At 65.0% G+C, this 85,952-nt stretch carries 83 protein-coding genes and 1 tRNA gene (1 of these 84 running past the window's edge); 63 read left to right on the top strand and 21 right to left on the bottom strand.

The genetic code is table 11. The features are described 5' to 3' along the window. Window positions 1–96: 96 nt before the first annotated feature. From DEM26_RS12370 to DEM26_RS12350, 5 genes are read left to right on the top strand one after another with little or no spacing between them, the layout of a single operon-like run. A complete protein-coding gene (locus DEM26_RS12370; protein ID WP_088718956.1) occupies window positions 97–786 on the top strand; it encodes a MotA/TolQ/ExbB proton channel family protein in 690 nt (229 codons plus the stop codon). 8 nt (window positions 787–794) lie between these two features. Next, a complete protein-coding gene (locus DEM26_RS12365; RefSeq protein ID WP_109172509.1) occupies window positions 795–1,178 on the top strand; it encodes an ExbD/TolR family protein in 384 nt (127 codons plus the stop codon). Further along, complete coding sequence (locus DEM26_RS12360; protein WP_109172508.1) at window positions 1,175–1,588, top strand: ExbD/TolR family protein; 414 nt, start codon at window positions 1,175–1,177, stop codon at window positions 1,586–1,588. Before DEM26_RS12365 ends, DEM26_RS12360 begins: the two co-directional genes overlap by 4 nt. Then, window positions 1,585–2,418: a cell envelope integrity protein TolA gene (locus tag DEM26_RS12355; RefSeq protein WP_109172507.1), complete on the top strand. Its 834-nt coding sequence runs from the start codon at window positions 1,585–1,587 to the stop codon at window positions 2,416–2,418. The genes DEM26_RS12360 and DEM26_RS12355 overlap by 4 nt, the downstream gene beginning before the upstream one ends. A 57-nt stretch (window positions 2,419–2,475) precedes the next feature. Next, window positions 2,476–3,648, top strand: coding sequence for a M20 aminoacylase family protein (locus tag DEM26_RS12350; RefSeq protein ID WP_109172506.1), 1,173 nt, complete (start codon window positions 2,476–2,478; stop codon window positions 3,646–3,648). Between the two features lie 3 nt (window positions 3,649–3,651). Here the strand turns inward: DEM26_RS12350 and DEM26_RS12345 are convergent, their stop codons facing one another. Both DEM26_RS12345 and moaA read right to left on the bottom strand, forming a co-directional pair. Next, window positions 3,652–4,059, bottom strand: coding sequence for a universal stress protein (locus DEM26_RS12345; protein ID WP_075774398.1), 408 nt, complete (start codon window positions 4,057–4,059; stop codon window positions 3,652–3,654). 150 nt (window positions 4,060–4,209) lie between these two features. After that, the gene (gene moaA, locus DEM26_RS12340; protein ID WP_088725125.1) at window positions 4,210–5,217 is read right to left on the bottom strand and encodes a GTP 3',8-cyclase MoaA; all 1,008 of its coding nucleotides are present in this window, start codon (window positions 5,215–5,217) and stop codon (window positions 4,210–4,212) included. Window positions 5,218–5,364: 147 nt separating this feature from the next. Between moaA and DEM26_RS12335 the strand changes: the two genes are divergently transcribed. The 4 genes from DEM26_RS12335 to DEM26_RS12320 all read left to right on the top strand — a co-directional run bounded on the left by DEM26_RS12335 (window position 5,365) and on the right by DEM26_RS12320 (window position 9,624). Then, window positions 5,365–5,856 (top strand): D-galactarate dehydratase, encoded by a 492-nt coding sequence (locus tag DEM26_RS12335; protein WP_109172505.1) that lies wholly within the window; start codon window positions 5,365–5,367, stop codon window positions 5,854–5,856. 10 nt (window positions 5,857–5,866) lie between these two features. Further along, the gene (locus DEM26_RS12330) at window positions 5,867–6,313 is read left to right on the top strand and encodes a methyltransferase family protein (protein WP_233243089.1); all 447 of its coding nucleotides are present in this window, start codon (window positions 5,867–5,869) and stop codon (window positions 6,311–6,313) included. A gap of 287 nt (window positions 6,314–6,600) precedes the next feature. Next, a complete protein-coding gene (locus DEM26_RS12325; protein ID WP_075774401.1) occupies window positions 6,601–8,175 on the top strand; it encodes a Re/Si-specific NAD(P)(+) transhydrogenase subunit alpha in 1,575 nt (524 codons plus the stop codon). Between the two features lie 15 nt (window positions 8,176–8,190). After that, complete coding sequence (locus DEM26_RS12320) at window positions 8,191–9,624, top strand: NAD(P)(+) transhydrogenase (Re/Si-specific) subunit beta (RefSeq protein WP_088721831.1); 1,434 nt, start codon at window positions 8,191–8,193, stop codon at window positions 9,622–9,624. A 114-nt stretch (window positions 9,625–9,738) separates the two neighbouring features. On the opposite strand, the gene DEM26_RS12315 is transcribed toward DEM26_RS12320, so the two are convergent. After that, complete coding sequence (locus tag DEM26_RS12315; protein WP_075774403.1) at window positions 9,739–10,167, bottom strand: SufE family protein; 429 nt, start codon at window positions 10,165–10,167, stop codon at window positions 9,739–9,741. A 138-nt stretch (window positions 10,168–10,305) separates the two neighbouring features. On the opposite strand from DEM26_RS12315, the gene DEM26_RS12310 reads away from it, so the two are divergent. Continuing rightward, complete coding sequence (locus DEM26_RS12310; RefSeq protein WP_088718948.1) at window positions 10,306–10,803, top strand: hypothetical protein; 498 nt, start codon at window positions 10,306–10,308, stop codon at window positions 10,801–10,803. A 176-nt stretch (window positions 10,804–10,979) separates the two neighbouring features. Here the strand turns inward: DEM26_RS12310 and rnd are convergent, their stop codons facing one another. From rnd to purM, 4 genes are all read right to left on the bottom strand, one after another. Next, the gene (gene rnd, locus DEM26_RS12305) at window positions 10,980–12,143 is read right to left on the bottom strand and encodes a ribonuclease D (protein ID WP_075774405.1); all 1,164 of its coding nucleotides are present in this window, start codon (window positions 12,141–12,143) and stop codon (window positions 10,980–10,982) included. Between the two features lie 121 nt (window positions 12,144–12,264). Continuing rightward, window positions 12,265–13,017 carry a DUF1624 domain-containing protein gene (locus tag DEM26_RS12300; RefSeq protein ID WP_109172504.1) on the bottom strand — a complete coding sequence of 251 codons (753 nt, stop codon included), beginning with the start codon at window positions 13,015–13,017 and terminating at the stop codon, window positions 12,265–12,267. Between the two features lie 91 nt (window positions 13,018–13,108). After that, complete coding sequence (gene purN, locus DEM26_RS12295) at window positions 13,109–13,696, bottom strand: phosphoribosylglycinamide formyltransferase (protein WP_088718945.1); 588 nt, start codon at window positions 13,694–13,696, stop codon at window positions 13,109–13,111. Next, the gene (gene purM, locus DEM26_RS12290; protein WP_109172503.1) at window positions 13,693–14,739 is read right to left on the bottom strand and encodes a phosphoribosylformylglycinamidine cyclo-ligase; all 1,047 of its coding nucleotides are present in this window, start codon (window positions 14,737–14,739) and stop codon (window positions 13,693–13,695) included. The genes purN and purM overlap by 4 nt, the downstream gene beginning before the upstream one ends. 135 nt (window positions 14,740–14,874) lie before the next feature. Between purM and DEM26_RS12285 the strand changes: the two genes are divergently transcribed. The 5 genes from DEM26_RS12285 to DEM26_RS12265 all read left to right on the top strand — a co-directional run bounded on the left by DEM26_RS12285 (window position 14,875) and on the right by DEM26_RS12265 (window position 20,483). Further along, window positions 14,875–14,951: transfer RNA gene (locus tag DEM26_RS12285), tRNA-Ile, on the top strand. 270 nt (window positions 14,952–15,221) lie between these two features. After that, window positions 15,222–17,537, top strand: coding sequence for a Hint domain-containing protein (locus tag DEM26_RS12280; protein ID WP_233243088.1), 2,316 nt, complete (start codon window positions 15,222–15,224; stop codon window positions 17,535–17,537). Between the two features lie 81 nt (window positions 17,538–17,618). Next, window positions 17,619–19,163 carry a choline-sulfatase gene (gene betC / locus DEM26_RS12275; RefSeq protein ID WP_109172502.1) on the top strand — a complete coding sequence of 515 codons (1,545 nt, stop codon included), beginning with the start codon at window positions 17,619–17,621 and terminating at the stop codon, window positions 19,161–19,163. A 133-nt stretch (window positions 19,164–19,296) separates the two neighbouring features. Then, window positions 19,297–20,124: an aldo/keto reductase gene (locus DEM26_RS12270; RefSeq protein WP_088718942.1), complete on the top strand. Its 828-nt coding sequence runs from the start codon at window positions 19,297–19,299 to the stop codon at window positions 20,122–20,124. A gap of 113 nt (window positions 20,125–20,237) precedes the next feature. Continuing rightward, window positions 20,238–20,483: a hypothetical protein gene (locus DEM26_RS12265; RefSeq protein ID WP_075774412.1), complete on the top strand. Its 246-nt coding sequence runs from the start codon at window positions 20,238–20,240 to the stop codon at window positions 20,481–20,483. 36 nt (window positions 20,484–20,519) lie between these two features. Here DEM26_RS12265 and DEM26_RS12260 read toward each other — a convergent pair whose 3' ends face one another. After that, window positions 20,520–21,824, bottom strand: a complete 1,305-nt coding sequence (locus DEM26_RS12260) for a DUF3422 family protein (protein WP_088719392.1) — start codon at window positions 21,822–21,824, stop codon at window positions 20,520–20,522. Between the two features lie 310 nt (window positions 21,825–22,134). Between DEM26_RS12260 and DEM26_RS12255 the strand changes: the two genes are divergently transcribed. From DEM26_RS12255 to DEM26_RS12245, 3 genes are all read left to right on the top strand, one after another. Further along, on the top strand, window positions 22,135–23,730 hold the full coding sequence (locus DEM26_RS12255; protein ID WP_075774413.1) for a peptide chain release factor 3: 1,596 nt from the start codon (window positions 22,135–22,137) through the stop codon (window positions 23,728–23,730). Next, window positions 23,727–24,197: a DUF6869 domain-containing protein gene (locus DEM26_RS12250; protein ID WP_075774414.1), complete on the top strand. Its 471-nt coding sequence runs from the start codon at window positions 23,727–23,729 to the stop codon at window positions 24,195–24,197. The genes DEM26_RS12255 and DEM26_RS12250 overlap by 4 nt, the downstream gene beginning before the upstream one ends. 98 nt (window positions 24,198–24,295) lie before the next feature. Then, window positions 24,296–25,012, top strand: coding sequence for a lipo-like protein (locus DEM26_RS12245; protein ID WP_109172501.1), 717 nt, complete (start codon window positions 24,296–24,298; stop codon window positions 25,010–25,012). Window positions 25,013–25,100: 88 nt separating this feature from the next. On the opposite strand, the gene DEM26_RS12240 is transcribed toward DEM26_RS12245, so the two are convergent. Beyond that, window positions 25,101–25,430, bottom strand: a complete 330-nt coding sequence (locus tag DEM26_RS12240; RefSeq protein ID WP_075774416.1) for a HesB/IscA family protein — start codon at window positions 25,428–25,430, stop codon at window positions 25,101–25,103. Between the two features lie 93 nt (window positions 25,431–25,523). On the opposite strand from DEM26_RS12240, the gene DEM26_RS12235 reads away from it, so the two are divergent. Beyond that, the gene (locus DEM26_RS12235; protein ID WP_109172500.1) at window positions 25,524–26,735 is read left to right on the top strand and encodes a deoxyguanosinetriphosphate triphosphohydrolase; all 1,212 of its coding nucleotides are present in this window, start codon (window positions 25,524–25,526) and stop codon (window positions 26,733–26,735) included. Between the two features lie 60 nt (window positions 26,736–26,795). Next, the gene (locus DEM26_RS12230) at window positions 26,796–27,218 is read left to right on the top strand and encodes an OsmC family protein (protein WP_075774418.1); all 423 of its coding nucleotides are present in this window, start codon (window positions 26,796–26,798) and stop codon (window positions 27,216–27,218) included. Window positions 27,219–27,287: 69 nt separating this feature from the next. On the opposite strand, the gene DEM26_RS12225 is transcribed toward DEM26_RS12230, so the two are convergent. Both DEM26_RS12225 and DEM26_RS12220 read right to left on the bottom strand, forming a co-directional pair. Continuing rightward, window positions 27,288–27,977 (bottom strand): glutathione S-transferase N-terminal domain-containing protein, encoded by a 690-nt coding sequence (locus tag DEM26_RS12225; RefSeq protein ID WP_075774419.1) that lies wholly within the window; start codon window positions 27,975–27,977, stop codon window positions 27,288–27,290. Between the two features lie 34 nt (window positions 27,978–28,011). Next, entirely contained in the window at window positions 28,012–28,929 is a 918-nt protein-coding gene (locus DEM26_RS12220; protein WP_109172499.1) for an alpha/beta fold hydrolase, read from the bottom strand. Window positions 28,930–29,158: 229 nt separating this feature from the next. On the opposite strand from DEM26_RS12220, the gene metZ reads away from it, so the two are divergent. From metZ to DEM26_RS12205, 3 genes are all read left to right on the top strand, one after another. Further along, complete coding sequence (gene metZ / locus DEM26_RS12215) at window positions 29,159–30,334, top strand: O-succinylhomoserine sulfhydrylase (protein ID WP_088718939.1); 1,176 nt, start codon at window positions 29,159–29,161, stop codon at window positions 30,332–30,334. A 97-nt stretch (window positions 30,335–30,431) separates the two neighbouring features. Then, window positions 30,432–31,526 (top strand): GTP cyclohydrolase FolE2, encoded by a 1,095-nt coding sequence (gene folE2 / locus DEM26_RS12210; protein ID WP_109172498.1) that lies wholly within the window; start codon window positions 30,432–30,434, stop codon window positions 31,524–31,526. Window positions 31,527–31,718: 192 nt separating this feature from the next. After that, window positions 31,719–34,169, top strand: a complete 2,451-nt coding sequence (locus DEM26_RS12205; protein ID WP_075774423.1) for an ATP-dependent helicase — start codon at window positions 31,719–31,721, stop codon at window positions 34,167–34,169. Between the two features lie 55 nt (window positions 34,170–34,224). Here DEM26_RS12205 and DEM26_RS12200 read toward each other — a convergent pair whose 3' ends face one another. Further along, complete coding sequence (locus tag DEM26_RS12200) at window positions 34,225–35,526, bottom strand: Nramp family divalent metal transporter (RefSeq protein ID WP_109172497.1); 1,302 nt, start codon at window positions 35,524–35,526, stop codon at window positions 34,225–34,227. A 202-nt stretch (window positions 35,527–35,728) separates the two neighbouring features. On the opposite strand from DEM26_RS12200, the gene mntR reads away from it, so the two are divergent. Continuing rightward, on the top strand, window positions 35,729–36,154 hold the full coding sequence (gene mntR, locus DEM26_RS12195) for a manganese-binding transcriptional regulator MntR (RefSeq protein ID WP_109172496.1): 426 nt from the start codon (window positions 35,729–35,731) through the stop codon (window positions 36,152–36,154). Here mntR and DEM26_RS12190 read toward each other — a convergent pair. Both DEM26_RS12190 and DEM26_RS12185 read right to left on the bottom strand, forming a co-directional pair. Continuing rightward, a complete protein-coding gene (locus DEM26_RS12190; protein ID WP_109172495.1) occupies window positions 36,137–36,919 on the bottom strand; it encodes a 23S rRNA (adenine(2030)-N(6))-methyltransferase RlmJ in 783 nt (260 codons plus the stop codon). The two genes, mntR and DEM26_RS12190, sit on opposite strands and share 18 nt — an antisense overlap. A gap of 687 nt (window positions 36,920–37,606) precedes the next feature. Further along, window positions 37,607–37,810 carry a DUF1127 domain-containing protein gene (locus DEM26_RS12185; RefSeq protein WP_088718934.1) on the bottom strand — a complete coding sequence of 68 codons (204 nt, stop codon included), beginning with the start codon at window positions 37,808–37,810 and terminating at the stop codon, window positions 37,607–37,609. A gap of 341 nt (window positions 37,811–38,151) precedes the next feature. On the opposite strand from DEM26_RS12185, the gene DEM26_RS12180 reads away from it, so the two are divergent. From DEM26_RS12180 to DEM26_RS12065, 24 genes are all read left to right on the top strand, one after another. Beyond that, complete coding sequence (locus DEM26_RS12180; protein WP_109172494.1) at window positions 38,152–39,240, top strand: Mrp/NBP35 family ATP-binding protein; 1,089 nt, start codon at window positions 38,152–38,154, stop codon at window positions 39,238–39,240. Between the two features lie 720 nt (window positions 39,241–39,960). Then, window positions 39,961–40,446, top strand: a complete 486-nt coding sequence (gene mraZ, locus DEM26_RS12175; RefSeq protein ID WP_078520010.1) for a division/cell wall cluster transcriptional repressor MraZ — start codon at window positions 39,961–39,963, stop codon at window positions 40,444–40,446. 3 nt (window positions 40,447–40,449) lie between these two features. Then, window positions 40,450–41,457, top strand: a complete 1,008-nt coding sequence (rsmH, locus tag DEM26_RS12170) for a 16S rRNA (cytosine(1402)-N(4))-methyltransferase RsmH (RefSeq protein ID WP_109172493.1) — start codon at window positions 40,450–40,452, stop codon at window positions 41,455–41,457. Further along, on the top strand, window positions 41,454–41,831 hold the full coding sequence (ftsL, locus tag DEM26_RS12165) for a cell division protein FtsL (protein ID WP_075774430.1): 378 nt from the start codon (window positions 41,454–41,456) through the stop codon (window positions 41,829–41,831). The genes rsmH and ftsL overlap by 4 nt, the downstream gene beginning before the upstream one ends. Beyond that, window positions 41,831–43,645 carry a peptidoglycan D,D-transpeptidase FtsI family protein gene (locus DEM26_RS12160; RefSeq protein ID WP_233243087.1) on the top strand — a complete coding sequence of 605 codons (1,815 nt, stop codon included), beginning with the start codon at window positions 41,831–41,833 and terminating at the stop codon, window positions 43,643–43,645. The genes ftsL and DEM26_RS12160 overlap by 1 nt, the downstream gene beginning before the upstream one ends. Before the next feature lie 136 nt (window positions 43,646–43,781). Next, the gene (locus DEM26_RS12155) at window positions 43,782–45,263 is read left to right on the top strand and encodes a UDP-N-acetylmuramoyl-L-alanyl-D-glutamate--2,6-diaminopimelate ligase (RefSeq protein WP_075774432.1); all 1,482 of its coding nucleotides are present in this window, start codon (window positions 43,782–43,784) and stop codon (window positions 45,261–45,263) included. Further along, the gene (locus DEM26_RS12150; protein ID WP_109172491.1) at window positions 45,263–46,711 is read left to right on the top strand and encodes a UDP-N-acetylmuramoyl-tripeptide--D-alanyl-D-alanine ligase; all 1,449 of its coding nucleotides are present in this window, start codon (window positions 45,263–45,265) and stop codon (window positions 46,709–46,711) included. The genes DEM26_RS12155 and DEM26_RS12150 overlap by 1 nt, the downstream gene beginning before the upstream one ends. Then, window positions 46,711–47,793, top strand: a complete 1,083-nt coding sequence (gene mraY / locus DEM26_RS12145; RefSeq protein WP_075774434.1) for a phospho-N-acetylmuramoyl-pentapeptide-transferase — start codon at window positions 46,711–46,713, stop codon at window positions 47,791–47,793. Before DEM26_RS12150 ends, mraY begins: the two co-directional genes overlap by 1 nt. Window positions 47,794–47,974: 181 nt before the next feature. Beyond that, entirely contained in the window at window positions 47,975–48,565 is a 591-nt protein-coding gene (locus tag DEM26_RS12140) for a hypothetical protein (protein ID WP_109172490.1), read from the top strand. 215 nt (window positions 48,566–48,780) lie between these two features. Continuing rightward, window positions 48,781–50,178 carry a UDP-N-acetylmuramoyl-L-alanine--D-glutamate ligase gene (murD, locus tag DEM26_RS12135; protein ID WP_109172489.1) on the top strand — a complete coding sequence of 466 codons (1,398 nt, stop codon included), beginning with the start codon at window positions 48,781–48,783 and terminating at the stop codon, window positions 50,176–50,178. A 431-nt stretch (window positions 50,179–50,609) separates the two neighbouring features. Next, window positions 50,610–50,813: a Flp family type IVb pilin gene (locus DEM26_RS12130; RefSeq protein ID WP_109172488.1), complete on the top strand. Its 204-nt coding sequence runs from the start codon at window positions 50,610–50,612 to the stop codon at window positions 50,811–50,813. Between the two features lie 119 nt (window positions 50,814–50,932). Continuing rightward, window positions 50,933–51,739, top strand: a complete 807-nt coding sequence (cpaB, locus tag DEM26_RS12125; protein ID WP_088725107.1) for a Flp pilus assembly protein CpaB — start codon at window positions 50,933–50,935, stop codon at window positions 51,737–51,739. A 12-nt stretch (window positions 51,740–51,751) separates the two neighbouring features. Beyond that, the gene (locus DEM26_RS12120; protein ID WP_109172487.1) at window positions 51,752–53,266 is read left to right on the top strand and encodes a pilus assembly protein TadG-related protein; all 1,515 of its coding nucleotides are present in this window, start codon (window positions 51,752–51,754) and stop codon (window positions 53,264–53,266) included. A gap of 5 nt (window positions 53,267–53,271) precedes the next feature. Next, the gene (locus DEM26_RS12115; RefSeq protein WP_075774440.1) at window positions 53,272–53,781 is read left to right on the top strand and encodes a TadE/TadG family type IV pilus assembly protein; all 510 of its coding nucleotides are present in this window, start codon (window positions 53,272–53,274) and stop codon (window positions 53,779–53,781) included. Continuing rightward, the gene (locus DEM26_RS12110) at window positions 53,778–54,428 is read left to right on the top strand and encodes a TadE/TadG family type IV pilus assembly protein (RefSeq protein WP_075774441.1); all 651 of its coding nucleotides are present in this window, start codon (window positions 53,778–53,780) and stop codon (window positions 54,426–54,428) included. Before DEM26_RS12115 ends, DEM26_RS12110 begins: the two co-directional genes overlap by 4 nt. Window positions 54,429–54,446: 18 nt before the next feature. Continuing rightward, on the top strand, window positions 54,447–55,346 hold the full coding sequence (locus DEM26_RS12105) for an AAA family ATPase (protein ID WP_141104879.1): 900 nt from the start codon (window positions 54,447–54,449) through the stop codon (window positions 55,344–55,346). A 13-nt stretch (window positions 55,347–55,359) separates the two neighbouring features. Continuing rightward, window positions 55,360–56,790: a CpaF family protein gene (locus DEM26_RS12100; protein ID WP_109172486.1), complete on the top strand. Its 1,431-nt coding sequence runs from the start codon at window positions 55,360–55,362 to the stop codon at window positions 56,788–56,790. 3 nt (window positions 56,791–56,793) lie between these two features. Continuing rightward, window positions 56,794–57,765, top strand: coding sequence for a type II secretion system F family protein (locus DEM26_RS12095; RefSeq protein ID WP_075774444.1), 972 nt, complete (start codon window positions 56,794–56,796; stop codon window positions 57,763–57,765). A 16-nt stretch (window positions 57,766–57,781) separates the two neighbouring features. Next, entirely contained in the window at window positions 57,782–58,783 is a 1,002-nt protein-coding gene (locus tag DEM26_RS12090; protein WP_109172485.1) for a type II secretion system F family protein, read from the top strand. 378 nt (window positions 58,784–59,161) lie between these two features. Then, on the top strand, window positions 59,162–59,887 hold the full coding sequence (locus DEM26_RS12085; RefSeq protein ID WP_157771571.1) for a helix-turn-helix transcriptional regulator: 726 nt from the start codon (window positions 59,162–59,164) through the stop codon (window positions 59,885–59,887). Beyond that, the gene (locus tag DEM26_RS12080; RefSeq protein ID WP_075774447.1) at window positions 59,884–60,363 is read left to right on the top strand and encodes an A24 family peptidase; all 480 of its coding nucleotides are present in this window, start codon (window positions 59,884–59,886) and stop codon (window positions 60,361–60,363) included. The genes DEM26_RS12085 and DEM26_RS12080 overlap by 4 nt, the downstream gene beginning before the upstream one ends. Before the next feature lie 20 nt (window positions 60,364–60,383). Then, window positions 60,384–61,688 (top strand): SEL1-like repeat protein, encoded by a 1,305-nt coding sequence (locus tag DEM26_RS12075; RefSeq protein ID WP_088721801.1) that lies wholly within the window; start codon window positions 60,384–60,386, stop codon window positions 61,686–61,688. After that, entirely contained in the window at window positions 61,689–62,660 is a 972-nt protein-coding gene (gene galE / locus DEM26_RS12070) for a UDP-glucose 4-epimerase GalE (RefSeq protein ID WP_109172484.1), read from the top strand. A gap of 80 nt (window positions 62,661–62,740) precedes the next feature. Beyond that, the gene (locus DEM26_RS12065; RefSeq protein ID WP_088721799.1) at window positions 62,741–63,979 is read left to right on the top strand and encodes an aminopeptidase; all 1,239 of its coding nucleotides are present in this window, start codon (window positions 62,741–62,743) and stop codon (window positions 63,977–63,979) included. Window positions 63,980–64,321: 342 nt separating this feature from the next. Here the strand turns inward: DEM26_RS12065 and DEM26_RS12060 are convergent, their stop codons facing one another. Both DEM26_RS12060 and DEM26_RS12055 read right to left on the bottom strand, forming a co-directional pair. Then, complete coding sequence (locus DEM26_RS12060; RefSeq protein WP_075774451.1) at window positions 64,322–64,669, bottom strand: hypothetical protein; 348 nt, start codon at window positions 64,667–64,669, stop codon at window positions 64,322–64,324. 11 nt (window positions 64,670–64,680) lie between these two features. Continuing rightward, window positions 64,681–64,917 carry a hypothetical protein gene (locus DEM26_RS12055; protein ID WP_109172483.1) on the bottom strand — a complete coding sequence of 79 codons (237 nt, stop codon included), beginning with the start codon at window positions 64,915–64,917 and terminating at the stop codon, window positions 64,681–64,683. A gap of 207 nt (window positions 64,918–65,124) precedes the next feature. Between DEM26_RS12055 and DEM26_RS12050 the strand changes: the two genes are divergently transcribed. The 3 genes from DEM26_RS12050 to DEM26_RS12040 all read left to right on the top strand — a co-directional run bounded on the left by DEM26_RS12050 (window position 65,125) and on the right by DEM26_RS12040 (window position 67,799). Continuing rightward, a complete protein-coding gene (locus DEM26_RS12050; RefSeq protein ID WP_109172482.1) occupies window positions 65,125–66,186 on the top strand; it encodes a Hint domain-containing protein in 1,062 nt (353 codons plus the stop codon). 123 nt (window positions 66,187–66,309) lie between these two features. After that, entirely contained in the window at window positions 66,310–67,083 is a 774-nt protein-coding gene (locus DEM26_RS12045; protein ID WP_075774454.1) for a gamma-glutamyl-gamma-aminobutyrate hydrolase family protein, read from the top strand. 26 nt (window positions 67,084–67,109) lie between these two features. After that, on the top strand, window positions 67,110–67,799 hold the full coding sequence (locus tag DEM26_RS12040) for a D-lyxose/D-mannose family sugar isomerase (RefSeq protein WP_088718918.1): 690 nt from the start codon (window positions 67,110–67,112) through the stop codon (window positions 67,797–67,799). On the opposite strand, the gene DEM26_RS12035 is transcribed toward DEM26_RS12040, so the two are convergent. The 3 genes from DEM26_RS12035 to glmU are packed head-to-tail and all read right to left on the bottom strand — an operon-like array spanning window position 67,794 to window position 71,806. Next, window positions 67,794–68,645, bottom strand: a complete 852-nt coding sequence (locus DEM26_RS12035; protein WP_109172481.1) for a DNA alkylation repair protein — start codon at window positions 68,643–68,645, stop codon at window positions 67,794–67,796. The two genes, DEM26_RS12040 and DEM26_RS12035, sit on opposite strands and share 6 nt — an antisense overlap. Continuing rightward, complete coding sequence (gene glmS, locus DEM26_RS12030) at window positions 68,642–70,456, bottom strand: glutamine--fructose-6-phosphate transaminase (isomerizing) (protein ID WP_109172480.1); 1,815 nt, start codon at window positions 70,454–70,456, stop codon at window positions 68,642–68,644. The genes DEM26_RS12035 and glmS overlap by 4 nt, the downstream gene beginning before the upstream one ends. A gap of 3 nt (window positions 70,457–70,459) precedes the next feature. Then, window positions 70,460–71,806, bottom strand: a complete 1,347-nt coding sequence (gene glmU, locus DEM26_RS12025) for a bifunctional UDP-N-acetylglucosamine diphosphorylase/glucosamine-1-phosphate N-acetyltransferase GlmU (protein ID WP_075774457.1) — start codon at window positions 71,804–71,806, stop codon at window positions 70,460–70,462. A gap of 107 nt (window positions 71,807–71,913) precedes the next feature. Between glmU and DEM26_RS12020 the strand changes: the two genes are divergently transcribed. The 3 genes from DEM26_RS12020 to DEM26_RS12010 are packed head-to-tail and all read left to right on the top strand — an operon-like array spanning window position 71,914 to window position 75,033. Further along, window positions 71,914–72,585, top strand: a complete 672-nt coding sequence (locus DEM26_RS12020) for an HAD-IA family hydrolase (protein WP_109172479.1) — start codon at window positions 71,914–71,916, stop codon at window positions 72,583–72,585. Window positions 72,586–72,631: 46 nt separating this feature from the next. Further along, entirely contained in the window at window positions 72,632–73,855 is a 1,224-nt protein-coding gene (locus DEM26_RS12015) for a TCR/Tet family MFS transporter (protein ID WP_075774459.1), read from the top strand. Then, window positions 73,855–75,033 (top strand): DegT/DnrJ/EryC1/StrS family aminotransferase, encoded by a 1,179-nt coding sequence (locus DEM26_RS12010; protein WP_109172478.1) that lies wholly within the window; start codon window positions 73,855–73,857, stop codon window positions 75,031–75,033. Before DEM26_RS12015 ends, DEM26_RS12010 begins: the two co-directional genes overlap by 1 nt. Window positions 75,034–75,052: 19 nt before the next feature. Here DEM26_RS12010 and DEM26_RS12005 read toward each other — a convergent pair whose 3' ends face one another. Beyond that, window positions 75,053–75,976 carry an ornithine cyclodeaminase family protein gene (locus DEM26_RS12005; RefSeq protein ID WP_109172477.1) on the bottom strand — a complete coding sequence of 308 codons (924 nt, stop codon included), beginning with the start codon at window positions 75,974–75,976 and terminating at the stop codon, window positions 75,053–75,055. 25 nt (window positions 75,977–76,001) lie between these two features. Beyond that, a complete protein-coding gene (locus DEM26_RS12000) occupies window positions 76,002–77,243 on the bottom strand; it encodes an FAD-dependent oxidoreductase (protein WP_109172476.1) in 1,242 nt (413 codons plus the stop codon). 184 nt (window positions 77,244–77,427) lie between these two features. Here DEM26_RS12000 and DEM26_RS11995 point away from each other — a divergent pair, with 184 nt between their 5' ends. From DEM26_RS11995 to DEM26_RS11955, 9 genes are all read left to right on the top strand, one after another. Beyond that, window positions 77,428–78,588, top strand: a complete 1,161-nt coding sequence (locus DEM26_RS11995; RefSeq protein ID WP_088718909.1) for an isovaleryl-CoA dehydrogenase — start codon at window positions 77,428–77,430, stop codon at window positions 78,586–78,588. Then, window positions 78,588–79,094: a lysozyme inhibitor LprI family protein gene (locus tag DEM26_RS11990; protein ID WP_109172475.1), complete on the top strand. Its 507-nt coding sequence runs from the start codon at window positions 78,588–78,590 to the stop codon at window positions 79,092–79,094. The genes DEM26_RS11995 and DEM26_RS11990 overlap by 1 nt, the downstream gene beginning before the upstream one ends. Window positions 79,095–79,141: 47 nt before the next feature. After that, complete coding sequence (locus tag DEM26_RS11985; RefSeq protein WP_158275119.1) at window positions 79,142–79,606, top strand: lysozyme inhibitor LprI family protein; 465 nt, start codon at window positions 79,142–79,144, stop codon at window positions 79,604–79,606. Further along, a complete protein-coding gene (locus tag DEM26_RS11980) occupies window positions 79,603–81,207 on the top strand; it encodes a carboxyl transferase domain-containing protein (RefSeq protein WP_088718906.1) in 1,605 nt (534 codons plus the stop codon). Before DEM26_RS11985 ends, DEM26_RS11980 begins: the two co-directional genes overlap by 4 nt. Window positions 81,208–81,337: 130 nt before the next feature. Then, on the top strand, window positions 81,338–83,254 hold the full coding sequence (locus tag DEM26_RS11975) for an acetyl-CoA carboxylase biotin carboxylase subunit (protein WP_109172474.1): 1,917 nt from the start codon (window positions 81,338–81,340) through the stop codon (window positions 83,252–83,254). Beyond that, entirely contained in the window at window positions 83,251–83,919 is a 669-nt protein-coding gene (locus DEM26_RS11970) for a glutathione S-transferase family protein (protein ID WP_088726822.1), read from the top strand. The genes DEM26_RS11975 and DEM26_RS11970 overlap by 4 nt, the downstream gene beginning before the upstream one ends. After that, complete coding sequence (locus DEM26_RS11965) at window positions 83,912–84,775, top strand: hydroxymethylglutaryl-CoA lyase (RefSeq protein ID WP_109172473.1); 864 nt, start codon at window positions 83,912–83,914, stop codon at window positions 84,773–84,775. The genes DEM26_RS11970 and DEM26_RS11965 overlap by 8 nt, the downstream gene beginning before the upstream one ends. Next, on the top strand, window positions 84,768–85,550 hold the full coding sequence (locus DEM26_RS11960; protein WP_109172472.1) for a crotonase/enoyl-CoA hydratase family protein: 783 nt from the start codon (window positions 84,768–84,770) through the stop codon (window positions 85,548–85,550). Before DEM26_RS11965 ends, DEM26_RS11960 begins: the two co-directional genes overlap by 8 nt. 297 nt (window positions 85,551–85,847) lie before the next feature. Continuing rightward, window positions 85,848–85,952: the 5' portion of an NADH-quinone oxidoreductase subunit A gene (locus DEM26_RS11955; RefSeq protein ID WP_075774471.1), read on the top strand. Its footprint extends 261 nt past the window's final position; the window shows 105 of its 366 coding nt (coding positions 1–105); its start codon is at window positions 85,848–85,850; its stop codon lies beyond the right edge, outside the window.

Raw genomic sequence — 85,952 nt, 5'->3', positions numbered from 1 at the left:
CTGAGGCGTTGGGCCGATGCGGTGCCTGCAACGGGAAACAAACCCACTCCGCCGGCACCACCTCACCGCGCCCGCGGGCGCGAATTGGAGGGCGCGATGGACGGCACCGCTCAGATTTCCGGGGGGCTTCCGGGGCGCATGTTCGATGCGCTCGTGCTGGGAGGTCCGGCGATGTGGGCGATTGCGGCTCTGTCCGTGATCTCGCTCGCGGTGATTATCTGGAAAATCTGGGATTTGCTGGCCGCCGGCGCGTGGTCGGGCGGGGCACATAGCCAGGCGGCGATCGCGGCCTGGGCGGCAGGCGATCCCGACGGCGCCCAGGCCGCTGTGGCCGGACGGCGATCGTTGCGCGCGCAGCTGGTCCGAGCGGCGATGGCGAGCCTGCGCGATCCGCAGCTCGATCGGGCCGGGGCCGAGGCCGAGACGGGCCGCGTCGCGCGCGATCTGCTGGCACGGGCGCGCTCGGGGCTTCGGGCACTGGAACTGGCCGTGGTGATCGGCCCGCTTCTGGGGCTTCTGGGCACGGTCGCGGGCATGATCGCGGCTTTCCGCGCGCTGCAGGAGGCAGGCGTTCAGGCCGATCCGGCGACGCTGGCGGGTGGCATCTGGGAGGCGCTACTGACGACGGCGGCGGGCATGGCTGTGGCGATCCCGGCGCAGATCGCGCTGTCGGGCTTCGACGCCGTGGTGGACCGCCTGCGCCACGATATGGAGGACGCCGCGACCCGCATTTTCGCCCGCGCGCCCGCCACGCTCTCCGAGCGGCCACGCGCCGCCGCCGAGTGAGGCGCGCAATGTTCGCTTTCGGTCAGCCGCGCCCGCGCCGTCGCCCGGCCCTGACGCCGATGATCGACGTGGTTTTCCTGCTTCTGGTGTTCTTCATGCTCGCCTCGCGTTTCGGGGTGGAGCGCATATTGGACCTGACCTTGGGCGGCGGCGCGGCGGGCGCTGAGTGGTCCGGGCCCCCGCGCCTGGTGGATGTGGGCGAAGGCGGCACGGTCAGTCTGAACGGGCAGAGGGTCGCGCTCTCCGATCTGGCAGGCGCGCTGCAGCCGCTGATGGATCAGCCCTCCGATCCGGTCGTGTTGCGTCCGAAAGAAGGCGATCTGAGCGCGCTGGCGCAGGTGATCGAGGCGTTGCGCGGCGCGGGGCTCGGCAATCTGGTGCTGGTGCCATGAGGCTCTTCACCGATCCGCCCCGGCGCAGTCTGCCCGAGCCGCTTTTGCCGATGATCAACGTGGTCTTCCTGCTGCTGATCTTCTTTCTGCTGGCGGCGACGCTGGCGCAGCCGACGCCCTTCGAAGTGACCCCGCCCGAGGCTGCGGGTGAGGGAAAGACCGATCCCGGCGCGCTGGTCCTTTTTGCGAACTCCGAAGGCGAGATCGCCTATGGAGAGGCGCGGGGCGATGCGGCGCTGGCCGCGCTGGGGGCGGCAGCGCAGAACGCGCGAGCGGAGTGCGGCGCCTGCGCCGACGGCCTGACCCTGCGTGCGGACGGGCAGCTTCCCGGCGACGCGCTGGCGCGGCTGATGCCACAGCTGGCGGAGCTTGGCTTCATCGATCTCAAACTCGTGGTGCGGGGCAAATGACCGCGCGGGGGCTCGCTTTCGCAGGTGCGCTCGGCGCGGCGCTCGCGGTCCATGCGGGCGTGCTGTTGGTCTGGGAGCCTGCGCCTGCGGGCGGGGCGCAATCGGCGGGCGACGGGGGCGACGCGCTCGTCTCGCTCGCGCCGTCTTCCCCGTCCATGGCCGCGCGCGTCGCGGAGTGGGAGCGCCCGCCAGAGGTCGAAACTGAGGTCGCGGCGACGCAGCCTGAGGCTCCGACTGCGCCCAATGCGCCGAAGGCTCCGACCGAGCCAATCGAACTCGCCCCACAAGTCGCCGCGCCTACGATGACCGCGCCGCCTGCGCCCGATGCGGCGTTGCCCGAACAGGCCGATCCCGCGCCGCTAGACACTCCGCGACCGAAGGCTAAACCGACGCCGCCTGCGCCGAAGCCAGCGCAGCCGAAAGCGCCCGCGAAGCAACAGGCCTCGCAACCCGCCCCGGCACAGCCCAAGCAGCAGGCGAAGGGGCAGGGCGACAGAGGGGCCGCAGGCGACCGCCGCACGGCCCCCGCGGCGACGCTGTCGGCTGGGCAGATCCGCTCGCTGATGGGATCGTGGGGCGGAGACATTCGCGCCCGGATCGAGCGTGCCAAGCAAACGCCCAGCGGGGCAGGTGCGGGTCGCGTTATCGTAGCGCTGAATATAGCGCGCGACGGGCGGCTCATCGGCGCGTCGGTTGCGCAAAGCTCGGGCAATACGACGCTCGACCGGGCGGCGCTCGAGGCGGTGCGGCGCGCGGGCCGCTTCCCCGCAGCGCCGCAAGGCTTGGGCAAACCGAGCTACAGCTTCTCCTTGCCGATGGCCTTCCGCTGAGCGCGGCTTGCACCCGTGCGCGCCGCGAGGCAGGGTAGCGCCAACCAAGGAGCGAGCATGCCGATCAAGAACCGTTTTGCCGAGATGCACGCGGAAGCCACCGCATGGCGGCACGATTTTCACCGCAATCCCGAACTGCTTTACGATCTGCCGCGGACATCGGGCCGCGTGGCCGACCTACTGCGGGAATTTGGCTGCGATGAGGTGGTCGAGGGGATTGGGCGCTCTGGCGTCGTCGGCGTGATCGAAGGGCAGGGCGCGCGCCAGGGCGGGCTGCGCTGCGTCGGTCTGCGCGCCGATATGGATGCGCTGCCGATCCGCGAGAAGACCGGGGCCGAGCATGCCTCAGAGGTCGAGGGCAAGATGCATGCCTGCGGCCATGACGGGCACACGTCGACCCTGCTCGCTGCGGCGAAATACCTCTGCGAGACACGAAATTTCGCAGGGCGTGCGGTGGTGATCTTCCAGCCCGCCGAGGAGGGCGGGGCCGGGGCCAAGGCGATGATCGAGGACGGCCTGATGGAGCGCTTCGGCATCGAAGAGGTCTATGCGCTGCACAACATGCCGGGGATGGAGCCGGGCAGCTTCGGCATCCGGCCAGATGCGATGATGGCGGCGGCGGATTTCTTCGACATCGTGGTGACCGGCAAGGGCGGCCATGCGGCGAAACCGCAGGAGGTGATCGATCCGGTGCCGATCTCCGCGCATCTGATCCTCGCGTTGCAAAGCATCGTGTCGCGCGCGACCGATCCGCTAGAGGAGATCGTACTCTCGGTCACGACGCTGGAGACCGAATCGAAGGCGCTCAACGTGATCGGCAATTCGGTGAGCCTCGGCGGGACGGTGCGCACGATGAGCGCCGAGACCCGCGATCTGGCCGAGCGTCGCCTGCGCGAGATCGCGCAGGGCGTGGCTGCGACCCATGAGGCGACGGCAGAGGTCGACTACCGGCGCGGCTATCCGGTCACGCGCAACGACCCGGCGGCGGCCGAGGTCGCAGCAAAGGTGGCCGAGGCTGTGGCGGGGACCTGCGACCGCAATGTCGATCCGATGATGGGGGCGGAGGATTTCGCCTATATGCTCGAGGTGCGCCCCGGGGCCTACGGCTTCATCGGCAACGGCCCCAGCGCGCCCCTTCATCACGCGGAATACGACTTCAACGACGCGATCCTTCCGGCTGGCGCAAGCTGGTTCGTCGGCATGATCGAGGCGCGGCTGCCTGCCGAGTGAGCGTCAGCGCATGACCATAACCGCGCATTTAGCATGGCGCACGACGCGCGAGGCGGTCGAGCCGATCAGGTAGTCGCCAAAGCCCGGACGGTGCGACGCGATCACGATGCAATCCGCCCCGATATGCTCGGCGTAGCTCAGGATTTCATGGCCAGGTTGGCCCTCGACGATCGCCCAGTCACCATTGTCGAACTCCGCTGCGCGCGTGGCGAGGTCGCGTTCCAGCGTCTTGCGCAGTTCCTCGGCATAGCCCTCCGGCATGTAATTGATCGCATAGGCGGGGACGTCTTCCATCACGTGCAGCAGGGTGACGCGCGCCCCGTCGCCAGCCAGCGCTCGCGCGACATTGAGCGCGGCGTCGGGGTTGTGATCTTCATCGAAGGCGACGGGCACGAGAATGTTGGAATACATTGGTTTGGCTCCCTTTCTTTGTAGGGAGCCTGCCAGAAGGAGTGCCGTCGCGCATTGATTTGAGTCACGCCGGAGTTGGCCCCGACACCAAATTCCCGTGAGTTGCCCGAGACCTGCGCTGCGTTTACGGCGAACGCAGGCCGGTAACTGTCAACCGCCGGTATGGCTCATGTGGCGCGACATCTGGCCCGAGACGGTCTGGCGCGAATAGTCGAAATCATGGCCCTTGGGTTTGCGCGAGATTGCCTCGCGGATCGCCGCTTCTAGTGCCGCGTCGTCCTCGCTTGCCCGCAGGGGCGCGCGCAGATCGGCGTTGTCCTCCTGGCCGAGGCACATGAACAGCTCGCCCGTGCAGGTCACCCGCACACGGTTGCAGTTCTCACAGAAGTTATGCGTCAGCGGCGTGATGAAGCCGATCTTCTGGCCGCTTTCTTCCAGCCGGACGTAGCGCGCAGGCCCGCCGGTCGATTCCGCCAGATCGGTCAGGGTGAAGCGTTCGGCCATCGCCTTGCGCACATCTGACAGCGGCCAGTATTGATCGAGCCGCAGGTCGTCACCCATCTCGCCCATCGGCATCACTTCGATGAAGGTCAGGTCGAAGCCTTCCGCCGCGCACCAGTCGATGAGGGTGAACAGCTCGTCCTCGTTGAAGCCCTTCAGCGCGACGGTGTTGATCTTGACCTTGAGGCCCGCGCGTTTCGCGGCTTCCAGCCCCTTCAGAACCTGTTCGAGCCGCCCCCAGCGGGTGATCTTCGCGAATTTGTCGGCATCCAGCGTGTCGAGCGAGACGTTGATCCGCTTCATCCCCAAAGCCGCGAGATCATCGGCGAATTTCGCAAGCTGCGAGCCATTGGTGGTCAGCGTAAGCTCGCGCAGGTCGCCGGTGTCGAGATGGCGCGCGATCGAGCGGAAGAAGGTCATGATGTCACGTCGTACCAGCGGCTCGCCCCCGGTGATGCGCAGCTTCTTCACGCCGAGGCGGATGAAGGTAGAGCAGAGCCGGTCCAGCTCCTCGAGGGTCAGCAGTTCCTTTTTCGGCAGGAACTGCATGTGTTCGGCCATGCAATAGGTGCAGCGAAAATCGCAGCGATCGGTGACCGAGACCCGCAAATAGTCGATCGGGCGGGCGAAGGGGTCGATGAGGGGCGTGTTTTCCATGCTGCGGAAGGTAAGGCGCGTGACGGGGGGCGGCAAGGGCCGTCGCGCGGATCGAAGCGGATCGGTCGCCGGACAGGCGATTGTGCGAGGGGGTGACACCGGGCGCGGACTGGGCATAGGCTCGGTGAGATTTCAAGGAGATTTCGAATGCGCAAACCCCTCGCTCGCCCGATCCTCGCGCTCGTATTGATGATGCCGATTGCGGGCTGCGCCACGCTGGGGCTCAACGGTCCCAACGCAGCCGCCCCGAATTCTGCGACAGCGCGCGGCCCCGCGACCGCGCGGGACGCGGCCCCGATCCCGAAGCCCAGTGCGAAATCTGCCGATTCCCTCGACACCACCACGGCGGAACAGCGTGCCGAGGCTGCGAAGAAACCCGTGGGCGGCGAGACCAAGCTCGGCACAACCATCGCGAGCCTCGGCGATCCCGCCGATCCGGGCTTCTGGGTAAAGACCGGGCTGGTGAAAAGCGAGACCCCCGGCCGGGTCGAGGATCCGAAGACCGGGAAGTCGGCGAAGGTCACGCTGATCCCGTCGGGCAAGGCGGCAGGCTCTGGTTCGGAAGTGTCGCTGCCTGCGCTGCGTCTGCTCGAGGTGCCGCTGACCGATCTGCCCGAACTCACCGTGTACAAGCTCTGAGCTGTTCGCGATGAACCCTCTGCGCGAGATCGATATCCCGCCGCTCTGGCTCGTGCTGTTCGCGGCGCTGGTCTGGGCGCTGGGGCGGGTCGTGCCGATGCCTTTTCGATATGACCGCGCGCTCGGGCTGATCGCGATCGCGCTCGGGCTCGCATTGATGCTGGTCGCGGTGGGTCAGATGCTGCTCCGCCGCACCACCTTCATTCCGCGCCGTGACCCGTCCGACCTTGTGACCTCCGGCGTCTTTGCGCTGTCGCGCAACCCGATCTACCTGGGCGATGCGCTGGTGCTGGCCGGGCTTGCGCTGATCTGGCACGCGCCTTTGGGGCTTCTGCTGGTGCCAGTTTTCATGTGGTTCATCACGCGGCGCTACATTCTTGGCGAAGAAGCAAGGATCGCGGCGCATTTCGGCGAAACCTACACTGCCTATCGTGCCCGGACCCGCCGCTGGCTCTGATCGGGCCGCGGCAAAGTGCTGCGGGCGCAAAAAAATCTGATGTTGCCGCAATCGCGCAGCAGCTGAAAAGGCGCGCCACAACACACTGATCTAAATAAATAAATTACCCCGAATTTCGGTATTCAATGGTATACACGAACCGGTGAGTGGCGCTGTGAGCGATTAAGAAGGTTTTACGAGCCATAGCTGCTTGTGAAACATTATTGCGCGATGCTAAGGAGTACGTCGCAAGATTCCGGGTGCGCAGGCCAGCGGCTAAACGCACCGCTATCCAAGGGGGAGTTAGAGTGAAAATCGGAGCTCCAAAGGAGATTTTCGAGGGCGAGGCGCGGGTCGCCATGACGCCCGACTCGGCTTTGCAGCTGCAAAAGCTGGGCCATGAGTGCTTTATCGAGACCGGAGCAGGCGTCCGTGCCGGCTTCACAGACGAGGCTTACGAGGCCGCGAATGTGACCGTCGTCAAAACCGCCGCCGCGCTGTTCAAGGACGTGGATTTCGTCATCAAGGTTCGGCCGCCGAGCGATACGGAGGTCAAGCGCCTCAAGCCCGGCCAGACCCTGATCTCGTTCTTCTACCCGGCCCAGAACGAAGAGCTTCTGAAAGCCGCCGAGAAGACCGGTGCGAACGTGATCGCGATGGACATGGTCCCGCGGATTTCGCGCGCGCAGAAGATGGATGCGCTGTCCTCCATGGCCAATATCGCAGGCTACCGTGCGGTGCTCGAGGCAGGCAACAATTTCGGTCGCTTCTTCACCGGGCAGGTGACGGCGGCAGGTAAGGTTCCGCCGGCGAAAGTGCTCGTTGTTGGTGCCGGTGTGGCCGGTCTTGCCGCGATCGGGGCTTCGACCTCGCTGGGTGCGATCACCTATGCGTTCGACGTGCGTCCCGAAGTGGCCGAGCAGATCGAGTCGATGGGCGCGGAATTCGTCTATCTCGATTTCGAGGAAAGCCAGACCGACGGCGCGGAGACGGGCGGCTACGCCAAGCCTTCCAGTCCGGAATTCCGCGAAGCGCAGCTCGCGAAATTCCGCGAACTGGCGCCCGATATCGACATCGTCATCACCACCGCGCTGATCCCGGGCCGCGATGCGCCCGTGCTTTGGACCAAGGACATGGTCGAGGCGATGAAGCCGGGCTCGGTGATCGTCGACCTCGCCGCCGAGCGTGGCGGCAACTGCGAACTGACCGTGCCGGACCAGAAGATCGTGAGCGACAATGGCGTGACCATCGTCGGCTACACCGATTTCCCGAGCCGCATGGCGACGCAGAGCTCGACGCTCTACGCGACCAATATCCGTCACATGATGACGGATCTGACGCCCGAGAAGGACGGTGTCGTCGTCCATGACATGGAAGACGACGTGATCCGCGGCGCGACCGTGGCCTATCAGGGCGAGATCACCTTCCCGCCGCCGAAACCCAAGGTGGCCGCGATTGCGGCGCAGAAGCCGAAGGAAAAGGCCAAGGAGCTGACGCCGGAGGAAAAGCGCGCCAATGAGGTCGCTGCGTTCAAGAAGCAGACCCGCAATCAGGTGACGCTGCTCGCCGTGGGCGCGATCGTGCTTCTGGGCGTGGGCCTCGTCGCACCGGCCAGCTTCATGCAGCACTTCATCGTCTTCGTGCTCAGCTGTTTCGTGGGCTTCCAGGTGATCTGGAACGTCTCGCACTCGCTGCACACGCCACTGATGGCTGTGACCAACGCGATCTCGTCGATCATCATCCTCGGCGCACTGTTGCAGATCGGTTCGGGCTCGTGGCTCGTGATCGTGCTCGCAGCGCTGTCGGTGTTCATGGCCGGGATCAACATCTTCGGTGGCTTCATGGTCACCCGGCGCATGCTCGCCATGTTCCAGAAGTCGTAAGAGGGGGAGAGCGTAATGGAAAACGGATTCTCGACCGCCGCCTATGTCGTCGCGGCAGTTCTCTTCATCCTCTCGCTGGGCGGCCTCTCGGGGCAGGAAAGCGCGAAACGGGCGGTGTGGTATGGCATCGTCGGCATGGGCCTTGCGGTTCTGGCGACGCTGATCGGCCCCGGCTCGGGTCTGTGGCTTCTCTCGGTCATTCTGATCGCGGCTGGTGGCATCATCGGCTGGTTCGTGGCGAACCGGGTGCAGATGACGGAAATGCCGCAGCTGGTTGCCGCGATGCACTCTCTGGTCGGTCTTGCCGCCGTCTTCGTGGGCTACAACGCCTATATCGAGATGGCGCGCGTCGGCGCGATGGGCGTGGAAGAGCAGCACGCGCTGAAGGGCTTCGCCGCTCTGATCGCGCACAAGACGCCGGTCGAACTGTCGATCCTGCGCGTCGAGCTGTTCCTCGGCGTGTTCATCGGGGCCGTGACCTTCACCGGGTCTGTGGTCGCGTTCGGCAAGCTCGCGGGCAAGGTGACCTCGAAGGCCACCAAGCTGCCGGGCGGGCATATCCTCAATGCGACCGCCGCGATCCTCTCGGTGATCCTGCTGATCGCGTTCATCAACGGGGCAGGGGCTTGGGCGCTGATCCTGATGACCCTTCTGGCGTTCTTCATCGGCTACCACCTGATCATGGGCATCGGCGGCGCCGATATGCCGGTCGTGGTGTCGATGCTGAACTCCTATTCGGGCTGGGCTGCGGCGGCGATCGGCTTCTCGCTGGGCAACGATCTTCTGATCGTGGTCGGCGCGCTGGTCGGCTCCTCTGGTGCGATCCTCTCCTACATCATGTGCAAGGCGATGAACCGCTCGTTCATCAGCGTTATCCTCGGCGGCTTCGGCGGTACCTCCGGTCCCGCGATGGAAGTCGAGGGCGAGCAGATCGCGATCGACGCGGACGGCGTGGCCTCCGCTCTGCGCGACGCGGACAGCGTGATCATCGTGCCGGGCTACGGCATGGCGGTGGCGCAGGCTCAGCAGGCGGTGTCGGAACTGACCCGCAAGCTGCGCAGCCAGGGCAAGGAAGTCCGCTTCGCGATCCACCCGGTCGCGGGTCGTCTGCCGGGGCACATGAACGTGCTGCTGGCCGAGGCGAAAGTGCCTTACGACATCGTTCTGGAAATGGACGAGATCAACGAGGACTTCCCCGATACCGACGTGGTGATCGTCATCGGCTCGAACGACATCGTGAACCCCGCCGCACAGGAAGATCCGAACTCGCCGATCGCTGGTATGCCGGTTCTGGAAGTCTGGAGGGCCAAGCAGGTCTTCGTCTCGAAGCGCGGTCAGGGTACCGGTTATTCGGGTATCGAGAACCCGCTGTTCTACAAGGAGAACACCCGGATGTTCTATGGCGACGCCAAGGACTCGGTGAACCAGCTGCTGCCGCTGATCGACTGATCAGCAGGGCAGGGAAATGGGAAACGGCCGGTCGCAGGACCGGCCGTTTTCGTTTGGGGTGACTGGCTCGGGGCGTCCAGCCCCGGGCGTCGTCTAACTTGGAAACCTAGGGCCTTACGCCCCCGCGGCCTCACCGGCCAGCTTGCGGATACGCTCCACCATCGCGCGCAACCCGTTCGAGCGCTGTGCCGATAGGTGGTCGTTGAGGCCCAGACGGCCCAGCTCGGCGGGAGCGTCGACCTCCAGCACCTCTTCGGCGGTCAGCCCCGAATAGAGCGCATGCAGGATCGCGATGAGGCCCTGCACGATCATCGCATCGCTCTCGCCCTGAAAGTCGAACACCGCATTCGGGCCGGTCCCCTCGATCCGGGGCAGCAGCCAGACCTGGCTCGCACAGCCCTCCACCTTGGTCGCAGGCACCTTCACTGCATCGTCGAGGGGCGGCAATTCGCGGCCCAGCTCGATCACGTGACGGTAGCGGTCCTCCCAGTCGTCGAGAAATTCGAAGGTCTCGGCAATCTCTTCAAAGGCTTCGCGCGCCATGGTCACTCGCTCCTTGGGACAGGGAATTGTCTCTTGGGTAACGGGTTCGCGCCCGAGGGTCCAGACGCGGCTTTTCAAAAGCGCCGCAATGGGCTACCACGAAATCGGGTCCAGACCCGGGACAGTATCGGAGCCATCATGAACAAAGCCCTGATCGCGGCACTTGCCCTGACGCTCACCACCGCAGGCTGCGGCACCATCCGTGACAGCAAGCTCAACCCGTTCAACTGGTTCGGGCGCGACACGGCCGCGCCGGTGCAGACACTCGCCCCGCGGGGCGGCTACCCCGTGAAGGTCGGCAAGCCGAACCAGCAGCAGGTCGCGCAGGTCTCCTCGCTCTCGGTCGAGAAGATCCCTTCGGGTGCGATCATCACCGCGATGGGGCTGCCGCCGACGCAAGGCTACTGGGACACCGATCTGGTTCCGCTGAACAGCGGCGCACCGGATGAGAACGGCACGGTGACCTATGTCTTCATGGTCTCGCCGCCGCCCGCCGACAGCCCCGATGCGCGCCGCGTGATGAACCCGCAATCGCGCGAGGTCTCGGCGGCAGCGTTTCTCAACAATTACAAGCTGCAGGGCGTGCGGAAGATCGTGGTGCAGGGTGTGTCCAACGCGCGGTCCGTGGCACGCTGATCGTCACTTCAGTTGATTTAGTTGAGGCTCGGGAGAACCCGGGCCTTTCTCTTGTCGCCTTGTCCGGATCAGCCGCTTCAGCGGCCCGGGCAGCGCCGGACCGCCCCCTCGGGCGGGCGCTTTGGTGGATTCAACGCGCGCATTGAACGCGTCCGAAACTTTCGAAGACGTGCCCCTTAAACGTCGACCAGCTTTACCGCGCCGCTATCGGCGGTCAGGGCCACTTCGCCTTTGGCCAGACGCAGCGCGTCATGCCCGAAGACCTCGGCGCGCCAGCCCTGCAGGGCGGCCACGTCGCGCTTGCCAGCGGCGATGCGGTCGAGATCGGACGAGGTCGCGATCAGCTTCGCGGCGACGCCCGCCTGCTGCGATTTCGCCTTCAGCAGCACGCGCAGCAGATCGCCAAGCGCGGTGTCGACTTGCAGTTGTTGGGCCTGATTGTCGGGGCGGGGCAGCTTCTCGTTGGGCATCTCGAGCCCTTCGCGCACCGCCGTAAGGATGCCCTCGGCGATCTCGCCCTTGCGGGCCTCGCGCAGCAACAACCGCGACTTGCCCAACTCGTCGATCGAGGTCGGCTTGGTCGAGGCCAGCTCCAGCAGCGCGTCATCCTTGAAGATACGGCTCCGCGGGATGTTGCGGTTCTGGGCATAACCTTCACGGAACTGCGCCAGCTCGCGCACGATGGCGAGGAAACGGCCCGAATTGGTCCGCGTCTTCACGCGCTTCCACGCCTCTGCGGGACGGTTGATATAGGTCTCGGGGTTCAGCAGAACCGCCTCTTCCTCTTCGACCCAGGCATCGCGTCCCGTTTTCTTCAGCTGTTCGTCGAGGAATTCGTAGATCACGCGCAGATGGGTCACATCGGCGATCGCGTATTTCTTCTGTGCCTCGGTCAGCGGACGGCGCGACCAGTCGGTGAAGCGCGAGGATTTGTCGAGCGACTGCTTGGCGATCTTGCGCACCAGCGTCTCGTAACCCACCTGCTCGCCAAAGCCGCAGACCATCGCGGCGATTTGCGTGTCGAACAGCGGATCGGGAAAGACCTGCGCGTCGGTGTAGAAAATCTCCAGATCCTGCCGGGCTGCGTGGAAGACCTTCACGGTCTCCTTGTGGCGGAAAAGATCGTAGAGCGGCTCGAGCGAGAGGTCGTCGGACAGCGGATCGACCAGAACGGCCTCGCCTTCGGTCTCGCCATGATCGGGGAGCGCCATCTGCACGAGGCAAAGCTTGGACCAGTAGGTCCGCTCGCGCAAAAATTCGGTGTCGACGGTGACGTAGGGCTCTTGCTTGGCCTTTTCGCAGAAGGCCGCGAGGGCCTCGGTCGTGGTGATGGTCTGCATATCGCGCTTTCAATTCGGTGCGGGCTCATCCCGCGCAGGTGCAAATTCCCTAGACCTTCATAGGACAAAAGGGAAGGGTCGGGCGCGTCGCGGCCCTGATAGCGTGGCAGAAGCGCAAGTTTCAGTGCTGCAGAAGGAACGCGGCCCAGGTCAGCCCGTAGAGGATGGGCTGGTGGATCAGATAGATCGGCAGGGTGTGGCGGCCCGCGAACAACGCGATTTTCATCACCCCGCGGGTCTGATCGGCCCGGTAGCGCGCGGCCCGTTTCCAGTACCCCAGACGGTCGAGCAGTTTCGCAGCCCCCATACCGACAAGGAACGGCCCGATCCACGGGAAGACCGGCTCGAAATCCATCGACGGGCGCCAGTGGGTCGAGAGACCCAGCCACCAGAGCCACGGCTGGTTGAACAACTCGAAGGCGTAGTTCAGATGCACCCAGACCGCGATCACGCCAAGCGCCGCGAGCAGGATCCACGGTAGGAACAGCAGCGTCGCGCCGATGAGCGAGCTGACCGCGATGGAATGCAGGATGCCGTAATAGATGAAATATTCCGGCATCATCACGTAGGTCGCCGCGCTCACCAGCGCCGCCGCAACCACCACCTTTCCCAGCCGCCGCCAGAACGGGGCCGCACGGAAACCGTGGCGATGGGCGAGGACGAGGCTGACGCCGGCCATGAAGATGAACGTACTGGCAACGACACGCGCGAAATCGAGAAAGGCCGGATGGAAGACCGTGCCGCGCGGCACGAAGCCGAAATTCTCGAGATCGTATGTCAGGTGGAAGATCGCCATCCCGATCAGTGCTATGGCCCGGATCAGGTCTGGGGCGATCATGCGCCCGCGCGGGGCCGTATCCGGGTTCGTTTCCATGTGCTTGTCATGCGCGAAGCGGCGGCTGCTCGCAAGCGGGTGCGGCGCATTTCGGCGTGAGCGTGCTTACCGGGAAACGCTTGGGACGCGTTCAGAGATAGACTGGGGTGCGGTCGCCCTCGGCGAAGCGACGCAGCACGGCCGGGTAGAGGCGATGTTCCTGCACCAGCACGCGGGCCGCGAGGTCGTCGGGGGTGTCGCCTGCCTCAATCGGAACGCGCGCCTGGCCGAGGATCGGCCCCTCGTCGAGCACCGGCGTCACCTCGTGCACCGTACAGCCCGCCACCGCATCGCCTGCCTCGATCGCGCGCTTATGGGTGTGCAGGCCGGGATATTTCGGCAAAAGCGAGGGGTGGATGTTCAGCATCCGACCCTCGAACCGCGCCACGAATTCCGGCGTCAGCACCCGCATGAAGCCCGCAAGGCAAAGCACATCGGGTTTCGCGGCGAGGATCGGCTTCAGCAGCTCGGCCTCGAAACCGGCGCGGTCCTTGCCATAGGGGCGGTGGTCGATGGCGGCGGTCGGCACGCCCATCCGCGCGGCCTTCTCCAGCCCCCCGGCTTTCGCATCGTTCGACGCGACCAGCACCGGGCGGGCAGGGTGGTCTTCTGCCATGCTCTCGACCAGACGGACCATGTTCGAGCCGCCGCCCGAGATCAGGATCGCGACACGGATCACAGCAGCGCGCCCTCGTAGGCGATGCCCTGTTCGGAGGTGACGGTGCCGATGCGGGTGACGGTTTCGCCTTCACTTGCCAGCAGGGTGGCGATCTCGTCGGCCTTGTCAGCTGCGACGACGACGATCATGCCGATGCCGCAATTGAAGGTCTTGAGCAGCTCACGCTCTTCCATCGAAGCGGTCTCGGCGAGCCAGCGGAACACGCCGGGCAGTTCCCAGGCATTGAGGTCGATCGTGGCGCCCATGCCCTCGGGCAGAACGCGGGGCAGGTTCTCGGTCAGACCACCGCCGGTGATATGGGCGAGCGCATGAACGCCACCTGCGCGCACCGCGGCCAGGCATTGTTTGACGTAGAGGCGGGTTGGCGCCAGCAGTGCCTCGCCAAGCGAGCCCTCACCGAAGGGGCAGTCAGCGTCCCAGCCAAGGCCGGATATCTCGACCACCTTGCGTACGAAGGAATAGCCGTTGGAATGCACGCCGTTCGAGCCGAGGCCCAGAAGCACGTCACCCTCGGCCACGCCAGCGGGCAGGTCCGAGCCGCGTTCCATCGCGCCGACCGCGAAGCCCGCGAGGTCGAAATCGCCCTTGGAATACATGCCCGGCATCTCCGCCGTCTCACCGCCGATCAGCGCGCAACCCGATTGTGCGCAGCCTTCCGCGATGCCTTCGATGATGCGCGCAGCCTGATCGATCTCGAGCTTGCCGGTCGCGAAATAATCCAGGAAGAACAAAGGCTCGGCGCCTTGGCAGACCAGATCGTTGACGCACATCGCCACGAGGTCGATGCCGATCGTGTCGACATTTCCGGTGTCGATCGCGATGCGCAGCTTGGTGCCCACGCCATCGGTCGCGCCGACGAGGATCGGATCGTTGTAGCCCGCCGCCTTCAGGTCGAAGAGCGCCCCGAAGCCGCCCAGACCCGACATCGTGCCCGAGCGCTGCGTGCGCTTGGCCGCGGGTTTGATCCGGTCCACCAACGCATTGCCCGCGTCGATATCGACGCCCGCATCGGCATAGGTCAGGCCCTGTGATTTCTCGGTCATCGCGGCGCACTCCGGCAAGTAAACTCTTGGCCGAAGCCCTAGCGTAACCGCACGCCCCCCGCAACGTCGAAGGGGCGGGGTGTTCGCGCTTTCTTGACGCCCGCGCGTCGTCTCACTAGAGGAAGATGCAATGGTGGGCCTGTAGCTCAATTGGTTAGAGCAGGGCGCTCATAACGCCTTGGTTGCGGGTTCAAGTCCTGCCGGGCCTACCAGTTTTCTCCCGAAGTTTCCGCGCCTTCACGGCCAGTGGCCGTGACTCTCCCTATACGTGTCGGCCTGCCCGGAAAGCCCTTGTTTCGCCCAATTTGCGCCCCGAGGCGTTCACGAACCCGCGCCAAATGAGGGCCGTGTCAGCGTACCAGTAACTATAAAAATCGAGCAGCCACGTCATAGGCCCCGATAGTTTTTGCACAGTCTTCGAGGGTTGGAGACCGGTCCCGCTTGGGCCCGGTTGACGGAAAACAAGGTAAAGCAGCGGCGACATGGCCACGACGTTCAACTGGATATATCTCGGGCAGGTTGTTGATCAAAATGGGACGCCCTTTGACCTCGATCCCGACGAGTCGAACTGGAAGGTCGAAAACTCGCGTGTCCTTGAAGGGATGACGATTGGGGATTCGACCGATCCTCTTTTCAGCAATATCACCGAAGCGACGCTAATAGATAATGGCGGGGCGTCCGGCGCTCTCGATACCCGAAACGCAACCTCGAACGATACGATCCGCACGGATATCGGTAACGGCGTTTCGAATTTCACCTTCGACAGTCTAGTCATCTACGAAACGACCCTCACCTATACGGACGGCACGACCGCGAGAGTCCAGTCGGTCCTCGTTCAGACCAACTCGGGCCACCTGTTCCTCGCACCCGAGATGTCCAACGATGCGACCACGACGGCCTACGAGGCCAAGCCGATCCAGTCCATGGCCATAGGGCGCGTGATCAGCGACGACGGCGCGAACCTCGCGCAGGATCGCTACGTCACCGGCTTCGACGACGGCTATGTCGACGGCACCTCTGGGGCGGATCGGATCGACGTGAACTATGTCGAGCCGATCGCGAATGGCTCAGACCGCGTGGACAATAACGATGCGGGCCTCGCGGGCAGCAGCGACAATGACGACTACATTCGCGCCTATGGCGGCAACGATACCGTGCTGGCCGGCCTCGGCAACGACACGGTCGATGGCGGCACGGGCGACGATCTGATCGACGGCGGGTCGGGCAACGACTCGCTGATCGGGGGCGCCGGCAATGACACGCTCCTCGGCGGTAGCGGAAACGACACGCTCACCGGGAACGACGGCAACGATTCCCTCGATGGCGGCGCGAATAACGACTGGCTCGACGGTGGTATCGGGAACGATACGCTGATTGGCGGGACGGGTAACGACCGACTGATCGGCGGCGCTGGCAGCGACTCGCTCGAGGGCGGGGCGGGGGCCGATACGCTCGAGGGCGGTACCGGGAATGACACGCTGCATGGCGGCGCGGGCGGCGACGTCCTGTCGGGCGGAACCGGCATGGACTATGTCGACTATTCCGACTCCGCGAGCGCTGTGAACATCAACCTCGGCGCCGGGACCGCTACGGGGGGCGATGCGACGGGCGACACGCTCAGCGGCGTCGACGGGATCTACGGCTCGGCGGGAAACGATACGCTGATCGGCTTCGACGGCGCCTCCTCGGACCCGACGGATGGCTACACCAACGTCTTCTATGGCAACGGCGGGGACGACTATATCGACGGCGCGGGCGCGGATGACATCCTCTACGGTGGCACGGGTAACGACACCATGCTGGGCGGGTCGGGCAATGACTCGCTCGATGGCGACGCAGGCAATGACAGCCTCAGCGGCGGCACCGGCAATGACACGCTGTCCGGTGGCGACGGGAACGACGTCTTGCAAGGCGGCGTCGGCAGCGACCAACTCGACGGCGGAGCGGGCAACGATACGCTCTCGGGTGGTGGCGGCGACACCCTCGTCGGCGGCGCGGATGCCGACAGGTTCATCGATCTCGTTCCCGGCGACACGATCGACGGCTCGGAGACGGGCGATGATTTCGACATCATCGATCTCAGCGACTGGGGTTGGAACAATGTCGCCGTGCATCGCGATGCGACGAACCCGGAGAACGGCACGATCGATTTCTTCGACGGCAATGGCGCGGTCTTCGGCACGGTCAGTTTCTCGAATATCGAAAAGGTCATCCCCTGCTTCACCCCGGGCACGCTGATCGCGACACATAGCGGCCCCCGCCCAGTCGAAAGCCTGCAGGTCGGTGATCGCATCCTGACTCGCGACAGCGGCTTCCAGCCCATCCGCTGGATCGGCATCCGCGCACTCAGCACTGCGGAACTGCTGGCCAAGCCGGAATTCCGCTCCATCAAGATCGCACCGGGCGCGCTGGGCGCGAACCAGCCCGAGCGCGAGATGCGCGTCTCGCCGCAGCACCGCATCCTGCTGACCGGGCCGCGCGCGCAGCTGATCGCAGGCGAGCCGGAGGTGCTGGCCGCGGCGCGCCATCTCGTCGGGCTGCCGGGGATCGAGATCGACGAAGAGGCCGAGGCGGTTACCTATATCCACGTGATGTTCGACAATCACGAGATCGTCTTCTCCGACGGACTCTGGACAGAAAGTTTTCAACCGGGGCAGGCGACGATGCAGGATATGGACCGCGCACAGCGGGACGAACTGCTCGCGCTGTTCCCGGAATTGAGCTGTGGAACCGAAAGCTACCTCGCCGCGCGCCCCAGCTTGAAGCGCCACGAAGCCCGGATCATCGCGGCCGCCTGACTTGGCGCGCCCTTGCGTTTGCCCGCTCTGGATCGCTACAGGGGTTGTTGACCCGTGGATCAATAAAAGGAGCGCGCCGCAATGTCTGACCTCGAAACCTCCCCCAAGGACGACAGCAGGCCGCGCCCGAACATCCTGATCCTGATGGTCGATCAGCTCAACGGGACGCTATTTCCCGATGGTCCGGCGGAATGGCTGCACACGCCCAACCTGCGCAAGCTGGCGGAACGTTCGGTGCGGTTCGAGAACGCCTATACCGGCTCGCCGCTCTGCGCGCCTGGACGCGCGGCCTTCATGTCGGGCCAGCTTCCCTCGCGCAACGGCGTCTATGACAACGCGGCCGAGTTCCGCTCGGACATTCCCACCTATGCCCACCACCTGCGCCGCGCGGGCTACCAGACCTGCCTCTCGGGCAAGATGCATTTCGTGGGCCCCGATCAGCTGCACGGCTTCGAGGAGCGACTGACCACGGATATCTACCCTGCCGATTTCGGATGGACGCCGGATTACCGCAAGCCCGGCGAGCGGATCGACTGGTGGTATCACAACATGGGCTCGGTCACCGGGGCAGGGGTGGCCGAGATTTCCAACCAGATGGAATATGACGACAACGTCGCCCATGAGGCGAAGATGAAGCTCTACGATCTAGCGCGGGGTAACGACGCGCGGCCGTGGATGCTGACCGTCAGCTTCACCCATCCGCACGACCCTTACGTCGCGCGGAGGAAATACTGGGACCTCTACGAGGATTGCGCGCATCTCGAACCCGAGGTCGGGACGATCCCCTACGAGGAGCAGGACAACCATTCGAAGCGGATCTTCGACGCGAATGACTGGCGCGAGTTCGACATCACGACCGAGGATATCCGCCGGTCGCGCCGCGCCTATTTCGCGAACCTGTCCTATCTCGACGACAAGATCGGCGAGCTGCTGCAGGTGCTCGAAGACACGCGCCAGGAGGTCACGATCCTATTCGTCTCCGATCACGGCGATATGCTGGGCGCGCGGGGGCTGTGGTTCAAGATGAGCTTCTACGAGGGCTCGGCCCGCGTGCCGCTGATGATCTCCGCGCCGGGCCTGGAGCCCGGGCTGGTCTCCGATCCGGTCTCGACGATCGACGTCACGCCGACGCTCTGCGATCTGGCTGGCATCTCGATGGACGAGATCGCGCCCTGGATCGACGGGCAGACCCTGCTGCCGCAAGCCCGCCGCGAACCCCGGAAAGAGGCGGTGGCGATGGAATACGCGGCCGAAGCGTCCTACGCGCCGCTCGTGAGCCTGCGCAAGGGACGCTACAAGCTGAATCTGTGCAATCTCGATCCCGATCAGCTTTTCGATGTCGAGGCCGATCCGCATGAGTTGACGAACCTCGCGGGCGACCCTGCCCATGCCGAGGCCTATGCCGCGCTGAAAGCCGAGGCGGCTCAGCGCTGGGATCTGGATCGCTTCGACGCAGAGGTCCGGGCAAGCCAGGCCCGCCGCTGGGTCGTCTACGAGGCGCTCAGTCAGGGCGGCCAGTACCCGTGGGACTATCAACCGCTGAAAAAAGCCTCCGAGGCCTATATGCGCAATCACATGAACCTCAACGTTCTGGAAGAAAACAAGCGCTTCCCGCGCGGCGAATAAGGTATCGAGTGACCCCCGGGGCGGCTCGGTCCCGGGGCGCGGCGCTGCACCTCACCGCGCCGTGACAGCCTTTCCGGAACGCGGCGCCGCCCTAACCTGTTGCCCAACCGAATAGGCAATCAGGAGATCGACCATGAGCGTTCCGACCCTTACCCTCAACGACGGCATCAAGATCCCGCAACTTGGCCTCGGCGTCTGGAAGATGGAGGATGCCGAGACACCGCGCATCATCCGTAATGCGCTGGATGCGGGCTATCGCCACATCGACACCGCCGCGGCCTATGGCAACGAGGCGGGCGTGGGCCGTGGTGTCGCGGACAGCGACGTCGCACGAGAAGACATCTTCGTGACCTCAAAGCTCTGGAATGACCGGCAGGGTTATGACGAAACCAAGCGCGCCTTCGACGAGACGTTGGACAAGCTGGGCTTCGACTATCTCGATCTCTACCTGATCCACTGGCCGATGCCCGCCAAGGACAAATATGTCGAGACGTGGCGGGCCATGATCGAGTTGCGCGACGCCGGCCGAATCCGCGCGATCGGCGTGTCGAACTTCTTGCCCGACCATCTCGAGCGGCTGATCGAGGAGACCGGCGAGGCACCCGCGATCAACCAGATCGAGCTGCATCCACGCTTCCAGCAGGCCGACCAGCGCGCGGCGCATGAAAAGCTCGGCATTACCACCGAATGCTGGTCGCCGCTGGGTCAGGGCGAGGCGCTCGCGAACCCGATCCTCACCGAGATCGCCGCCCGCCACGGCGTCTCCGCCGCACAAGTCACCTTGCGTTGGCAGATCCAGTTGGGCCTCGTGACGATCCCCAAATCCGCCAATCACGAGCGGATGCGCGAGAATATCGATGTGTTCGATTTCGAGCTGAGCGAGCATGAGATGGCGCAGATCAAGCAGATCGACACTGCTGCGGGCCGGATCGGGCCGAACCCGGCGACGGCGGATTTCTGAGGGTGACTTAAATGTCACCCTTGCGCTGACCGCGCCGCTCGGGACGGGCCGCGAGAGTTGATCTTCACACGGCACTCACGGTTTAGTGAGTTTGTTTTGTGGAGGAGAACTAAATGCGTAAAGCTTTATTGTTGCTGCCATTTCTTGCTGGATGCGTGCCTGCGACGCCGATCGTGAGCGACTACAACGGGGATAGCGTCACCATCCAGACATCAATGCTTGCCGATCAGGCTGAGGTGAAGGTGAACGCCCAGGCCGAGGCGGACCGTATCTGTGCCAAGAAAGGCAAGAGAGCAGAATACGCCTCGTCGCGCCAAGTCGCGGAATACACCAACGCGCACCTGTTTCTCTGTCTCTGAGGCGGTACGACACGAGGGGAGGCATAACGCCTCCCCTCAATGCCCCCCCACACCCTTGCGGATACGCCGGATCATCAGCCAGACCGCGAGGATCACGATCGGCGTCAGCCCTGCCATCATGATCTCTTTCGTCAGTCCGATCTTCTTCGAGAGCGGATAAGCCAGGTAGCCCGCGACCGAGATCGCGTAGTAGCTGATCGCGACCACCGACAGCCCTTCCACCGTGTGCTGCAGGCGCAGCTGCAGGTCCGACCGGCGATCCATGCTTTCCAGCACTTTCTGGTTTTGCGCCGAGCGCTCCACATCGACCCGCGTGCGCAGCAACTCGCCCGCCCGCGCCGCCCGCGTCACCATCTGCTGCAGCCGCGTCTCCGCCGATTTCACCGTGCGCACCGCCGGGTCGTAGCGCCGGGCGATGAACTCGCTGAGTTTCTGGCGCCCCTCGAAGCGGCTTTCGCGCAAGGACTCCACCCGCTCTCGGACGATCGCCTCATAGGCCCCGGTCGCCGAGAACCGGAAGGAATGCGCGACCGCGAGGCTCTCCAACTCGGCCGAGATTTCCAGCAGGTCGTGCAGCGTTTCTTCTGCGGAGTGCGCGTCGTCGCCCATCCCGTCCACGATCTCGGTCAGCCTCGGGTCGAGCGCATTGAGCCGCTGCGACAGGTCGCGCGCCCGCGCCAATCCGAGCATCGACATCGCCCGGTAGGTCTCCAGCTCGCAGAGCCGCTGCACCGTGCGCCCGATCCGTCCCGGCCCGGTCCCGGGCCGCGCGAAGATAGCGAAGCGCATCTGCCCGTTCGGATCGATCCGGAAATCGCCCGCGACCACCGCAGCCCCGTCGAGCACCCAGGTGCAGACGAGGCTCTCGGTGACGAACCATTGCTCCAGAAGCGGCGCGATGTCGTCGGGGTTCTCGGGCAGCTCCTCGATGCGGATCTGCACCGCGGCGATCCGCCCGCCGGGGCCCGCATCGATCCAGCTATCGGGGTAGATCTCGGTCTCCGCCGGGTCGAAGGCGCGCGACGACACGCCTTTGCCGAAAGCGAGATAAGTGGTGAATTCGGTATGGCTCTCCCACTTCACCTCGTGCCGCCCGATCTTGCCGGCGTAATGGGTGATCCCCGCCTGAGGCTGCGCCGCGCCGTTGCGCGTCAGAAGATCGACGAGGTGGTCGTGATCCTTGCTGCGGTCGCGATTGGCGGCGTCGCGCGGCTCCTTGAAGGCGACATAGACCGCGTGGCCCGGGACGCCGAGCTTCGGGTAAGGGCGGGCGTGCAATTCGTTCACAAGCGCATAGCGCTGCGGATGGTCGGGCAGATGGGGTTTGGGATCGGCGGTCATCTCATAGGTCTCGCTCACGCGGGTGTGACCTTCTAGCTGCGGCGAAATTTCCCGCCGATCAAGCGTTTGACGGCATGCATCGGAATACCGGGTAAATCTGCCACAGCGCCATGCGAGCCACGAGGGGGAGGGGGCGCTGCCCCCTCTTGGCTGCGCCAATTCACCCCCGGGATATTTCCGCCAAGAGGAAGGGGCGCGTGGGATTGAACTTCGCCTTGGTCGAAATATCCCGGGGGAGCGCGTCAGCCCGGGGGCGGAGCCCCCATCGCCGCGATTGCAAGGCGCGCGCGGGCAGGCTAAACGAGCGCGCATGATGAACCGTCCCGCGCTCCCGCCCGAAATCGCCCGTCGCCGCACCTTTGCGATCATCTCGCACCCGGATGCGGGCAAGACCACCTTGACCGAGAAGTTCCTGCTTTTCGGCGGCGCCATCCAGATGGCGGGGCAGGTGCGTGCCAAGGGCGAGGCGCGGCGGACTCGCTCGGACTTCATGAAGCTCGAACAGGATCGCGGGATTTCGGTCTCGGCCTCTGCCATGTCCTTCGAGTATCGCGAGTTCCGCTACAACCTCGTCGACACGCCCGGCCACTCGGATTTCTCGGAAGATACTTACCGAACGCTGACGGCGGTGGATGCGGCGATCATGGTGATCGACGGCGCGAAGGGCGTGGAGAGCCAGACCCGCAAGCTCTTCGAGGTCTGCCGCCTGCGCGATCTGCCGATCCTGACCTTCTGTAACAAGATGGACCGCGAGAGCCGCGACACGTTCGAGATCATCGACGAGATTCAGGAAAATCTCGCGATCGACGTGGCCCCGGCTTCTTGGCCGATCGGGATGGGCCGCGATTTCCTCGGTTGCTACGACATGCTGCACGACCGGCTGGAACTGATGGATCGCGCCGACCGCAACAAGGTGGCCGAGTCGATCAAGATCAGTGGTTTGGATGATCCCAAGCTGGCCGAACATGTTCCGGCCGATCTGCTCGAGAAACTGAAGGAAGAGGTCGAGATGGCGCGCGAACTGTTGCCCACCTTCGACCGCCAGAGTTTCCTCGAAGGTCACCTGACGCCGATCTGGTTCGGCTCGGCGATCAACAGCTTCGGCGTGAAGGAGTTGATGGACGGGATCGGGGAATTCGGACCCGAGCCGGAGGTCTTCAAATCCGCCGAGCGTGACGTGGCGCCCGAGGAGAAGAAGGTCGCGGGTTTCGTCTTCAAGGTGCAGGCGAACATGGACCCCAAGCACCGCGACCGCGTGGCCTTCGTGCGTCTCGTCTCGGGGCATTTCACGCGCGGGCAGAAGCTGCTGCATGTGCGCTCGAAGAAACAGATGGCGGTGTCGAACCCGGTTCTGTTCCTCGCAGCCGACCGCGAACTGGCGGAAGAGGCCTGGGGCGGCGATATCATCGGTATTCCGAACCACGGGCAATTGCGCATCGGCGACGCGCTGACCGAGGGCGAGGCGCTGCGCTTCACCGGCATCCCGAGCTTCGCGCCGGAACTGCTGCAATCCGTGCGTGCGACCGACCCGATGAAGGGCAAGCACCTCGAGAAGGCGTTGATGCAATTCGCCGAAGAGGGCGCGGCCAAGGTGTTCAAGCCCGCGATCGGCTCGGGCTTCATCGTGGGCGTCGTCGGCGCGCTGCAATTCGACGTGCTGGCGAGCCGGATCGAGCTGGAATACGGCATCCCCGTGCGCTTCGAGGCCTCGCAGTTCACCTCCGCTCGCTGGGTGTTGGGCGACAAGGCGGCGGTCGAGAAGCTGGTCAACGCCAACAAGCAGCACATCTCTTATGATCATGACGGCGACGTGGTGTTCCTCACGCGCCTGCAATGGGACATCGACCGGGTCGAGCGCGACTACGAGGGCGTGACGCTCTCGGCGACCAAGGAAATGATGCAATGACAACCCCACTGCCCCCCGAACTCGTCTCGATCCTGTGCAACGAAGCGAGTGCCCCGGAAGACGTGCGCACGGTCGAGGCGCTGGTCGATCTGTGGCTTGCCGACAATGCCGAGGAGCCCGAGGGCGAGGACTTCCCTTGGTCGGTGCTGTGTGTTTTCGAGCTGCGCGAATATCCCGAGGTGCTCTGGACCTTCATCCGCAAGGCGCTGACCGGGGCGACGACGATCTGGCAGGTGGTAATGCTCGCCGCCGGGCCGCTGGAAGATCTGGTCGCGGAGCATGGCGATGAGTTCATCGACCGGATCGAGCGCGAGGCGCGCCATTCCGCGCGGTTCCGCTTTGCGCTGACAGGCGTTTGGCCGCAGCAGGGAGAGGGCAATACCGCGCTCTGGTCGCGTATCGAGAAGGCACGCGCCCCGGCGATGGATACCGGGCTCGACATGGGTGGACCGCTACCGCCGAAATGAGCGCAGGCGCATCGCGCATCAGGTAACGAAAATCACATCTTTGCGCCTGGGCTGTGCATCTGTGCGCGCCACACCTACCTCTGAACAAGGAGGAGATCATGGCGCATGTCTCTCGTCTGCCCGGCAAGGCAATCGCGCGGTTTTTGCAAAAGCAGACCCGCTTCTACCAGCCTTTCGGGGTCATCCCGACCCCTGCCTTGCGCGCGACGCTTCGGCCGGGCGATGTGCTGTTGGTGGAGGGCGACCGGCGAATTTCGGCGGGGATCAAGTATCTTACCCATTCCACTTGGTCCCATGCAGCCTTCTATTCCGGCGGCCCGCCCGGGGGCGAGCTGATCGAGGCGGACCTGGAGGAAGGCGTCAGGATCACCGGGCTTTCGGCCTATGCGCATCTCAACACACGCATCTGTCGGCCCGTCGGGCTTGGCCACGATCAGCTTGAGCTCGTGATTAACTACATGCAAGGCGCGGTCGGGCGGCAGTATGACCTGAGAAACGTGGTCGATCTCGCGCGGTACCTGCTGCCGCGCCCGCCCGTGCCGCATCGGTTTCGGCGGCGGATGCTGGCGCTCGGATCGGGCGACCCGACGCGGGCGATCTGTTCGACCGTGATCGCCGAGGCGTTTCACGCGGTCCACTACCCGATCCTGCCGGATGTCGTGATGGGCAGCGCCGACAGCCAGGGGGAAATCCTGCATATCCGGCACTCGTCGCTGTTCACGCCGCGCGATTTCGATCTCTCGCCCTATTTCGCCGTGATCAAGCCGACGCTAGAAGGCGGGTTCGATTTTCGCCAATTGCCACTGGAGGAGTGAGGCCGGAGGAAGGGCGCCTCCGGCGGGGATATTTATATCAAGAAGAAGCGAGAATGCGCGTTTCAGATAAGGCGCATCGCCTGCGTCGTTACATCGCGAAGGAGACGCCGCAGCCGCAGGAGCTCGACGCGTTCGGGTTCTCGATCACGAAACGCGCGCCGATCAGTTCTTCGGTGAAGTCGATCGTGGCGTTCTCGAGGAAGGGCAGAGAAACCGGGTCGATCAGCACCTTCTGGCCCGCGCCTTCGAGCACGATGTCGTCGCCCGCAGGCGCCTCTTCGAGCTTGATATCATACTGGAAACCAGAACAGCCGCCGCCCTCGACGGCCACGCGCAGCGCCTGTGGCGCCTCGCGACCTTCATTGATTTCCGCGAGTCGCGCAAAGGCGCGTTCGGTCACTTTCGGAGGGAGTTGCATCGGATTGGCCTTCCTGACCCCTCGGGGCCTGTATTTCCGTCACATCCGAGATATAGGAGGGCCGAAGCGTGCCGACAAGACGAGGTTTTACCAGTGCTCAAGCCCTATGCCTGCCAGCCCGGCGAGAGCCGCGGGCGGCTTCACCCCGAAAGCATGTCCACTTTCCGCTCGCCGTTCCAGCGCGATCGGGACCGGATCATCCATTCTTCGGCCTTCCGACGGCTCAAGCACAAGACGCAGGTTTTCGTCGAACATGAGGGCGATTACTACCGCACGCGCCTGACCCACACGATCGAGGTGGCGCAGGTCGCGCGCACGATTGCAGGGACATTGGGGCTGAACACCGATCTGGCCGAGGCGGTGGCGCTGGCCCATGATCTGGGCCATCCGCCCTTCGGGCATACCGGCGAGGACGCGCTGGCCGAGCTGATGAAGCCCTATGGGGGCTTCGATCACAATGCGCAGGCGCTCCGGATCGTGACCAAGCTGGAGAAGCATTACGCGGGCTTCGACGGGCTGAACCTGACATGGGAGACGCTGGAAGGCATTGCCAAGCACAACGGGCCCGCGATTTCCGACAAGGGCGGTTCGCACAGCTTCCCGAGCCGCGAGGAACTGCCCTATGCGCTGGCCGAGGTCGATGCGGTCTGGGACCTGGAGCTGGAGACCAACGCCAGCGCCGAGGCGCAGGTGGCGGCCGTGGCAGATGACGTGGCTTATAATCACCACGATCTGCACGACGGGCTGCGCGCGGGGCTCTTCGACGAGGATGATCTGTGCGAATTGCCGGTGATCGGGGCCTGTTTCGCCGAGGTCGACAAACTGCATCCCGGTCTCGACCGCACGCGGCGCCAGCACGAGGCGCTGCGCCGGGTCTTCGGCGTGATGGTGGAGGACGTGATCGCGGTGGCCGAGAACCGGTTGACCTCGCTCGGGCCGCAATCGGTCGATGATATCCGGCAGATGGACGGGCCGATCATCCGCTTCTCGAAGCCGCTCTATCAAAGCCTCAAGGTACTCAAGCAGTTCCTGTTCGAGCGCATGTATCGCGCGCCCTCCGTCGTGGTGGAGCGCAAGCGCGTGACCGAGATGATCAACGCGCTCTTCCCCCTGTTCATGGAACGCCCGGAGCTTTTGCCCGAGGAATGGCAGGAAGAAGTCTCGCGGGCCCGTATCCTCGGCGGCGACTGCACGCGGCCGGAATCGAAGCAGGCTCTCGCGCGGGTCGTGCTCGATTACGTGGCGGGTATGACGGATCGTTTCGCCATCCAGGAATATGATAGGCTGGTCGGGCGCGGGCGCTGAGGCGGAACCACTGGCCCTCCGTCTCGTTGTGCTCGCGAATGCAACGCATAGGAGGGATTCATGATCCGCAAGCACGCATCGGCCCATTGGGAAGGCACCATCAAGGGCGGCAAAGGCACGATTTCGACCGAGAGTGGCGCGCTGAAGGCGCAGCCCTACGGCTTCAATACCCGGTTCGAGGGTGAGCCCGGATCGAACCCGGAAGAGCTGATCGGCGCGGCTCATGCGTCCTGTTTCTCGATGGCGCTGTCGCTTCAGCTCGAAGAGGCGGGCGTCTCGGACGTGGTGATCGACACCAAGGCGGAAATCTCGCTCGACAAGGAAGGCGACGGTTTCGCGGTTAAGAAATCCGCGCTGACCTCGACCGTGAAGGGAACCGGCGACGAGGAGGCGATCCGCAAGGCCGCCGAGGGCGCGAAAGAAGGCTGCCCAATCTCGAAGCTGTTGAATTGCGAGATCACGCTCGACCTGACGATCAACTGATCCGGTCCTGAGCGAACAAAGCAAAAGGGCGCCCGGTGAGGCGCCCTTTTCATGGTTCGGCGGACGTGCTCAGCGCTTGAAGAGGTGCTTCTGCGCGTCACGGCTCGAATTGTCGTTGCGCTTTTCGGCGGCCAGAGCGCGGCCCGCCTTGACGGCGGGGCGCTCGCCTAACTCATCGAGCCAGCGCTTGAGGTTCGGCTTGTCGTCTAGCGTCTGCTCCTGCCCTTCCCAGAGCGAGGCCCAACCCCAGGACGCCATATCCGCGATCGAGTAAAAATCGCCCGCGAGGTAGCGGTTCTCCGCCAGACGACGATCCATCACGCCATAGAGCCGTCCCGTCTCGGCGCGGTAACGGTCCTTGGCATAGGGTAGGTCCTGCGAGGGTTCGAGCTTGGGTGCATATTTCAGGAAGTGGTGCGCCTGACCGGCCATCGGGCCCAGCCCGCCGACTTGCCAAAACAGCCATTCGTCGACCGCGATCCGGTCGCGCTCGGTCTCGCCATAGAATTGGCCGGTCTTGCGGGCGAGATATTGCAGGATCGCGCCGCTCTCGAAGATCGAGACGGGTTCGCCATCCGGGCCGTCGCGGTCGATGATCGCGGGCATCCGGTTGTTGGGCGAGATCTTCAGGAACTCCGGCTGGAATTGCTCCCCCTTGCCGATATCGACCAAGTGGGTCTCGTAGGGCAGGCCCATCTCTTCGAGGGCGATGGAAATCTTCCAGCCGTTCGGCGTGGGCCAAAAATAGAGGTCGATCATGGGGTCTCCGTCGGGTTAGGCGGCAGGGTCCGCTCTACTTTGCCGTGCGCTGGAACGAGGGCAATGCGAAACCCGATGTGCGCGGGCGCGCAAACAGCCGCGACCAGCGGGGATCTTGCGCCTTGGGCAGCGCTTCGGCTAGGAACGGAAGCGGCAGCCGGTCGGGCTGACGCAGCACTTGACGGTAGAGGTCGAACAGCCCCTCGCGCATGTAGCAGGCGAAATGGCAGACGCGTTTTTCGGGCGGGGCGACGGGATAGCCCAGATCGTCGAGCACCTCGATCACCTCGGGCGCGTCGATCTGCAGATCGAGCCAGTTGCGCATGGGCTGCGACAGGCCATTTCCCAAAGACCGCTCGCGCCCGCGGGCTACACCCCACTCGAAGAGGAAGTCGAAAAGGTCGTTGTCGCGGCTCGTGACGTTGAGCACTTCGCAGGTCCGGCCCGCAGGGCTCGCCATCGCTTCCTCGGCGCGATTTTGAAATTCGGCGGCGGCCAGCAGAACCATCCGAGCTACTTGCCCGGCATGGGCGTGGCGGAGCGCCCGCAGGGCGACCCGCGCGCCCATCGAATGGCCGATGATCCCCACGGGACGCCCGGTCGCGGCATTCAGTGCGCCGATCAGGCGGGCAAGGCGCTGGGCGGCGATCTCGGCCATGTCGTAAATCCGGGTCAACCGTCCCGTCGATTGCCAACTGAACGCGATGCCGAGGCCCTCGCCGGGATTGGTCCCGTCGAAGCCAAGCGCACGCGGCCAGCTGATCGCGGTATGCAGATTGAAGGTCGGCTCCATCGCGAAGATGTGCTCGTAGGGATCGCGGCCCTCGACCCCTGCCGCGTAGCCGTAGCCGTGGATCATCACCACGATCGGGGCGCCCTCCGGCAGGGCGCGCGCCTGAGCGAGGACATCGGCGGGCAGCTCGGAGCTGGCATGGACCTTGAGAAGCGGCATTGGGGCCTCGGGGGAGGGGCGCAGGCGCGGGTTGATGTTCTAAATCGAACGCGGTTTTTCGCCCGAAAGTTCCCCTGCCTTGGCGTGAGCGCGCGCAGGCGGGGCATGGAACGCGACGCGCGCCGGGCCTCCTTTGGTGCGAACGGGACATCGCCGCTATGCGTTGACGCTACGCCCCCTGCGCGGTATCGCAGCCCCAAGTCGCGACAGACCGCCGCAGGAGGCACCGATGACCGAGCGCAAGACCCGCACCAAACTCGTCCATGACGGCATTCGCCGTAGCCAGTATGGCGAGATGGCCGAGGCGATGTTTCTGACGCAGGGCTTTGCCTACCCCTCGGCCGAAGCCGCAGAGGCACGGTTCCTCAACGCCTCCGACGACGAGTTCATCTATGCCCGTTACGGCAACCCCACGACGCGGATGTTCGAGGACCGGATGGCGTCGATCGAAGGCACCGAGGACGCCTTCGCCTGCGCCTCCGGCATGGCTGCGATCAACGGCGCGCTGACCTGCCTCGTGAAGGCGGGCGATCACATCGTGGCCGCGCGCCAGATGTTCGGATCCTGCCTGCATGTGCTGAAAGTGCTGCAGGGCTTCGGCGTGGATGTGACGCTGGTCGACGGGACCGATCTCGACGCCTGGCGCGCCGCGATGCGTCCCGAGACGAAGATCTGTTTCTTCGAGAGCGTCTCGAACCCCGGCCTCGAAGTGATGGATGTCGCGGGTATCGTGAAGATCGCTCATGAGGGCGGCGCGACGGTGGTGGTCGACAATGTCTTCGCCTCGCCGATCTTCTCGCGCGCGGTGGAGCTTGGCGCAGATGTGATCGTTTATTCCGCGACCAAGCATATCGACGGCGGCGGGCGCGTACTTGGCGGTGTCGTGCTGGGGTCGAAGGAGTATATCCGCGGCCCGCTGGAAACTTACGTCAAACACACCGGCGGCGCCATGAGCCCGTTCCACGCATGGGTTCTGCTGAGCGGGTTGCAGACGCTCGATCTGCGGGTGCGCGCGCAGGCCGCGAACGCCGCTGCGGTGGCGAGCGCCGTGGCCGGCCATGAGAAACTCGCCCGCACAGTCTATCCCGGTCTGATGGACCATCCACAACATGCATTGGCGATGGAGCAGATGGGCTCGGGCGGAACCATGCTCGCGCTCGACCTGAAGGGCGGCAAGGAGGCGGCGTTCCGCTTCCTCAACGCGCTGCAGATCGTGTCTATCTCGAACAACCTCGGCGACGCGAAATCCATCGCGACCCATCCGGCGACGACGACCCACAAGAATCTGTCTGAAGAGGAGCGGGCGGCGATCGCGATTACCCCCGGTCTGATCCGCGTTTCGATGGGGATCGAGGACGGGGGTGACCTGATCGCCGATATCAAGGAGGCGCTCGACGCCGCCTGATCGGGGTGAACCGATTTCCGCGAACCGGCGTATTGTCTTGGACATCAGCCCCAAAACCCCCATATCTGGCGGGACCGGGCATACCGGAGGACAGGATATGAACGTGCAAGGCAGGATCGAGACCCCCGACGATAAAGACGCCCGCGCCGCGCTCGAGGTGCTGCGCGCATGGGCCGCGAAGGCCGATCCGGTCGAGGTGGCGCAGCTTGACCCGGCCATCGCGCGGCTCCTGCCGGACCGCGAGCTCTCGAACTACCCCGATCTGAGCCGCGAATATGACGACAGCTTCGAAGTCGACGCGGCTTACAAGGCGACGCTGCCCGACTTGCAGAACGGTCCGTCCTCGCTGATCGTGGGTGCCCATACCCGGATCGAACATGTCGGTATCTCGAACTTCCGGCTGCCGGTGCGGTTTCATACCCGCGACAACGGCGATCTGACGCTGGAGGCGTCGGTCACGGGCACGGTGAGCCTCGAGGCGGAGAAGAAGGGCATCAACATGTCCCGCGTGATGCGCAGCTTCTACGCCCATGCGGAGAAGACCTTCTCCTTCGAAGTGATGGAATCCGCGCTCGACGACTACATGGACGATCTCGAAAGCTTCGACGCGCGCCTGATGATGCGCGTCTCCTTCCCGGTAAAGCGGCCGTCGCTGCGTTCGGGGCTGGAGGGCTGGCAGTATTACGACATCGCGCTGGAGCTGATCGAGACGGCTGGTGTGCGCACCAAAGTTATTCACCTCGATTACGTTTATTCCTCCACGTGCCCGTGCTCGCTGGAGCTGTCAGAGCATGCTCGTGCCAGCCGCGGCCAGCTGGCCACGCCGCATTCGCAGCGCTCCGTCGCGCGGATTTCGGCGGTGGTCGAGCCCGGCAACGTTCTCTGGTTCGAGGACATGATCGATCTCGCCCGTGCCGCTGTGCCGACCGAGACGCAGGTGATGGTCAAGCGTGAGGACGAACAGGCTTTCGCCGAATTGAACGCAGCCAATCCGATCTTCGTCGAGGATGCTGTGCGCGCCTTCGCCGAGCGCCTTCTGGCCGAACCGCGCGTCGGTGACTTCCGAATCGTGGCCAGTCATCAGGAAAGCCTGCACAGCCATGACGCCGTGGCCATGCTGACCGAGGGCGAGACCTTCGCATCGGCCAGCGTCGATCCGAAGCTCTTCGCCACACTGATCCATCAGGGCTGAAGACGGGTAGGGACGCTGCCCCAGGGGGCAGGGCGCATCGCTATTGGTGCAGGGGGGGGCGCTGTCCCCGCCCTTCGGGCTCCCGGTGAATATTTTCGCAAGAGCGACGCCGGGCGCAGGGGCGCACGTCAGGCGAACAGATGCTGAACATGCCCCTTTCCCTCAGGGGGCCGAACCGCTAGATTGCCTCCCATGAATTGGGCTGATGACGACGATCCGTATGAAGGGGCTGCGAGCCTGTCGCAACGTGCCATGGCGGGCGCCATGCAAGCGCGCGCGGCGCCGTATCTCGAGAAACTGAACCCCCAACAGCGGCAGGCCGTCGAGACGCTCGACGGGCCGGTGCTGATGCTGGCAGGCGCGGGCACGGGCAAGACCTCGGCGCTGACCGCGCGGATCGCGCATCTGATCCACACCGGCCGGGCACGCCCGAACGAGGTCTTGGCGGTGACCTTCACCAACAAGGCCGCGCGCGAGATGAAAGAGCGTGTGGGGCGCCACCTGGGCGGTGCGATCGAGGGGATGCCGTGGCTCGGCACCTTTCACTCGGTCTGCGTGAAGCTGTTGCGCCGCCATGCCGAGCTGGTGGGGCTGAAGTCGAATTTCACCATTCTTGACACGGACGACCAGATCCGGCTTCTCAAGCAGCTGATCGTCGCCGCGAATATGGACGAGAAACGCTGGCCGGCGCGGCAACTGGCGGGGTTGATCGACGGCTGGAAGAACAAGGCGCTGACGCCCGAGAAGGTCTCGGGCCGCGAGACCGCCGCCTTCGACAATCGCGGATCCGAGCTTTACGCCGCCTATCAGGCACGGCTGAAGACGCTCAACGCGGTCGATTTCGGCGATCTGCTGCTGCATATGGTCACGATTTTCCAGACCCAGCCGGACGTGTTGGCGCAATATCAACGCTGGTTCCGTTACATCCTCGTCGACGAGTATCAGGACACGAACGTCGCGCAATACCTGTGGCTGCGGCTTCTGGCGCAGGGGCATAAGAACATCTGCTGCGTGGGCGATGACGACCAGTCGATCTATGGCTGGCGCGGCGCCGAGGTCGGCAACATCCTGAAGTTCGAAAAGGATTTCCCGGGCGCGGCGGTGATCCGGCTGGAGCAAAATTACCGCTCGACCGAACATATCCTCTCCGCCGCGTCCGGGCTGATCACGGCCAATGAGGGCCGTCTGGGCAAGGAGCTCTGGACCGAAGCCGAGGGCGGCGAAAAGGTGCGCCTGATCGGCCATTGGGACGGCGAGGAAGAGGCGCGCTGGATCGGCGAGGAGGTCGAGGCGATTCAGCGCGGCACCCGTGGCAATCCGCCGATCAGTCTGAATTCGCAGGCGATTCTCGTGCGCGCCTCGCATCAGATGCGGGCCTTCGAGGACCGCTTCCTGACCATTGGTTTGCCCTATCGCGTCATCGGCGGCCCGCGCTTCTACGAGCGGCTCGAAATTCGCGACGCGATGGCCTATTTCCGCCTCGTGACCTCGCCCGATGACGATCTGGCTTTCGAGCGGATCATCAACACGCCCAAGCGCGGCCTTGGCGACAAGGCGCAGCAGCGCATTCAGGTGGCTGCGCGCGAGAACGGGCTGAGCCTGCTGGACGGCGCGCGGATGCTGGTGGCCGAGGGTGCGCTTTCGGGCAAGGCGGCCGGACAGCTGCGGCTCTTCGTCGAGAATGTCGCGCGCTGGCACGAGGAGGTCGTGCAGGCCTCGCCTGCGACCGCCGTGACACGGGCCGAGGATGACGAGCTGCTGATCGAGCCCGCCGAGGATGGTGTGGCGCCCGCAAATGACCTCAGCCATGTGCGTCTGGCCGAACGGATCCTCGAGGAATCCGGCTATGTCGAGATGTGGCAGAACGACAAGACGCCGGAAGCACCGGGGCGGCTCGAGAACCTCAAGGAACTCGTCAAGGCGTTGGAGCAGTTCGACAATCTGCAGGGCTTCCTCGAACACGTCGCGCTGATCATGGACAATGACAAGGCCGAGACCGAGGAGAAGGTCTCGATCATGACACTGCATGCGGCCAAAGGTCTGGAATTCCCCGTGGTCTTTCTGCCGGGCTGGGAAGACGGACTCTTCCCCTCGCAGCGCTCGATGGACGAGAGCGGGTTGAAGGGCCTCGAGGAAGAGCGCCGTTTGGCCTATGTCGGCATCACCCGCGCCGAGGAGCTGTGCACGATTTCCTTCGCTGGAAACCGGCGGGTCTACGGCCAATGGCAAAGCCAGATGCCCTCGCGCTTCATCGACGAACTACCGCCGGCCCATATCGACGTGCTGACCCCTCCGGGTCTCTATGGCGGCGGAATGAACGGGGGCGGCTTTGGTGGCTCCAGCGCGATGGAAGACCGCGTCTCGCGCGCCGATGTCTACAACTCGCCCGGCTGGCGGCGGCTGCAAAATGCGCAATCGCGCGGGGTCAGCCAGCCGCGCGAGGCCCGCCACATGGTGATCGACGCCAAGGGCGAGAGCGATTACGAGATCGGCGACCGGGTCTTCCACAAGAAATTCGGCTATGGCGAGGTAATGGGCTCGGAAGGCGACAAGCTCGTCGTCGAATTCGACAAGGCGGGCGAGAAACGTCTGCTGTCGAGCTTTGTCGTGCCCGCCGCGGATGCCGACGACGTGCCGTTTTAATCCCTCGCCGTGGCGCAAATATCCCGAGGGGGCAGCGCCCCCTCGCGCTTAGGCCTTAGCTCACCAGACCCGGCACCGGCAGCCCCGCCGATTGCCAGAGCAGCACGAAGTTCAGCCCCAGCACCATGAGCGCGCCCAGCACGGCGAGCCAGAGAAGCGGCCCGTGCAGGGCGAACTTGCCCATGAGGTCGCTCCGCCGCGCGAAGATCAGGAGTGCCACCATGGGGACGGGCAGGGCGATCGACAGAACGACCTGGCTCATCACCAGCGCATCGGTCGTGTTCACCCCGAGCCATACCACGACGAAGGCAGGCGCCATCGTGATGACCCGGCGCAGCCAGACCGGGATGCGCCGGCGGATGAAGCCCTGCATGATCATCTGCCCCGCCATCGTACCGACGACCGAAGAGGATACTCCCGAGGCGATCAACGAGGTCAGGAAAGCGGCGGCGGCGAAACCGCCCAAGAGCGGCGTCAGCGTATGATAGGCGCTCTCGATTTCGGCCACTTCGGAATGGCCGCTATGGAAGGCCGAGGCCGCCATGATCACCATCGCCATGTTGACCATCCCCGCAATCGCGAGCGCGATGATCACCTCAAGGTTGGAGAATTTCACTAGCCGTGCCTTCTGCACCGGGTCGGGGGTCAGCGCGCGGTTCTGCGTCAGACCGGAATGCAGGAAGATCGCATGCGGCATAACGGTCGCGCCGATGATGCCCACCGCGATCGTGAGCGCTTTGGCGTCGGGCATCGCGGGTGTGATCAACCCTTGCACGGCCCCGGACCAGTCGACCGGCGCTACGAACATCTCCGCGAGGTAGCACGCCCCGATCAGCGCCACGAGCGCGCCGATCACGATCTCCATCGGGCGGAAGCCGCCGCGCTCGAACAGCAAGATCGCATAGGTGACGACGGCGGTGACGCCCATTCCCCAGATCAGCGGCCAGCCGAACAGGAGCGAAAGCCCCAAGGCGCCGCCCAGAAACTCTGCCAGATCGGTGGCCATCGCCGCAATCTCCGAGACGATCCACATCGCGATCGTCACGGGTTTCGAGAAATTCTCGCGCGACAGTTCCGCGAGGTTCTTGCCGGTCACGATGCCGACGCGCGCCGAGATCGCCTGAAACAGCATCGCGATCAGGTTCGCGCCGAGAACGACCCACAAAAGCGCATAGCCGTAGCCCGCGCCCGCTTGGATGTTCGTTGCGTAGTTGCCCGGGTCCATATAGGCGACCGAGGCGATCACCGCCGGCCCGAAGAACAACAGAAACCCGCCGCGCCGGTTGCCCGACAGCACCGCTTCCATGGCCGTGCGGGTGCGGCTGGTCATGTTTTCCTTGCGGATAAGTTCGGTCATGGGGGTCCTCGTGGATACGTCTTCGGCGAAATGTAGCCTTGGCTACAAGATTCGCAAGTGGCTAATTTTCGTTGACAGCTCGACGCGCCTCGCGCGAAGCTTTGCTTGGCATATCGGGCGCGACAGGTTATCCGGTCCGCTCTGGAAATGGCGCCCGACTGGCCCCGACAGGCACTGAGACCGAGACCGTCAAGGCAGGCGAATGACTGACACCGATCCCTCCCAGATCAAGGGGTTCAACCGGGCCCGAGAGCGTGCGGCGCGCGCGCTCCTGGAAGACTATGTCGAGATGATCGCTGATCTGACGGCGGAATTCGGCGAGGCCCGTATCACCGAGATCGCCGCACGACTCGGGGTGGCCCATCCGACCGCGACCAAGGCGGTCGCGCGACTCAAGCGCGAAGGGCTCGCAGTGTCGCGGCCCTATCGCGGGGTGTTCCTGACGGAGGCGGGGGAGGCGCTGGCCGCCCAGGTGCGCGAACGCCATCGCACCGTTGTGGCCCTGTTGCGCGCCGTGGGCGTGCCGGAAGATGTCGCGGAGCTCGATGCCGAAGGGATCGAGCATCATGTCTCGTCCCGCACGCTGGAGGCGTTCGAGGCTTTCCTCGCTTCAAAGGCTGGCAAATAGCTCCGAGAGCCGCTCGGCCTCGCCGACGAGCCCCCAGGGCGGGTTCACGATGAACATGCCAGAGCCGATCATGCCGTGGCCTTCGCGGGCAGGCGGGAAACGTACCTCGTGGCTCAGCGCTTCGGGGAAATCGCGGCGCAGGGTGCGGACCATCGCCTCCTGCGCGCCCGAGGCCAGCATCGGATACCAAAGCCCGATGATGCCGACGTTCCATTTCTTCGCGATATGACCGATCAGCTTCGGCATCGCCGTGTAATCGGCTTTCTCCTCGAAGCTCGGATCGATCAGCATCATCCCGCGGCGCGGGGTGGGGGGCGTCAGCGCGAGCGCCATCTCGCGCCCGTCTGCCTTGTGCAGGACCGCTCCGCTGCGTCGTGTTGCGCTTCGCAGGGCGGAAAACTCCTGCGGGTGCAGTTCACATAGCTGCATCGTGTCCATCGGGCGCAACAGCGCCTCTGCCACCAATGGCGAGCCCGGATAGGCCTGCGCCCCGTGTTGCGCCCGCACCGCTGCCAGCGCGCGCATGTAGGGATGATCGGGGGCGAACCAGCCCAAGCCTTCCACCCGGGCGATCCCGGCTGCGGCCTCGCCCGTCTTCGCCGATTCCGCTCCGTCAAGCGCATAAAGCCCGCGCCCGGCATGGGTTTCGAGGTAGCTCAGCGGCTTGTCCTTGCGCGTGAGGTAATCGAGCGCAGACGCAAGCAGCGCATGCTTGTGCACATCGGCCAGATTTCCGGCGTGATAGGCGTGTTGGTAAGACAGCATCGGTTCGGTCTCCTTGGGCCCTTCCTGCCGGTCAGCGCGCGCGAGGGCAATGCTCTTCTTCTCGGGAGACGTATCCCCGGGGGTGCGCGAGGCGTGCGTGGCGGAGCCTCTCCGAAGGTTCATCTGGCAGGGGGATAAAAGAAAACGACGGCGCCCAGGGAGGAGGAGGGGCGCCGCCGTCTCTTTTCTGCCGTCAGGTCTCAGGGAGGAGGAGAGAGACCCTTCGGCACTGTCGACACCGCTTCAGGGAGGAGGAGGAAGCGGCGTCACACCCTCGGGTCCAGGGAGGAGGAGAGGACCCTCGGTATCTGGTTGGCGGCACCCTCAGGGAGGAGGAGGAGGGCGCCGCCGAAACGATTGGCCCAGGGAGGAGGAGAGGGCCTTTCGTATCAAATTGGACCTGCCGGTCCGGATATCAAGTGCTGCACTGCAGCATGCGACAGCCTGTCGCATATTTCCGCCGATGATAGGCGGCGACCTCAGGGAGGAGGAGAGAGGTCGCCGCCTGCTCGGCGCGGATCCCTCAGGGAGGAGGAGGAGAGATCCGGGCAGCTTTGGTCCGGCATCGCGGCGTCTCGCCGCTTGGGGCCGGTATGTCTTGGTGTGGCGGCGCTCTCAGGGAGGAGGAGAGAGAGCGCCGCCCAAGTTCCGAGCCCCAGGGAGGAGGAGAGGGGCTCAGGAAGAGAATTACTTGCCGTATGCGGCCTCATAGGCCACGCGGGTGATCATCGAGCTGTGCAGCCCGAGGTCGTTCAGTTCGCGGCTGCTGAGCGAGCGCAGCTCGTTGAGCGTCTGGCGATACACCTTGCGGCGGGCCAGGGCTTCGAACAGTTTCGATTTCAGTGCGGCGAAGCCGCTGTCGTTCAGTTGGATGTCTTGTGCGAGTGCCATCGTATCAGCCTCATCTATCTACTTGCGCGGGTCGCTGCTGGTTCCAGCTTGTCGACCCATTTCGTTACTTCGTGTTCCGTCGTCGTTGGAGCAAAGATGGCGCTAATGCTGCGGTTGCACAATGCCGGGAAGCCTCAATGCCGCCATGCAGAAAATGCATGAATGATTCTGACCTATTTTCGGGAGAGAGGCGCAAGATATTTGCGCTCCCCTTGCGGGGCATGGGGGATTCCTGACCGTATGGGCAGTTCTCGACTTGAACTGCGCGGCAAAAACGCCACAGTTCCGGCCAAATCACGAGTATGCGGGCGGATAATGGACCCGGGAATGGAGGAATCTGCATGGCTGTGAGCAAGGAAACGGTTCTTGCGACGTTGCAAACGGTGGAAGTGCCGGGCGGCGGGACCGCTGTGAGCCGCGATCTCGTGCGCGCGCTCGCGGTGCAAGACGGCGTGGTGCGCTTCGTGCTCGAAGGTGCGCCGCAACCCGAACTGGAGGCGATGCGCCCCACGCTGGAGGCGGCGATCAAGGCGCTCCCAGAGGTGACGAGCGTGACGGTCGTCGTGCCTTCGGGCCCTCCGCGCGGCCTCGGCGGTACGGCGCAACAGTCGCAACAGCGTGGGCCCGCGATCGGAGGGCATCCCAAGCCCCAGCAGGGGCCGCAAAAGGTGCCGGGCGTGAAGAAGATCATCGCCGTGGGGTCGGGCAAGGGGGGCGTGGGTAAATCTACCGTCGCTTCTAACCTCGCCGTGGCGCTGACGCGCGCGGGCAAGCGGGTTGGGCTGCTGGATGCCGATATCTATGGTCCCTCGCTGCCGCGCATGATGGGGGCGAGCAAGCGGCCGGCCTCGCCGGATGGCCAGACGATCCTGCCGTTGCAGGCGCATGGCGTCACGCTGATGTCGGTCGGCCTCATGCTGAAAGAGAGCGAAGCGGTGATCTGGCGCGGCCCGATGCTGATGGGTGCGATGCAGCAGATGCTGTTCCAGGTGAAATGGGACGAATACGGCCCGCTCGACGTGCTTTTGATCGATCTGCCGCCGGGGACGGGGGATGTGCAGCTCACGCTGTGTCAGAAAACCGAGCTGGACGGGGCGATCATCGTCTCGACCCCGCAGGACGTGGCACTCCTCGATGCGAAGAAGGCGATCGACATGTTCCAGCGGCTGAAGACGCCGATCCATGGGCTGGTCGAGAATATGTCCTCTTACGTCTGTCCGAATTGTGGCCACGAGGCGCATCTCTTTGGTCATGGCGGCGTCGCAGCGGAGGCGAAATCGCTGGGGTTGCCGTTCCTCGGTGCGCTGCCCGTTGACCTGGACGTGCGGCTCGCGGGTGACGCGGGCACCCCGGTCGCCGCGAGCGAGGGGCCGGCAGCCGAAGGCTACGCCACTCTTGCGCGTGGGCTGATCGACCGCGATCTGATCTGATCTGGCGGCGAAGGTTGCTCTGGGAAAGGCGTCCTCAACGGACGCCTTTTTCATGTTCGCGGGAAGGTCATGGGAAATCATGGCACCTTCCATGGAACTTCACGAGGGCGTAGAGAGCGCGTGAGCCGGGATTCGCAGAGATTCTTGGTGGAATCACGGCGTATTCACATCGGCTCGCGCAAAATCACGCCGCGGTGAGCGCGGAAAATGGTGCCTCAGGTGGCTTCAATTGCGGCTTAAAAATCACAGGTTCCATCTCGATTGAAATTTTTTGGGATTTCGTGGGAAAGCTTGGTCTGCGTTCGCAGCTACCAGATATGGTAAATTTTTCCTTCATGATGCCTAGGGATATGCGATAAGGCGCGCAGGGCCTTGGGGCGGGGTGCTGCTGCGGACAAGATCTACCCAATCTTCGGCAAATTTTTTCTTGCGTGCCATGAATTCCCGTGGCATCCCTAATTCATCGGAAGCGAATGCAAATAGAGGCACCAAGACCTCACGGCGAAAAGCAGGTTTCATACAGGCCATCGCTTCACGAAAACAAAGAGATCCGGCGCGCGAGCGAGCAGACATCCCATCCCCCCAGGTGGCGCGTGCAGTCGGACATACCCAGTGATGGGAACGAGGGCGGCGGATTGGGCAGTGGCAGCAGCCCAATCCGCCGTTTTCATTCCGGGCCCGGCCCGGCGGGACAGGTGATAGGAGCGCGCTTTGGCGGGCATGTTCATAGGCGAATACACCTTCAAGGTGGACAGTAAGGGTCGCGTGTCGATCCCCGCGCTGTTTCGTCGTGAGCTCGAAGAGGGTGACCCCGAGCGCCCGAACAAAGATCGCCCCCGAATGGTCATCGTCTACGGTGCCGATACTCAGAAAATGCTTCAGATCTACACGCAGGCCGCTTTCGAGGCGCTGGCTGCCGATATCGCGGCGCTGCCGCGCGGCTCGAAGCAGCGCACGATCCTCCAGCGGATGGTTCTGTCCAAATCGCACCCGACCGAAGTCGATCCCGACGGCCGCCTCGTTCTCCCGGCGGCCTTGCGTACGAAGATCGGTCTCGACAAGGAGGCCTATTTCTCCGGCGTGGGCGAGACCTTCGAAATCTGGAACCCCGAGACCTTCGCCGCTGCCGATGAAGCCAATATCGATCAGTGGATCGAAGAGCAGGGCGAAGATTTCGACCCTCTCAGCCTTTTGTCGCAGGGGTGAGCCATGACGGATCGGGACGCCCTGCCAGACGCCCCCCACGTCCCGGTTTTGCTGCGGCCGCTCCTTCGGGCGGTCGCGCCTGTCTCTGGGACCTGGCTTGACGGAACCTTCGGCGCGGGCGGCTATGCGCGCGGTTTGCTTGAGGCGGGTGCCGACAAGGTGATCGGCGTGGATCGCGATCCGGCGGTTTTCGAGATGGCCGAGGCGTGGCGCGGCGAATACGGCGACCGGCTGGAGTTGGTCGAAGGCACGTTCTCCGAACTCGATACCTATTCCGACGAATTGCTCGACGGGGTGGTGCTGGATCTCGGCGTCTCCTCGATGCAACTCGATCAGGCCGATCGTGGCTTTTCCTTCATGCGCGACGGGCCGCTCGACATGCGGATGTCGCAGGAAGGGCCGTCGGCTGCCGATCTGGTCAACGAGACGGATGAGGGCGAACTCGCTGATATCCTTTATCAATATGGCGAGGAGCGCGCCTCGCGCCGGATCGCCAAGGCCATCGTCGAGGCGCGCAAGGTTCAGCCATTCGAGACCACGCAACAGCTCGTCAAGGTGATCGAGCGCTGCCTGCCGCGCCCGAAACCGGGGCAAAGCCATCCCGCAACGCGCAGCTTTCAGGGCCTGCGCATCGCGGTGAACGACGAATTCGGCCAGTTGATCGAGGGGCTGGAGGCCGCGGAACGTGCGCTGAAACCCGGCGGGCTGCTGGCGGTGGTCAGCTTCCACTCGCTCGAAGACCGGGTGGTGAAGCGCTTCTTCGCTGCGCGCTCGTCGACGGGCGGGGGCGGTTCGCGCCACGCGCCGGTTCAGCAAGCCCTTGATCCCGCGTTTGAAATTACCGTGAAAGGCGACGGGCCCGACGAAGAGGAACTGGCGGAAAACCCGCGTGCACGCTCGGCTCGGTTGCGGGTGGGGCGGCGCACGAATGCGCCCGCCGGCAAGGCCGATCGCACGCAACTGGGGCTTCCGAAGCTTGTCACCGGGGAAAAGAAGGGGAAACGCCGTTGAGACTGCTTGCCTATCTTGCCGCCTCTGCCTGTGTGCTCGCGCTCGCCTTCTGGGCCTATCACGTCAATTACGACACCCAGGACCGGATCGACGAGCTGCGCGACCTCAATCGGGAAATCGCCTCGCTGAACGAGGGCCTGACCGTGCTCAACGCCGAATGGGCTTATCTCAACCGCCCGCAGCGCCTGCGCGAACTGGTCAATCTCAACTTCACCTCGTTGCATCTTCTGCCGATGACGCCAGAGCAATTCGGAACCGTCGCCCAGATTGCCTACCCGACACCGCAGGCCGATGATACTGGTGCGTCCGGCACCGATTTGGCCGGCCTTTCCGATCCTGTCGAGGTCAAGGCCGATCCCGAGGGAGGGAACTGATGCGTACGCCCCTTCGCCCGCTCGCCCGTATCCTCGACGCCCGCGAAAAAGGCGAGAACCCCGACGCGATCGAACGCGAGAACCGCCGTCTGCGCGGCGAGGCCACCCGTGACAAGGCGCGTCAGAGCGCCGAAGGCCGTCTGCTGGTCATGTCGGTGATCTTCCTCGCGGCCTTCCTGACGGTGGGACTGCGCATGGGCTCTTTCGCCGCCGCGCGCCCCGAAGAGCCGCAGACCGATTCCACGATCGAGCAGATTCACGCCCAACGCGCCGATATCGTCGACCGCAAGGGCAGGGTGCTCGCGACGAACCTGCTGACCCACTCGCTCTACGCGCAGCCGCCGATGATGATCGACCCGCTGGGCACGGTGGACAAGCTGGTGAAGATTTTTCCCGATCTCGACCGCGACCGGCTGAAGAAGGACTTCACCGGCCATCGCAAGTTCGTCTGGATCAAGCGCCGCATCAGCCCGGAGCAGATGCAGGCTGTTCACGATATCGGCGATCCCGGCCTTCTGTTCGGCCCGCGGGAGATGCGGCTTTATCCCAACGGCCATCTAGCCTCGCATATTCTTGGTGGCGCGCGCTACGGCACAGAAGGCGTGAACTCCGCCGAGATTCTCGGCGTGGCAGGGATCGAGAAGGAATATGACAGCTGGCTGCGCGATCCGGCCAATGGCGGGCAGCCGCTCAAGCTCTCGCTCGATCTGACCGTGCAATCGGCGCTCGAGGATGTGCTGTCGGGCGGCATGAAGCTGATGAACGCCAAGGGCGCGACCGCGGTGCTGATGAAGGTCCACACCGGCGAGATCGTCGCGATGGCGAGCCTGCCCGATTTCGACCCGAACGACCGCCCCGCGCCGCTTCTGAAGGGCGACCCCTCCGACAGCCCGCTGTTCAACCGCGCGGTTCAGGGGATGTACGAGCTCGGCTCCACCTTCAAGATTTTCGCGGTGTCGCAGGCGATGCAGGACGGTCTGGTCACGCCCGAGACGATGATCGACACCAAGGGCCCGCTGCGCTGGGGCAAGTTCCGCATCCACGATTTCCACAATTACGGCAAGCAGTTGTCGGTCACGGACGTGATCGTGCACAGCTCGAATATCGGCACCGCGCGGATCGTCCAGAAGATCGGCCCCGAGAAGCAGCGCGAGTTCCTCGGCAAGCTGGGCCTTCTGGAGCCTTCGCCGGTGGAACTGATCGAGGCGCCGACGGGCCGTCCGATCCTGCCGAAGAACTGGTCGGAGCTGTCCGCGATGACAATCGGCTACGGGCACGGTCTCTCCGACAGCCCGCTGCAGCTTGCGACGGCCTATGCGACGATCGCCAATGACGGGCGGCGCGTGCTGCCGACGCTGATCGCCAATGGCGGCCCGCGCAAGCCGCACAAGCAGGAATTCGGCGCCCCGGAAGGCGCGCAGGTCGTGTCCCCGGAGGTCGCCCACAAGGCGCTGGCGATGATGCGCGCCGTTGTGACGCGCGGCACCGCAAGCTACGGCAATGTCGAGGGCTATCAGGTCGCGGGGAAGACCGGCACCGCCGACAAGCCCGATCCGCAGGGCGGCTATTACGACAAGAAGGTGATCTCGACCTTCGCGGGCGTCTTCCCGGTGACCAATCCCGAATATGTGCTGGTTCTGACGCTGGACGAGCCGACAGATACCTCCGGCGACACGCCGCGCCGCACCGCAGGCTGGACCGCCGTGCCGGTTGCGGCCGAGACGATCCGCCGTGTCGCGCCGCTTCTGGGTCTGCGCCCCGAACCGACGACACCCGACACGCTCGACGGCATCAGTCTGGTCAAGAACGACTGACGTTTTCGGGGTCGGAAGGCGGGTGTCACGCCACGTGCATGAACCCGCGCATAGAGACAGGGGGCAGGGCCTGTCGCCTTGACCTCGCAGACGTGTCGCCGGATAAGTGCGGCGAGCTGAATAAAGGACGGATACGATGGCTGCGGGCACCAAAATGCTGAGCGAATTGGGGCTGACGCCGCTGCAGGGCGCAGACTGCGCGATCTCGGGACTGTCGGTCGACAGTCGGCAGGTCAAACCGGGCCATCTTTTTGCGGCGTTGCCGGGCACGCAGATCCACGGGGCCGAGTTCATTCCTTACGCATTGCGCATGGGCGCAGCCGCGGTGCTGACCGATCGCGCGGGCGAGCAAACCGCGCGCGAGGCGCTTGCGGGCACCGATACGGCCATTGTCGTCACGCAAGATCCGCGTCAGGCGCTCGCTTTCGCGGCAGCGCTGTGGTTCGAGCGCCAGCCCGAGACGATGATCGCGGTGACCGGCACCAACGGCAAGACTTCGGTCGCGACCTTTACCCGCCAGATCTGGCAGTTGCTGGGATTCGAGGCCGCGAATATCGGCACGACAGGCGTTGAGGGCAGCTATGCCGCACCTTCGCCGCATACGACGCCCGAGCCGATCACCCTGCATCGCTTGCTCTCGGATATGGCTGCCGTCGGCGTGACCCATGCCGCGATGGAGGCCTCGTCGCACGGGCTCGCGCAGCGTCGGTTGGATGGTGTGACGCTCTCGGCGGCCGCTTTCACCAACTTCTCGCAAGATCACCTCGATTACCACGCGAGCTTCGAGGAGTATTTCGCGGCCAAAGCTGGGCTCTTCACCCGGGTCCTGCCCGAAGACGGAGCGGCGGTGATCAATCTCGACGATCCCAAGGGGGAGGAACTCGCGCGCTATATCACTGCGCGCGGTCAGGAGCTGATCGGGATCGGCCATACCGAACGCTGCGAGATGCAGATTCTCGGGCAGCGGTTCGATGCAACCGGTCAGGATGTGCGCTTCGCCTGGGAAGGCTGGACCCAGATGACTCGCCTGCCGCTGATCGGCGGGTTCCAGGCGATGAATGTGCTTACCGGTGCGGCGCTCGCCATCGCGTGCGGCGCCGACCCCGAGGAGGTCTTCGCGACACTGCCGAAGCTCTCCACCGTGCGCGGGCGGATGCAACTGGCTGCCACCCGCGACAACGGCGCGACGGTCTTCGTCGATTACGCCCACACGCCGGATGCGGTGCAGACCGCGCTGAAGGCGCTGCGCCCGCATGTGATGGGCCGCCTGATCGCCATCGTCGGCGCAGGCGGGGATCGGGACGCGACGAAGCGCCCGCTGATGGGCAAGGCCGCCGCCGAGAATGCCGACATTGTCATCGTGACCGACGACAATCCGCGCTCGGAAGATCCCGCAACGATCCGCGCTGCCGTGCTGGAAGGCGCGCCAAAGGCGCTCGAAGTGGGCGACCGGGCCGAGGCGATCCTGCGCGGCGTCGATCTGCTGCAGCCCGGCGATGCGCTGCTGGTAATGGGCAAGGGCCATGAGAGCGGACAGATCATCGGCTCGGACACCTACCCGTTCGACGACGCCGAGCAGGCCTCGGTCGCTGTTGCCGCGCTGGACGGGAAAATCTGATGGCCGTTCTCTGGACCTCGAGCGACGCGGCTGCCGCCACCGATGGTGAGGCCACGCAGGCTTTCGCCGCGACCGGAATTTCCATCGACACCCGGACCATACATCCGGGCGATCTTTTCGTCGCGCTCAAAGATGTGCGAGACGGCCATGACTTCGTGCGACAGGCGCTCGACAAAGGCGCGGCGGCGGCGATGGTCAGTCGCATTCCCGAGGGCTGCTCGAAAGACGACCCGCTGCTGATCGTGGATGACGTCCTCGCGGGTCTAGAAGCATTGGGGCGGGCGGGGCGCGCAAGGGCGCGGGCCCGTGTGCTCGCCGTCACCGGCTCGGTCGGCAAAACGTCGAGCAAAGAGATGCTGCGCGCTGTCCTCTCCGCTCAAGGCAAGGTTCACGCGGCCGAGGCGAGCTTCAACAATCACTGGGGCGTCCCGATCACGCTGGCGCGCCTGCCGCAGGATGCCGATTTCGCCGTGATCGAGATCGGGATGAGCAATCCGGGCGAGATCGCGCCGCTGGCGAAACTGGCGCAGCCCCATGCCGCGATGATAACGACCGTCGCGCCCGCGCATCTCGCGGCCTTCGAGAGTATCGAAGGTATCGCGCATGAGAAGGCGTCGATTTTCCAGGGCCTCGTCGAGGGCGGCACCGCGATCGTGCCGACCGGGCTGGAGACCTCCGACATCCTGCGCGAGGCCGCCCAGCAGGCAGGAATAATGGTCACTTTCGGCCCCGAGCCGGGCTCGGACTACCGTCTTGTCGAGGCCCGCATCTCGGGCGACGCAACCGTCGTTCAGGCGGACCACCATGGCACGTCGATCCTGTTCAAGGTGATGACCCCGGGGCGGCATTTCGCGGCCAACGCGCTCGGCGTGCTGGCCTTGGCCGAAGCCGCGGGTTGCGATCCGACCATTGCCGCGATGGATCTGGGCAACTGGCAGCCCCCCGCCGGGCGCGGTCAGCGCGAGCGGGTCTATATGGATGTGGTGGACGAGGCCGAGAGCTTCGACCTCTTCGACGACGCGTTCAACGCGAACCCCGCCTCGATGGCCGCAGCGCTCGAAGTTCTGGCAGGCGCCAAGCCACGCGACGGTGTTGGGCGCACCGCGAAAGGGCGCCGCATCGCGATCCTTGGCGACATGCTGGAGTTGGGCGAGGACGAAACGGCGCTGCACGCGGCCATCGCCGATCACCCGGCCATGGCGAAGGTCGACCTCGTGCATCTCGCAGGACCGCGCATGGCGGCGCTTCGCGAAGCCCTGCCGCGCACCAAGCGGGGAGAATGGTATGAAACGGCGGACAAGCTGGCAGAGCGTGCCCGCCACCTGATCGACCCCGGCGACGTGGTGCTGGTCAAAGGCTCGAAGGGCTCCAAGGTGAGCCTCGTCGTGAGCGTATTGAGAAAACTCGGCCAGCCCGGAGCGGCCGAGGCCCATAAGGGAAAAGACTAATGTTGTATTGGCTGACCGACTTCTCCGATGGCGGGGGCGTCTTCAACCTGTTCCGCTACATCACCTTCCGTGCGGGGGCGGCGTTCTTCACGGCGCTGCTGGTGGGGTTCATTTTCGGACCCTGGCTGATCGGGATCCTGCGCCGCACTCAGGGCAAGGGGCAGCCGATCCGCGATGACGGGCCCGAGGGACATATCTCGAAGGCCGGAACGCCCACGATGGGCGGTATCCTGATCCTCACCGCGTTGTTGGTGTCGACGCTCCTCTGGGCGCGGCTCGACAACGGATATATTTGGGTCGTGCTGATGGTCACCTACGGCTACGCCGCAATCGGCTTCGCCGACGATTACGCCAAGGTTTCCAAGCAGAACACCAAAGGGGTCAGCAGCAAGGCGCGGCTCGCGCTCGGCTTCCTGCTCGCGCTTCTCGCGTCGCTCCTGACCTGGTATCTGCACCCGTCCGATCTGGAAGGGCGGCTGTCGATCCCGTTCTTCAAGGATCTGGTGCTGAACCTTGGCTATTTCTACATTCCCTTCGCGATGATCGTGATCGTGGGCGCGGCCAATGCGGTGAACCTGACCGACGGGCTCGACGGGCTCGCGATCATGCCGGTGATGATCGCCGCAGGTACGCTGGGCGCGATCGCCTATGTCGTGGGCCGCACCGACTTCACCGATTATCTCGGCGTGCAATTCGTGCCCGGCACCGGGGAACTGGTGATCTTCACCGCGGCGCTGATGGGGGGCGGTCTGGGCTTTCTGTGGTACAACGCGCCGCCGGCGGCGGTCTTCATGGGCGACACCGGCAGCCTCGCGCTTGGCGGCGCGATCGGCGCGATCGCGGTCTGCACCCAGCACGAGATCGTCCTTGGCATCGTCGGCGGGCTCTTCGTGGTCGAGGCGCTCTCGGTGATCATCCAGGTCGCCTATTTCAAACGCACCGGCAAACGGGTCTTCCTGATGGCCCCGATCCACCACCATTTCGAAAAGAAGGGGTGGTCGGAGCCGCAGATCGTCATCCGTTTCTGGATCATCTCGCTGATCCTCGCGCTGATCGGTCTGGCGACACTGAAGATCCGCTGACCCGCACATCTTTTTCTCCGATCGCGCCCCGCGCGCGATCTCTTCCGGCGCGCTTTGGTTCCTCGAGGCGCGCCGTGGTTTTTCTCAAAATTATTTGAGCGAACCAGAGCGAAATTCGTTGGTTGTCTCCCCGAACCGCGACGCGAGATGTCGCAAAAGTTTTTTTAGCGAGGAGACCCCGATGACCCGCAAGTTCAACATCATCCTTTCGACGACCGCTCTTGCCGCTACGCTCTCGCTCGGCGCCGTTGCCACCTACGCAAATGGCGTGACCCAGGGCAGCAACGCGGAGAACGGCCAGTACGGTCTCGTCGACTACAAGATGCAGGTCGTTCCGAACGATCAGACCTCCACGGGCAACCCGCCCGCCGTGAACGTCACCACGGGCAGCGACGTCAACAACACCGCCGGTGTCGCCGGCAAGAAGGTCGGCGCCGCGACGACCGAACAGACCTCGAACGGTGGTGAATCGATCCCGGCGCAGAACCAGCTGAAAAAGGACGCCGGCATCGTCGGTAACGAGGTTCAGGCAGGCGTTGACGACGCCGTCGTATCCTCGGACGGTGCTGCGGTCGGTACGATCACGAAGGTCATGAACATGGGCAAGACCGACCAGGTCTATGTCCGCACCGATGACACGCTCGACACGGCTGTCTCGATGTTCAAGATCACCGTTCCGGCGTCGGAAGTCGGCTCGGGCAAACTGACCCTCAACGCGAGCCTGTCGGATATCCTGACGGAGCTCGAAAAGCAGCAAGATCAGAAGTCGTAATCTAACGACCGGACCAAGAAGACCCTTTTCGGCGCGCACGGTTCCTCCCCCTCCGTGCGCGCCGTTTTTGCGTGTCTTACCCTCTCCGCGCCGTGTTCCCCCTTTCCCCTTCGTATCGGTTCAAATATCCCGGAGTTGCGGGGGCAGGCCCCTGCGGCGCTGAGCGCGACAGGTCTGAAGGGCGGGGCATTCCCGCGAGGCGACAGGAGACTTCCATGATCCCGGTGCAGGGCTTTGACGGACAGAAGGTGGCGGTGCTCGGGCTCGGGCGTTCGGGTCTGGCGACGGCGGCGGCGCTGCGCGCAGGCGGGGCCGAGCCGATCTGCTGGGATGACAGCCCCGAAGGCCGCGCGCGCGCCGAGGATGCAGGCTATAGCTGCCGCGACCTTACCCGCCACGGCGCTTTCGAGGGTGTCGCGGCGCTGATCGTCTCGCCAGGCATCCCGCATCTCTATCCCAAGCCGAACCAAGTGATCTCTGCGGCGATGGAGGCGGGCGTGCCCGTCGACAACGATATCGGCCTGTTCTTCGCCTCATGGGCCACCGACGATTTCATGCGCTACGATCAGGCACCGCGCACGATCTGCGTCACCGGCTCGAACGGGAAATCCACGACGACGGCGCTGATCCACCACATTCTGGAAGAGGCCGGGCGCCCGACTCAGATGGCGGGCAATATCGGGCGCGGCGTGCTCGATCTGGAACCGGCCGAAAATGGCGAGGTCGTGGTGCTGGAGCTGTCCTCCTATCAGACAGATCTGGCGCGGGCTCTGACGCCCGACATCGCGGTCTTTACCAATCTCTCTCCCGACCACCTCGACCGCCACGCCGGCATGGGCGGCTATTTCGCGGCCAAGCGTCGTCTTTTCGCCGAAGGCGGCCCGGATCGCGCGGTGATCGGCGTAGACGAGCCCGAAGGCATCTATCTTGCCAATCAGATCATGATGGGCCGCAACGATGACCGCCTGATCCGGGTCTCCGCGTCGCGCAAGCTGGGCGACTGGGGCTGGTCGGTCTTCGCCCGCAAGGGGTTCCTCAGCGAATGGCGCAAGGGCAAGCAGGTAGCATCGATCGATCTGCGCCAGGTGACCGGGCTGCCCGGCGCGCATAACCACCAGAACGCCTGCGCCGCCTATGCCGCCGTGCGCGCGCTCGGGATTTCGCCGCGCGTCATCGAAGAGGCGTTTCATTCCTTCGCCGGACTGCCGCATCGCAGCCAGACCGTCGCCGAAAAGGGCGGCGTGCGCTGGGTCAATGACTCCAAGGCCACCAATACCGACAGCGCTGCGAAAGCGTTGCAGGCCTTCCGGAATATCCGCTGGATTGCGGGTGGTCTGGGCAAGGAGGGCGGGGTGGCCTCGCTGTCCGAGCATCTCGGTGCGGTGAAGAAAGCTTATTTCATCGGCCACTCCGCGCGCGATTTCGCGCTGGAACTGGCGGTCGAGCATGAGATTTGCGAGACGATGGAAGCCGCCGTCGCCGCCTGCGCCCGCGATGCCGAGGCGGGCGACACGGTCCTGCTGGCGCCCGCCGCGGCGAGCTTCGACCAATATCCGAATTTCGAGAAACGCGGCGATCATTTCGCGCAGCTCGTGGACGCATTGCCCGGCTGAGGCCGACCTTCGCAGAGCGGACCGTCCGCCCATCTCGCGACGCCGGGTGTCCCGCTTCGGGGCAGCCGTCGATTTTGGCGCTTTTGTCACCGCATCGGCCCGCGGGCCGTAGCTCGAACGGCGCATTAGCCTGAACGGCCTCGTTCCGTGGCACGCGCCAAACCTCCGCAACAAGACGGGAATCGCGCCCGACCGACGAATCGCGGCTTGGGCGTTGCCGCGCATTCGCGGGGGCCATCGGCGTGTCCGGGGTCCAGATTTCGGCACCGCTGCCAAAAAATACAACTTTGAGTTGTTATATTGCGACGCCGCGCCGATGCCTCCGCGTCGAAACCCTCGCAATCTGAATCTTGGCTGCCCGGCTCAACAGGGGACACGGGGCCAGATTTAAACGCCGGGGTGGGCCGGCATCTCAAAAACGGAGAAAGACCATGAAACTGTTCAAACTCGCTTCGCTGCGCCGTCTGAAGAATGACGAAGAGGGCGTCACCGTCGTCGAATACGGGATCGCGCTGGCGATCGCTGTGGGCATCGGTTCGGCGATCTACACGACACTCGGCACAGGCGTTTACAAGAAAATGGCCGGCGCTGCCACGATTATGGGAGAAGAGCCCGCGGCGAAAGGCACCAACTAAATCAAAAATTGACCGCGGGCTTAAAAGAATGCCTGCGAATAAATTCGAATGGCTCAGGGCATAGCTGCGGCCCGACCAGCCCTGAGCCCTTTAACTCATTCGACGAAACGGAGAGCGCCATGCGTATCGCATCTTTGCTGACCTTCACCGCAGGACTCGCCGTGGCAGGTGGCTCGGCTTACCTGGCGCGCGATTTCTTCGAGGCGAAATACAAACGCGAAGTCGCCGCCGAGCGCGAAGGCCTCGTCGAGGTGCTCGCCGCCGCACAGAACATTCCTTTCGGTCAGACCATCGAGGCTCAGAAGCTGACCTCGATCTCCTGGCCGAAAGACGCGCTGCCGCCGGGTGTCTTCACGGATTACGCAGCCCTTCTGCCGAAATCGGGCGGAGAGCCGCGCCGGGCCCGCGCCGAGATCGCGCAGGGCGAATTGATCCTCGCCTCCAAGGTCTCGAATTACGGCGAAAAGGTTACAATCGTCCAGACCCTCGGCCCGAACAGCCGCGCCATGGCGATCGAGGTCAACGCCTCGAGCGGGGTGGGTGGTTTCGTGACACCGGGCGACCGCGTCGATGTGATGATGACGCGCGGCAGCAATGAGACGCTCAAGACCGTTACGATCTTGCAGGACGTCCGCGTCATCGGGGTCGATCAGGAAGCCGATGAGAAGGTGAAGACCCCCGGCGTGGCGCGTACAGTCACGGTCGAGGTTTCGCCCGAACAGGGCCAGCGCCTCGCACTCGCGCAGAAGGCGGGCACGCTGAGCCTGACGCTGCGCACGCTGGACGACGCCGAGAGCGATCCGCTGCCTTCGATCGGTCTCGCGGACATTCTCAGCGAGCGCCCGAAGAACAAGCTCGAACCGACGCGGATCCGCACCGTGATCGTCCGGCGCGGCACCGAAGTCACCGAAACCGCGATCAAGTGAGGCTCGGGGTCGATGGGGCGCATTCAGAACAGCATCCGGCGTTTCGCCAGAGAGGAAGACGGGACGATCCTCGTCTTCTTCGGGATGAGCCTCGTTGTGCTGCTGGGGCTCGTCGCGCTGTCCTTCGACCTGGGGCGGCTCGGCAGCACCCGCTCGGAGCTGCAATCCTTCGCGGACTCGGTGGCCTTGGCGGCGGCAGGCGAACTTGACGGCAACAATGACGCGATCACGCGGGCCGAAGCCGCGGCCCAACTCATCGTCGACAGCCAGAGCTTCGCAACTGGCTCGCGGGTGCTTGGGGCCGCGAATGACGTGACCCTGACCTATCTCAGCGCGCTCCCGGCAAACGACAATGACGCAACAGACGCGGTCACCACCGATCCGACAAAAGCCGCCTTCGTCCGAGTTGACGTCAACGAACGCGAAGTTCAGGGCGTCTTCGCCGCGGCCTTCACGACGATGGGCGGCTATGACGCTTTCGACGGCTCGGCCTCGGCGCAGGCGGTGGCGGGGCTCGAAATCCTGGCATGCGACGTCACACCCTTGATGTTCTGCGTCCCGCCCGGTTTCGACGCGGAGAAAGACATCGGACAGATGATCCTGCTGCGCTCTGGCGGGGGCGGCGACGCGGCCTGGGGGCCCGGTGATTTCGGGTTTCTCGATCCGAAACGCGCCAAGGTCGACGAGGACGGGCCCTGCGCGAATAAATCCGGAGCCCAGCTCGACGCCTGCCTGCTCGGTGCGGTCAGCAAGATCACCCAATGCTTCAACCAGCGCGGCGTCGACCTCGAGCCGGGCCAGAAGGAAGGGCGCAACGCGGCGATCTTCAATGTGCGCTTCGACATGTACCAGTCGATCATGAACGGCCTCAGCAAGGATCCCAATTACGCGCCCGCACCCAATGTCATCAAGGGGATCGTCGCCGCCAACCCGAGCGGGAAGGAAAACGCCAGCAAGAACGCCTGCATCAAGGAGAACGAGGAGGTCTCGCCCGATACGGTCGGTCTGCCGCGTGACGATTGCTTCATGCCGGGCGCGGCTGAGCCATGCGGTCGCTTCGGCGATGGCGACTGGTCGCAGGGTCGCATCACCTACATGCAGAAGAATTACGGCATCGACATCACGGCAGAGGGTGCGACGGATCCCTTTGCCGACGCTGTGACCCGTTACGATCTCTACCTTGCCGAGATCGCGGCGGCGAATGGCGGCGATATACTGTCGAACCGGGCCGAGACGGGCCTGCCGAGCTGCGCGCCGGCGGCCGCCCCTAACGCCGATCGCCGCGTGCTGATCGTCGCGGGGATCGATTGCAGCGCCGAGACGGGCACCGTGATCAAGGGTGCGGCCTCGAACGTGCCGGTCAAGGAATTCGTCAAGGTCTTCCTGACCGAGCCGGTGGGCGAGGACGGATCGAGCCCGCCGACGATGGATATCTGGGGCGAGGTTATCGGCTCTGCCAGCAATGGCGATCAAGAGGAACTGGGCACGGGCGGCATGGTCCGCGACGTTGTCCAGCTTTACCGGTGAGCGCGATGCGGTGGTTTCGTGCATATCGCCTCCGCAGCCCGCGCCGGATCTGGCGCGATGATGAGGGTGCGCAGCTGGTGGAATTTGCGCTGGTGCTGCCGCTGATGCTGATCCTGTTTGCCGCGATCATAGAGAGCGGGCGGATGTTCCTCGCCTACCAGACGGTGATCGGCGGGGTGCGCGATGCGAGCCGCTACCTCGCCCGCATCACTCCGCGCAGCATCTGCGAAACCGGTGGCAGCGTCGACGGTCAGGCGGCGACGCTCGCGAATATCGTCGGCAACGCGATCACCGGCGGCAGCGTTCTGGGTGGCGGCGTGACAGTCACCAGCGTCGAACCGAGCCTCGACTGCATCGCAGGAAGCTATCGCTTCGGCGATGCGCCAATCGTCGAAGTTGCGGCGAATGTCACGATCACTTTCCCCTTCGCCGGTCTCTTCACCCTCGTGACGCCCTCCACGCTCGGCACCGTGACCACGGTCGTCGCCGACCAGAACCGGGTCTTCGGCTCATGAGCGCGCGTTTCGCATATCGGGCACATGGCTTCCGCCGCTTCCTGCGTGACGAAGAGGGCGCGACCCTTGTCGAGTTCACGCTGGTCTTCGGCCTCTACCTGCTGGTGTTCTTCGGGCTGCTGGATTTCGGTCGTCTGGCCTATCACTACGTGAACATGCAGCGCGGGCTGCAGGTTGCGGCGCGGCTCGCCGCGGTGCGCCCGCCGGCCTGCGCCGGTGTGCCCGAGACGAATACGCGCGGCGTGACGCCGAAGGACCAGGCGGAGCCGCAATTCGGCACCAATTGCAGCGCCGAGAGCTGGGTCTGCTCCGCACCTGCGACGGTAAGCTGCTCGGGCGCGATGACGAATCCGACCGTGGCCGAGATCTGGCCGATCGTGGCCCCGGCGCTGCCCAATGGCTCGAGCGCGGCGAACCTGTCCTTCAGCTATTCCTACGATCCCGAACTCGGGTTCCTCGGCGGGCCCTATGTGCCGATGGTCACGGTCGAATTGCAGAATGTGAACTTCGAATTCGCGACGCCGCTGGGCGCGCTGGTGGGGCTCGTGACGGGCACCGCCGATGAAAATCTTGATGCAGATATCGCCTTCCCGAGCATGAGTACGTCGATGCCGGGCGAGGATCTCGCGCAGGGCGCGGGTAGCTAAAGCAAGGGGAGAGATGAAATGACTCGTAGAACCAATCCGATGGTCCTGGTGCCCGAGCCGAGCGCTCGCGACCTTGCCGCACCCGCCAAGCGCCGGCTAAGCTTTTCTGCCGAGACCGGGCGTATGGCGCAGACGGAGGCGCCTGACGATGAAGGCCAGGTGATCGCGGTTGCGCGCAGCCGTGGTGGCATCGGGGCGACGATGCTGGCGGTGAACCTCGCGCATCAGCTCTCGGCGCAGGGCGCCAAGAAAGGGCAGGCGCCACGCCGCGTCGGCTTGATTGACCTCGACCTGCAATTCGGCATGGTCGCGGGGTTCCTGGACCTCGAGCCGAGCCCGGCGCTCTACGACATGGCGCGTAGCGGCGCGATGCCCGATGAGACCTTCCTCGACCAGTCGCTCCAATATTCGAAAGACGGGTTGGAAGTGCTCTGCGCTCCTGCCGCCTTTGCGCCGCTCGGCGCGCTCGGGGCCGATCAGGTGACCGAGCTGATCACGCTGATGCAGGCGCGCTGCGATTACGTCATCGTCGATCTGCCGCATGCGCTGATCGACTGGGTCTCGCCGGTGCTGGCGCGCGCCTCCTTGCTGTATCTGGTGACCGATCTCGCGGTGCCGTCGCTGCAGCAGGCACGCCGCCTGATCGACGCCTATCGCGAGGAAAACCTCGCGCTGGAGATCGAGGTGGTCGTGAACCATCAAAGCCGTCCGCTGATGCGCTCACGGCTGCAGCAGGAAGCGGCGAAGGCGCTTGATCGCGACCTCAGCCACTGGCTTCCCGACGACCCGCGCGCCGCACGGGAGGCCGCCGATCGCGGAGTGCCGCTGGCGCGGATCGGACGGCGCTCCGCCTTGTCGAAAGCGATCGCCGGTCTTGCGAAAGGGCGGCTCGCACAGAGCGCGGCCCGGTCGAACTGAGGGGGAACACGAGATGTTTCGCAATTTCACGGATCGCGGGTCCAAACGTACCGAGACCGAGAAGGTGATCCCGCTCGGCAAGCCCTTCGCGGGAAGTCCGCCGAAAGAGGCGCGCGAGATGGTCGCGCAAAAGAACCCGCCGAAACCGGCGGCGCCTTCGATCGACGAAGAAAGCCAGCGCCGCGCGCTGGAGTTGAAAAGCCGGTTGCACGATGCGCTTCTTGATCGGCTGAACCTGTCGATGCTCGACAAGGTCGTGCCTGAGGAACTCCGCCGCGAAGTGGCCGCACTGGTCAGCGAAGAACTGCGCGACGCGAAAACCCCGCTGCGCGCGGAGGAGTTCAAGACGCTGGTCGACGAGCTTCTCAACGAGGTGCTGGGCCTTGGCCCGCTCGAGCCGTTGCTGGCCGATCCCTCGATCAACGATATTCTCGTCAACGGCTGCAACCGCGTCTTCGTCGAACGTCACGGCGTGCTGGAGCGCACCGCGGTGCGCTTTCGCGACGAGCGTCATCTGCTCCGGATCATCGACAAGATCGTCTCGCGGGTGGGCCGCCGGATCGACGAGAGCAACCCTTGGGTCGATGCGCGGCTCGATGACGGCAGCCGCGTGAACGCGATCATCCGGCCTTGCGCGATCGACGGGCCGAGCCTCTCGATCCGCAAGTTCTCGCGCCAGCCCTATACGCTGGAGCGGCTCGTCGAGACCGGGATGATGACCGGGGCGGCGGCGCGGTTCCTGCAGGGGCTGGTCCATGCCCGCAAGAACATCCTGATTTCCGGCGGCACCGGCTCGGGCAAGACGACGCTGCTGAACGCGATCTCTGCCGCCATCGACCCGCGCACGCGGATCGTGACGATCGAGGATGCAGCGGAACTGCAGCTGCAGCAGGAGCACGTCGTGCGGCTGGAAACCCGGGCGCCAAATCCGAACGGGCAGGGCGCGGTGCTCCAGCGCGATCTGGTGAAGAATGCGCTCCGGATGCGGCCCGACCGGATCATCGTGGGCGAGGTGCGCGGCTCGGAAGCCTTCGACATGTTGCAGGCGATGAACACCGGCCATGACGGCTCGATGACCACCGTCCACGCCAATTCCGCCCGTGATGCCCTGGGGCGGATCGAGCAGATGGTGACCATGATCGGCCTCGACATGCCGCTGACCGCGATCCGTTCGCAGATCGCCTCCGGACTCGACATCGTGGTGCAGATTGCGCGCCTCTCCGACGGCCGCCGCCGGGTACTGTCGATCTCGGAAATCACCGGGCAGGAGGGCAATATCGTGATGATACAGGACATCTTCACGTTCCGGAAGACCGGCACCACCGCAGATGGCGCGATCGAGGGCGAGTTCACCGCCACCGGCCTGCGCCCGCGCTGCCTCGAAGACCTGATCGCAGCGGGCGTCGCGGTCGATCCGACTGATTTCAAGATGCGGGGGCACTGAGCCATGTGGGAGATAATCGAAAAAGACCTTGCCGCCTATGTCGCCTATAGCGGCATCGCGCTTGGCGTGCTGCTGGCGCTGACCGGGGGGCTGCATCTGCTCAACCGGACGGAGACCAGCGGCGAGGCCAAGAGCCGCCGGATGAAGATGATCGCGAAGGGCCGCGACACCGAGGAGGTGCTTGCGCTGCTCAAGCCCGATCCGCGCAAGGGATGGATCGCGCGGCTCCCCAAGAGCTTCGACCTGCCGCGCCTGCTGCATCGTGCGGGCTTCCGGATCGGGCCGGACAAATTCCTGCTGCTCTGCGCCGCGCTTACGATCGGGAGTTTCGTACTCGCGCTTGCGCCGCTCGGCCCGTTGCGGGCGGCCCCGGCGGCACTGGTCATCGGGCTGGTTCTGCCTTTTCTGGTCCTGCGCTCGCGGGCGACGCAGCGGATGAAGGTGCTGACCGGCCAACTTCCCGACGCGCTCGACATGCTGGCGCGCGGTCTGAAGATCGGCCATCCGCTGAACATGTCGATCGGCGCCGTGGCCGAGGAAATGCCGGACCCGATCGGCACCGAGTTCGGCATCATCTTCGATCAGGTCACCTACGGTGAAGATCTTCCTGACGCGGTGCTGGAATTCGCCGAGAGGGTGGGGCTGGAAGACGCCGATTATCTCGCGGCCAGCATCGGCATCCAGCATGGCACGGGCGGCGATCTCGCCCGCGTCCTCGAAGTGCTGGCGGCGACGACGCGGGGCCGGATCTCGATGCGGCGCAAGATCCGCGCGATCTCGGCGGAGGGACGCGCCTCGGCGTGGTTCCTGACCGCTCTGCCCTTCATCATGTTCGGCTTCACCTCGCTGATTTCGCCCAATTACTATGGCGAGGTCGCCGATCAGCCGATGTTCCGCACGATGGCGATCATCGTCATCACGCTGATTGTCCTGAATGCCGTGGTGCTGCGCCGCTTGGTGCAGTTCCGGATCTGAGCCGGGGAGAGAGACCATGTTGATGACACGGATCGAGGATTTTGCGCTTCGGATGGGCATCGCGCCCGAGACGCTTCTGGCCGCCGGAATCGGCTTCGGCCTGCTGCTGCTGATCGTCGGCCTTCAGGCCGCCTTCCAGCGCGACCGCGCCGCCGAGCGCATTGCGGCCATTGGCGGGCCGAAAACGGGGGGACGTGCCGAGCATGGCTATCTCAAGGCGCCGGAAGCCCGTCCGGGTCAGATCCTGAAGGCCTTCGTGCCCGCAGACCGCCAGACCCGCTCCAAGCTCGAACGCAAACTCGCGCAGGCCGGGCTGTCCGGGGCGAGCGCCTTGCGCCGCTTCACAATGATCCGGATCGCGCTGGGGATCGGTCTGCCGGGGATTTTCATGGGGCTCCTGATCGCCGCGCGTAGCCCCGACATCGCGCTGCCGCTGGGGCTGGATGCCCGCCTCGGCAGCCTGAGCGGTATCGCGACCTACCAGATACTCACCGGCCTTGTCGCTGGCGGTTACCTGCTGCCGCTGATGTGGCTCAACGGCCGGATGCGTGAGCGGCGGTTGCGCATCGAGGAAAGCTTTCCGAACGCGCTCGACCTGATGCAGGTCGCCATCGAGAGCGGCATGGGGTTCGATGCGGCGATGACTCGCGTCGGCAACGAACTGGCCGAGACCTCGCCGGAGATCTCCTTCGAGTTCCTCTCGGTGCAGCGACAGGTCCAGGCCGGTCGCGAGCGCGAGGCGGCCCTGCGGGACATGGCCGACCGCACCGGGGTCGAGACCGTGCGCGCTTTCGCCAATGTCGCGAGCCAGTCGCTGCGCTTCGGGGCGTCCATGGCACAGGCCCTGACAACCTATGCCGCCGATCTGCGTGGCATCCGCGAGATGCGCGCGCAGGAAAAGGCCAATCGCCTGCCGGTGCAGATGTCCGGGGTTCTCGCTTCGCTGATGCTGCCGGCGCTGATCCTGATCGCGGTCGGCCCCGTGGTGATTCGATATTTTATGAACTACGCCCAGTAAATCGAATCGTTTCCAAATCGGCGCTTTTCCCAAGGCATTGTTTACGGGCAATTTTTACGGACGAAATTTCGACCTAAATGCCGAAATTGCAACCTATGGGTGTATCGGTTGCCTGTGGATACATTCCTGGGTTCTGTGGATATAGTCCAAATGGCTAGCTTAGGAATTAAACCATTTAGGAGTTACGCTTAGAGATGGCCCACGCGCTGTCACGCTAAGAAAAGGGGCCACATATAATAGTTTCTGGGGATGGTGGGGACCATGCGAGACTATGGAACAGCCGGGGCACCGCCCGGGCAGGAGCGCGCTATCGAAGCGGGCATGATTGGGGCCGTTGCACAGTGGTGTGAGTGTCTGCACGGGACGAACCCGCTCCGCATGGCATTGAGATATCTGACCGACAGTATCGGGGCCGAGGCCATCATATTGGCGCGCTATCCGCGAGATGCGGGCGCACCGGCGCGGGCGCTGGTTCACGACAGGGCGAGATCGGGTTGCCGGATCCCCTTGGAGCAAAGCTTCGCGGGCGATCTGCTGGGCGATTACCTGGACAAGGCGAAGAAGGGCTCGACCTGGTATCGCTCGATGCAGGACGAGGACGTGCCGCCTGCGGTCGCCTCGGCGCTCGCCCGTCGCAACCTGATCGAGATGGTGGTCATCCCGCTCGAGATCAGCGATCGCTGGGTCGATACGCTGGAGCTGCATTTCACCGAGAAGTTGCGCCAGTATCAGCAGGCTGTGCTGACGACGCTCGGCGATACGCTTAGCCGCACCTGGCACAACCGCGCGCGAGGCATGTTCACCGAGAGCTTGCTGAAATCGGCCGCCAAGCAGGCCGCGCCGCTCATCGGCTCGCCGATTCTGAGCGCGGATAACCCGGCGCGCCTGAGCCGTTCGGAATATCGCGTCTGCCTGCTGCTGCGCCATGGCCAGTCGCCCGATCAGATGCTTGCGGAGCTGGGGATCAAGGAATCCACCCTGCGCACCCATCTAAGCAATCTCTATTCCAAGACCGGCGCGCGCAACCTGGCGGAATTGACCTTCCAGCTTGTCTCCGGACTGCCGTTCGAACTCGGCGGCGCGAAATCCGGACGGGTCGCATGACTGCGCAACTCCTGCCGCTGGCGGCGCTGGCCCCGGTGTTGATCTGGGTCGCGCTCAGCGATCTGCGCGAGATGCGCATCCCGAACAGGATCGTGCTGATTACGCTGGGCTTCTTTGCGCTCTGCGCGCCGTTCCTGGCTCTGCACGAACTGAGCCTGCGGCTGGCCGCGGCAGCGATCACTTTCGCGGTTGGCTACGTCTTCTTCGTGCTGCGCGCCTTCGGAGGCGGGGACGTGAAATTCCTCGCGGCCCTGATGCTGTTCGTGCCCTCTGCGGCGATGGGGGAGTTTTTGATCGCCTTTTCCGTCGCGCTTTTCGCAGGCTCGGCGCTGACGATGGGGCTGCAAAGCGCGCCAGTTGCGGCGCGCCTCGGGCCTCGCTTGGGTTGGAAGAGCTGTTACGCACGGGGAAAGCTCCCGATGGGCGTCTCGATCGCGCTTGCCGGTCTGGCTTTGCCTTATCTGGTCGGCGGGTAGGCCCCGCCAAGGGAGGACCTATGTCACGCAAGATTTGGACCGACACGTTGGGGGCGTTCGCCCTCGTGCTCTGCGTCGCAGGTGGCGCGGTGCAGGCAGAGGAGACGCAGCCCGATACGACGGCGCGTGCTCATGATTTGATCTGGGGGACACCGAAGGTTCCCGCCGATCCCGAGACGGGGCTCGCGATGCTGGAACGCGCGGCGTCGGAGGGTAATGCCCAGGCCGCGCGGATGGCCGGAGAGTTGCTCCTCTGGGGTGGTCCGGTCCCGACGGATCGCGCCCGCGCGACGGAGCTCCTGTCGCAAGCCGCGGATGCCGGCGATGCTGGCGCCGCGCGCGTGCTGGGCGAGCAATTGCTGGGCGGCTGGGTGCTGCCGCGCGACACCGACCGTGGCCGGGCCCTTCTCGAGGCGCAGGTGAAATCGGGAAACCGGGATGCGGCGATCAAGCTGGGCGAAGCCTATCTCTATGGCATCGGCGTGCCCCGGAACCGCGAAAAGGCGCGCGACCTGTTCGAGACTGCGGCGGAGGCGGGCGACGCGACCGGCTTGTGGAAATTTGGCGAGGAGATGATGTGGTCGCAGCGCGATCCGGCCGCGGCTGAGACGATGTTGCAGCGCGCAGGGGCCGCGGGCATCGGCAGCGCTTATGCGACGCTGGCCGAGGGCGCGATGTATGGCTATCTCGGCAGCGGCAAGGTCTCGCGGGCCAAGTTCGACGGCTACGCCAAGGCCGCCCGTGCGGCCGGAAACGAGCGGATCGAAGTGCTCGACGCCACACGCCGCATCTGGGGCATCTCGATGCGCGGTGATGGCAAAATGGCGGTGGCGCAACTGCGTGAGGCCGCCGAAGCAGGCAACCGCACGGCGGCGCGCTATCTCGTCGGTCTCTTGCGCGATGGCAACGCCTACAACGTGCGGCGCGATCCCAAGGGGGCGTCGACGTTCCTAGAAGCGCATGCCGATCTGTTCACGCCGGAAGAGCGGGCGAATTACGAGATGACCATCCGCGCAGCGATGCATCGGCACGACGCAGATTTCGCGCCGCTCGCCGGAGAGATCGCGCCGGCCATGGCCAAGATGTCCGCCGCAGAGGCACGCGACCTTTTCAAGGCCAATCCGAGGCTCGCGGTCTATCTGATCCAGAAACATCTCGCCAAGCAGGGGCTGTACCGTGGCCCGCTCGACGGCTTCGCCGGGCGCGGAACGCTGCGCGCGATGGAGCGCGCCTGCGGCAAGATGCCGGGCGATATGGCCTGCCGTGACGGGGTTCTCGCGCCCGAGATCGTGGGGGCGATGCTGCGCGACGGGTGGGGCGCCTAAGTGACGTCGAAGGTTCTGGTCACCGGGGGCGCGGGCTTCATCGGGTCGCATTGCTGCAAGGCGCTCGCCGAGGCGGGGCACACCCCTGTGGTCTTTGACAATCTGTCGCGCGGCCATGCCGATGCGGTGCGCTGGGGGCCTCTGGTCGAGGGCGATCTGCGCGACCGGCATCTGGTCGAGGCAGCGCTCGAGGACCACCGGATCGACGCCGTGATCCATTTCGCGGCGCTGGCCTATGTCGGTGAGAGCGTGGCCGAGCCCACCCGATATTACGACGTCAATCTGGGTGGGATGACCGCCCTTCTGGGCGCGATGCAGGCGGTGGGGCTCGACAAGATCGTCTTCTCGTCGAGCTGCGCCACCTATGGCACGCCCGAGACGCTGCCGATTTCCGAGGACACGCCGCAAAACCCGATCAACCCCTATGGCCGCAGCAAGCTGATCTGCGAATGGATGCTGGAGGATGCCGCCGCCGCGACCGGGTTGCGGTTCGCGGCCCTGCGCTACTTCAACGCGAGCGGCGCCGATCCGAGCGGCGAGATCGGCGAGCGCCACGACCCGGAAACCCATCTGATCCCGCTGGTGCTGCGTGCGGCCTCGGGGCAGGGCCCGGCGGTGAAGGTCTTCGGCACGGATTATCCGACGCCCGACGGCACCTGCATCCGCGACTATATCCATGTCGACGATCTGGCCCGCGCGCATCTTCTGGCGCTCGATCACCTGGAGGGCGGCGGAGATAGCTTGAAACTGAACCTAGGGACCGGACGGGGCGCGTCGATCCGCGAGGTGATCGCCTCGGTCGAGCGGGTGACGGGGCGCAAGGTGCCCTTCGAGGACGCTCTGCGCCGCCCCGGCGATCCGGCGGAACTGGTGGCCGATCCGTCGCGGGCGCGCGACGCTCTGGGCTTTACCGCGCGCTACCGTGAACTTGACGAGATCGTGTCCCATGCCGCCCCGTGGTTCGGTCTCTGACCTCGGGTTCGCCCATCGCCGGGGTTGAGCCTGCCGCCCAGCCATCTATCTTGCGGCTCAACGCAACTCAGGAGGCTCTCATGGCAAGCGACGCAATCGATCCGCAACTTCTCGACCGGCTGGCCGAGGTTGCCGTGCAGGTGGGGCTGAACCTGCAAGACGGTCAGGATCTGGTGTTGACCGCGCCCGTCGAAGCGCTGCCGCTGGTGCGCCGGATCGCCGCCGAAGCCTATCGCGCGGGCGCTGGCACGTTCACCCCGATCCTCAGCGATGGCGAGATCACCTTGGCCCGGTTCGAGAACGCCAAGGATGCCAGCTTCGACCGTGCGCCCGATTGGCTCTATCAGGGCATGGCGAAAGCTTACGAAGGCGGCGCGGCCCGCATGGCGATCGTCGGCGAAGACCCGATGCTGCTGTCGGAACAGGACCCGGAAAAAGTCTCGCGCGCGGGCAAGGCCAACTCCATCGCCTACAAGCCGGCGCTGGAGAAAATCTCGAATTTCGAGATCAACTGGTCGATCGTGAGCTACCCGACCGTGGCCTGGGCCAAGCGCGTCTTCCCCGACCTGCCCGAAGAGGAGGCCGTGGGCAAACTGGCCGACGCGATCTTCGCGGCCTCGCGCGCCGACCAGCCCGATCCCGTCGCCGCTTGGGAGGCGCATAACGCCGCCCTGCGCAAGCGCCGCGACTGGCTGAACGAGCAGCGCTTCTCGGCGCTGCACTTCACCGGTGGTGGCACCGATCTGACCGTGGGTCTCGCCGACGATCACGAATGGAGCGGTGGTGCGTCGGAGGCCAATAACGGCGTCGTCTGCAACCCGAACATCCCGACCGAAGAGGTCTTCACCACGCCCCATGCCGAGCGCGTCGACGGGATTGTTCGCGCGACCAAACCGCTGTCGCATCAAGGCAGCCTGATCGAGAATATCGAGATGCGTTTCGAGGGCGGCAAAGTGGTCGAGGCGAAGGCCAGCCGCGGCGAGGCGGTGCTGCAAAAGCTGATCGACACCGACGAGGGCGCGCGCCGTCTGGGCGAGGTCGCGCTGGTGCCGCATGGCTCGCCGATCTCGGCCTCGGGGCTGTTGTTCTTCAACACGCTCTATGACGAGAACGCGGCCTGCCATATCGCGATGGGGCAGTGCTATTCGAAATGTTTCATCAACGGCGGCGAGCTGAGCGAGGACGAGGTCGCGGCGAAGGGCGGCAACAGCTCGATGATCCATGTCGACTGGATGATCGGCGGTCCCGAGACCGATATCGACGGCATCAAGCCCGACGGCACCCGCGTCCCGGTCTTCCGCAAGGGCGAATGGGCCTGATCGCCCGCGGAACCTGACAAAGTATAGCGCCCGACACGCCGATTGGTGTGTCGGGCGCTTATTTTTTGTGCGGATGCAGGGAATTTCGCCCCGTTCTGCGCAGTTCGAAACGGCCGGGGTAGCAGGGCACCGCGCTACGCGGGTGCCGCTTGACGAAAACGGAAACTAGGCGAAATCTGAAAGCAAGGGTCGGGCTTGGCTGACCCTCTTGGGCAACCCGCGCATCTTGCGCCGTGTGAAGGGCCGCCCGGCCGACGCGGATTTTCGATCCTCCTCCCCGAAAACGCGTTCAGGCCGGGCGGTGCCCAGCCTGAGCGGAAAGAGCCCGAATTCCCGTATTGCTCACTGACCGGTATCGAGGCTCTTGGTAATGAGCGCCTCGCGGTTCTGCGCGAGCGAGGGATGCAGCAATGCGTTCTCGATCGCCGCGACTTGCGTGAAGCCGATATCTTCGAGCGACTTGCCTTTTGCGAATTTCGCGGCGCGCGTCTGATCGAGCATGCTGAGATGCGGATTGGCGGGCATGAAATAGGCCGGGTCGGGGCCGCTCGAGCTCTGCGGTTTGGGAGCTTGCGGACCGAGGCCGCCGGGCGGTTGCGACGCGGCGCCCGCTTGCGCAATGCCGGTGCCGAGGCCAAGAGCGACTGCCAGGCTGCAACCAAGCGCGGAAGCGGTAAGTCGAATGGTCATAAGCAGGTTCCTCATTTCTTCTTCAGCGCCATGCGGATCAGCGTCTCTTTCGCGGTGCGATCGACATTCTGAACCAGCGCGTCCTTGATCTGCACGATCTGGCGGTCGGTGAGGTTGGACAGGTCGACATTTCCGACCAGAGCGTGAACGCGCTGAATCTCAATCGGATTGAGCGGCTGCTGCTGCGCGGCGGCCAGCGACGGCATCGCGGCGCAGGCGAGGGCTGCGATCAGGGCAATAGCTTTCATCGTGAGTCTCCTCAGGCTGCTCTTCCCGACGGAAGATGCAGTTGCGCGGGCGCGTGGCAAGCTCGGGCGCGCGCAAGTTTCGGTGAATGCGGCTTGCCCCAAGCGTCAAGATGGGGATTCACATCGGAAATTCATCATGATACCGTGACACTCAATAAGCAGGGGGCAGACATAAGTCCTCGCAAAAATACGGGCAGGATCAGAGCAATGAAGGCGGGCTATCAGGGCACCTTCGTCATTTCATGGGCGCAGACAGAGGTCGACGGCACGCCGGTGCCGCCGCTGGATGTCGTGACCGTTGGCGCGTGCTGGCGCTGGACGGGGCAGGCGATCTGCGTCGACGGGCCAAACGATCGGCTCATCCTGCATAATGCGCGCGGCGAGGCGGAGCGGCGCACGAAAGCCGCCCGCGCGGTGCGCCGCCTTTTGGGCGAGGCGGTGGGAAGCCCCCGCACGCTCGACGAGCCCGATGAGATCGAGACGCCCAATCAAAGCTTTACCGTGACTGATGGCTATCACGCCTATGTCGTCACCCTGATCGAACTGCCCGAAAGCGGCACCCGCATCTTGATGTTCGCCGGTCGGATGCCGCCGGTGGACAGCGATCTGTGGGTGGTTGATCGCGCCCTCGATCTGCGACCGAAAGCGGCGCGGCAGGGACCTGCGGGCGTCATCTGTTTCACGCCCGGCACGCTGATCGAAACCGACCGGGGCCGCCGCCCGGTCGAAGCTTTGCGCGAGGGCGACCGCGTGATGACCCGCGATGACGGGGCGCAGCCGATCTGCTGGATCGGGAAGCGCGACATCTCCGGCGCGCGGCTCCATGCGATGCCGCATCTGCGCCCGGTGCGCATCTCGGCCGGAGCGTTCGGCATCGCGCGGCCCGACCGCGATCTGATCGTGTCGCCGCAGCACCGGATGCTGGTGCGGGGCCGCGCCGCACAGGCGCTGTTCGCCGAGGACGAGGTTCTGGTGCGCGCATGCGATCTGGTGAATGGCCACGAGATCCGCTTCGAGGGCATGGTAAAAGGCCTGAGCTACATCCACCTGATGTTCGAGCGCCATCAGGTGCTGACCGCGAACGGGCTCGAGACGGAGAGTTTCCACCCCGCCTCGACCCGGCTCGAGATGATCGCTCGCGACCAGCGCGCCGGACTCGAGGCGCTCCTGCCCGAGGTCGAGGAAAATCCGCTTAGCTACGGCGCCTTCGCCCGTCGCGCGCTCAAGCCCTCCGAGGCCGCGATCCTGCGCCATGATCTGGCCGCGTGAACGGGCAAATCCGCGCGAGATCGCTGCAAGCTTGGGCTGTGCGTCAGATGCACGGCTTCGTGCGCATTTTGCGCCTTTTCTCCGCCCGAACGCCGCCTTAGCTTCGGGACAAAGGAGAATTCAATGACCAGACCCGTCGTCGGCATCATCGGCAATAGAGGCCTAGTAGGTGACCGCTACCCCGTCCATGAAGGCGGGCAGCTCAACTCGGAAGCGGTGAGCAAGGTCTCCGATTGCATCCCGCTGCTGATCCCCGCCGATCCCGAATATGTGTCCGTTCAGGAGTTGATGGAGGTCTGCGACGGCTTCCTGCTGACCGGCGGGCGGCCGAACGTCCATCCGCATGAATATGGCGAAGAGCCGACCGAAAAGCACGGCACCTTCGACCGTGCCCGCGACGCGATCACCCTGCCGCTGGTGCGGGCCTGCGTTGAAAACGGGCAGCCCTTCCTTGGCATCTGTCGGGGGTTTCAGGAGGTAAACGTCGCGATGGGCGGCACGCTCCACCCCGAGATCCGCGAGCTTCCCGGGCGATTGAACCACCGGATGCCCCCCGAGGGGACGCTCGAGGAAGGGTTCTCGAACCGTCACATGGTCACGCTTACACCCGGCGGCAGGTTTGCGCGTCTCTTCGGCGCGGATGAGGTCGAGACCAACACGCTGCACGGGCAGGGCGTTTGCACCGCTGGTACGCGGATCGTGATCGAGGGGCGCGCCCCCGATGGTACTCCCGAAGCGATCTATGTTAAGGACGCCCCCGGGTTTACCCTATCGGTGCAATGGCATCCCGAATGGCGTGCGGCGGAAGATCCGGTCTCGCGGCCTCTGTTCGAGGCATTCGGCGATGCGGTACGCGCTTGGGCGCGCGGCGAACGGCCCGCCGCCTGCGTTGCCTGAGCCGCGAAGACAAAACGGAGAGACAGATGAAACGCTCGCGCGTGAACGAAATCATGGCCGCGGCCGAGGATATGATCCAGGAATTCGGCTTCCGCCTGCCGCCCTTCGCGTGGTGGAGCCCGGCCGAGTTCAAGGCGCGCCTTCCGCAGGCGCAGCGCATCGTGGAAGCCGCGATGGGCTGGGACATCACCGACTACGGTCAGGGCGATTTCGACAAGCTGGGCCTGTTCCTCTTCACCCTGCGCAACGGCGATCTGCGCGATCTTCAGGCGGGCCATGGCATGGCCTATGCCGAAAAGCTGCTGATCTCACGCAAGGACCAGATCAGCCCGATGCATACCCATATCATCAAGGCCGAGGACATCATCAACCGTGGCGGTGCGAACCTCGCGATCGAGCTCTACGGCTCTGATGTAGATGGCAAATTTGACGACACTGCGGGCGGGCAGGTGATGTGCGACGGTGTCCCGCGCCGCTACGAGCCCGGCGAGGTTCTGATCCTGCGTCCGGGCGAGAGCGTGACCCTGCGCCCCGGCGACTGGCATGCCTTCTGGGGTGAGGGCGGCGACGTTCTGATCGGCGAGGTCTCGACCGTCAATGACGACAACACCGACAACATTTTCCGCGAAGATATCGGGCGGTTCTCCGAGATCGAGGAAGACGAAGCTCCCCGCCACCTGCTGGTCAGCGACTACGACAAGTTCCTGACTTCATAAGTATTTACTGGCTTCTTTGCGGGCGAAGGGCTTCAGCCTTTCGCCGTGCTCGGCCAGCCAGGCCTGTGCCCGCGCCGGGTCTTTCTTGCTCAGCTCGCGTAGCCACCATGCGATGGCCTTCTGGATGAACCAATCGCGATCCTCTGCCAGTTGCGCGGCCCAGCCCAGAACTTCGTCGCGGACCGCCTCGTCCTCGGGCCTGGGATTGCGTTGCTTGGTCCAGGGCAGGGTGAAGACGAAGGCCGCGCGCCGCGTCCACATGTGATCCGAGCGCACCCAATCCGCCACTTCGTCAAGCCGCGCGGGCTCGGCCTGAAGCCGTTTCGAGCCCGCCTTGGCCGCGTGATCGGCAATCGCCCAAGCGTCGAATTGCGGCACCCAGCTTGCGATCAAGTCCCATGCGGCGTCGTCAGGGCGCAGCCGCGCTTGCGTCAGCAGCTTGGCCGCCGCGATCCGCGCCTCGTGAATGTCGCTGTCCCAAAGTCCGCGGGCGAGTTCGACCCGCCCCGGCACGTCGAGCTGGCCACGCCATAGTGCGACCATGTCCTCGATCGCGGGCACGGCCACGCCCAAATAGCGCCGCTCCGCCTTGTGATAGGCGGCCATTTCGGCGGCTTTCTCGGCATCCGCCCAGCTTTCCAGCGCGAAAAGCGCATCTTCCAGCGTGGGCGGCGGGCCGAGCGGCTCGTCGGCGTCTTCTTCCTCGGCGAAGCTCTCATATTCCGCATCTGAGGCCGCGTAGGCTTCGGCCTCGGCGCGCAGCTTTGCGTCCTCCGCCGGGTCGAGCGGAGCGTAATCCGCCGCGCTCGGCCGCGCGACGCGCTTCTTGCCCCTCTTGCGGCTCATTCGACCGTCACCGACTTGGCGAGGTTGCGCGGCTGATCGACGTCGGTGCCTTTCGCGACCGCCGTGTGATAGGCGAGCAGCTGCGCCGGGACCGCGTAAAGGATCGGCGCGAAAGGTTCAGCGATATCAGGAAGTTGCAGCGTGCCCCAAGTCCCGTCCTGCGCCGCGCTGATGCCTTTGCTGTCGGAGATCAACAGCACCATCCCGTGGCGCGCCATCACCTCCTGCATGTTCGACACGGTCTTGTCGAAGAGCTTGTCATGTGGCGCCATCACGATCACCGGCACGGTGCGGTCGATCAGCGCGATCGGCCCGTGCTTCAGCTCGCCCGAGGCATAGCCTTCGGCATGGATGTAGCTGATTTCCTTGAGTTTCAGCGCGCCTTCCAGCGCCAGCGGATACATTGCGCCGCGTCCGAGGAAGAGAATGTCCTGCGCCTCTGCGAGTTGCTCGGCCAGATGCGAGATCGGTTCGGAAATCGCCAGCGCCTGATTGAGCAGGCCTGGCAGGGCGCGTAGCGTCTCGGCATGGGCGGCAAGCATTGCCGCGTCCGTTTCGCCGCGGTCGCGACCCGCCTTCAGCGCCATGACTGCGAGAACCAGAAGCTGCGCGGTGAAGGCCTTGGTCGAGGCCACGCCGACCTCAACGCCGGCGAAGATCGGCAACATGATGTCGGCTTCGCGCGCGATGGAAGAAGTGGGGACGTTCACGACGGCCACGGTCTTCGCGACGCGCTCGGAGCAATAGCGCAGCGCGGCCAACGTATCGGCTGTCTCCCCGGACTGGCTGACGAAGATGGCGAGGCTGCGCTTCGACAAGGGCGGTTCGCGGTAGCGGAATTCCGAGGCCACGTCGATTTCGACCGGGATACGCGCGAATTCCTCGAACCAGTATTTCGCCACCGCACAGGCGTAATGCGCCGTGCCGCAGGCGATCAGGACAATCCGGTCGATGTTGGAAAAGTCCAAGTCATCCGGCAGGTTCAGCCCGGTTTCGGGCAGATAATGTCGCAAAGCGTCAGCAAGCACGACGGGCTGCTCGGCGATTTCCTTCGCCATGAAATGCTTGTAGCCACCCTTCTCGACCTGCGCCTGGCCTAGGTCGATGCGGCTCTCGTCGCGGTTCGCGCGGCGGCCCTCGGCGTCGAAAATCTCGGCACCCGCGCGGGTGACGAAGGCGTAATCGCCCTCTTCGAGATAGGTGATCCGGTCGGTCATCGGCGCGAGCGCAATCGCGTCCGAGCCCACGAACATCTCGCCGTCGCCATGCCCGATCGCGAGCGGAGAGCCCTTGCGCGCCGCGATCAACAGATCGTCCTCGCCGTCGAACAGCCACAGCAGGGCGAATGCCCCTTCGAGCTTGCCAAGCGTCGCGACTGCCGCCTCGCGCGCGTCCATGCCGCGATCCATGAACATCCGCGTCAGAAGCGCGACGGTTTCGGTATCCGTCTGCGTCTCCGGGGTAATCCCGGCCTCGGCCAGCTCGGCCCGCAACTCGCGGAAATTCTCGATAATGCCGTTATGCACGACCGCGACGGGCCCCGAGCGATGCGGATGCGCATTGCCCTGGGTCGCAGCGCCATGGGTCGCCCAGCGGGTATGGCCGATGCCCGACTTGCCCGGAAGCGGCTCATGCACCAGCAGATCGGACAGGTTCCACAGCTTGCCCACCGCCCGGCGGCGGTCCAGCTTGCCCTCGTTCACCGTCGCGATCCCGGCACTGTCATAGCCGCGATATTCCAACCGCTTGAGGCTCTCAACGAGCCAGGGGGAAACCTCGTGCTTCCCGAGAACGCCAATAATTCCGCACATTTATCAATCTTTCTTCATGCGCCGCGCTTTCTCCGCGCGCAGCTTCGCAAAGAGTTTCGTGGCGAGGCCCGGGCGGTTTACCTGCTCGGAGCGCTCGATCGCGATCGCCTCGGCCGGGACGTCCTTCGAGATTACCGATCCCGAGCCCGTCAGCGCGCCGTCGCCCACCGTCACCGGGGCCACCAACATCGTGTCGGAGCCGATGAAGGCGTTCGCGCCGATAGTCGTGCGATGCTTCATCACCCCGTCGTAATTGCAGGTCACCGTGCCCGCGCCGATATTCGTATGTTCACCGATATCGGCATCGCCCAGATAGGTCAGATGGCCGACTTTCACACCTTCGGCGAGGATCGCGTTCTTCACCTCGACGAAGTTCCCGATGTGCACGTCCTCGGCGAGCTCCGCGCCGGGGCGCAGGCGGGCGAAGGGACCGACGGTGGCGCCACGCGAGATGTGGCAGCCTTCGAGATGGCAGAAGGCCTCGATCACCGCGCCGGATTCGATGGTGACATCGGGGCCGAACACGACATTCGGTCCCAGCACGACATCGCGGCTGATATAGGTGTCGAGCGCGAACCAGACGCTGGCGGGCTCCACCATGGTCACGCCGTTTTCCATCGCCTCGGCGCGCATCCGTTCCTGGAAGAGGGCCTCGGCGCGGGCGAGTTCGGCGCGGGTGTTGATGCCCAGCGTCTCGGCTTCATCACAGGTCACGACCTTGGCCGAGAGACCTTTCTTGCGTGCGGCTTCGACGATGTCGGTGAGGTAGTATTCCCCCGAAGCGTTCTCGTTCGACAGCCCCGCGACGAGCTCGGTCAGAAGCACCGCGTCACAGGCGATAACGCCAGAGTTGCAGAGGGATATGGCGCGTTCTTCATCCGTGGCATCCTTGAATTCCACGATCCGGTCCAGCGTGTCGCCTTGCGCCACCAAGCGCCCGTATCGGCCCGGATCGGCGGCCTCGAAGCCCAGCACGGTCACCGCCGCCTCGGACGCCGCGAGCCGCTCCAGCGTCTCGGGGCGGATGAAGGGCGTGTCGCCGTAAAGCACGATTACGCGGCCGTCGAACCCGTCGAGCGCAGGCAGGGCCTGCGCCACTGCATGGCCGGTGCCGAGCTGCTCTTCCTGCAGCACGATCTGTGCCTCGGGATCAATCTTTGCGACGGCTTTCTTCACCTTCTCGGCACCGTGACCTGCGACGACGATCACGGTCTCGGGTTCGAGTGCCCGTCCGGCGGCCAGCGCATGGGCCACAAGCGGCGCGCGGCCCACCTGATGCAGCACCTTCGGCAGGTCGGAGTTCATTCGGGTGCCCTGGCCCGCCGCGAGGGTGATCAATGCAATCGCCATGAGATACCTTTTCTTCTGCTCGGCCCCGTTTTAACCATTGGCTTGCTTGCCGCAAGTGGTGCGTCTTCACGCTTCCTTTCGCGGTGTTACGGAAGGAGCAATGGGCAATGCGCACGGTGGTTTTCGACCTCGACGGGACTTTGGCCGACACCTCCGCCGATCTGATCGCGGCGGCCAACGCCTGCTTCACGGCGCGCGGACACGCGCCGCTTCTCGATCCCGCGGGCGACGCGCTGATCGCCTTCCACGGTGGCCGCGCGATGCTCAAGGCGGGCTATGGCCGACTGGGCTTGGCGGAGAGCGAGATCGCAGCCTTGGTCGAGGCCGATTATTACCCGCTACTCGCGCATTACGGTGAGAATATCGACCGGCATACGCAGCTTTATCCCGGGGCTGAAGCGGCCGTGAAAACGCTGCGTGATCAGGGTTTTGCCACGGCTGTCTGCACCAACAAGCCCGAAGGTCTCGCACGTGTTCTGCTCGAGCGGCTCGGCGTCACCGGTCTCTTCGATGCGCTGATCGGTGCCGATACGCTGCCGCTGCGCAAACCTTCACCCGACCCATATCTCGCCGCCGTCGAGGGTGCGGGTGGTAAGGTCGAGACCTCTCTGCTGGTGGGCGACACCAATACCGATCGCGAGACCGCTCGTGCCGTCGGTGTGCCCTGCGTTCTGGTGACCTTCGGGCCCGAGGGGCGTGGCATCGAGCGTCTCGCGCCCGAGGCGATGCTCGACCATTTCGACGATCTGCCCGCGCTCGTGGCGCGGATGCTCGAATGAGGGGCGCGGCGGGGCTGTGCCGCCCCGGATGGCCCCTTCAACAGCCATGACCGCAGCGCCCATCGGTCCTTCGCGCTTTCACGCCACCGCCTTCGTTCTGATCGCGGTGTTTCTCGACATGGTGGGGTTCGGCCTGATCATTCCCGTGCTGCCCTCGCTGATCGCGGATGTGGGCCACGTCGATCTGGCGCAGGCGAGCCGGATCGGGGGCTGGATGTTCGCGGCCTTCAGCCTCGCGCAATTCCTGTTCGCGCCGCTGATGGGCAACCTTTCGGATCGCTTCGGGCGGCGTCCGCTCCTCTTGCTTGCGATCGGCGGACTGGGTGTCGATTACCTGTTTCACGCCTTCGCGCCGACGCTGCTCTGGCTCTTCGTGGGCCGGATCGTAGCTGGCATCTGCGGCGCGTCCTACGTCATCGCGAACGCCTATCTCGCCGATATCACCCCGCCGGCCGAGCGTGCCCGCGCCTTCGGACTGATCGGCGCGGCCTTCGGCTTCGGCTTCATCGCGGGGCCCGCGCTTGGCGGATTTCTGGGCGAGCTTGGCCCGCGCATTCCCTTCTTCGTCGCCGCCGCGCTCTCGGGGCTGAACCTGATCTACGGGCTGATCGTGCTGCCTGAAAGTCTGCCGCAGGGCTTGCGCCGTCCGGTGAACTGGCGCGCCTGCAATCCGCTGGGCACGCTGAAAGTCTTCGCGCGGTATCCGGGCGTGCTGCCTATGGGCACTGCCCTTGGCGTCTATCTGTTCGCCTCGGCGGTCTATCCCGCGATCTGGCCCTATTGGGGGATGGCGAAATTCGGTTGGTCCGAGGGAATGGTGGGGCTGACACTCGCAGGCTATGGGGTCGTCGCGGCGATTTTTCAGGGCGGGCTCGCTGGGCCACTTGCGTCCCGACTGGGCGAGGCGCGGGTGGCGGCGATCGGGCTGATCGTCGGGATCGGCATGACCATTGCGCTGGGGCTGTCGACCTCGCTGGCGATGGTTTTAATCGTCCTGCTGATCACCGGGATCGAGGGGCTGGTGCATCCGATGATCGCCTCGCTGATGTCCAACGCGGTGCCCGAGGATGCGCAGGGCGCGCTGCAGGGTGGCATTTCCGCGCTGATGAACCTCGCGATGCTGGCGGGCACCTTGTTCTTCACCCAAGTGTTCGGGATATTCCTCGCCGAGAACGCCCCGATCCGCACGCCGGACATGGCCTTTTACGTGGCCTCCGTAATCCTGCTGGCGGCGTTGGCGCTGTTCGTGCGTGCAAGAAAGGTCGAGTGATGTCCGAGGTCTTCAACGGCAATTTCACCCAGCAGGAGCCGATCCCGGAGGAGGCGATCGAACGTGTCGTCGAGGTGATGCGCTCGGGACGTCTGCATCGCTACAATACGGTGCCGGGTGAACCGGGCGAGGTGGCGTTGCTGGAGGAGGAATTCGCGGGGCTGACCGGTGCGCCCTATTGCCTCGCGGTGGCCTCGGGCGGCTATGCCTTGGGTTGTGCACTGCGCGCCGTGGGCGTCGGTCCGGGTGATCCGGTGCTGACCAATGCCTTCACGCTTGCGCCCGTGCCCGGCGCCATCGCGGCGGTCGGCGGCAAGCCCGTGCTGGTCGAGGTCACCGACCAGCTGACCATCGATCTTGAGGATCTCGCGGCGAAAGCCCCGCAGGCCCGAGTGCTGATGCTTTCCCATATGCGCGGCCATATCTGCGACATGGATGCGCTGATGGAGATCGCGCGCACCCATGATGTGACGGTGATCGAGGATTGCGCCCATACGATGGGGGCGGCTTGGGGCGGTGTCCCCTCGGGGCGGCATGGCGCGATCGGGTGCTATTCGACCCAGACCTACAAGCACATGAATTCGGGTGAGGGCGGTCTGATCGTAACCGACGACGCGGAACTGGCGGCGCGGATGATCCTGCTGTCGGGCAGCTACATGCTCTATGAGCGGCACCGCGCCGCGCCGCGGCCGGAGGTGTTCGAGGGGCTCAAATACGACACGCCCAATGTCTCGGGCCGAATGGACAATCTGCGCGCCGCGATCCTGCGCCCGCAGCTGCCGACGTTGGCGGATCGGGTGGCGCGCTGGAACGCGCTGTACCGAGAGATCGAGGCCGGGCTTGCCGGGGCAGAGGGTATCGCGCTGATCGAACGCCCCGAGGCCGAGAGCTATGTCGGCTCGTCCTTCCAGTTCCGCCTGCCGGGGCGCTCCGCCCCCGAGATGCTGGATTTCGTCGCCCGGGCTGCGGCCCGCGGGGTTGAGCTGAAATGGTTCGGCGCGGATGAGCCTGCGGGCTTCACCTCGCGCCATGACAGCTGGCGCTACGCCGAAGCGCAGAACCTGCCGCGCACCGATGCGGTGCTGGCGACGCTGCTTGACCTGCGCCTGCCGCTGACTTTTTCGACGGACGATGCCGCCCAGATCGCGCGCATCCTGCGCGAAGAGGCCGAGGTTTGAAGAGGTGGAGCGCTGACACTCAGCCTGCGCGCGAGATCCAGTCGGCGATCATCAGGTCGAGATGCGCGCCACCGCCGTTCTTGTAGAGCGTGATCTCCTCGGCGCTTTCCCGCCCGCGTGCGCCGTCGATCAGGTCGTAGAGATCGGCCTTCACCGCCTCGGGCGTGATCACCCCTTCGCGGATCGGGATCAGCAGTTCGCCAATATGGCCCAATGTGGTGTCGCGACTGTCGACAAAGAGACTCGCCGTCGAGATCAGCGCATCGTCGGCCTCGCGCATATCGGCCTTGTAGGCCCCGATCAGATCGACATGGGTGCCGGGTTTTACCCATTCGCCCTTCAGGACCGGCGCGCGCGCCATCGTGGCGCTGCTGACGATATCGGCCTCGGCCACAGCGTCGGCCAGATCGCTCACCGCACGCAGCGTGACGCCCTCGGGGGCAGGCCCAGCAGCCAGCTCCTGCGCCTGCTCGGGGCGGCGCGTCCAGAGCGTGATCTCCGTCAGCCCCGGAAAGCCCGCCGCATAGGCCGCGATCAGCGAGCGCGCGACCCGGCCCCCGCCCACGATCAGCAGTCGGCGGCTGTCCGGGCGGGCCAGAAGTTGCGCGCCCAGAACGGAATCGGCAGCCGTCTTGAACTCGGTCACCAGCGGGCAATCGACGATCGCGGTGGGCTGGCCATGCTCGGGCTCGAACACCACCATCGCGCCTTGCACCGTGGGAAGCCCCGCCTTCGCGTTGCCATCGCACACGGTGAAGGATTTCACCCCGTAACCGAGCCCCGGAATGTAAGCCGCGCGGCTGAGCAGCACCGCATCCGAGGGTCCGAGAAACGTATCGCCCAACTCCGCCTTCGGGCGCGTATGGCCCGCGCGCAATGCAGCTATCGCGCCGGGCCAGTCGAGCTTTTCCGCGATGTCATAGGGGATGATCTTCGGGCTCATGTCGTCTCCTTCATTGTCTCGGGCGTCACAGAGGCACCAGCCAGCGCGCCGGGGCCGACACCTCGCGCGGGCCGTTGGCGGCACCGGTGATCGCATCGGCCAGAAGCGCGCCGCAGCCCGCCGAAAGCGTCCAGCCCAACTGCCCGTGGCCCGCATTGACCCACAGGTTGTCGTAAGCCTTCACCCGGCCAAGGAAGGGCGGGCCATGCGGGGTCGAGGGCCGCAGCCCGGTCCAGAGAACGGGCGGCGCATCGCTCACCGCATCGCCGAAGCGTGCGGCGACGTAATCGGTCAGCACCTTGGTGCGATCCTCGCGCAGCGTCCGGTCGCGCCCGGCGAATTCGGCGATCGCGGTAACCCGCAACACCCCGCCATAAGACGCCACGGCCAGCATCGCGGCCTCGTCGATATAGGGGTGGCGGGGCAGGCGGCTCTGGTCGCGCACATCCCATGTCCCAGAATACCCCTTAACCGGGTAGATATCCGGCGCAAAGCCCAGAGGCCGGGCCAGATCGGGCGTCTCTACCCCGGCGGCGAGGATCACTTGCGCCGCAGGCAGCGTCTCGTCGGCGAGGTTGACCCCGGTGATCTTGCCGTGGGCATGGCTGAACCCGGTCACCGCGCTGTTGTAGCGAAACTGCACACCGTGCTTGGCGGAAAGCGCTTTGGCGGCGGCGCGGGTCACCTCGTAGCAATTGCCCGCGGCATCCATCGGCGAGAGGAACCCGCCCGCAAAACCCGCCTTGGCGAGCAGCGGATCGTTCTCGGCCAGCCAGTCCGGGTCGATCCGCGTCAACCGCCCGTCGTCATGGGCGTCGATCTCATTCGTCGCATTATAAAGATAAAGTCCGCCTTCGAAGCGGATAAGTGCGTCCAGCTCCAACTCCTGCGCCATCTCGGGCAGGGCGGCGCGCGCGGTCTCGGCCAGCCGCATCATCCGCGCGGTGTTCCGGGCCTGCGCGGCGCCTGTGCAGTTGAGCAGGAAGCGCGTCCCCCAACGCCATAGCGCCGGATCGAACGGCGCGGTCAGCTTCACACCGGGATTGCGCCCGGCCATCGCGCGCAGCAGCTGCGGCAAGGCATCCGGCCCCGCCCATGCGCTCGAATGGCCGATCGAGACGATCCCGGCATTCGCGCGCGAACACAGCTCCGCGGGGCCGGGCAGGCGGTCGACCACCGACACCGGCAGCCCGCGCCGCGCCAGCGCCCATGCGGTCATCATGCCGACGATGCCCGCTCCGATCACGATATGACGTGGCTGCCCCATCTCCGCTCCCGTGTTTCCATGTCCCAAGCCTCTTTGTGGCGGCAATCGCCGCGCCTTACCAGCCCCTGCGCCGCGGGTTCGTGCCGCTACGTCGTTTGCACGGGGCCGGGGCCACGGCTCTTGACCCGACTCGACAATTGCGCATAAATGAACGTGCGTTCAATAAACCGGGGGAGGAGATCCGATGTTCGCAGGTTCGATGGAGTTCGATCTGGGCGAGGATATCGCCGCACTGCGCGATATGGTGCGCCGTTGGGCGTCCGAGCGTGTGGCCCCGATCGCGGCCAAAACCGATCTGGACAATGAGTTTCCGAACGAGCTTTGGACCGAGATGGGCGAGCTTGGCCTCCTCGGGATCACCGTGTCTGAAGAATTCGGCGGGGCCGGGATGGGCTATCTCGCTCATGTCGTGGCCACCGAGGAAATCGCGCGGGCCTCGGCCTCGATCGCGCTCAGCTACGGCGCGCATTCCAATCTCTGCGTGAACCAGATCAAGCTGAACGGTTCGGACGAGCAGAAGAAGAAATATCTGCCCGGACTGATCTCGGGACAGTCGGTCGGCGCGCTCGCGATGTCGGAATCCGGCGCGGGCTCGGACGTGGTGGGCATGAAGCTAAAGGCCGAGAAGCGCAACGGCTATTACGTCCTGAATGGCCATAAATACTGGATCACCAACGGGCCCGATGCCGACACGCTCGTGGTCTATGCCAAGACCGACCCGGAAGCTGGCTCCAAGGGCATCACCGCCTTCATCGTCGAGAAGGATTTCAAGGGCTTCTCCACCTCCAAGCATTTTGACAAGCTCGGCATGCGCGGCTCGAACACGGCACAGCTGTTCTTCGAGGATTGCGAAGTGCCCTTCGAGAATGTGCTGGGCGAAGAGGGGCGTGGGGTGCGCGTTCTGATGTCGGGTCTCGATTACGAGCGCGTGGTGCTTTCCGGCATCGGCACCGGCATCATGATGGCCTGCCTCGACGAGGTCGTGCCCTATTGCAAGGAGCGCGAGCAGTTCGGCCAGCCGATCGGGAATTTCCAGCTCATGCAGGGCAAGATCGCCGATATGTATGTCGCTATGAACACCGCGCGCGCCTACACCTACGAGGTCGCGAAGGCCTGCGATCGGGGCGCCGTGACCCGTCAGGATGCTGCGGCGACCGTGCTTTACGCCTCCGAGCAGGCGATGGTGCAGGCGCATCAGGCGGTGCAAGCGCTTGGCGGCGCCGGGTTCCTCAACGACTCCAACGTCTCGCGCCTGTTCCGGGACGCGAAGTTGATGGAGATCGGCGCGGGCACCTCGGAAATCCGCCGGATGCTCATCGGTCGCGAGATCATGGGAGCCGCGTGATGCGCGCCGGCGCTCTCCTCCTGATCGGGCTTGCGGCGCCTTTGGCGGCGCAGGCCCAAGGGGCAGGGGCGGATTTCGATCCGGCCGCTTTGGAGAGCTGCCTTTCGGGCGCTGACGACCCTGCGTCCTGCATCGGCAAAGCGGCGGAGCAATGCATCGGTGACGCTGCGAGCGTCCAGGACCGCCGCGCCTGCTATGACACCGAGCGCGCCCTCTGGTCCGACCGGGCGGCGACGGCCCTCGACAGCTTGCGGCGGGCGGCAGCGGCCAGCGATGCGGCAAAGATCGCGGCGGGCAAGTCTCCGTCCGGATTGCAAGGCGCGCAGCTGGGTGAGGCGGAAGCTGCCTGGGCGCGCTACCGCGATGGCGCCTGCGCCTATGGGGCCGCGCTGCAGAGCGAGGGCACAGAGGCGGAGGAGGCGGGCTGCCTGATGCGCAAGACGGCCGAACATGCGCTCGAATTGCAGAGTTGGGCCGGGCTGCTGGCTGGCGAGGCGCGCCCATGACACGGACACTCCGCCTTCACGGGCGCTCTGAAAAAAGGAAACGCGCGATGAAATTGGCATGGTTGCTCGGCGGCCTGATGCTCGCGTCCCCTGCCTTGGCGCAGGAACCGAGCGTTGACCCGAATGCGGTGCGCGCCTGTTTCGACGGGGCGAAGGACACCCATCCCGCCTGTATCGGCGAGGCGGCTGCAGCCTGTCAGGATGAGCCGGGCGGCGATACGACTCTGGGTATTTCGGCGTGTCTTCAGGGCGAGGCGCAGGTCTGGGACGATATCGCGAAGTCGCAATACAAGGCGGCGCGCGCCCGTCTGCTGGAGCAGGGGGGCACCGACCTCGCCAACATGCTGCTCGATGCGCAAAGCGCGTGGGGGCAGTATCGCGACGCCGATTGCGGGCTGCTCTACGAGATCTGGAAGGACGGCACGATCCGCACGGTCGTGGCGTCGCAATGCTACCTCGAGCGTACGGCGCAACGCGCGCTGGAACTGCGCGATTTGGGGAGGATGGAATGAAACTGGTATCGCAGGCCCTGACCTCGTCGGAGGACTTTCAGGCCAATCGCAAGGCGCATCTCGACGCGCTGTCGCAGATCGAAGAGGCCGCCGCACAGGCGGCGGCAGGCGGTGGTCCCGCCGCGCTGGAGCGGCACCTCTCGCGCGGCAAGATGGCGCCGCGCGAACGGGTGGCGGGGCTCTTGGATCCCGGCTCGCCGTTTCTGGAAATCGGCGCGACGGCGGCGCATGACATGTATGGCAATGCCGCGCCTTGCGCGGGCGTGATCGCCGGGATCGGCCGGGTGCAGGGCCAGGAAGTCATGGTGGTCGCCAACGACGCCACCGTGAAGGGCGGCACCTATTACCCGCTGACGGTGAAGAAACACCTGCGCGCACAGGAGATCGCCGAGGAAAACCATCTCCCCTGCATCTACCTCGTCGACTCGGGCGGCGCGAACCTGCCCAATCAGGACGAGGTCTTCCCCGATCGCGACCATTTCGGGCGCATCTTCTACAATCAGGCGCGGATGTCCGCGAAGGGCATTGCTCAGATCGCCGTGGTGATGGGGTCCTGCACGGCAGGCGGTGCCTATGTGCCCGCGATGTCTGATGTGACGATCATCGTGAAGGAGCAGGGCACGATCTTCCTCGCCGGGCCGCCTCTGGTGAAAGCGGCGACGGGGGAGGTGGTCACCGCCGAAGACCTCGGCGGCGGCGATGTGCATACGCGGCTCTCGGGCGTGGCCGATTATCTCGCCGAAGACGACGCCCATGCGCTAGCGCTGGCGCGCCGCGCGGTCGGCAATCTCAACTACACGAAACCTTCGACGGTGAATTGGCAATCGCCCGAGGAGCCTGTCTACGATCCCGAGGAAATCCTCGGCGTGGTCCCGGCAGACCTGCGCACCCCCTATGATATCCGCGAAGTCATCGCGCGCCTCGTGGACGGTTCGCGCTTCGACGAGTTCAAACCGCGCTTCGGCGAGACGATCGTCACCGGCTTCGCTCATGTCAAAGGCTGCCCCGTCGGCATCGTCGCGAATAACGGCGTGCTGTTCTCGGAAGCCGCCCAGAAGGCCGCGCATTTCATCGAACTGTGCTCGCAACGCTCGATCCCGCTCGTCTTCCTGCAAAACATCACCGGTTTCATGGTCGGACGGAAATATGAAAACGAAGGCATCGCGCGTCACGGCGCGAAGATGGTCACCGCCGTCGCCACCACCTCGGTGCCGAAAATCACCATGCTGGTCGGCGGCTCCTTCGGGGCGGGCAATTACGGTATGGCGGGGCGCGCCTATTCCCCGCGCTTCCTCTGGACCTGGCCCAACTCGCGGATTTCCGTGATGGGCGGCGAACAGGCGGCGGGCGTGCTCGCCACCGTCAAACGCGACGGGATCGAGCGCAAGGGTGGCCAGTGGTCGGCCGAAGAAGAGGCCGAGTTCAAGCGCCCCACCATCGAGATGTTCGAGCGCCAGTCGCACCCGCTCTACGCCTCGGCGCGGCTTTGGGACGACGGCATCATCGACCCGCGCAAATCGCGCGACGTGCTGGCGCTCTCGCTCTCCGCCGCGCTGAACGCCCCGATCGAGCCGACCCGCTTCGGCCTGTTCCGGATGTAACTTTCATGCCTCCGGCGGGGATATTTTGGCCAAGAGGAAGTGCAAATCTTCGACTTGGCCGAAATATCCCGGGGGGCTCCGCAGGAGCGGGGGCAGCGCCCCCTCCGACGCTCTCAAAGGGGAGACCGACATGTTTTCCAAGATCCTGATCGCCAATCGCGGGGAGATCGCCTGTCGCGTGATCGAGACTGCACGCAAACTGGGCGTGGCGACCGTAGCCGTCTATTCCGAGGCCGACAGCGAGGCGCGCCATGTGGCGATGGCCGATGAGGCGGTGGCCATTGGCGGCCCCGCGCCCAAAGACAGCTATCTGCGCGGTGATGCGATCATCGAGGCCGCCAAACAGACCGGCGCGCAGGCGATCCATCCGGGCTACGGGTTCCTCTCGGAGAACCCAGATTTCGTCGACGCCGTCGAGGCGGCGGGGCTGGTTTTCATCGGCCCCTCGGCCAAGGCGATCCGCGCGATGGGGCTCAAGGACGCGGCCAAGGCGCTGATGGAAAAGGCGGGCGTGCCTGTCGTGCCGGGCTATCACGGCGACAATCAGGACCCCGAGCATCTCGCGGGCGCGGCTGATACGATCGGCTACCCGGTGCTGATCAAGGCGGTCGCGGGCGGCGGCGGCAAGGGGATGCGGCTGGTCGAGGCGCCGTCCGACTTCGCGGATGCACTGGCTTCCGCGCAGGGAGAGGCGCAGACCGCCTTCGGCAATCCCGCCGTGCTGATCGAGAAATTCATCGGCTCGCCGCGCCATATCGAGGTGCAGGTATTCGGCGATGGTGATAAAGCGGTGCATTTGTTCGAGCGCGACTGCTCGCTCCAGCGCCGCCACCAGAAGGTGATCGAGGAAGCCCCCGCGCCGGGCATGACGCCCGAGATGCGCGAGGCGATGGGGCAGGCGGCCACCCGCGCCGCCGAGGCCATCGGCTACAAGGGCGCGGGCACGGTGGAGTTCATCGTGGACGGCTCGGACGGTCTGCGCCCGGATCGGTTCTGGTTCATGGAGATGAACACTCGTCTGCAGGTCGAGCATCCCGTGACCGAGGCGATCACCGGCGTCGATCTGGTCGAATGGCAATTGCGCGTGGCCTCGGGCGAGCCGCTGCCCTGCGCGCAAGGCGATCTGACGATCACCGGCCATGCGTTCGAGGCGCGTCTTTATGCCGAAGACGTGCCTGCAGGCTTCCTGCCCGCGACGGGGACGCTATCGCATCTGCGTTTCGCCGATGGATGTCGCGCTGATACCGGGGTGCGTACGGGCGACACGATCAGCCCGTGGTACGACCCGATGATCGCGAAGGTCATCACCCATGGGCCGACGCGGGCGACCGCGCTGGGGCAACTCGCGCGAGCGCTGGAAGAGACGGAAGTCGCGGGCACGGTGACGAACCTCGCCTTCCTCGCGCGGCTCGCGCGGCACGAAGGTTTCGCTCGGGGCGAGGTCGATACTGGGCTGATCGGGCGCGAGATCGACGCGCTCGCCGCCCCGACCGAGACGCCGGTTGCCGCGAAGGCGCTGGCCGTGATCGCCGCTGCCGGGCTTTGGGACGGCGAGGCGAGCGGCTTCAGCCTCTGGCAGTCGCCGCGCCGCACCGTGCCTTTCGAGGAAGAGGCCGCGATCCGAGTGCACGGGCCGGGCCAAGTCACGGTCGAGTTGGGTGAGGAGGCCCATGCGTGCGAGCTGGCCGAGGATGGCTGGCGGGTGAACGGCGCGAAGACCGGCGCGCGGATGGCGCAGTCGGATGGCGCGATCACCATCTTCCTGCATGGCGCGCATCGCTTCGATATCCCCGACCCGCTGGCGCGCGGCGCTGATGCCGACGCCTCCGATCTGACGCTGGCGCCGATGCCGGGGCTGGTGAAGGCGGTTTTCGTCTCGGCCGGCGACACGGTGGCGGCGGGCGACCGGCTCGCCATCATGGAAGCGATGAAGATGGAACACACGATGCGCGCAGCCCGCGACGGTGTCGTGGCCGAGGTTCTGGTCGCCGAAGGCGCACAGGTCGAAGCGGGCGCTGCGCTGATCCGGCTGGAGGACGAGGCATGATCCGACTGCATCACATCCCCGGCGCGCGTTCGATGCGGGTGCTGTGGCTGCTGGAAGAGATGGGGCTCGACTACGAGCTTCAAACATGGTCGCTCACGGATGGTTCGCTGCGCAGTCCCGAGTTTCGCGAACTCTCGCCTGCGGGGCGCATCCCGGCGCTGGAGGTCGACGGGCGCTCGATCTTCGAGAGCGGAGCGATCGTCGAATACCTTACCGAGACGCGGCCCGAGGCTGGGCTTGCGCCGGTCACGGGCGAACCCACTCGCGCGGATTTCCTCGAATGGGTGCATTTCGCGGAGACGCAGGGCAACATCCTGCAAAGCCTTAACATTCAACACATCTTCCTGCGCCCGCCCGAGGCGCGCTCGCCCGCGATGATGGCGCTCGAGACGAAGCGGCTTGGCGTCACGATGAAGGCGCTGGAGGCGCATCTGGTCGGGCGCGATTGGATGATCGGGACGTTCTCGGCGGCCGATTGCATGATGGGGTTCAATATCGACGCGATGTTCCGCTTCGTGCCGCGCGAGGGCTTCCCGAACATCTCCGCCTATCGCGACCGGATCGAGGCGCGGCCTGCCTATCAGCGCGCGGTCGAGAAGGGCGGTGCGAGCATGTATGCGCAGGATTTCTACGAGCTGCCCCCGATGGAGCAAACCCATGGCTGAGAGTGTCGAAATCTTCGAGATGGCCCCGCGTGACGGGCTGCAGAACGAAAAGCGCCAGATCGCGCTTTCCGACAAGATCGCGCTGGTCGATTGCCTGAGCCGGGCCGGGTTCCGTCGGATCGAGGTAGGGTCTTTCGTCAGCCCGAAATGGGTGCCGCAAATGGCCGACTCGGCAGAGGTCTTCGCCGGGATCGCGCGCCGACCGGGCGTTTCCTACGCCGCGCTGACGCCGAACATGAAAGGTTATGAGGCAGCGAAAGCGGCCAGGGCCGATGAGGTGGCGATCTTCGCCTCTGCCTCCGAGGGCTTCTCGCGCGCGAACCTCAATTGTTCGATCAGTGAAAGTCTGGAGCGGTTCTTGCCGATCATGGAGGCCGCAAAAGCCGATAATGTGAAAGTCCGTGGCTACATCTCCGTCGTCACCGATTGTCCCTTCGACGGAAAGACGCCGCCGGAGAATGTCGCCCGCGTCGCAGCGCAGCTGCGCGACATGGGCTGCTACGAGATCAGCCTCGGCGACACGATCGGGCAGGGCACACCCGAAAGCGTGACGGCCATGCTGCGCGCGGTGCTGAACGAAGTTCCGGCGGAAAAGCTCGCCGGGCATTTTCACGACACTTCCGGGCGGGCGCTGGAGAATATCGAAGCCTCGCTGGAGATGGGCCTGCGGGTGTTCGATGCCTGCGTCGGCGGTTTGGGCGGATGCCCCTATGCGCCCGGCGCGGCGGGCAATGTCGCGACGGAGGCGGTGCAGGCGCGAGTCGGGGCTTTAGGCTACGAGACCGGGCTGGATTCGGCCGTTCTGGCTGAGGCCGCCGCAATGGCGAAGAAAATGAAAGGGCAGGGCGATGTTTGACACGATCAAGACCGAGACCGATGCGCGTGGCATCGCGCGGCTCACGCTGGCGCGTTCGGAGAAGCATAACGCGCTCTCCGAGCAGATGATGGAAGAGATCACCGCGGCCATCGGCCAGCTTGGCACCGATGACGCCGTGCGCGTGGTAATCCTCGCCGCTGAAGGCCGCAGCTTTTGCGCGGGCGGGGATCTGAAATGGATGCAGAGTCAGATCGCGGCGGGCGCGAAAGAGCGCGCGGCGGCAGCGCGCAAGCTCGCGGGGATGCTGCAGGCGCTCAACACGTGCCCGAAACCGGTGATCGGCGCGGTGCAGGGCAATGCGTTCGGCGGCGGGATCGGCATGATGTCGGTCTGTGACGTGGCCATCGGCGTCGAGGGTGCGAAATTCGGCCTGACCGAGACGCGGTTGGGTCTGACGCCCGCGACGATCTCTCCTTACGTGGTCGCGCGCATGGGCGAGGCGCGGGCGCGCCGCGTTTTCATGTCCGCGCGACTCTTCGAGGCCGCCGAGGCGCGTGATCTGGGGTTGCTGGCCAAGGTTGTCCTGCCCGAGATGCTGGAGCGGGCCGTGATGGCCGAGGCCGAGCCCTATCTCGCCTGCGCACCGGGCGCGGTGGCAGAGGCGAAGGCGCTCGTCCGGTCGCTGGGGCCGCGGATCGACGAGAGCGCGATCGACATGACGATCGAGGCGCTGGTGACTCGCTGGGAATCCGCCGAGTCGGATGAAGGAATCACCGCGTTTTTCGAGAAACGCGATCCGGCATGGAAAGCTTAAGGCGGCCTTAAGAAGCGCCCCACCACGCGCAAGGCAAATATTCCGAAAATTCAAACTCTGATTAAGTTTGTCAAAAGACTGCGTCGCGACAAAAGCGGCGCAGTCCAACGCGGGCAGGCTCTGAGCGGCTCTGCAAGCTCGCAGATTTCGCATACCTTCGTATGCAAAAAGCACCCGCGGCCCGCATTTGCATGATTTTCCGGCCTGCTCTCGGTTGACCCCAATGGGGCGCAAGGCTATTGCTCGCCTAGCCAGAACCTGCGCGACAAGTCGTCGCGATGTTAGGGAGCCAAGCCCATGCATGACATGCTGCGCGAATATCTTCCCATCCTCATCTTTCTCGCCATGGCGATCGTGTTGGGCCTTGTGCTCATGCTCGCAGCGGCGGTGGTGGCGGTCCGC

The sequence above is a fragment of the Thioclava sp. NG1 genome, from assembly GCF_003122275.1.
Taxonomy (GTDB): Bacteria; Pseudomonadota; Alphaproteobacteria; order Rhodobacterales; family Rhodobacteraceae; genus Thioclava; species Thioclava nitratireducens.
This window is presented reverse-complemented; position numbering and strand designations above follow the sequence as displayed.

Excerpts from the sequence above, each read along its gene's own strand:
- DEM26_RS12370 (WP_088718956.1), top strand. The coding sequence starts at position 97 with ATGGACGGCACCGCTCAGATTTCCGGGGGGCTTCCGGGGCGCATGTTC.
- DEM26_RS12365 (WP_109172509.1), top strand. The coding sequence starts at position 795 with ATGTTCGCTTTCGGTCAGCCGCGCCCGCGCCGTCGCCCGGCCCTGACG.
- DEM26_RS12360 (WP_109172508.1), top strand. The coding sequence starts at position 1,175 with ATGAGGCTCTTCACCGATCCGCCCCGGCGCAGTCTGCCCGAGCCGCTT.
- DEM26_RS12355 (WP_109172507.1), top strand. The coding sequence starts at position 1,585 with ATGACCGCGCGGGGGCTCGCTTTCGCAGGTGCGCTCGGCGCGGCGCTC.
- DEM26_RS12350 (WP_109172506.1), top strand. The coding sequence starts at position 2,476 with ATGCCGATCAAGAACCGTTTTGCCGAGATGCACGCGGAAGCCACCGCA.
- DEM26_RS12345 (WP_075774398.1), bottom strand. The coding sequence starts at position 4,059 with ATGTATTCCAACATTCTCGTGCCCGTCGCCTTCGATGAAGATCACAAC.
- moaA (WP_088725125.1), bottom strand. The coding sequence starts at position 5,217 with ATGGAAAACACGCCCCTCATCGACCCCTTCGCCCGCCCGATCGACTAT.
- DEM26_RS12335 (WP_109172505.1), top strand. The coding sequence starts at position 5,365 with ATGCGCAAACCCCTCGCTCGCCCGATCCTCGCGCTCGTATTGATGATG.
- DEM26_RS12330 (WP_233243089.1), top strand. The coding sequence starts at position 5,867 with ATGAACCCTCTGCGCGAGATCGATATCCCGCCGCTCTGGCTCGTGCTG.
- DEM26_RS12320 (WP_088721831.1), top strand. The coding sequence starts at position 8,191 with ATGGAAAACGGATTCTCGACCGCCGCCTATGTCGTCGCGGCAGTTCTC.
- DEM26_RS12315 (WP_075774403.1), bottom strand. The coding sequence starts at position 10,167 with ATGGCGCGCGAAGCCTTTGAAGAGATTGCCGAGACCTTCGAATTTCTC.
- DEM26_RS12310 (WP_088718948.1), top strand. The coding sequence starts at position 10,306 with ATGAACAAAGCCCTGATCGCGGCACTTGCCCTGACGCTCACCACCGCA.
- rnd (WP_075774405.1), bottom strand. The coding sequence starts at position 12,143 with ATGCAGACCATCACCACGACCGAGGCCCTCGCGGCCTTCTGCGAAAAG.
- DEM26_RS12300 (WP_109172504.1), bottom strand. The coding sequence starts at position 13,017 with ATGGAAACGAACCCGGATACGGCCCCGCGCGGGCGCATGATCGCCCCA.
- purM (WP_109172503.1), bottom strand. The coding sequence starts at position 14,739 with ATGACCGAGAAATCACAGGGCCTGACCTATGCCGATGCGGGCGTCGAT.
- DEM26_RS12280 (WP_233243088.1), top strand. The coding sequence starts at position 15,222 with ATGGCCACGACGTTCAACTGGATATATCTCGGGCAGGTTGTTGATCAA.
- betC (WP_109172502.1), top strand. The coding sequence starts at position 17,619 with ATGTCTGACCTCGAAACCTCCCCCAAGGACGACAGCAGGCCGCGCCCG.
- DEM26_RS12270 (WP_088718942.1), top strand. The coding sequence starts at position 19,297 with ATGAGCGTTCCGACCCTTACCCTCAACGACGGCATCAAGATCCCGCAA.
- DEM26_RS12265 (WP_075774412.1), top strand. The coding sequence starts at position 20,238 with ATGCGTAAAGCTTTATTGTTGCTGCCATTTCTTGCTGGATGCGTGCCT.
- DEM26_RS12260 (WP_088719392.1), bottom strand. The coding sequence starts at position 21,824 with ATGACCGCCGATCCCAAACCCCATCTGCCCGACCATCCGCAGCGCTAT.
- DEM26_RS12255 (WP_075774413.1), top strand. The coding sequence starts at position 22,135 with ATGATGAACCGTCCCGCGCTCCCGCCCGAAATCGCCCGTCGCCGCACC.
- DEM26_RS12250 (WP_075774414.1), top strand. The coding sequence starts at position 23,727 with ATGACAACCCCACTGCCCCCCGAACTCGTCTCGATCCTGTGCAACGAA.
- DEM26_RS12245 (WP_109172501.1), top strand. The coding sequence starts at position 24,296 with ATGGCGCATGTCTCTCGTCTGCCCGGCAAGGCAATCGCGCGGTTTTTG.
- DEM26_RS12240 (WP_075774416.1), bottom strand. The coding sequence starts at position 25,430 with ATGCAACTCCCTCCGAAAGTGACCGAACGCGCCTTTGCGCGACTCGCG.
- DEM26_RS12230 (WP_075774418.1), top strand. The coding sequence starts at position 26,796 with ATGATCCGCAAGCACGCATCGGCCCATTGGGAAGGCACCATCAAGGGC.
- DEM26_RS12225 (WP_075774419.1), bottom strand. The coding sequence starts at position 27,977 with ATGATCGACCTCTATTTTTGGCCCACGCCGAACGGCTGGAAGATTTCC.
- DEM26_RS12220 (WP_109172499.1), bottom strand. The coding sequence starts at position 28,929 with ATGCCGCTTCTCAAGGTCCATGCCAGCTCCGAGCTGCCCGCCGATGTC.
- metZ (WP_088718939.1), top strand. The coding sequence starts at position 29,159 with ATGACCGAGCGCAAGACCCGCACCAAACTCGTCCATGACGGCATTCGC.
- folE2 (WP_109172498.1), top strand. The coding sequence starts at position 30,432 with ATGAACGTGCAAGGCAGGATCGAGACCCCCGACGATAAAGACGCCCGC.
- DEM26_RS12205 (WP_075774423.1), top strand. The coding sequence starts at position 31,719 with ATGAATTGGGCTGATGACGACGATCCGTATGAAGGGGCTGCGAGCCTG.
- DEM26_RS12200 (WP_109172497.1), bottom strand. The coding sequence starts at position 35,526 with ATGACCGAACTTATCCGCAAGGAAAACATGACCAGCCGCACCCGCACG.
- mntR (WP_109172496.1), top strand. The coding sequence starts at position 35,729 with ATGACTGACACCGATCCCTCCCAGATCAAGGGGTTCAACCGGGCCCGA.
- DEM26_RS12190 (WP_109172495.1), bottom strand. The coding sequence starts at position 36,919 with ATGCTGTCTTACCAACACGCCTATCACGCCGGAAATCTGGCCGATGTG.
- DEM26_RS12185 (WP_088718934.1), bottom strand. The coding sequence starts at position 37,810 with ATGGCACTCGCACAAGACATCCAACTGAACGACAGCGGCTTCGCCGCA.
- DEM26_RS12180 (WP_109172494.1), top strand. The coding sequence starts at position 38,152 with ATGGCTGTGAGCAAGGAAACGGTTCTTGCGACGTTGCAAACGGTGGAA.
- mraZ (WP_078520010.1), top strand. The coding sequence starts at position 39,961 with ATGTTCATAGGCGAATACACCTTCAAGGTGGACAGTAAGGGTCGCGTG.
- rsmH (WP_109172493.1), top strand. The coding sequence starts at position 40,450 with ATGACGGATCGGGACGCCCTGCCAGACGCCCCCCACGTCCCGGTTTTG.
- DEM26_RS12160 (WP_233243087.1), top strand. The coding sequence starts at position 41,831 with ATGCGTACGCCCCTTCGCCCGCTCGCCCGTATCCTCGACGCCCGCGAA.
- DEM26_RS12155 (WP_075774432.1), top strand. The coding sequence starts at position 43,782 with ATGGCTGCGGGCACCAAAATGCTGAGCGAATTGGGGCTGACGCCGCTG.
- DEM26_RS12150 (WP_109172491.1), top strand. The coding sequence starts at position 45,263 with ATGGCCGTTCTCTGGACCTCGAGCGACGCGGCTGCCGCCACCGATGGT.
- mraY (WP_075774434.1), top strand. The coding sequence starts at position 46,711 with ATGTTGTATTGGCTGACCGACTTCTCCGATGGCGGGGGCGTCTTCAAC.
- DEM26_RS12140 (WP_109172490.1), top strand. The coding sequence starts at position 47,975 with ATGACCCGCAAGTTCAACATCATCCTTTCGACGACCGCTCTTGCCGCT.
- murD (WP_109172489.1), top strand. The coding sequence starts at position 48,781 with ATGATCCCGGTGCAGGGCTTTGACGGACAGAAGGTGGCGGTGCTCGGG.
- DEM26_RS12130 (WP_109172488.1), top strand. The coding sequence starts at position 50,610 with ATGAAACTGTTCAAACTCGCTTCGCTGCGCCGTCTGAAGAATGACGAA.
- cpaB (WP_088725107.1), top strand. The coding sequence starts at position 50,933 with ATGCGTATCGCATCTTTGCTGACCTTCACCGCAGGACTCGCCGTGGCA.
- DEM26_RS12120 (WP_109172487.1), top strand. The coding sequence starts at position 51,752 with ATGGGGCGCATTCAGAACAGCATCCGGCGTTTCGCCAGAGAGGAAGAC.
- DEM26_RS12115 (WP_075774440.1), top strand. The coding sequence starts at position 53,272 with ATGCGGTGGTTTCGTGCATATCGCCTCCGCAGCCCGCGCCGGATCTGG.
- DEM26_RS12110 (WP_075774441.1), top strand. The coding sequence starts at position 53,778 with ATGAGCGCGCGTTTCGCATATCGGGCACATGGCTTCCGCCGCTTCCTG.
- DEM26_RS12105 (WP_141104879.1), top strand. The coding sequence starts at position 54,447 with ATGACTCGTAGAACCAATCCGATGGTCCTGGTGCCCGAGCCGAGCGCT.
- DEM26_RS12100 (WP_109172486.1), top strand. The coding sequence starts at position 55,360 with ATGTTTCGCAATTTCACGGATCGCGGGTCCAAACGTACCGAGACCGAG.
- DEM26_RS12095 (WP_075774444.1), top strand. The coding sequence starts at position 56,794 with ATGTGGGAGATAATCGAAAAAGACCTTGCCGCCTATGTCGCCTATAGC.
- DEM26_RS12090 (WP_109172485.1), top strand. The coding sequence starts at position 57,782 with ATGTTGATGACACGGATCGAGGATTTTGCGCTTCGGATGGGCATCGCG.
- DEM26_RS12085 (WP_157771571.1), top strand. The coding sequence starts at position 59,162 with ATGGCATTGAGATATCTGACCGACAGTATCGGGGCCGAGGCCATCATA.
- DEM26_RS12080 (WP_075774447.1), top strand. The coding sequence starts at position 59,884 with ATGACTGCGCAACTCCTGCCGCTGGCGGCGCTGGCCCCGGTGTTGATC.
- DEM26_RS12075 (WP_088721801.1), top strand. The coding sequence starts at position 60,384 with ATGTCACGCAAGATTTGGACCGACACGTTGGGGGCGTTCGCCCTCGTG.
- DEM26_RS12065 (WP_088721799.1), top strand. The coding sequence starts at position 62,741 with ATGGCAAGCGACGCAATCGATCCGCAACTTCTCGACCGGCTGGCCGAG.
- DEM26_RS12060 (WP_075774451.1), bottom strand. The coding sequence starts at position 64,669 with ATGACCATTCGACTTACCGCTTCCGCGCTTGGTTGCAGCCTGGCAGTC.
- DEM26_RS12055 (WP_109172483.1), bottom strand. The coding sequence starts at position 64,917 with ATGAAAGCTATTGCCCTGATCGCAGCCCTCGCCTGCGCCGCGATGCCG.
- DEM26_RS12050 (WP_109172482.1), top strand. The coding sequence starts at position 65,125 with ATGAAGGCGGGCTATCAGGGCACCTTCGTCATTTCATGGGCGCAGACA.
- DEM26_RS12045 (WP_075774454.1), top strand. The coding sequence starts at position 66,310 with ATGACCAGACCCGTCGTCGGCATCATCGGCAATAGAGGCCTAGTAGGT.
- DEM26_RS12040 (WP_088718918.1), top strand. The coding sequence starts at position 67,110 with ATGAAACGCTCGCGCGTGAACGAAATCATGGCCGCGGCCGAGGATATG.
- DEM26_RS12035 (WP_109172481.1), bottom strand. The coding sequence starts at position 68,645 with ATGAGCCGCAAGAGGGGCAAGAAGCGCGTCGCGCGGCCGAGCGCGGCG.
- glmS (WP_109172480.1), bottom strand. The coding sequence starts at position 70,456 with ATGTGCGGAATTATTGGCGTTCTCGGGAAGCACGAGGTTTCCCCCTGG.
- glmU (WP_075774457.1), bottom strand. The coding sequence starts at position 71,806 with ATGGCGATTGCATTGATCACCCTCGCGGCGGGCCAGGGCACCCGAATG.
- DEM26_RS12020 (WP_109172479.1), top strand. The coding sequence starts at position 71,914 with ATGCGCACGGTGGTTTTCGACCTCGACGGGACTTTGGCCGACACCTCC.
- DEM26_RS12015 (WP_075774459.1), top strand. The coding sequence starts at position 72,632 with ATGACCGCAGCGCCCATCGGTCCTTCGCGCTTTCACGCCACCGCCTTC.
- DEM26_RS12010 (WP_109172478.1), top strand. The coding sequence starts at position 73,855 with ATGTCCGAGGTCTTCAACGGCAATTTCACCCAGCAGGAGCCGATCCCG.
- DEM26_RS12005 (WP_109172477.1), bottom strand. The coding sequence starts at position 75,976 with ATGAGCCCGAAGATCATCCCCTATGACATCGCGGAAAAGCTCGACTGG.
- DEM26_RS12000 (WP_109172476.1), bottom strand. The coding sequence starts at position 77,243 with ATGGGGCAGCCACGTCATATCGTGATCGGAGCGGGCATCGTCGGCATG.
- DEM26_RS11995 (WP_088718909.1), top strand. The coding sequence starts at position 77,428 with ATGTTCGCAGGTTCGATGGAGTTCGATCTGGGCGAGGATATCGCCGCA.
- DEM26_RS11990 (WP_109172475.1), top strand. The coding sequence starts at position 78,588 with ATGCGCGCCGGCGCTCTCCTCCTGATCGGGCTTGCGGCGCCTTTGGCG.
- DEM26_RS11985 (WP_158275119.1), top strand. The coding sequence starts at position 79,142 with ATGAAATTGGCATGGTTGCTCGGCGGCCTGATGCTCGCGTCCCCTGCC.
- DEM26_RS11980 (WP_088718906.1), top strand. The coding sequence starts at position 79,603 with ATGAAACTGGTATCGCAGGCCCTGACCTCGTCGGAGGACTTTCAGGCC.
- DEM26_RS11975 (WP_109172474.1), top strand. The coding sequence starts at position 81,338 with ATGTTTTCCAAGATCCTGATCGCCAATCGCGGGGAGATCGCCTGTCGC.
- DEM26_RS11970 (WP_088726822.1), top strand. The coding sequence starts at position 83,251 with ATGATCCGACTGCATCACATCCCCGGCGCGCGTTCGATGCGGGTGCTG.
- DEM26_RS11965 (WP_109172473.1), top strand. The coding sequence starts at position 83,912 with ATGGCTGAGAGTGTCGAAATCTTCGAGATGGCCCCGCGTGACGGGCTG.
- DEM26_RS11960 (WP_109172472.1), top strand. The coding sequence starts at position 84,768 with ATGTTTGACACGATCAAGACCGAGACCGATGCGCGTGGCATCGCGCGG.